This is a genomic window from Streptomyces sp. NPDC024698, from assembly GCF_055559015.1.
Map to the genome: position 1 here is coordinate 1 of NZ_JBVHLK010000024.1, position 81440 is coordinate 81440.

Genomic DNA, 81440 nt, shown 5'->3' on the forward strand with positions numbered 1-81440 from the left:
GGAGACGGCGGCGGAGTAGTTGCGCACGTTCACCAGGGCTTTGACGGGGTCGATGACCTTGAAGTAGACGACCGCGTCGACGGTGAGTGTCACGTTGTCGGCGGTGATGGACCTTTGCGCCGGGATGCCGAGGACCTCGGTCTGTACGGACACCTTCCGCATCCGGTCCCCGATCGGCCTGATGACCCGCAGACCCGGCCCGCGGATGTCCGGCAGCAGCCGCCCGAAGCGGAACACCACACCCTTCTCGTACTGCTGGACATTGCGCACGCTCAAGGCGAGCAGGACGAACCCGGCCACGGCGAACACCACCAGCACAGTGATCAGAACACCCATCGTTCTCACATTCCTCACGTCGATGACGGCCCCGGACCCGAACGGTCGGGGAAGCACACGGCACGGGAGCACCCCGGCCTGTCGTGTGTGACGCGGCCGGGGTCAGGGGCTGCGGTGGAGGCACTGCGGTTTCCTGGGATCACGCGGCCACCTCCGGCTTCTGAGGCCACGTGCCACCAGGTTTCCAAGCCGCCCTCTTGATCTCGCGCCCTCCCGGCGTGCCGCTGCGGCCGTGGTGGTCACGGTGCGGAAGGTGTCCGGCAGGACGAAGAGAAGGGCGAGCTTCCGGGGATCGGCGTGGGGGAGGCATTCGCAGTCATGAGACGAACCCAGCTCCGGACCGACGCAACCGGCCCGAAATGATCAAATCACCGAAAGCGACACGGACAGGGAAGCCGGTGCGCGAAATACCCTCGGTGACGTCGAGCGTACTCCGCCGAGTGGCCGGACGGACTCCGCGTCCGGTCAACACGGCTGCCGCAGGACGGGGAACGAGCACCCGGCCCCGTCCGCGTCGTCCCGGCACCACCCGCCTCCACTGCTCCCACCGCCCGGGCCGACCGAGGCGCTGACCGCCCTCGACCGGTCCGGTGGCGAAACGGCCGGGCCGACAGCGCCCCCGGGTGTCACGCGCCCAGAGCCGGTCCGCCGGACAGCGTCAACGGACCGCGGTTTCTGGCCCCGGGCCATCCGTCGTAGCGGTGTGGATGCGGTCCATGAGCGACCGGGCCTCCGCCTCCGTGGCCGAGGGCGGTACGACCAGCAGGTCCCACCGGCCGCGGCCGGGCGCCAGCAGACAGACCATGGACGGGGTGTGCCGGCTGGCCGTCCGGCGCAGGCGTACCACGTGGTCGGCGACCAGGAGCCGCCCGGGGAACGGGGCCCATGCGGCGGCGTCCACCAGGACGCTGCTGACCTGACCGCAGCCGGACGGCAGTCCGGACAGCAACTGGGGCAGCTCGGACGTCAGATCGTCTGAGCGGGGCCACCAGGCACCGTCGACGCGCAGGGGCATGTGGCCCTGCGCCGATCGGGCCGGCAGGCGAAGGCGGACGCCGGACGACGAGGAGAGCGGGGGCGGGGGGGCGAGTGTCATGAGAACTCCTGAAGGGGATACGACCGATCGGGTTCAGGCGCGGCGCGCGGCGATACGGTCCGGGGTCGGCCGGCGCACGTCCGTGACCCAGCCAAGTCGTTCGAAAAGGCGGATGACGGCGGCCGAGGGGTCGAGTTGGCCGCGGTCGACGCCGTGCCGGGCACTCGTGGGGTCGGCATGGTGCAGGTTGTGCCAGCTCTCTCCGAAAGAGAGCAGGGCCAAAGGCCACAGGTTGGTGGCACGGTCATGGCGACGGGTGCGGAAGGGACGCTCGCCGATCACGTGACACAGGGAGTTCACGCTCCAGGTGACGTGGTGGAGCAGGGCGATGCGGACAAGTCCCGCCCACAGCAGGGCAGTCAGAGCGGACGTCCAGGTGCCGCCGATCAACCCGCCCGCGGCGAACGGTACGACGAGGGTGAGCACGCACAGCGCCGGGAAGGCCCGGGACACGGTCCGGATGTCGCGGTCGGCGACGAGGTCGGGAGCGTAACGCGCCGCGGACGTGGGGTCGTTGCGGAACAGCCAGCCCACGTGGGCGTCCACCAGACCCCGCAACTGGCCACGTACAGAGGTGCCGTAGCGGTAGGGAGAGTGCGGATCGCCCGGCCGGTCGGTGAAGGCGTGGTGGCGACGGTGGATGGCGACCCAGCCGATCACGTCGCCCTGGAAGCTCATCGACCCGGCTGTGGCGAGCGCGATACGCAGAGGCCGTACGGCCCGGTAGCTGCCGTGAGTCAGGCCCCGGTGGAAGCCGACCGTGATGCCGAGGCCGGTGACCGTGTAAAGCACGGCGGCGAGCAGCACATCGGCAGCATGGATCAGGCGACCCCACAACAACCAGCACGCCAGGCCGAGTGCCAGGAACGGCAGAAAGACGATCAACGCGGTGATCGTGAGGGACAGGAGCTCGTCACCGGTGCGCTCGGGAGCCGCTCCGCCGCGCGGGAACGGTGCCCTCCCGTCGTATTCCAGGCGCGGCGCGGCACGTTCCGGCGCAGCGGCTGACGGGGGACGGAAAGACTGAAGGGGCATGGCTGGTCCTTGACCTCGGGCGACGACAGTGCGGCCGGGGTCTTGGGCGGCGTCTCGTCTAGGACGGTTGGGTGCGATCGGCGGACGGTATGCCGGAGCCGAGCCAGGAGCGGGGCGGCCCGCGGCGTGCGTGGCGCCCCTGTGATGTGCGGGGTCGTCCCCGTTCCGGAGGTGGCTGCGGCGGCGGGCCGATCGCGGCCTCGGACGTCACGGGGCGGAACCCGCCCAGACCTTGGCGGCCCGTATCTCTCGTGCGACGAGGACGAGGCCCGTGCGATCACCGGCGTACGACGTGCCCTCGACGTCTGAAGCCTACTCCTGCCGGCACAACGGCCGCGGCGGCGCAGGGAGACGGAGCACGGAGTACGGTGAAGGTACCGAGGGCATTTCGCACACCGGCTTCCATGCCGGGTCGTTCCCGGCGAAAGGCGAAACCCGGGCCGCGACTTCACCGGCGGCCCGGAGACGGGTCCTCATCATGACCGCGACCTTCGAAGCAACCCTGCCGCGGCTCGCACCCGTCGCAGTTCCCCCCGCCCGTCTCGCACTGAAGGCCGACGCCCCCTCCCACGGACTCCTGGACGGCGCCTGGTGGCCGCGGTCCCGCGACCTGCTGCGCGAACTGCCCCCGCTCACTGACGTCCTGGACCCCCTGTGGGGACGCATCACCCATATCGCCGTCAACCCCGAGCACTGGCCGGTCATCCCTCACAAGGTGCCCGTCAGCGGCCATGTCGTGAAGGTCGGCTGGTTCACTCCGGAGATCGACCCGCACAAGCTTCTGCTCTTGTCCTACGGCACCGGCCGCTGGGACCTGCTGGTGATCCCGCCCGAGACCGACCCGGAATCAGCCGCACGTCTGATGACGACGGCATCCGAATGCGGCGGCCCTCCACTGACCGCGAGCGCACTCATCACCGCCGATCGAGCCCTGCACGACGTCTCCGCGCCCGGCCGGGTGCGGGACGCGGAGACGGCATGGGAGTCCGAGGGCGGTGCCTCGCAGATCACGACGACTGTCCCGAGGCAGGCCAGCCGACTGATCATCGGCGTGTGAGGTGCACGGCGGCGAAGACGCGAGGAGCCGGAGGAACCGAGCTTCACGCCCTGTTTCTCTTACCAAGGCCGGTGATTGGCGACCGGGCCTGCGGACACTAGGACGTGGTGCTGAAGATATGTCTGGTCGTCCTGCTCGACCTGCTGACGGTGAGCGCTCTCCTCGCCGCCGTCCTGGTCTCCCCCTGGTACTGGTGCGTCGCCGTCCCCCTGCTCGCGGCCGCGCTGGTGGCCGTCCATGATCTCGTTCAACGGCGGCACTCGCTTCTGCGGAACTACCCCCTGCTCGGGCATTTCCGATTCGCGCTGGAGGCGATGCGGCCGGAACTCCAGCAGTACTTCATCGAGCGGAACTTCGACGGCCGCCCCTTCGACCGTGACACGCGCAGCATCGTCTACGAGAGGGCCAAGGGAACCGCCGCCGAGGAGCCGTTCGGAACGGAACTCGATCTCTACCGGGCCGGCAGTGAGTACCTCACTCCGTCCATGGCTCCGCGGGAGGTGCCCGACACCGCGCACCGCGTGCGGATCGGTGGACCCGACTGCACCCAGCCGTACGACATGGCCCTGCTCAACGTCTCCGCGATGAGCTTCGGCTCGCTGTCGGCCCATGCCGTCCTGGCTCTCAACACCGGGGCTCAGCTCGGCGCCTTCGCCCACGACACGGGCGAGGGAGGTCTTTCCGAGTACCACCTGCGCCCCGGTGGCGACCTCGTGTGGGAGATCGGCACCGGCTACTTCGGCTGCCGGACGGACGACGGAGGCTTCGACGAGCGGCAGTTCGCCGACAAGGCGGCGCACGACCAGGTCAAGTGTGTGTCGCTGAAGATCAGTCAGGGGGCCAAGCCGGGGATCGGCGGAGTGCTGCCGGGAGCCAAGGTGAACGCGGAGATCGCCCGGGTGCGTGGCGTGCCGGAGGGAGAGACGGTCGTGTCGCCGCCGTTCCACCGGGTGTACACCACACCCCGCGAACTGGTTCGCTTCCTGGGCCGGATGCGTGAGCTGGCCGGCGGCAAACCCGTCGGGTTCAAACTGTGCGTCGGCTCGCGCCGCGAGTTCCTCGCCGTGTGCAAGGCCATGCTTGCGGAAGACACCACACCGGACTTCATCATCGTCGACGGCGCCGAGGGCGGTACGGGTGCGGCGCCGCTCGAATTCGCCGACAACGTCGGCCTGCCGCTCGGCGAGGGCTTGATGACCGTGCACAACGCCCTCGTGGGTATCGGGCTGCGCGAGCGGATCAAGATCGGCGCGAGCGGCAAGGTCGCCACGGGCAGTGATCTGGTGAAGCGCCTGGTCCAAGGCGCGGATTACACCAACGCGGCCCGGGCCATGATGTTCGCGGTCGGATGCATCCAGGCGCAGCGCTGCCACACCAACACCTGCCCCGTGGGGGTCGCCACCCAGGACGAGCGCCGCGGCCGGGCCGTCGACGTCGACGACAAGTCCCAGCGCGTCCACCGCTATCAGGCGGCGACGGTGAAGAGCGCCCTCCAGATCATGGCGGCGATGGGCGTCGACGATCCGAGCGGCCTGCACCCCTCCATGCTGCTCCAGCGGGTGGACCCGCACACCGTCCGCTCCTACGCCGAGCTCCATGAATGGCTCACACCCGGTCAGCTGCTGACATCAGCACCCGCCAGCTGGGCACCCGACTGGCAGGCAGCCCACCCGGACCGCTTCACCCACTGAACCGTGCCCTCGCACCACGGGGTCGCACCGGACCGAAAGGCATTCCTGTGGCACGCACTGTCGCCCATGTGATCGTCGACGCGCTCAAGGAACTGGGCGTCAGGCACGTCTTCGGGGTCGTCGGGGACGCGCTCAACCCGTTGACCGACGCCATCCGCACCAAGGACGGCCTGAGCTGGATCGGCTGCCGGCACGAAGAGGCCGCGGCATTCGCCGCGGGGGCCCAGTCGCAGCTCTCGGGAACCATCGGCGTATGCATGGGGACGGTGGGACCAGGATCCGTCCACCTCCTCAACGGGCTCTACGACGCCGCCAAGAGCCGGACACCGGTGCTGGCGATCTGCGGTCAGGTCCCCCTCGCCGAGATCGGCAGCGACTACTTCCAGGAAGTCGACAACGACCTGCTCTTCCGCGACGTAGCGGTCTACCGGGCCACGGTCACCTCCCCCGACCAGCTGCCACGCATGCTCGAATCGGCCGTGCGCGCCGCCGTCAGCAACGGCGGAGTGGCCGTGCTGACCGTTCCGGGTGACCTCGGTGACCAGGAGCTGAGCGAGGACCGGCCCACGCGCTTCGCCCTCGATCGGCCCGTCACCCGGCCCGACGACCCCGCGCTCGCCGAGGCCGCCGCGCTGCTCAACAGCGCCTCCCGCGTCACCCTCCTCGTCGGCCGCGGGGCGCGGGACGCCCGGACCGAGGTGCTCAGGACCGCCGAGCTGCTCGCCGCGCCCATGGTCCTCACCCTCAAGGCGAAGGAGGGTTTCGAGGAGGACAACCCCTTCCAGGTCGGCCAGACCGGTCTCATCGGCAACCCGGCCGCCGCCCACGCTCTCGACAAGGGCGACGCCCTCCTCATGCTGGGCACCGACTTCCCGTACCGCGACTGGTATCCCAAGGACTGCAAAGTCGTGCAGATCGACGCCCGTGAGGAGCACCTGGGACGCAGGGTCCCGGTGACCGTGGGACTGGCCGGCGACGTCGGCGCGACACTACGCGGCCTGCTTCCCCTGCTGAAGGCGGCGTCCGGCCGTGCCCACCTGGACGATGCCCGGGACCGGTTCGCCCACTGGCAGAAGGGGCAGCGACAGCTGGCCGATCCGGACCACGAGCGCCGTCCGACCGGCAGACTGCGCGCTGCCCTGGACAACCGGGACCACGAGATCCGCCCCGAGTCACTGGCGGCGGCGGTGGACACGTTCGCGGACCAGGACGCCGTCTTCACCTCCGACACGGGAATGGCCACCGTCTGGCTCTCCCGCTTCGTCACCATGAGCGGAACCCGGCGGCTGATCGGCTCCTACAATCTCGGCTCCATGGCCAACGCCATGCCGCAGGCCCTCGGGGCGCAACTCTGGGCGCCGGACCGGCAGATCGTCGCGTTCTGCGGCGACGGAGGGCTCAGCATGCTGCTGGGAGACCTCATGACGATCAAGACGTACAGGCTGCCGGTGAAGCTGGTCGTCTTCGACAACCGACGCCTCGGCATGGTCAAGCTGGAACAGGAGCAGGCGGGTCTGCCCGAGTTCGGCACGGAGCTCGACAACCCGGACTTCGCCGCCCTCGCCACAGCCCTCGGGATCACCGGCATCCGGGTCACCGACCCGGCCGAGCTCCACGACAGCGTGCGCCAGGCGTTCGAGACACCAGGGCCGGTCGTGCTGGACGTACTGACCAACCCGGAGGAGATCGCGGTGCCGGGCAAGCCGACCGTGGCACAGGGCTGGGGCTTCGCCATCGCCAAGGTCAAGGAGATGCTTTCGAGCAACGGAAGTTGACCCCTCCGTCAGTGGCGTGGAGATGTCCGTGCGTCGAATGCGCGAATGGCGTCCGTGTCCTGGCTGCCATCGGTGATCGCCCGGGCGAGCTCGGAGAGCTTGCGGCTGTGGGCGCGGGCGTAGGAGCGGAAGATCGCGAAGGCTTCGTCCACGGTCATCTGCCAGCGCTCGGCGAGGACGCCTTTGACCTGTTCGATGACGATGCGGCTGTTGAGGGCGTAATGGAGCTGATCGCGCTCGGCCTCGCTGTGGGCGAGCGTGCGCTGCTGGAGGATCGCGATGGTGGCCACGTCTGCGAGTGCTTGGGCGGGTTCGAGGTCCTGGGCGGCGAGGCGCGAAGGATTGTTCTGGAAGAGATTGAGCGCGCCGATGATCCGTCCGCGCAACCGGAGCGGCAGGGCGTTCGTGGCGACGAACCCGGTGTCCCGGGCGCTGCGGGTGAACTCGGGCCACCGCGCGGCCGCCTCGGGGTCGCAGAAGACCGCCTGCACGGCCAGACCGGACGCTTCCGCCACGAGTCCGGGCCAGCGGTCCTCGCGCACCCGGGCCAGGTCGTGCACGCGCACCGCCGTGCCGGCGGCCAGACTGTCCGGTCCCGGCCCCTGGCCGAGAGTGATCTGGAGGTCTTCGAAGTTGTCCGAGACCGTGCCCGAGGACCAGAGGATCTCCGTCACGCCGGGTCCGCCGCCCGCACTGACCGAGATCCCGTCCACGCCGAGCAGCTCGGCCGCGTCCGCCACCGCGTCCGACCAGACGTCGGTCTGGAGAAGCCGAAGGATCTTCGCCAGGCGGTCACTGATCATGCGGCCCGGCTGGATGGCAGATGGAGCCCGTTCGCATGTGGCCCGGCAGGAAGATCTTCGGCGAGCAGGAATTCCGTGCCGGCCATCCTCAGGAGCCGGCGCACGATCTCGGGCGGCTGGTGCAGCCGCACACCTGCCGTCGGTCCCCCACGACGCTCGGCGGCGAGGAAGACGTTCAGACTGCTGGCATCGCAGAAGGGGACCGCGCTGAGATCGACGTCGATGCCAGCCATTCTGTAGGTATGGCACTGCGCCAGGGCCGTGCGCACGCCCGAGACGGTGGCCAAGTCGATCTCACCTTCCACGAAGACGGTCGCCCGGTCATCAAATCGGTTCAGAATCATCGTACGCACAGCAGTGCCCCGGCTCCCCGACCCGCACCAGAACCAGAACAAGGTGCATGCGCGCGAGCAGGCTCGAAGGGAATGATCAGCGAGCTCGCCGAGGGACAGGCGCCGCCACATGCCGAAGTGCACCTGGCAGGCGTCAGAAAGGGGGTCGCAATCCGGAGGCTGCGCCGTCGATCGACAGGACGCGCCGGGGTCACGGACGCACGTCCATCATACTCACCGGCCACAAGCCCACCGAGGCTCCGTACCGGCCGCTGCCGAGGTCCGAAGCCGCCGCCAGGACTCCCCGGAGTCCCCCTCGCGGCGGATCCAGGTGCGAAATACGGTTTACGGGGTAGATGAATCACACAACCAGCTATCCCGCACGCCGCAGATCCTCAAGGGCGAGGAACGCCCGGACTTCCTGCGCCGTCAGGTCCTGACCTCCCGCAACGTGCACGGTGGCCGGCTCACCGACATCGCCCTGGGCAGCCTGAACTACCAGATCGAGCACCATCTTTTCCCGAGCATGCCGAGCCCGAACCTGCACAAGGCACAGGTCATTGTCCGTCGCTACTGCGAGGAGCTGGACATCGCCTACCTGGAGACCAGCCTGATCGCTTCCTACCGGCAGGCCCTGCGCAGTCTCCACGAGGCCGGCGCTCCGCTTCGCCGTACCGCGGCTGCCGAGTAGAGCCGACCGGACGGGCGGGGCGGTGGGTTCCGGCTCCGTTGCGCATGGACTGCCCGAATGCGGGTACCCGCGCTCTTGTCGGCCTCCAGCAGCCGGCGGTACGGGGGCTGGAACCGTGGGAGGGGCCTGACATGACGGTGACCGAGACGACATCGCTACGGACCGAGGCACTACCGGAGATAGCCGACCCCTCGCGGGTTGCGCCCAAGGATGCCCGGCAGTTGTCCAGGCAGTTCTTCGACCGGCTCGCCGTGCTCGAAGAGGGCACACCCGAGTACCAGTACGCGCGCAACACGCTCATCGAGATGAACATGACCCTCGTCCGCTTCGCCGCCGCTCGGTTCCGCAGCCGCGGCCAGGACGAGATGCAGGATGTCGTCCAGGTCGGCATGGTCGGGCTGATCAAGGCCATCGACCGCTTCGAGCTCACCCGCGAAGTCGAGTTCACCTCCTTCGCGATTCCTTACATCGTCGGTGAGATGAAGCGCTTCTTCCGCGACACTTCCTGGGCCGTCCACGTCCCCCGGCGGCTACAGGAGGCGCGGATCCATCTCGCTCAGGCGACCGAGGAACTCCGCAGCCGGCTCGGCCGCGCCCCCACGGTCAAGGAACTCTCGCAGCTGATGTGCCTGAGCGAGGAGGAGGTCAACGAAGCACGTGTCGCCTCCAACGGCTACACCTCCTCCTCCCTCGACGCGGCCATAGGCTCCAGCGACGAAGGTGAAGGCGCCCTGGCCGACTTCATCGGCACCGACGACAACGCCCTCCACCTCGTCGAGGACTTCAACGCCCTCGCGCCCATGATCGCCCAGCTCGACGACCGCGAACGGCGCATCATTCACATGCGCTTCGTCGACGAGTGCACCCAGGCCCAGATCGGCGACCACCTCGGCATCTCCCAGATGCACGTCTCCCGCCTGCTCAAGCGCACCCTCACCAGACTCCGCGAAGGAATGCTCACCACCAACTGAACAGGGGCCCTCGGCCGCTCAGGCCCGGTCGCTGGTCGCCGTGCCTCCCGCCATGGCCGGGCTCGTGGTGCCCGAAGCCTCCGAGGCGACGCCCTCCACGGTCCGGGCGAGACGGGGCAGCATGCTGCGGTGCCGCAACTGGATCAGGAAGTCGAGGGGCGCCGTGTGCAGGGCTCCTCCCGGTCCGCGTAGCGGGTGCTCATCGACCAGGACCAACGTCTGTCCGCCCCAGGGGCGTATCTCAATGGCGATGCGGGCCGTGCCCAAGCGGCCGCTGTCGGCCTCCAGCTCCAGCCAGCGGGGCGGTTCCACCCGCCGGACCACCGTCCGCCCTTCGAGGGCCCACGGCCCCAGGTCCAAACGAAACGCCAGCTCCGCGTCGACCTGCGGCCACCGAGTGTCCAGTGGCCAGGAGGCAGAGGTCCCCACGACCCAGTCGGCGTAGAGCCGGGGATCCTCCAGAACCGCCCAGACGGCGTCAGGGGGCTGCTCGATCACCTGATGTCGCATAGCCATGACTAACCCCTGAAATAGTGATGGTCATCCGCGGCGCGTGGGACCTCGTCCGGCTCACGCGTCTCCCTGGATTCATGCACGGGACCGGACTCCGGCAGCGTGGGCCGCTCATGGGTCCGGGGCGGCCCCGGCTCATGCCGGCGCGATGTGACGCCCAGCCGGACCGCCCACACCAGAGCGCCGACGATGAGCAGTCCGCCCGCCAGGGCGCCGAGCATCGCGAAGGCCGCATGCGACAGGGCTATTTCCCAGTATGTCGCTTTCATGACGTGCGAGTACCCCCGGATGCGACGTCGAGACTCCGAGACGGATACCAGTCGACCGACAACGACCTCGGCTCACCGCCCAGGCGGCCGCGGCAGCGTGGACCCGCTCGCAGCCTCCTCCTGAACGAACACGGGCGGCAGGCCGCGCAGCGAAGCGTCTACGGGGTAGCAGCATCTTCCGTGCCGTCCGGGGTACATGTCGGAACAAACGGAGAGAAGATGAACAAATATGGAGTCATCCGGCAGGGAATCGCGGCCGCCGAGCACTCGCCCCATGACCACCACTGTCCCTTTGAGCGGCGACAACGACTGTATCGCCGCGGCGCGCCATATCGCGGCGGAGTTCCTCACCCATGCCCAGGCGGATCAGAGCGTCGCCGTCTCCGCCCGCGCGATGGACGTGACCCGGCTGGTGGTCAGCGAACTGGTCACCAATGCCCGTAAGTACGCCCCGGGGCCCATATTCATGGAGCTGCGCATCGAGAAGACCGCTGTGGAGGTGACCGTGCGCGACAGCCGCCGCGCCCGTCCGGTCGCGTGCTCCGCCGATCCCCTCCGGGCGGGTCAGCACGGCCTGGAGATCGTCAGGGCTGTCACCCGCACGTTCCAGGTCCAGGTGGAACCGTCCGGCAAGCGCGTCACGGCACACATCGCCCTGGGTGACGACGCGGGACCCGGGCGACGCTGAAGCCCGGCCCGTGAATAAGAATTGACTGTTTTCGCCATGCCTGTGTGAAATCCAGAATGCCGGGAACTCGACGTTCTGAAGAAAGTCACCGAATTTGGATGACACTTCTACGACTCCGCAGTTTTTCTGCGGACCCGGCGAATGATTTCGATGAGGGAGCCGTTTTATGAGTGACAGCATCTGGGGCTACCAGGCGACCACCGGCCACATCGCGGGCACCGATCTGACCGGGTACAAGGTCGAAGCGACCGACGGCAGTATCGGGAAGGTCGACAAGCACTCGGACGACGTCAGCTCCTCGTACCTCGTCGTCGACACCGGCGTATGGATCTTCGGGAAGCATGTTCTGCTGCCGGCCGGAACCGTGAAAACGGTCGACCAGGCCGAGCGGAAGGTCTATGTCGCGCTCACCAAGGACCAGATCAAGGACTCTCCCGAGTTCGACAAGGACAAGCACGTCGGCGACGCCGGCTATCACGAGCAGGTCGGCGGCTACTACGAGAACCACCGCGCCTGACCTCAGGGATCAGTGCGAAGTGGGGCCGCCCGGAGTCGCTCCGGGCGGCCCCACTTTCCATGCGTCCTGAGCGTCTCGGCCGTCGCTACTGACTCCGCGGCGCGTCGAACAGGGCGCTGACGGACTCACCGTTGTGAATGCGCCGTACCGCCTCGGCGAGCGCCGGGGCGATGGACAGGACGCTCAGCTTCTCGGTGTACTCCTCGACCGGGACCGGCACGGTGTTGGTGCAGACGATCTCCAGTACGTCGGGCTGTTCGCTCAGCCGCTTGAGCGCGCCCGCCGCGAACAGACCGTGGGTACAGGCGACCCGGATCGACCTCGGACCCAACTCGCGGAGCCGGTCCAGGAGTTCGAGGACCGTGCTGCCCTTGGCTATCTCGTCGTCGAGCACGATGACATCGCGCCCGGTGATCTCGCCGATGACCGAGTTGATGCTCACCCGGTCGTCGGCGAACCGCTGCTTGGCACCGGCGGCCACCTGCGCGCCGATGAGCCGCGCGAACGCGGCGGCCTCCTTGGCGTTGCCGAGATCGGGCGAGACCACCGTCGTACGCGAGAGGTCGTTGCTCCGGAAGTGCGCGGCCAGCTCCCGCAGCGCGTGCAGATGGTCGACCGGCACCGAGAAGAACCCGTGCACCTGCGGGGAGTGCAGCGTCATCGCGAGGACCCGGCTCGCCCCGGCCGCCACCAGCAGATCCGCCACGAGCCGGCCGCCCAGGGAGATCCGGGGCATGTCCTTCTTGTCCGAACGCGCATACGAATAATGCGGCATGACCACGGTGATCCGCCCGGCGGAGGCACCGCGCGCCGCGTCGCACATCATCAGCAGTTCGACCAGGTGTTCCTGGACCGGGGTGACGAGGGGCTGCACCAGGAAGACATCGCGTTCGCGGCAGTTGGCCTGGAGCTGGACCTCCAGGCAGTCGTTGGCGAACCGGCTGACCCGGGTCGGGCTGAGGGGCACACCGAGGTGCGCGCAGAGCTCGGCCGCGAGCTCTGGATGGGCACTACCGCTGAACACGGCGATGTCACGCACGTCCGCTCCTCGCATGGTCGAACCGGATCGCGTAGCCGGGCCCAAGATCGGCCCGGAGCCCGCACCTCATGCTACTGGCCGCCTTTCGGGCCTTCGACCGGGGACTTTCCGGTTGCGGAACCACTCGGGAGGTGCCGGACGCGCCGGGCGGCCTGTCAACGGACTTGGAGGGTAGACGGACGGTCGAAAGGAGGAACGTCGACATGACGACGTCCATCAAGCGCATGCCGGGCTGGGCGAAGGTTCTCTCCGCCTTCGTGCTGGTGCTCGTGGTGCTGTTCGCCGGGCTGCGGCTGGCCGTTCTGCCGGGTCTGCGCGATGTGTTCGGCACGGAGACGCGCGACAATTCGGGCCCCACCCTGCTCAAGTCCATCCAGGACATGAGCCGTTACGACGCCGCGTCGGGCAACTTCCAGGTGGTCGTGGACCTGGAGAAGGACGCGAAGTACCTGCCCGACGCGATCCGCGGCACCCGCACGCTGTACGTGGGAGCGGGCACCGTCGACGCCTATGTCGATCTCGGGCGCATCGGCCAGAAGGACGTGACGGTCAACGGCGACCGTACGTCGGCCACGCTGCGGCTGCCGCACGCGGCGCTGGGCAAGCCCGCCCTCGACCCCGACCACTCCTACGCCGTCTCGAAACAGCGGGGTCTGCTCGACCGGATCGGGGACCTGTTCTCGGACAACCCGAACAACGAGCGGGCGGTGCAACGGCTCGCGGCCAAGCACATCGGCAAGGCCGCACAGGACAGCCGCCTCACCGCGCGGGCCGAGGAGAACACCACCAGCATGCTCGAAGGCCTGCTGCGTTCCCTCGGCTTCACCGACGTGAAGGTCACCTACGGCACCTGATTCCCCACGGGGGTGCCCGTCGGCGCCGGGGCGGACCCCATGTCCGCGGCCGGCGCCGACGGCCGTCCCGGGGACGGTGTTCCGTTCTCCCTCCCGAGCCGCGGGCATTCTCGGCCCGGTCGGGGGTAAGCGGGCTGCACCAGACGGCGGTTGAAAAGGGGAGGGTCTCATGGTCCGCACCGCGTTGCGCGCTCGTGCCGCGAAGGCCGGACGGGGGAAGCCGGCATCGAAGCCGGGACCGGACCGGGACAAGGGCGCGGCGAAGGCCGGGCAGGAGAAGCCGGAGACGTCACGGTCGTTCTTCGGCCGCGGGAAGCCGGCACCCAAGGCCGGGCGGGCCACGAAGGCAGGGCAGGGAAAGCCTGACACGTCACGGTCGTTCTTCGGCCGCGGGACGCCGAAGCGGACACCCGCCCCGACGCCGGCACGGGAAAGAAAGGCGCTTCCCCTGCCGCTCCGGCTCCTGGCCATGCTGGTCGCGTTCGCCGCCATGGTGGCGTTCGCCGTCGTACTGGCACGGCTGACCCTGGAGCCCTCACCCGCGTCCGCGGCCCTGATCCACAACAATCTCCACCCCGGGGCCTCGCTGCGCGCCTACCTCGACCAGCCGGAACTGCGCGACGCCGTCAAGCAGATCGGCGGGAACCTCGTGCTCGGCGTGCCCTTCGGCGTGCTGCTGCCCGTGGTGTTCCCCAGGACCCGCGGGATCCTGCGCGTCCTCCTGCTCACCGCGGCCGTCATGTTCCTGGTCGAGCTGGTGCAGGGAGCCCTCATCACCGGACGCTCCTTCGACATCGACGACGTCATCCTCAACACGTCCGGCGCGCTGGTGGGTTACCTGCTCCTGGGCCGGCGGCTCGGCCGGGCCGTGCACCCCAGGAAGCGTCTGCGCGCCTGAAGGCCGATCACCTTGATCCGCTCTCCGCGGGCCCCTGCCACGACGGCGGGGGCCCGCGGAGTGCCTCGGTGCGGTGCGCGTCAGTGCGGATGCCAGGTGAGCTTGTCGCCGCCCACCCAGCGGACCAGGTCGGGGTCGTCCAGATCGTGGACCGTGATGCCGTACGCCGCCGCGTACTCCAGGACGTCCGTGATCGCCCTCGCCTCGCCCACCATCTCGCCGTCGATCTCCATGATCCGGAACGGGGGCGTGCCCGGTTGTACCCCGAGCACCATGATCCGTGGGTGGGAGATGTGAGGGCTCGCGCTTTCGGTCATGACAAAAGCGTAAGGCGATTCCGGCCGTTCCCGCTGGTCAGCGGCGGCACACGGGACGCCCGTCGCCCGTGCCGCCCGGACGGGGCGCGGCGGCCGACCTCCGGGCGTTGACCCGGCCGGGTGAAAAGCCGCCCCGTGCCCCGCGCACCGCTGACCCGCGGACCCGGCGTCGCCCCGAGGCGCACCCGAGGCGCACCCGAGGCGCACCCGCCGTGCGCTCGGGCGGCGGCTGGGCAACGCTGGGAGAGCGCGCGCCGGCCGACGCGACCGCGGGAAGGAGTGCCGATGGACCCCGTCGAGGCCCTGGACCGGATCGCGTTCCTGCTGGAGCGGAGTCTGGCGCCCACCTATCGGGTACGGGCCTTTCGTACCGCGCGGACGCTGCTCGCCGGGCTGTCCGCCGACGAGGTCCGCGAGCGCGCGGGGAACGGCACGCTGGAGTCGCTCAAGGGAATCGGCCCGAAGACCGCGCAGGTGGTGCGGGAGGCGCTGGCCGGCGAGGTGCCCGGCTACCTGGAGAAGGTGGAGCGTGAGTCCGCGGGACCGCTCACTGAGGGCGGTGAGGAACTGCGGGAGCTGGTGCGGGGGGACTGCCATCTGCACTCCGACTGGTCGGACGGCGGCAGCCCGATCGAGGAGATGGGGCGCACGGCGGCACGGCTCGGCCACGAGTGGGCGGCGCTCACCGACCACTCGCCCCGGCTGACCGTGGCGAACGGTCTGTCACCGGAGCGGCTGCGCGAGCAACTGGCGGTCGTCGCCGCTCTGAACGAACGCTGGGCCCCCTTCCGGCTGCTGACCGGCATCGAGTGCGACATCCTCGACGACGGATCGCTCGACCAGGAGCCGGAGCTGCTGGAGCAGCTGGACGTGGTGGTGGTGTCCGTGCACTCCAAACTCCGGATGGAGTCGCGCCCGATGACCCGCCGTATGATCGCCGCCGTCCGCGATCCGCACGCGGACATCCTCGGCCACTGCACCGGCCGGCTGATCGAGGGCCGCGCTCGGCCCGAGTCCGCGTTCGACGCGGACGCCGTCTTCGCGGCCTGCGCGGAGTCCGGCACGGCCGTCGAGATCAACAGCCGTCCGGAACGCCTCGACCCGCCGCGCCGGCTGCTGCGCCAGGCCGTCGACGCCGGAGTTCTCTTCTCCCTGGACACGGACGCGCACGCACCTGGACAGCTCGACTGGCAGATCTACGGCTGTGCGCGGGCCGAGGAGTGCGGAGTACCGCCGGAGCGCGTCGTCACGACGTGGACCCTGGAACAGCTGCTCACCTGGACCCGGACCCGGGAGACCCCGTGACGCACGTCACCGCCGGGGACGCCGTTCCGGGGAACACCCATAGGTAGTTACCCGTTGAACAAAACGTGGGCGCACCTGGCACCGCCACCGGCGCCCGCCACCGAACGACCCCGACCGCGATTCCCCCGTCCGGTCGGGGTCTTTTCTCTGCCCTCCAGGTCGGCCCGGATCAGGTCGGCGGATCGGCCGCAGGCCCCGGAGACCTCGTCGCCGGTAAGACCGAGGGCGGGGAACGCGCGGGTCCGGGCTCAGTGCGGCGCCCGTTCCTCCAGGGCCGCGCGCCAGGCCGGGGACGGTCCCGCCGGCGCGGGTTCCGCCCGCCGGCCGCCCCGGGCGAAGAAGTCGGCCAGCGGCAGGATCGCGGCGCCGACCGTGACCGCGTCGGGGCCGAGGCGGCCGAGGTCCACGGTGACGTGCTGGGCCGGGTAGCGCAGGGCGTACGAGGAGGCGTACCGGCGGACGGCGGGCAGGAAGCGGGAGCCGAGCTGGAGTCCGGCCCAGCCGCCGATGAGGATGCGTTCGGGCTGGAAGAGGTTGATCAGGTCGGAGAGGCCCGCGCCCAGGTACTCCGCGGTCTCCTCCAGGACGGCGAGCGCGATGAGGTCGGGCTCGGTGCCCTCGGGCGGGTAGGCGGCGGCGAGCATCGCGGTGAGCGCCGTCTCCTCGTCGGTTCCCTCCGGGGGATGCCCGCCCTCCTCGCGCCAGCGGTCGAGGAGCGCCTCGGCTCCCGCGTACGCCTCGAGGCAGCCGAGGGCGCCGCAGCGGCAGCGGCGGCCCCGGACCCGGACGGTCAGGTGCCCCCATTCGACGGACCGGCCGTGTTCGACGTCCTCGGTGACGAGCGAGGCGCCGACGCCGGAGCCGAAGAGCACGACCACCGCGTTGCGGGCGCCGCGTCCGGCGCCGAACCACATCTCGGCCTGGCCGAGGGTGCGGGCGCCGTTGTCCGCGAAGTACGGGACGGTGTCGGGGAGTTCACAGGCGGAACGGAGCAGGGACTCCAGCGGGACGGCGTCCCAGCCGATGGTCTGGCCGTGCACGACCGCGCCGCGCTCGGGGGTGCGGGCGACGATGCCGGGCACTCCTATGCCGACGCCCAGGAGCTGTCCGGGGGCGATGTCCGCCTCGGCGAGGACCTCGGCGATGCCGTCGCGGATATGGCCGACGATGACGTCGACGTCGTACTCCCGGCGCCGGAGCGGCCGGTCGGTCTCGTACCCCTGGCGCTCCAACGGCCTTTCCGCACGCGCGAGTTCGGTGAGGGTCAGGTCGAACAGCTCGATGCGCACGCGGGTTTCGCCGACGTCGACGCCGATCATGTGGCCGCTGCCGGGCACGACACGCAGCAGGGTGCGGGGGCGGCCGCCGTCGGAGTCGACGCTTCCGGCCTCCTCGACGAGGCCGTCGGCGACGAGTTCGGCGACCACGTTGCTGATGGATCCGGAACTCAGCCCGGTCGCGGGACCGAGTTCGTAGCGGCTCATCGGCCCGTCGAAATACAACCGTTGTAGTACGGCGGTTCGGTTGCCCCGCCGCAGGTCACGCACTGTCCGACCGTTCCGCCCCGCCATGTGATGTCCCTTCCGACCTGCCCGACCTGCAAGATACCCCTGCGCGATCCCTTGACGCGACTTTCTTCCGGGTCTTAACTCACGTCCTAAATTAAGCCATGAGGGCCGTTCGGGAAGTGAACGCGGACGCCGTCATCGCTCCCTCCGGGAAAGGGACATAAGCAGCCATGCGCAGAATCCGAGCCGCGGCCGCCGGTGCGGTCACCATCACCCTGCTGACCGCCGCGACCGCCTGTGGCGGCGGCTCGTCGAGCGGCGGGTCCAACGCCTCGCCGAAGACGCTCACGTACTGGGCGTCCAACCAGGGCGCCAGCATCGAGATCGACAAGCAGGTCCTCACCCCCGAGCTCGCCAAGTTCGAGAAGCAGACCGGCATCAAGGTGAAGCTGGAGGTCGTTCCCTGGACCGACCTGCTGAACCGGATCCTCACCGCCACGACCTCGGGTCAGGGCCCCGACGTCCTCAACATAGGCAACAGCTGGAGCGCGTCGCTCCAGGCCACCGGCGCGCTGCTGCCCTGGGACGCGAAGAACTTCGCCAAGATCGGCGGCAAGGACCGCTTCGTCGCGTCGGTGCTCGGCTCCACCGGCGCCGAGGGCAAGGACCCCGCCGCGGTACCGCTGTACTCGATGTCGTACGCGCTCTACTACAACAAGAAGATGTTCGCCGACGCCGGGATCGCCAACCCGCCGGCCACCTGGGACGAGCTGGTCGCCGACGGCAAGAAGCTCTCGAAGGGCGGCAAGTGGGGGCTCGGCGCGGAGGGCTCCAACCCCTCGGAGAACATCCACCACGCCTTCGTCTTCGCCAAGCAGCACGGCGCGGACTTCTTCACCGCGGACGGCCGGGCCGACTTCACCAACGACGGGGTCGTCGCCGCGGTCAAGCAGTACGTCGACCTGATGGCGAAGGACAAAATCATCGCTCCGGGCAACGCGGAGTACGCCCAGAACCAGTCGGTGAGCGACTTCGCCAAGGGCAAGAACGCGATGCTCCTGTGGCAGTCCGCGGCCGCCAACCTCAAGTCGCAGGGCATGGCCGACGACGCGTACGGCATCGCACCGGTGCCCGTGCAGTCCGGCACCCCGGGCTCGGGCGCGAACGTCAACTCGATGGTCGCGGGCATCAACGTCGCGGTGTTCAAGAACTCCAAGAACCTCGACGGCGCCACGAAGTTCGTGAAGTTCCTGACCAGTGACGCCGAACAGAAGATCCTCAACCAGGCCTACACCACGATCCCGCCGATCAGCTCCGCCCAGACGGACACCGCGTTCGACTCCCCCTCGAACACGGTCATCAAGGACACCCTGGCCAAGAGCGCCGCCTCGCTTCCGCAGGTCGCCGACGAGTCGCAGTTCGAGACCGCGGTCGGTACCGCGATCAAGGGCCTGTTCGCCGACGCGGCCGGCGGCCGCGCGGTGACCACCGCGTCCGTGAAGGCCGCGCTGGAGAAGGCCCAGCAGCAGATGCCGAAGAAGTGAGTGCGGACACCGTCATGACCACCACGACCGCCGCTTCCGCCGAACCCGGCGAGCGGACGGTGCGCAAGAGCTCCCCCGGTGCGGCGCGCGGCCCGCGCCGCACCGGGCGGATCAAGCGCATCGGACTCCCCTACCTGCTGCTCCTGCCCGCCCTGGTGCTCGAACTCCTGGTGCACCTGGTGCCGATGGCGATCGGCATCGTGATGAGCTTCAAGGAGCTCACGCAGTTCTACATCCGCGACTGGGGCACCGCGCCCTGGGCCGGCTTCGACAACTACTCGGTCTCGGTGCACTTCGACGAGCCCGTCGGCAAGGCGCTGCTGCACTCCTTCCTCGTCACCATCGCCTTCACCCTGCTCTCCGTCGGCCTGTGCTGGCTGATCGGCACCGCAGCCGCCGTCTTCATGCAGGACAACTTCGTCGGGCGCGGTGTGCTGAGGGCCCTGTTCCTGGTGCCGTACGCGCTGCCCGTCTACGCGGCCGTGATCACCTGGGTGTTCATGTTCCAGCACGACAACGGCCTGGTGAACCACGTCCTGCACGACCAGCTGCACCTCACCGACAAGCCGTCGTTCTGGCTGATCGGCGACAACAGCTTCTACGCGCTGCTCACCGTGTCCGTGTGGAAGGGCTGGCCGTTCGCCTTCCTGATCGTCATGGCCGGCCTCCAGAACATCCCGGGAGAGCTGTACGAGGCCGCCGCCCTGGACGGCGCCGGCCTGTGGCAGCAACTGCGCCGCATCACCCTGCCGTCGCTGCGCCCGGTCAACCAGGTGCTGGTGCTGGTCCTGTTCCTGTGGACGTTCAACGACTTCAACACGCCGTTCGTCCTGTTCGGCAGGACGGCCCCGGACTCGGCGGACCTGATCTCGGTCCACATCTACCAGGCGTCCTTCGTCACCTGGAACTTCGGCACCGGCTCGGCGATGTCCGTCCTGCTGCTGCTCTTCCTGCTCGTGGTGACCGGCGTCTACCTCCTGCTGACCTCCCGGGGAAGGAAGACGGCCGATGTCTAGCACCTCCACCACGCCCCGCTCCCCCATGGCCCCGCCGCGGTCCTTCCTGTGGTCCCGGCGGATCTTCCTCGCCCTGCTCACCGGCTTCGTCCTGGTGCCCGTCTACGTCATGGTCTCCAGCTCGCTGAAGCCGCTCGCGGACGTCTCGGGGAAGTTCCGCTGGATCCCGAGCGGTCTGACCCTGCGGCCCTACGTCGACATCTGGTCGACCGTGCCGCTGGCCAAGTACTTCGTGAACTCGCTGATCGTGGCGGGGGCGGCCACGGCCTGCTCGGTCGCGATCGCGATCTTCTCCGCCTACGCCGTCAGCCGCTACGACTTCCGCGGCAAGCGCGTCTTCACGGTCACCGTGCTGTCCACGCAGATGTTCCCCGGCATCCTCTTCCTGCTGCCGCTGTTCCTCATGTACGTCAACATCGGCAACGCCACCGGGATCGCGCTGTTCGGGTCGCGCGGCGGTCTGATCCTCACCTATCTGACCTTCTCGCTGCCGTTCTCGATCTGGATGCTGATCGGGTACTTCGACTCGGTGCCCCGCGATCTCGACGAGGCGGCGCTGGTGGACGGCTGCGGGCCGCTCGGAGCCCTGTTCCGTGTCGTCGTCCCGGCGGCCGTCCCCGGCATCGTCGCGGTCGCCGTCTACGCCTTCATGACCGCCTGGGGAGAGGTGCTGTTCGCGTCCGTGATGACCAACGACGCGACGCGCACTCTCGCCGTCGGTCTCCAGGGCTACTCCACGCTCAACGACGTGTACTGGAACCAGATCATGGCCGCCTCGCTGGTCGTCAGCGTCCCCGTGGTGGCCGGCTTCCTGCTGCTCCAGCGCTATCTCGTCGCCGGCCTCACGGCGGGAGCCGTCAAGTGACCGGCCCCGCCGAGAACCCCGACCCCATTGATGACGAAGGGACTTCAGTGACCATCGACCTTGCCGCCCTCCCCGAGGACTTCCTGTGGGGCACGGCCACGTCGGCCTACCAGATCGAGGGCGCCGTCGCCGAGGACGGCCGCTCCCCCTCCATCTGGGACACCTACTCGCACACTCCCGGCAAGATCGACAACGGTGACGACGGGGACGTCGCCTGCGATCACTACCACCGCTGGCGCGAGGACATCGAGCTCATGCGCCGGCTCGGCACCAACGCCTACCGGCTGTCCGTCGCCTGGCCCCGGGTGATGCCGGACGGCGACGGCCCGGTCAACGCCAAGGGGCTCGACCACTACGACGCGCTGATCGACGGTCTGCTGGAGGCGGGCATCACGCCCTCGGTCACCCTCTACCACTGGGACCTGCCGCAGGCGCTCCAGGACCGCGGCGGCTGGCCCGCCCGCGACACCGCGCACCACCTCGCCGCCTACGCGTCGGCCGTGGCGGAGCGGCTCGGCGACCGCGTCCAGCACTGGACCACCCTCAACGAGCCGCTGTGCTCGGCCTGGATCGGCCACCTGGAGGGCCGGATGGCCCCCGGCCTGACCGACCTCACGGCCGCCGTCCGGGCCTCGTACCACCTTCTGCTCGGCCACGGACTCGCCACGCAGGCGATCCGGGCGGCCGTGCCCGGCGCGCGGATCGGCATCGTCAACAACCTGGGCAGCATCGAGGCCGCGACCGACCGCCCGGAGGACATCGCGGCGGCGAAGCGGCTGGACGGGCACACCAATCGCTGGTGGCTCGACCCGGTGCACGGCCGCGGCTTCCCGGCCGACATGGTCGAGGTCTACGGGGTCGAACTCCCCGCGGTCGCGGGCGACCTGGAGACGATGGCCCAGCCGCTGGACTGGCTGGGGCTGAACTACTACTTCCCGTCCAGCGTCGTCGACGACCCGAGCGGCCCGGCCCCCCACGCCCGGTCGGTCCGCCGGCCGGACGTCCCGGTCACCGGCATGGACTGGGAGGTCGAGGCCGCGGGGATCGAGCGGCTGCTGCTGCGCCTCACGGACGAGTACGGCGCCCGGAAGCTGTACGTCACGGAGAACGGCTCCGCCTACCCGGACGTCGTACGCCCCGACGGCAGCGTCCACGACCCCGAGCGGGTCGCCTATCTCGAACAGCACCTGGCGGCCTGCGCCTCGGCGGCCCGCAAGGGCGCTCCGCTGGCCGGTTACTTCGCCTGGTCGCTGCTCGACAACTTCGAGTGGGCGTACGGCTACGACAAGCGGTTCGGTCTCGTGCACGTCGACTACAAGACGCAGGTACGGACGATCAAGAGCAGCGGTCACCGGTACGCGGAGATCCTCCGGGGGCACCGCGAGGGCGCGAGCAAGGCGGCCTGAGACCGCGCCGGGGCACCCGGGACCCGGTACCGCGACGGGCACCGTCCACTCTGTCGCAACGTCAGAAACCTTTGTCGGCCGGGGTGTTCGCACCCCGGCCGATCTCGTCGAGGGCGGCCGTCAGCTGCGGGGCGACCACCTCGCGCACCCAGGCGATCCGTTCGCCGCCGGACGCGCGGGGGACGGTCTCGACGAGCATGATCAGGTAGAGGTAACTGCGGTACAGGGCCAGGCGCAGCCGGGTCACGCCGTCGAACTCGGCCACCCCGCCGCCCTCTCGGTAGCCCGTCAGGAAGTCGGCGTCCCGGCGGATGTCCCCGAGCAGGGCCAGCGAGACGAAGTCGGCGAGCGGGTCTCCCCAGAACATGCGCTCGCCGTCGATCAGACCGCCGATGCGCGGTCCTGACTCCGCGCGCTCGACCAGGATGTTCCCCCTCCACAGGTCGAAGTGGACGAGCCGGGGGACGGTGACCTCCTCCAGGGCGCCGAAGGCGCCCCGCGCGATCCGGGCCACCTCGTCCACGGGGCGTGGCAGCCAGGCGCGGTAGCGGCGGGCGTCGTCCAGGAGCGCCTCGTACATCCCGGTGAAGGCGGTGCGCCAGTCGGGGGCGAGCGGGCCGAGCGCGCCGGAGGGGTAGCCGAAACCCGGTCCCGTCACCCGGTGCAGCCGGGCCACGAACTGCCCCAACTCCCGCCGGAGGGGCCCACGTTCACTCTCGGGGAGGTCCGCCCAGGGTTCGCCCGGGCAGTGTGTCATCAGCAGGTGGCCGTCGCGGCGGTCTCCCACCGGCGAGGGCGCCGGTATGCCGACGGTGGCGGCCCGGCGGTAGAACTCCGCCTCGGAGAGCAGGAGTTGCCGCTCGTACGCCAGGGCGGGGACGGTGGGGGGAGGCGGGACCTTCAGTACGTAGCGGCGGCCGTCGGCGAGCGTCAGTTCCTCGACGGCGTTGTACGTGCCCCCGGTCAGGATCCGGCGGCCGACCAGACTCGCGGGCGGCAGCCCGGCCTCGCGAAGGGCCCGCCCGGCCCGCTCCCACCCGTCCGCTCCGGCTTTCGCGTCCCCCTCGTCCATGAGGCCACTGTGCCAGGTGACCCCACGCGTCCGCAGCCCTCGCGCGACGGCATCCGCGGGCCCCAGGAAATCCGCTGACTCCCCACCCTGGAGCTCGGCACCTTCTACTAAAACCCAGGACCCCTAGATTTGGTCGTCGGCTTCCTGGCGAAGCTGCGCGACCGAACCACGGGCGGCCGCTCCGGCACCCGGAACTCGCCATCCGCCGCTCCCACGCCGGGGCCCGTCCGCCGCTCCGGCACCGGGGCCCGTCCGTCGCTCCCCCGGCCGCGCCCTCCGTCGCTCCGGCACCGGCGCTCGCCGGCCTCGCTTCCCGTGCCGGGGGTGTCAGGCCCCGGCGGGCGTCCAGTGCGGGTCGCGGCCCAGGAAGGCGAGCAGCGCCTCAGCCCGGCCGGCGCCCTGCGGGACCTCGCGGGCGGCGGCGAACACGCCGAAGGAGTCGCGCAGGTGGTCGGCTAGCCGGTCCGCGGCGAGCCGGATGCCGTCGGCCAGGTCGTCGTCGAGGGGGGACGCCTGGCCGGTCGCCACGGCGATGTCCCAGGCGTGCACGGCCGCGTCCATCGCGGCCGCGGCGGCCGCGACGCGCAGCGGCAGGGGTCCGAGCGGCGTGGCCACCTCCTCCGCGTCCGCGGGCAGCCCCGCGTAGATGTCGGCGACCTGGGCGAGGACCTTGTCCAGCTCCGCCGTCGCGTCGGCCCCCGGGGCGCCGTCCGGGTGGAAGGCGTCCGACTCGGGCCACCCGGTGCCGGTCACCGCCGCGCCGTACGCCTGCTGGTCGAGCCGGGCATGGTTGAGCACCTGGGCCACCGTCCACTCGCCGCACGGCGTCCGCGCCGTCCAGGCGTCCTGCGGCACACCCGCGACCACCGCGCGGAGCCGGTCGTGGGACAGCGTGAGAAGTCCGATGCCCTCGGTGTTGCTCGTCGCGCTCATTCCGGTGCCTCCTGATGCGGTAAGACCCTGTCGATGCCTTCAATCTAGGACCCCTTGCGGACAGGAAGAGTCCGCAATCGGCACGTTCGGTACCCGTGTTAAACGGGAAGGCCACAAGGATGCACGAGGCACGTGGTGAGTGGACGGCATCCGTCGCGAGGATCGTGGAGCGGCGCCGGGAGCCGGTGGTCGTCCAGACACTTCGCTCGACGGCCGCCGCGACGATCGCGTACGTGGTGGCCATCCATCTCAGTCCCGAGCCGGCGCCGCTGACCGCGCCCCTGACCGCGCTGCTGGTCGTGCAGGTCACCCTGTACTCGACGATCACCACCGCGATCCGGCGGGTGAACTCGGTGGTGGTGGGCGTCGTCATCGCCATCGGCTTCAGCAGTCTGGTGGGCCTGACCTGGTGGAGTCTGGGTCTGATCATCCTCGCCTCGCTGGCGGTGGGGCATCTGGTCCGGGTCAGCGAGTTCGTGCCCGAGGTGGCGATCAGCGCCATGCTGGTCCTCGGTGTCACCCGGGTGGGCAGCACCGCGTGGGCCCGGGTGCTGGAGACACTGATCGGCGCGGTCGTGGGCCTCGTCTGCAACCTCGTGCTCGCGCCGCCTGTGTGGGTCGACATGGCCGGCGAGCAGATCGAGGACCTGGCCCGCCGGATGCGGCAGCTGATGCTGCGGGTCGGCGAGGGCGCCGTCACGCACACGCCGGTCCATGTGGCGGCCGAGCGGCTGCACGAGGCCCGCCGGCTCGACAACGACATCGCCGGGGTGGACGCGGCCCTGCGGCAGGCCGAGGACAGCCTGAAGCTCAACCCGCGGGTGCGCGAGGGGCTGATGCACCGGGTCGTGCTGCGGACCGGCCTGGACACGCTGGAGATCTGCACGGTGGTCCTGCGGGTTCTCGCGCGCAGCCTCACCGACCTGGCCAAGGAACGGGAACCCAGCCCTCTGTTCGAACCCCGGTCCGGGGCGGTCCTCCAGGAGCTGCTGTCCGAGGTCGCCGACGCGATCGTCAGCTTCGCGGTGCTGGTGACCACGGACGTCACCCGCGACGCGGTGTCCGCCGAGGAGCGGCTCAGCGCGGAGCTCACCACCGCGGCCGCCACCCGCGACAAACTGGCCCAGCTGTTCCTGGAGGACGTCCAGCGCGACCCGAGCCAGTGGGAGCTGCACGGATCCGTCCTGGCGGAGACCACCCGCATCATCGACGAGCTCGACACCGAGCACCGTACGCGCAGGCTGTTCGAGGAGCTGGACCGCTGTGCCCGTGAGCAGCGGGAGCGCCGGCCGCGCCTCACCCGGCTGCGCAACCGGCTGCGCCGGCCCCGCCGGAACCGGAACCGCTGAGCCGCCTCCCGTCGCTCCCCGTGACGGGCCGGCGGTTCCCGGCGTTGCGTGAGGCGCAACGCGCAGTGCCGTTCTTGCCCTTCCGGGGTGCCGCACGCCAAGGTGGCCGTCACACCCGAGGCAACCGACACTCCGAGGTGCAGGCATGAGCAGTGGTGCACGGCCGACGCGCGGCACGGGCGGCGGCCTGAGCAGACGCCGCTTCGTCGGCGCGCTGGCGGGGGCCGCCGCGATCGCGACGGTCCCGGCACCGGCCGCGCCCCGGCCGGGCGGACCCGCCGTCGCGGCCCCGCTCCCGAAGGCGCCCCCGGCCGGCCCCTCGGCGTCCGCGTCGGCGCCTTCGTCCCCGGCTCCGCGCTCCGCTCCGCGTCCGCTGTTCCTGGGCACGTACACCTCGGGCGACGGCTCCGGCGGAGGGATCGGTGTCGCCACGTACGACACGGCGACCGGCGCGATCACCGGCGGTGGCGTGGTGACGGGCGTGGACAATCCGTCGTTCCTCGCGGTGCACCCGGACGGCCGGACGCTGTACGCGGTCGACGAGCAGGCCCCGGGCGCCGTGACCGCCGTCCGGCTCCCGGGGAACGAGGTGCTCGGCAGCCGGTCCACCGGGGGGTCGGGTCCCTGCCATCTGTCCGTGCATCCGGGCGGCCGCTGGCTGCTGAGCGCGAACTACGGCTCGGGGAGCGTCGCGGTGCACCCCCTCGACGCGTCCGGCGCGCCCGGCGAGCGCACCGATCTGGTGACGCACACCTCCCCCGCTCCGGGTCCGGGCCAACAGGGCCCGCACGCCCACCAGTTCGTCACGGCTCCGGACGGCGGGCATCTGCTCGCCGTCGACCTGGGGACCGACACGGTGTACACCTACCGTCTGGACGAGACCCGGGGGACGCTCACCGAGGTCTCCCGTGCGCGGACGAGGCCGGGCGCGGGCCCGCGTCACCTCACGTTCCACCCCGGCGGCCGGTACGCGTACCTGGCCAACGAGGTGGACGACTCGGTGACGGTCTGCGGCTACGACCCGGCGACCGGGCGCCTCACCGTGGGCGAGCCGCAGTCCACGGGCACGGGAGGCGGTACGAACTATCCGGCCGAGATCCTGGTGACGTCGGACGGCTCGTTCGCGTTTCTCGCCAACCGGGGCCACAACAGCCTGACGCGGTACGCGATCGAGGCGGACGGCGCCCGGCTGCGGCTCCTGGACACGGTCCCGGCCGGCGGCGACTTCCCCCGCCACATCGCGTTCTCGCCCGACGAACAGCTGCTGTTCGCGGCGAACCAGCGGTCGAGCACGGTCACGGTCTTCGAGGTCGACCGGGACAGCGGTGAACTCCGTCGCACGGGCGACCCGTTCGCCTCACCCCTCGCGGTCTGTGCGCTGCCGCTTTGACATCCTCCCGGCCCTAAAGGGCCAGGATTCCTCCTACGGTCGACTGACCGTCTCGGTGGGTTGCTGCTTCATCGCGCGGTGCCGGGACGGATCTCGGGCTTACCTGCGCTCCACGGCCGTTTACGGTCTCCGCCTGCCCGGCGGCGACCTTGCGCCCTTCGGTCTTGATATTGATCGCGGCGTTCACGTCGCGGTCGGTCCCGCAGCCCTGGCACGTCCACTCGCGGACGTTCAGGGGCTTGGGGCCGTCCTTGAAGCCGCAGGCCGAGCAGAGCCGGGAGGACGGGAAGAACCGGTCCACGCGGGCTAAGACCCGCCCGTACCGTGCCGTCTTGTACTCCAGCATGCTCACGAACGCCGACCATCCGGCGTCGTGCACCGACTTGGCCAGCCGCGTGCGGGCGAGACCCTTCACCGCGAGGTCCTCGACGTACACCGCTTGGTTCTCGCGGACGATCGTCGTGGACAGCTTGTGGTGGAAGTCCCTGCGCGCGTTCGCCGCGTGCGCGTGAGCGCGGGCGACCTTGACGACGGCTTTCTTGCGGTTGTTCGAGCCCTTCGTTTTGCGGGCGAGGTTCTGCTGCGCCTTCCTCAACTTGCGCTCGGCACGACGGAAGAACTTGGGCGCGCTCACTTTCCGGCCGTCGGAGAGGACCGCGAAGTGGGTGAGACCGAGGTCGATGCCCACCTCGTCGGCGGTCGTCGGCATGCGCTCCAGGTCGGCGGCCGGGTCGGTCTCCACTACAAAGCTCGCGAAGTACCGGCCCGCCGCGTCCTTGGCCACGGTCACCGTGGACGGCGTGGAGGGCAGAGCCCGGGACCATGTGACCGGAATATCGCCGATCTTGGTCCCGCGCAGACGGCCACCAGGTGTGATCTTCCAGCTGGCGTTCGCGGTGAAGCGGATCGTCTGCCGGTTGTCGCGCCTGGACTTGAAGCGGGGTGCGCCCACCCGAGGGCGCTTGCCGTTGAGGCCGTCGAAGAAATTCTTGTACGCGGTATCCAGGTCCCGAAGGGACTGCTGGAGGACCACCGACGACACCTCGCCGAGCCAGGCCCGGGGCTCGGTCCTCTTCGACGCGGTGAGCCGCTTGGACAGTTCGGCCGAGGTCACGAACGGCAGTCCGCCCTTGCGGGCATCCTCGCGGATGCGCAGAGCGTCGTTGTACACCACCCGCACACAGCCGAACGCCCGGGCCAGCGCGCTGCGCTGACCCGGCGTCGGACTGATGCGAAAGTTGTACCGGAGCTGCATGACCGCACCCTACCGAGGGTCTGAGTCACCGCGGTGGGAACCGGACCGCAACATCTGCCGCGGTCGAACAGTCCTCTACAACCCCGGTGAACTCCCTCAAGGGAATCAGCCCCCGACGTCTGCGCGCCGAGTACACGGGCGGGTGAACCGCGCCATCATGCACGGCTGTTGCTGGTCGCCCCCATGCTTCGCCGGCTCAGGCGGTGGAGTGCCGTCACACGTGTTCAAAACTGCATCGCGCAGCAGAAGCGACCAGACAGACCGACCCTCCGCCATGGGGCGAATCACCCCCGGCCTGAAGGCCGGGGCACTCTCCTCTACGAGAGGTAGGGGCGGTGGCAGGAAGCAAGGCCCGCCTGGGTGAGCAGGACGTGCATGCGCTCCGTGAGCTGGGAGATGTCGTCGGCGGGCAAGCGGAACGGCAGGCGTACGTCGCCGTTGCCGCGGGCCCGCTCGATGCGCAGGGTGAGTCCGTGGCGGTCGACGGCGAGGGGCTGGACGCGCACCGCGCCGTGCAGGCTGTCCGGTTCGACGAGGCGCGTGAGCCGTTCGACGGCGTCCGGGTGGGCGTCGGCGAGATGGGTCAGGAGGTGGGCCTCGGCGAGGGCGAGCGGATCGGGCCGGGCGTCGGCCAGTTCGTCCAGGTCGACCACCACGGTCCCGCCGGGCCGGCGCAGCACCGCGCGGGTGGTGCGGAACGCCAGCTGCCCGTCCTCGGGCACGAACCAGCCGGCGAGCCAGAGCCGGGCCCGGATCCGGTTCCGCACGGGAACGGGCGCGACATCGGCGAACTCCAGGACGGCGGACGGTTCTCCGCGCGGTGAGCAGATGGCCGCGGCGAGCAGCGCGCTGTCCTCCGGCACCCGCAGGAGCACCCGGCCGTCCTCGGTGACGGAGTGCGAGCCGACGAACTCCTCCCGGCCGCCCTCCGCGCTCACGGCGCAGGACCAGGCCGCGGCGAGCACCGAGCGGGCGTGCTGCGCCGCGGCGGGCGCGGCCGTCCAGGTGTGACGGTCACCCATCGACTTCCTCCTTAGGTAAGGCTTGCCTAACCTATCGGAGATCGGGCCGTACGCCAACCACTCCCCGCCCAAAGGAGGTGTCAGGAAGTGATCGCGCCGAGCAGCGCCCGCGCGCACAGGTCCCGCACCTGGTCACGGGTCAGCTCCGCGCCCCGGAGCCACTCCAGGCACACGGCCGTGGTGAAGGCCAGCCAGCCGCGGACGGCCACACGGAGTTCGGGCCGGTCCTCGGCGGACCGGCCGAGCTCGGGATCCGCCGCCAGGGCCTCCAGGATCTGCCGCTCCTGCGCGGCCAGCGCCTGCTGATAGACCCTGCGCACGGCCTGGTCCCCGGCCGCGTCGGCACGGTGGAAGGCGCGGAACCCGTGCGCGTGCTCCTGCACGTACCCGAGGAAGACGTCCAGGCCCGCGCCCAGTTGCTCGCGCACCGGGACACCGGGCACCGCCGCGGTCATCCGCAGCATCCGCCCGCTCTCCCGCTCGACCACGGCGGCGAAGAAGTCCCGCTTGGTCGGGAAGTAGTGGTACAGCAGACCGCGTGAGACTCCGGCGATCTCGGCGACCTGCTCGATCCAGACGTCGTCGTACGGACTCTCCGAGAACAGGCGGGCGCCGACCGACAGCAGCTGCTCCCGGCGCTCGGCGGTACTGAGCCGGCGGCGTGCGCGCTCCCCCTGCCTCCCCGTCATGCCCGCACTTTACTTGACGCGAGTTCAGCGACGGGATCAGACTGAAAGCCGCTATTGAACTCGCGTACAACAGGCTCAACCTGCCCGGCTCACAAGGGAGATGGCGTCATGGCGGACTCGAAGGAGGGGCCCCGGCCCAAGGGGTTCCGCAGTGCGGAACTGGGCTGGCCCGAGCTGCACCGCATCCCGCACCCCCCGCGCCGTGTCCCTCTGGTCGGTGATGTCCTCGGCGCAAGCATCCGCTCGCCGCTCCAGGACTCCATGAAGTTCGGGCGCCGGCTCGGACCGATCTTCCGGCGCCGGGCCTTCCGCAACGAGATCGTCTTCGTCTGGGGCGCGGAACTCGCCGCCGAACTGGCCGACGAATCACGCTTCGCCAAGCACGTGGGCCTGGGGGTCGCCAACCTCCGCCCGGTCGCCGGGGACGGACTGTTCACCGCCTACAACCACGAGCCCAACTGGCAGTTGGCGCACGACGTCCTCGCCCCCGGGTTCAGCCGCGAGGCCATGGAGGGCTACCACCCGATGATGCTGGCCGTGACCGAACGGCTGACGGACCACTGGGACCGGGAACAGGCCGCGGGCCGCGCGGTGGACGTGCCGGGCGACATGACGAAGCTGACCCTGGAGACCATCGCCAGGACCGGTTTCGGCCATGACTTCGCCTCCTTCGAACGCTCCCGGCCGCACCCCTTCGTGAACGCGATGGTGGGCACGCTGACCCACGCGCAGCGCCTGAACGTCGTCCCGGTGCCGCTGGCGCCGCTCCTGCTGCGGGGCGCCTCCCGGCGCAACGCGGCGGACATGGCGTACCTCAACCGCACGGTCGACGCCGTGGTGGCCTCCCGCCGCAGCGGCGGCGGGAGCGGGGGCGGCGGGGGCGGGGGCGACCTGCTCGACCGGATGCTGGAGACGGCCCGCCCCGGCACCGGGGAGCGGCTGACCCCGGAGAACATCCGCCGCCAGGTCATCACCTTCCTGATCGCCGGCCACGAGACCACCTCGGGCGCCCTGTCCTTCGCCCTGCACTACCTCGCCCGCCACCCGGAGGCCGCCACCCGCGCGCGGGCCGAGGTCGAGCGGGTCTGGGGCGGCACGGACCGGCCCGGCTACGAGCAGGTCGCCAGACTCCGCTACGTACGCCGGGTCCTGGACGAGTCGCTGCGGCTGTGGCCGACGGCACCGGCGTTCGCGCGCGAGGCCCGCCACGACACCCTGCTCGGCGGTGTCCATCCGATGCGCCGGGGAGCGTGGGCGCTGGTCCTGACCGCGATGCTTCACCGCGACCCGCGGGTGTGGGGCGCCGACGCGGAGGAGTTCGACCCGGACCGCTTCGACGCGAAGGCCGTACGGGCCCGCCCCGCGCACACCTTCAAGCCGTTCGGCACCGGGGCGCGCGCCTGCATCGGCCGCCAGTTCGCGCTGCACGAGGCGACCCTGGTCCTCGGTCTGCTGCTGCGCCGCTACGACCTGCGGCCCGATCCCGGTTACCGGCTGCGGGTGGCCGAGCGGCTGACGCTGATGCCGGAGGGGCTGCGCCTGCACCTCGAACGGCGCCCGCCCGTGCCGACGGGGCCTCAGGCGGCCCTGGCCCGCGCGATCGAGTGAGACTCCGCCCCCGGGTCGCCGGAACACGGGGTCCCTTGAGGCCCGCTCAGGCCTGGGCGGTCCAGTGGCCGGGGCGGCCGACCGAGTCCGGGAGCAGGGTGCCGGCGCCGCCTCGGGCCGCGTCGAGCTGCGGCTGGGTGAGGAAGAGGGCCCCGGTCAGATCGGCGTCGGTGAGGTCGGTGTCCCGGAGGTCGGCGCCGAGCAGATCGGCCCCGCGCAGATCGGCCCCGGAGAGATCGGCCGCGATGAGCAGCGCCCCGCGCAGACTCGCGCCGCGCAGATCGGCGCCCTTGAGACGCGCACCCATCAGATCGGCGCCGCGCCGGTCCTTCCCCCGGCCGGCGACGGTCCCCGCCCGGACGAGTTCGCTGACCCGCAGCAGCAGTTCGCCGGTCTCTTGCCGGTGCGCGCCGACATCCAGCACGGCCAGCTCCCGCGCCGTCCCCCGGGTGAGGCGCTCGGTCGTGGAGAGCAGACGCCGGACGTCCGCGTGCGCGGGCCGCGCGGCCCGGAGCGCGAGTGCCTCGGTCAGGTACCGGAGCATCTCGTGGAGATGGCGTACGACGGGGAACACGTCGAACATCAGCCGGGCGTCCTCCTCGGACCCCGAGCGCCAGTCCACTCCGTGGAAGGTCACCTGGGAGACGTGCTGCCCGGCGCCGAAGCAGTCGTAGACCGTGCAGCCGGTGAACCCCTTCTGCCGCAGCCGGGTGTGGATGCCGCACCGGGAGTCGCTCCGCAGGTTCGGGCAGGGTGCGCCCGCGCCCTTGTCGATCGCGAAGTCGGCCGAGCGGGCGAAGGGCAGGGCGACGCAGCACAGCCCGAAGCACCGGCCGCAGTCGGCGCGCAGTTCGTCACGAGGCTCCGGGGATGCGCTGACTTCTTCTGGCATGTCCTCCAGCCTACCGATCCCGCGGGTGCCCTGAGCTGCGCCGACTTCCCCGCCAGTCCCCTCGCGCGGTGACCGGGCGCTCGCGCTCCGGATGTTCGGCGTCACACCGGGTATCGACTCCGCCATGGACGACACCGCGTTCCCCGGTCTCCCCGCCCCTCCCCCGCTGGGCGCGAGCGCCCTGCCGGCCGGCACGTACGACGGCTCGCTCGTGCTCGTCACCGGTGGCGGCACGGGACTGGGGAAGGCGATCGCGGCGGAGTTCGCCCGTCTCGGCGCCGACCTTCTGATCGTCAGTCGCCGCGAGCGGCATCTCTCGCGCGCTCGGGCGGAGTTGGCGAAGCTGGGCACCCGGGTCGGCTCCGCCGTCTGTGACATCCGGGACCCGAAGCGCGTCTCCGAGGTGTTCGACGGATGCGCGCTGCCCGACGTCCTGGTCAACAACGCGGCGGCCAACTTCCCCGTCGCCACGGAGGACATGTCCCCCAACGCCTGGCAGGCGGTCGTCGACATCACGCTCACAGGAACGTTTCTGATGACCCGTGAGTTCGGCCGCCGTCATCTGGCGGCTGGCACACCGGGGTCGGTCATCGACGTCGGCGCGTCCTACGCCTGGACGGGTGGCCCCGGTTTCGCGCACAGCGCCGCGGCCAAGGCGGGCGTGGAGAGCCTGGTGCGGACCCTGGCCGTCGAGTGGGGGCCGTACGGCATCCAGGTCAACGGCCTGGTGCCGGGGCTGATGCCGCACGAGGACATGACGGACGACATCCGCGGCAATCTGGCCCGGGCCTCGGCGGCGCCCGTTGCCACGGACGGCGGGAGCACGGGGAACCGCGGGAACGCGCGGGCGGCGGACGACGCGGGAGGGGAGGGCGACGGTGGCAGGGGCGAGGGCGGTGGCGAGGGTGACCCGGGGCGCGCCGCGCTCGACCGGCGGCAGCCCGCCCTGCGCGTCGGCGCACCCCGTGAACTCGGCTGGGCCGCCACCTTCCTGGCCTCCCCCTACGCCCGTTTCATCACCGGACACACCCTGGTGGTGGACGGCGCCAACTGGCAGCGCAGGGACCTGGTGACCCCGCCGGTCGTGCCGGTGCGGGACCAGCTGGGGCGTGGTCCCTTCACCGGCTGACCGTCATTCCCCCGGCCGCTCCCCCGCGAGATCGAGCCCGGCGAGCCGCTCGGGGTCGGCCAGGATGTACAGCGCGACGATCCTGCCGTCCACGACGGAGACACCCATGACGGACTGCGGCCGGCCGTCCACGATCGCGACGACCCCCGCCTCCCCGTTGACCCGGACGAGCCGCGAACTCGCCGCGAACCGGCGGAAGGCGAGCGCCTGCCGGGCCACCGCCTCGGCTCCGCGCACCAGCTTGGACACGGTCACGCCGCCGACCAGCGCGCCCGCGTCCGCGCGCAGGACGACCTCGGGATCGAGGACGGTGACGAGTGCCTCGAAGTCCCCGTCGCGCGAGGCCGCGAGGAAGGCGCCGAGCACCTCCCGCTGGCGCACGGCGTCCCGTTCGGGCTCGGGCGCGGCTTCCTTGACCCGGCGGCGCGCCCGGCTGGCGAGCTGACGGGTGGCAGCCGCGTTGCGGCCCACGACGGGCGCGATGTCGTCGAAGGGCACCGCGAACATGTCGTGCAGCACGAACGCGAGCCGCTCGGCGGGTTCCAGGGTCTCCAGGACGACGAGGAGGGCGAGCCCGACCGAGTCGGCCAGCAGCACCTCCTGTTCGGGGTCGATCCGGTCCAGGGGGCTGACCACGGGGTCGGGGACGAAGGTGCCGGAGGGTTCCAGCGGGTCCTCGCGGCGCGCGGCGCGCGAGCGCAGCAGGTCCAGGCACACCCGGCCGGTCACGGTGGTCAGCCAGCCGCCCAGGTTCCTGATCTCGTCGGAGTCGGTGCGGCCGAGCTTGAGCCAGGTCTCCTGGACGGCGTCGTCCGCCTCGCTCAGCGATCCGAGCATCCGGTAGGCCACCGCTCGCAGCCGGCCCCGGTGCTCCTCGAACTCCTTCGCGAGCAGTTCACTGTCGGACATCGCTCCCCCTGTCTCGTCGTACGCGGCAGGGACCGATCAGAACACGGGGGTCACTTTCCCTCGAAGCGGGGCGCGCGGCGAACTCCCTTGGCCGCGTATCCCTCCGCCGCGTCGTCGGAGGTGAGGGTGAGCGCGGCGGACAGGGCGGTCCGGTCGAGTGCCGCGGTCACGGGGGCCTCGGCGTAGGCGTCGATGCCGTGCTTGACGCCCTGGACGGCGAGCGGCGCGTTGGCGGCGATCTCGGCGGCGACGGTCCGGGCCGTCGCGTCCAGCTCGGCCTCCTCCGTGAGGAGTTGGACGAGGTGCAGGCGTTCGGCCGTCGGCGCGTCCAGTCGTCTCCCGGTCAGCGCCAGGTACTTCGCCCACCCGGCGCCGGCCTCGCGGGCGATCCGCAGGTCCCCGCCGGCGTCGACGGCGAGTCCCAACTGGGCTTCGGGCAGGGCGAACACGGCGTCGCGGGCGGCGATCCTGATGTCCGCCATCAGTGCCAGTTCGAAGCCGAAGCCGAGGCAGTAGCCCTGGACGGCCGCGACGACGGGCTGGGGCAGTCGCGCGAAGGCCGCGAACCGCTCGTGGGCCCAGCGGATGCCCTCGTAGTAGGCGCGGGCCCGCTCGGCGCCCGAGCGGCCGGTGATCGCGCCGCCCGGGGCGCTCACGTCGATCCCCGCGCAGAAGGCGCGCCCCTCGGCCCGCAGCAGCACCGCCCGGACCGACGGGTCGAAGCGTATCCGGTCGGCGAACAGACCGAGTTGGCGCGTGGACTCCCAGCTCCACGCGTTGAGTTTGGCCGGCCGGCACAGGGTGAGGACGGCGATGCCGTCCTGCCTGTCGAGGCGGAGCCGCTCCTCGCCCTCGGGGACGTCCGTGCGGGTGGTGTCGATCATCCGTGCCCCCTCAGGAATTTGACAGGCCGTCAGAATCCTAGAGGAGGACGGGTGATGACCGGGAGGGCCGGGCAGGTGACGACTCGGGGGGCGGCCGGTGGCTCAGACGTCGTCGCGGGTCAGCGCCAGCAGCCGGTCCAGTACGCGCGGGCCGCCGGCCCGTACCCCGTCGTGCTCGAACTCGTCGGTCACCCAGGTGCGCAGGCCCCGGATGGCGCGGGCGGTGGCCAGCGAGTGGTCGGCGTCGACGTACATGTCGTCGTGGTAGACCGCCGCCGCGACGGGCACCTCGTTCGCGGCGAGGCGGGCCGGGTCGTACAGCGGTGCCCAGTCGGTGCGGGCGGCCAGTTCCTCGGCGGTGTCGCGCAGCGGACGCAGCGCCGGGTCGGTCTCGAACGTCCAGGGGTGCACGGACTCGCCGGTGAAGAGCAGGGGCCCGTCGTCGGCGAGGGTCTTGGCCGCGTCGAACTGGGGGAACTCGGCGCGCACCCGCTCGGCGGACCACGCGGTGGGGCGGCCGCCCTGGGCGTAGATGGCCTCGTGGACCAGCGCGTACAGCGGGTGGCCCGCGTACGACAGCAGCGCCTGGACCTCCTCCTGGAAGGCGTCAGAGAGGGCGGGGCCCTGCGGGGTGCGGACGAAGGCGTCCTCCAGCAGGAAGTGCAGGCGGTGGCTGCCGTCGCTGCCGCCGAGCAGGATGCCGAGCGACTGGAAGGCCTCGGCGGTCAGGCGGTAGCCGCCGCTGAGGACCGGCTCGTGCTGGAGCAGGTACTCCGCGATCCGGCGGGCGCGCTCGACGTCCTGCGGGTAGCGGGCGTAGTGCGCGGCGACCTTGCGCTCGATGCGCGGGTAGGCGGCGCGGTAGACGTCGTCCGCGTGCCCGTCGAGGGAGGGCAGTCCGCCGGTGACGACGGCGGCGCTCAGCCCCTCGGGGGCGCTGGAGAGGTAGCGCACGGTGCAGAAGCCGCCGAAGCTCTGGCCGAGCACCGTCCAGGGCGCTCCGCCGGTCAGCCCGGGCCGGATGGCCTCGCAGTCCCGGACGATGGAGTCGGCGCGGAAGTGGGCGAGGTAGTCGGCCTGCTCGCGGGGGCCGCCGCGCAGCGGGAGCGTCTGCCGGTTGGCGGGGGTGGAACGGCCGGTGCCGCGCTGGTCGAGCAGCAGGACGCGGAAGTCGTTCAGGGCCCGGTCGAGCCAGGCCTGACGGCCGACGAAACGATTCGCCCCGAAGCCGGGGCCACCCTGGAGGTAGACCATCCAGGGCAGGTTCTGGTGCACCTTGTCGCTCGCGACGACCTCGCGGGCGAACAGGTCGATGCTCTCGCCCGCGGGCCGGTCGTGGTCGAGAGGCACGGTGAAGCGGTGGTCGGTGAGGACGACACCGGGCTGGCGGTAGCTGACGGTCAACAGGTCTCCCGAGACGTACGGATTCCAGACTGCGTCCCAGTTGAGCACATCTCGCCCGGGCTCCGCGGCCCGGGGATCGGGAAAATGAACTGAACAGTGACTCAGCAGCCCGGTGACCGGGAACTGAACCGCTGGTCAGCGCGCCGCCAGGCTGGAGTGGCGCACCACCAGCTCCGGCTGGAGCACGACCCGCCGGTGTTCGTGCGGCGCGGACGTGGTCTCCGCGTCGATCTCCTCCAGGAGCAGCTCGGCCGCGAGGGCCCCCATGGTCACCGCCGGCTGGCGTACGGAGGTGAGCGGGACGACCGCCGCCGCGGCGAACTCGATGTCGTCGTAGCCGACGATCGCGAGGTCGTCGGGCACGCCGACCCCGGCCGCGTACATGGCCTGGAGGACGCCGAGCGCGAGCAGGTCGTTGGCGCAGAAGACGGCGGTGGGCCGTTCGGCCAGGCCCAGGAGCCGGGCTCCGGCGTCGCGTCCCGCGGCCACGTCCAGGCGCTCGGTGGGCAGCTCGCGCAGCTGCTCCGGGCCGAGGCCGGCCTCGCGCAGGGCGTTCAGCGCGCCCGTACGGCGGTCCCTCACCTGGCTGAGCCCGGGCGGTCCGCTGACGTACGCGATGGAACGGTGTCCGGCGTCCACGAGGTGCCGCACGGCCAGCGCGCCGCCCGCCACGTCGTCGACCGAGACCGAGCACTCGGTGGTGCCCTCGGCGACCCGGTCGACCAGCACGAAGGGGATGCCGTTGCGGCGGAACGCCTCGATGTTGCGCCCGCTCGCGTCCGACGGTGTCAGCAGCACCCCGCGCACCCGCTGCTCGGCGAAGAGCGACAGATAGTCGGCCTCCTCGCTCGGGGACTGCGCGCTGTTGCAGACCATCACCCCGAGTCCGGTCTCCCGCGCGGCACGCTCGGCGCCGCGCGCGACGTCCACGAAGAACGGGTTGCCCATGTCGAGCACGAGCAGGCCCATGATCCGGCTGCGCCCGGCCCGCAGCTGGCGGGCCGACTCGCTGCGCACATAGCCGAGCCGGTCGATGGCGGACTGGACGCGTGCCCGGGTCTCGGAGGCCACCGACTCCGGGCGGTTGATCACGTTCGAGACCGTGCCGACCGAGACTCCGGCGGCACGGGCGACGTCCTTGATACCCACCGACTGGGCCATCGGGCGGGAACCTCCAGAAGAACGAGAAGCGGCTGGCCGGCCCTCAGATTACCCGCGAGGGGGCCGGATCCGGCGGCCATGCGGGCAGCCGGGGATCGGTGACCGGCCGTACGGGTACGCCGTAGGGCCGCCTGTGGCAGGTCGGGGCGTGCGGGGCACGCGCGGGCGGTGGATGGAGCGGGTCAGGCGAGATGGAACACCTCGGTGAGGGGTTTCATCGCCTCGTCGGGTCCGGCGCCGTCCAGCGCGGTGAAGAACGGCGCCATCTCCTTCTGCCAGCGGGCGTTGACGTCGGTTGCCTCCATGGCGGCACGGGCGGCCGTGAAGTCCTCGGTCTCCAGATAGCCGACCAGCAGGCCGTCCTCGCGCAGGAAGAGCGAGTAGTTGTGCCAGCCGCCGGCCGAGAGCGCGTCGAGCATCTCGGGCCACACGGCGGCGTGCCGCTCGCGGTACGCGTCGAGGCGGTCCGCACGGACCTTCAGCACAAAGCACACGCGTTGCATCGATGACCCTCCGGGGCCTGGGAGCCGGGCCGGCGCGACGGTGGCCGCACCGGCCCGGCACACCGTCAGAAGTCGAACCGGTCGATGTTCTTCGCGTCGAAGACGGTCGGCTTGCCGAGGCTGATCACGCTGTCCTTGCCGATCGTGAACGAGCCCATGTCGCCGGCCTTGAAGGTCTCGCCCTCCTTGCCGATGATCTGCCCCGAGGCGAGCGCGACGGCCGTGCGCGCGGCCAGCTCGCCGAGCTTGGCCGGGTCCCACAGCTCGAAGGCCTCGACCGTGCCGTTCTTGACGTACTTGCGCATGTCGTTGGGGGTGCCGAGGCCGGTCAGCTTGACCTTGCCCTTGTACTTGGAGCCCGACAGGTACTGGGCGGCGGCCTTGATGCCGACCGTGGTCGGGGAGATGATCCCCTTCAGGTTCGGGTGCTCCTGGAGCAGACCCTGTGTCTGCTGGAAGGACTGCTGGGCCTCGTCGTTGCCGTAGGCGACCTTGACCAGCTTCACGTCCTTGTACTTGGGGTCCTTCAGCTCGTCCTTCATGTAGTCGATCCAGGTGTTCTGGTTCGTCGCGGTCTGCGCGGCGGACAGGATCGCGATCTCGCCCTTGAAGTCGATCTGCTGCGCGAGGAGTTGCACCTCGGTGCGGCCGAGGTCCTCGGCGCTCGCCTGCGAGACGAAGGCGTTGCGGCAGTCGGTCTTGGTGTCGGAGTCGTAGGTGACGACCTTGATCTTGTTCGTCATGGCCTGCTTGAGCGCGGTGCACAGGGCGCCGGGGTCCTGGGCGGAGACGGCCATCGCGTCGACCTGCTGCTGGGTGAGCGTGTTGACGTAACTCACCTGGCCGCTGGTGTCGGTGGCGCTGTTGGTGCCGACCTCCTTGTACTTCGAGCCCAGTTCGGTCAGCGCCTTCTCGCCGCCCTTGTCCGAGGAGGTGAAGTACGGGTTGTTGACCGCCTTGGGCAGGAAGCCGACCGTGAGGCCCTTCTTCGTGGCCGCGTTCGGGTCCGCCGTGGCGCCCGAGGCGGCGGAGGCGCCGCCCGAGTCCTTGACGTCGTTCTTGGTGGTGCCGCCGCAGGCGGTGACGGCCAGGGCGAGGGAGGTGGCGGCTGCGAGCGCCGCGCAGGTGCGGCGGATCGATGATGTGCGCATGGCTGAGGGTTCCTTTACGACGGTGAGCGGACCGGGTGACGCGTAGGAGGCCGGGCGGAGCGGGGTCAGGGGACCGGAGTCGGGGCGGCGGCCGTGCGGGCCGCCCTCGCCACGGAGATCTGGCGCCCGACCCGGGGGCCGAGCACGGAGACGACGAGCAGGACGCCGGTGACGACGATCTGCGACTGCGCGGAGACGTTGAGGAGGCTCATCACGTTCTGGAGCGAGCCGAGCAGGAAGACTCCCGCGATCGCGCCGCCGAGCGTGCCCTTGCCGCCGTCGAAGTCGATGCCGCCGAGCAGGACGGCGGCCACGACGGACAGTTCGAGCCCGGTGGCGTTGTCGTAGCGGGCGCTTGCGTAGTGCAGGGCCCAGAACACGCCGGTCAGGGAGGCCATGAATCCGGTCGCGACGAACAGGATCAGCTTCTGCCGCTTGACCCGGACGCCGGCGAACCGGGCGGCCTCCTCGTTGGCGCCGATGGCGAACGCCGACCTCCCGAAGGGGGTGGCGTGCAGCACGAGCACGGCGACGGCGAGCAGCACCAGGAAGAGCGGGAGCGCCTGGGGCACGAAGGTGTCCCCGATGCGTCCGGCCGCGAAGTCCTGGTACTGGGTGGGGAAGTCGGTGACCGCGTCGGAGCCGAGCACGATCTGCGCGATGCCCCGGTAGGCGGCGAGGGTGCCGATGGTGACGGCGAGGGAGGGCAGCCCGAGCCGGGTCACGAGCAGGCCGTTGACGAGCCCGCACACCACGCCGAGCACCAGGCAGAGCGGGATGATCGTCTCGATCGCCATGCCCTGGTTCCACAGGGCGCCCATCACCGATCCCGAGAGCCCGGCCGTGGAGGCGACGGACAGGTCGATCTCGCCGGCCACCACGAGCAGGGTCATCGGCAGGGCGATCAGCGCGATCGGCAGGGTGTTGCCGATCAGGAACGACAGGTTGAGCGCGTTGCCGAAGCCGTCCACGAAGGAGAAGGAGAAGAGCAGCAGGACGATGAGGAGGGCGCCGACGACCGTGTCCCAGCGGACGGCGCGCGCGGCTACGGAGTCAGCCATGGCGGGCGTTCCTCTTCTTCAGTGCGGAGGCCACGCGCAGCGCGACGACCCGGTCGACCGCGATGGCGAGGATGAGCAGGACGCCGTTGATGGCGAGCACCCACACGGAGCTGACGCCGAGGGCGGGCAGGACGCTGTTGACCGAGGTGAGCAGCAGGGCGCCGAGGGCGGCTCCGTAGACGCTGCCCGAGCCGCCGGTGAAGACGACGCCGCCGACCACGACCGCGCTGACGACGGTGAGTTCGTAGCCGTTGCCCGTACCGGAGTCGACGTTGCCGAACCGGGCGAGATAGAGGGCGCCCGCGAGGCCGGCGAGGCCGCCGCAGACGACGTACGCGCTCAGGATGCGGTTGCGGACCGGGATGCCGGCCAGTCGCGCGGCCTCCGGGTTGGAGCCGAGCGCGTAGAGCTCGCGGCCGCTGCCGAAGTGCTTGAGGTAGTACGCGACGACGACCAGGACGGCCAGGGCGATCAGCGCGAGATAGGGGACCGCCGAGATGCCGCCGGAGCCGAAGTCGACGAAGCCGCCGGGGAGATCGGCCGCGGTGATCTGACGGGCGCCGACCCAGATGGAGTCGATTCCTCGGATGATGTAGAGGGTGCCGAGGGTGACGACGAGGGCGGGCACCTGGCCGAGGCTGACGAGCATGCCGTTGACCAGTCCGCAGCCGATGCCGAGCAGGACGGCGAGGAGGACCGCGACGACGGGGTTGCCGCCGCCCTGGAGGTACGTACCGGCCGCGAAGGCGCTGATGCCGAGGGTCGAGCCGACCGACAGGTCGACGTTGCGGGTGATGACGACGAGGGACTGGCCGGTGGCGACCAGGACGAGGATGGTCGCGTTCAGCAGCAGGTCCTTGATGCCCTGCTCGGACAGGAACTCGCTGTTGCCGAGCTGGGTGACGGCGATCATCACCAGGAAGACGGCCAGGATGGCGAGTTCACGCATCTTGAAGACGCGGTCCACCAGCCGGGTGCCGCTGGACCTGGGCACCTCGGTGGCGGGGGCGGGGGTGGGCGCGGTGACCGTCATGCGGCGGCCCTCCGGAGGATGATCGGGGTCATGCGGGCGGCCCTGTCGACGGCTGTCGTACGGACGGCGCTCTCGACGGCGGTCATGCGGCGGCCCTCCCGGTGGCGGCGGCCATCACGGATTCCTCGGTGGCTTCGGAACGGGGGATCTCGGCGGTGAGCCGGCCCTCGTGCATCACGAGCACGCGGTCGGCCATGCCGAGGATCTCGGGCAGATCGGAGGAGATCATCAGGACGGCCACGCCGTCGGCGGCCAACTCGCTGAGCAGCCGGTGCACTTCGGCCTTGGTGCCGACGTCGATGCCCCGGGTGGGCTCGTCGACGATCAGTACCTTGGGGCCGGTGGCCAGCCATTTGGCGAGGACCACCTTCTGCTGGTTGCCGCCGGAGAGCGTGGAGACGGTGTCGGCGATCCGGGCGTACTTCACCTGGAGTCTGACCGCCCAGTCGAGGGAGCGGCTGCGTTCGGCCCCGCGGTCCATCAGGCCCGCCCTGACCGTCGTACGCAGTCCAGTCAGGCCGATGTTGCGCTCGATGGACATGTCCATCACCAGGCCCTGGGCACGCCGGTCCTCGGGCACGAGGGCGAGCCCGGCGGCCATGGCGACGGAGGGGGCGCCGTTGGTCAGCGCGCGGCCCTCGACCTCCACCTCTCCGGCGTCCCAGCGGTCCACACCGAACACCGACCGCGCGACCTCCGTGCGGCCGGCTCCGACGAGTCCGGCCAGTCCGACGATCTCCCCGCGCCGGACGTCGAAGGAGACGTCGGTGAACACTCCTTCCCTGGTCAACCGGCGCACGCTCAGGGCGACTTCGCCCGCCTCGACGTCCTGTTTGGGGTAGAGCTCGTCGAGGTCGCGGCCGACCATCCGGCGTACCAGGTCGTCCTCCGTCATGCCCTCCAGCGGCTCGCTGGAGATGAGGGCCCCGTCGCGCAGGGTGGTGACGCGCCCGCAGATCCGGAAGATCTCCTCCAGCCGGTGCGAGATGAACAGCACCGCGGAGCCCTGCTCGCGCAGGGCGCGGACCACGCCGAACAGCCGGGCCACCTCGCTGCCGGTGAGGGCGGCGGTCGGCTCGTCCATGATCAGGACGCGGGCGTCGAAGGAGAGCGCCTTGGCGATCTCCACGATCTGCTGGTCGGCGATGGACAGTCCGCGCGCCGGGCGTTCGGGGTCGAGCTCGACGCCGAGGCGCTGCATGAGGGCCGCGGTCGCGGCGTGCGTGGCCTTGTGGTCGATGCGGCGAAAGGCCCGCCGTGGCTGACGGCCCATGAAGATGTTCTCGGCGATGGACAGGTCGGGGAAGAGGGTCGGTTCCTGGTAGATCACCGCGATGCCCGCGTCGCGGGCGTCGGCGGGACCGTGGAAGACGGTGGGTTCGCCGTCCAGCAGCACCTGGCCGGCGTCCGGTCGGTGCACGCCGGCGAGCGTCTTGATGAGGGTCGACTTGCCCGCGCCGTTCTCTCCGGCGAGCGCGTGCACCTCGCCGGGGAACAGTTCCAGGGACACGTCCCGCAGGGCGCGCACGGCGCCGAAGGACTTGGAGATGTCCTTCAGCGCCAGCACCGGGGCCGGTCCCGTGTCGGACGGGTGGGTCATGAGGGGCTCCTCGACAACGCCGGCGGGACGGCCCCACAGCGTCGTGAAAGGTTTCAATTGGATTGCCGGGACGTTAGGCATGCCACCCAGGTCGCGTCAATGGGTTCGTGTCGAAATTCTTCGGCGCCCGTGCGTCACAAGAGGGTCACGACGATCGACTCCTGCCGGAGGGGTTGACAGCCCTTCGGGGGGCTCATAGCTTCGCTGCTGAATCGTTTCAGAGCACTCGTTCCATGAACCTGTCGCACCCGAAGTCGTAGGAGTCCCGAAGTGACCGAGTTCGCCGCGGTGAAGGCCGCGCTCAAGACCCAGGCCGTCGAGACGCCGTCGTGGGCGTACGGGAACTCGGGCACCCGGTTCAAGGTGTTTGCGCAACCGGGCGTGCCGAGGACCCCGCAGGAGAAGCTGGACGACGCGGCCACGGTCCACGAGTTCACCGGCGCTGCCCCGACCGTCGCGCTGCACATCCCCTGGGACAGGACCGACGACTACACGGCACTCGCCAAGCACGCCGAGGAGCGCGGACTGAAGCTCGGCGCGATCAACTCCAACACCTTCCAGGACGACGACTACCGGCTCGGCTCCGTCTGCCACCCGGACGCCGCCGTGCGCCGCAAGGCCGTCGGCCATCTCCTCGAATGCGTCGACATCATGGACGCGACGGGTTCCAAAGACCTGAAGCTGTGGTTCGCCGACGGCACCAACTATCCCGGCCAGGACGACCTGCGGGGGCGGCAGGACCGGCTCGCGGAGGCGCTGGCACAGGTCTACGCGCGGCTCGGTGACGACCAGCGGATGCTCCTGGAGTACAAGTTCTTCGAGCCCGCCTTCTACGCCACGGACGTCCCCGACTGGGGCACCGCGTACGCGCACTGCCTCAAGCTCGGCCCCAAGGCGCAGGTCGTGGTCGACACCGGCCACCACGCCCCCGGCACCAACATCGAGTTCATCGTCGCCACGCTGCTGCGCGAGAACAAGCTCGGCGCGTTCGACTTCAACTCCCGCTTCTACGCCGACGACGACCTGATGGTGGGCGCCGCCGACCCCTTCCAGCTGTTCCGGATCATGTACGAGGTGATCCGCGGCGGCGGCTTCACCCCGGACGTCGCCTTCATGCTCGACCAGTGCCACAACATCGAGGCGAAGATCCCGGCGATCATCCGGTCCGTGATGAACGTGCAGGAGGCCACCGCCAAGGCGCTCCTCGTCGACGGGACCGCGCTCGGCGAGGCGCAGCGGAGCGGGGACGTTCTGGCGGCGAACGCGGTGCTCATGGACGCGTACAACACGGACGTGCGGCCGCTGCTCGCGGAGGTGCGCGCCGAGTTGGGGCTCGACGCCGATCCGGTGGCCGCCTATCGCCGGTCCGGGTACGCGGAGCGGATCGTCGCGGAGCGGGTCGGGGGGGCGCAGGCGGGGTGGGGGGCCTAGTTCTTCGCGCCGGGCCGCTCTCCCGGGGGAGGTTCCTCCGGGGGGCAGCTCGGCCCGGTCGGCCCGGCGAGTCGCGTCTGCCGCGCCCGGTGGTCCGCGGGGTGCGCGTCTCGCCGTAGCCGATCGCGCCGTTCCCCGCACCCCTGACGGGCGCTCCTGCTCACCTCTCTTCCAGGCGGGCCCGCGTCTCGCCGTGGCCGATCGCGCCGTTCCCCGCGCCCCTGACGGGGCACTTTTCCTCCCCCCTCTTCTCTTCTCTTTCAAAGGACCCGGAACATGGCACCCCATCCCGAAGCCGATGCTCTGCTGGCGCGGTCGCGTCGGCTCGGCGGCGATCCTCGCAACACCAACTACGCGGGCGGCAACACCTCCGCGAAGGGCACCGACACCGACCCCGTGACCGGCGGTGACGTGGAGCTGATGTGGGTGAAGGGGTCCGGTGGGGACCTCGGCACCCTCACCGAGGCCGGGCTCGCGGTGCTGCGGCTGGACCGGCTGCGGGCGATGACCGAGGTGTACCCGGGCGTCGAGCGCGAGGACGAGATGGTCGCCGCCTTCGACTACTGCCTGCACGGCAAGGGCGGTGCCGCGCCGTCGATCGACACGGCGATGCACGGGCTGGTCGACGCCCCGCACGTCGACCATCTGCACCCCGACTCGGGGATCGCGCTGGCCTGCGCGGCCGACGGGGAGAAACTGACCGCCGAGTGTTTCGGCGACCGGGTGGTGTGGGTCCCGTGGCGCCGGCCCGGGTTCCAGCTGGGGCTGGACATCGCGGCGGTCAAGGAGGCCAACCCGCGGGCTGTCGGCTGTGTCCTGGGGGGTCACGGCATCACCGCGTGGGGCGCCACCGCCGAGGAGTGCGAGCGCAACTCGCTGTACATCATCCGCACGGCCGAGGCCTTCCTCGCCGAGCGCGGGAAGGCGGAACCGTTCGGACCGGTCATCGAGGGGTACGAGGCCCTCGCCCCGCGGGAGCGCCGTGAGCGGGCTGCCGCGCTGGCCCCTCACCTCCGGGCCATCGCCTCCCAGGACCGCCCGCAGGTGGGCCACTTCACCGACTCCGACGAGGTGCTCGACTTCCTCGCCCGCGCCGAACACCCTCGGCTCGCGGCCCTCGGCACGTCCTGCCCGGACCACTTCCTGCGCACCAAGGTCAGGCCGCTCGTGCTCGACCTCCCGCCGGCCGCCTCCCTCGACGAGGCGGTCGCCCGGCTCGCGGAGCTGCACGCCGGGTACCGCGCCGAGTACGCGGCCTACTACGAGCGGCACGCGCTGCCCGGCTCCCCCGCGATGCGCGGCGCCGACCCGGCGATCGTGCTGGTCCCCGGTGTCGGCATGTTCTCCTTCGGCAAGGACAAGCAGACGGCGCGGGTGGCGGGCGAGTTCTACGTCAACGCCATCAACGTGATGCGAGGCGCCGAGGCCGTCTCGGTGTACGCGCCGATCGAGGAGTCGGAGAAGTTCCGGATCGAGTACTGGGCCCTGGAGGAGGCCAAGCTCCGGCGGATGCCCGAACCCAAGCCGCTCGCCACCCGCATCGCCCTGGTCACGGGCGCGGGCAGCGGCATCGGCCGGGCCGTCGCGGAACGGCTGGTGGCCGAGGGCGCCTGTGTCGTGGTCGCCGACCTGAACGCCGAGGCGGCCGAACGGGTCGCCGCGGAACTCGGCGGCCCCGACCGGGCCGTCGCCGTCGCCGTGGACGTCACGTCCGAGGAACAGATCACCGAGGCCTTCGGGGCCGCCGCGCTGGCCTTCGGCGGTGTCGACCTGGTGGTCAACAACGCGGGCATCTCCATCTCCAAGCCGCTCCTGGAGACCACCGCGAAGGACTGGGACCTCCAGCACGACATCATGGCGCGCGGCTCCTTCCTCGTCTCGCGCGAGGCGGCCCGGATCATGATCGCGCAGAAGCTGGGCGGCGACGTCGTCTACATCGCGTCCAAGAACGCCGTCTTCGCCGGCCCGAACAACATCGCCTACTCCGCGACCAAGGCCGACCAGGCCCACCAGGTACGGCTTCTGGCAGCCGAGTTGGGGGAGCACGGCATCCGGGTCAACGGTGTCAACCCGGACGGTGTCGTGCGCGGTTCGGGCATCTTCGCGGGCGGCTGGGGCGCGCAGCGGGCGGCGACGTACGGCATCGAGGAGGAGAAGCTCGGCGAGTTCTACGCCCAGCGGACCATCCTCAAGCGCGAGGTGCTGCCCGAGCACGTCGCGGCGGCCGTGTTCGCCCTGACCGGCGGGGACTTGACCCACACGACGGGTCTGCACATCCCGGTGGACGCCGGCGTGGCCGCCGCGTTCCTGCGATGACGCCGATGAGTTCCCCGGACACCTCCGCCCTGCGCGCCTCGCCCGCGCGCACCTCCCCGGCGCGCGTCTACGCCGCCGTCGACCTCGGCGCGTCCAGCGGGCGCGTCATGGTCGGCCGCGTCGGGCCGGACACGCTCGGCCTGACCGAGGCGCACCGTTTCCCGAACCGGCCGGTCCGCGTCCCCGAGGGACTGCGCTGGGACGTCCTCGGGCTGTACGCGGGGGTCCTCGACGGACTGCGCGCGGCGGGGCGGGTCGACTCCGTCGGCATCGACAGCTGGGCCGTGGACTACGGCCTGCTGGACGCCGACGGAGCGCTGCTCGGCAACCCGGTGCACTACCGCGACGCCCGCACCGAGGGGGTCGCGGAGAAGGTGTGGGCGCGGGTGCCCGCCGCCGGGCTGTACGCGGCCACGGGGCTCCAGTACGCGCCCTTCAACACCCTGTACCAGCTGACGGCCGCCCGCGACTCGGCGCAACTCGCCGCCGCCGAGCACCTGTTGCTGATGCCGGACCTGCTGACGTACTGGCTCACGGGCGAACTGGGAACCGAGCTCACCAACGCCTCCACCACGCAGCTGATCGATCCGAGGACCCGCGACTGGTCGTACGGCCTCGCGGAGCGGCTCGGCATCGACCTGGGACTGTTCCCGCCGCTGCGCCGTCCCGGCGACCGGGCCGGAACCCTGCTGCCCCGGGTGCTGGAGGAGACCGGGCTGAGCGGCCCGGTGCCGGTGACGACCGTCGGCTCGCACGACACGGCCTCCGCGGTGGCCGCCGTTCCCGCCACCGGGGAACGGTTCGCCTACATCTGCACCGGCACCTGGTCCCTGGCAGGCCTGGAGCTGGACGCTCCCGTCCTCACCGAGGCGAGCCGGGCCGCCAACTTCACCAACGAACTGGGCCTGGACGGCACGGTCCGCTATCTGCGCAACATCATGGGCCTGTGGCTGCTCCAGGAGTGCCTACGGGAGTGGGGCGACCCCGATCTGGGTGAACTCCTCGCTGCCGCGGCCGAGGTGGCGCCGCTGCGGTCCGTCGTGGACGCGGGCGACGCGGTGTTCCTCGCGCCGGGCCGGATGCCGGCGCGGATCGCGGACGCCTGCCGCGCCACGGGGCAGCCGGTGCCGGGGTCCCGTGCGGAGTTCACCCGCTGCATCCTGGACTCCCTCGCGCTCGCGCACCACCGGGCGATCGAACAGGCGCAGTCCCTGGCCGGCCATCCGGTCGACGTCGTGCACATCGTCGGCGGCGGCACCCGCAACGAGCTGCTGTGCCGGCTCACCGCCGACGCCTGCGGCCTGCCGGTCGTGGCCGGCCCGGCCGAGGCGGCCGCGCTCGGCAACGTCCTCGTCCAGGCACGGGCCGACGGACTGGTCGGCGACCGTGCCGAGATGCGCGCGCTGGTCGCTCGCACCCAGCCGCTCCGCCGCTACGAGCCGCGCGGCGACACGGCCGCCTGGCGCGCGGCCGAGGCACGGCTCGGCACACCGTGAAGCGCCGCACACCGTGGGGCGCTCGGTGGAACGCGCCGCCCGGACGGCGGATGCGCGCCGCCTTCCCCGCGCGCACCCGCGACGTACCCTGCAACCGTCCATGACCGACCCCGAGGAGCCGCGATGCGTGTCGCCCTGTTCCTGACCTGTGTCAACGACACGCTGTATCCGGACACCGGCCGCGCCGTGGTGGACCTGCTGACCAGGCTGGGCGTCGAGGTCGACTTCCCCATGGGGCAGACCTGTTGCGGCCAGGCGCACTACAACACCGGGTACCGCCACGAGGCCGAACCGCTCGCCCGGCGTTTCGCCGAGGTGTTCGGGGAGTACGAGGCGATCGTGACGCCGTCCGGATCGTGCGGGGCGATGGTGCGGGAGCTGTATCCGCGGATGGGTGAACGGGCCCGCGCCGAGGGACGCGGCGACACCCTGGCCCGGACCCTGGCGCCGGTCGTGCCGAGGACGTACGAGCTCACCGAGTTCCTCGTCGACGTGCTCGGGGTGACGGACGTCGGCGCCTACTACCCGCACACGGTGACCTATCACCCCACCTGTCACGGGCTGCGGAGTCTGGGACTCGGCGACCGGCCGCGCCGACTGCTGAAGGCCGTCAGGGGACTTGAGCTGCGAGAGCTGCCCGGAGCCGAGGAGTGCTGCGGCTTCGGCGGCACCTTCGCCCTCAAGAATCCCGACGTCTCCGCGGCGATGGGCGCCGACAAGGTGATGAACGCCGAGTCGACGGGCGCCGAGGTGCTGTGCGCCGCGGACAACTCGTGCCTGATGCACATCGGCGGCACGATGGGCCGCCTCAGGACGGGGATGCGGCCCGTGCACCTCGCGGAGATCCTGGCGAGCACGGCAGAGGAGCCGACAGCATGAGCGGAACGTTCGTCGGGATGCCGGCCTTCCCGGAGGCGGCGCGCGAGGCGGTCGGCGACGCGACCCTGCGCGGGAATCTGCGCCACGCCACCCACACCATCCGCGCCAAGCGCGCCAAGGCCGTCGCCGAGGTGTCCGACTGGGCGGAACTGCGCGAGGCGGGCAAGCGGATCAAGGATCACACGCTCCGCCATCTCGACCGGTACCTGGTGCGGTTGGAGGAGTCGGTGACCGCGGCCGGCGGTGTCGTGCACTGGGCCGCGGACGCCGAGGAGGCCAACCGCATCGTCACCGAGCTGGTCAGGGCGACCGGCGAGTGCGAGGTGGTCAAGGTCAAGTCGATGGCCACGCAGGAGATCGGGCTCAACGAGGCGCTGGAGGCCGCCGGAATCCACGCGTACGAGACCGATCTCGCCGAACTCATCGTGCAGTTGGGCAAGGACAGGCCGTCACACATCCTCGTCCCGGCGATCCACCGCAACCGCGGCGAGATCCGGGACGTCTTCGTCCGCGAGATGGGCGCCTGGGGCCGGGCCGCGCCCGAGGGACTCACCGACACACCCGCCGAACTGGCGGAAGCGGCGCGCCTGCATCTGCGCGAGAAGTTCCTGCGGGCCAAGGTCGGCATCTCCGGCGCCAACTTCATGGTCGCCGAGACCGGCACCCTCGTGGTCGTCGAGTCCGAGGGCAACGGCCGGATGTGCCTGACGCTCCCCGAGACCCTCATCTCGGTCGTCGGCATCGAGAAGATCGTCCCGACCTGGCGTGACCTGGAGGTGTTCCTCCAGACCCTGCCCCGCTCCTCGACGGCCGAGCGCATGAACCCGTACACCTCGATGTGGACGGGCACCACGGACGGGGACGGGCCCCGGACCTTCCATCTGGTGCTGCTCGACAACGGCCGCACCGACACGCTCGCCGACGAGGTCGGACGCCAGGCGCTGCGCTGCATCCGCTGCTCGGCGTGTCTCAACGTCTGCCCCGTGTACGAGCGGGCGGGCGGCCACGCCTACGGCTCGGTCTACCCCGGACCGATCGGCGCCATCCTCAGTCCCCAACTCCGGGGAACCGGGAGCGAGATCGACGCCTCCCTCCCGTACGCCTCCTCGCTGTGCGGCGCCTGCTACGAGGTCTGTCCGGTCGCGATCGACATCCCCGAAGTCCTCGTCCACCTGCGGGAGAGGATCGCTCAGGGCGGGCCGGCCACCCGGGACGGCAACAAGGTCGTGCTGAGGCCGGCCAAGGGACACGCGAGCGAGCGGGCGGCGATGCGCGCGGCGCGCTGGGCGTTCGGGCGTCCCGGCGCCCTGCGCGCCGGACAGCGGCTGGCGTCGGGGACCCGGCGCTTCCATCCGCGGACCCTGCCGGGCCCCGGCCGGGCGTGGGGCGCGACACGTGAACTGCCCGCGGTCCCGGCGGAGTCGTTCCGTGAGTGGTGGCAACGCACGCGGGGCGGAAAGGACATGACGAAGTGAGCAGCAGGGATCTGGTCCTCGGCCGGGTGCGGCGGGCCCTCGCGGACGTGCCCCGGGACGAGGACACCTCGTACGAGCGGGCGGTCGGCCGGAGTTATCTGCGCGAGCACGGGAAGCGCGGTGTCGCGGAGACGGTGGATCTCCTCGCGGAGAACCTGGCGGACTACCGGGCGATCGTGCACCGCGCCACGGAGGAGGAACTGCCGTACGTCGTCATGCGGTTGCTCGCCGAGCGCGGAGCCCGGTACGTGCTCGTGCCTCCGGGACTCCCGCCCGCGTGGATGTCGGCGGCGGACCCCACCCGGATCCACGACCGTGCCGTCAGCACGCCCCATGAGCTCGACGAGGTGGAGAGCGTGGTGACGGGCTGCGCGGTCGCCGTCGCGGAGACCGGCACGATCGTCCTCGACGCGGGCCCCGACCAGGGCCGCCGCCGGATCACCCTGATCCCGGACCACCACATCTGTGTCGTCCGGGTCCCCGACCAGGTGGTGGCCTCCGTGCCCCAGGCCCTGGAACGCCTGGACCCGACCCGCCCACTGACCTGGATCTCCGGCCCGTCCGCCACCAGCGACATCGAACTGGACCGGGTGGAGGGGGTGCACGGCCCGCGCACGCTGGAGGTGGTGCTGGTGAGCGGGGGGTGACGGGTGCGGCGCTCACCGGCCGGTGGCTCGGGCCGGGCGCTCGACCCCCCTTCGTATCATCGCGATCATGGCGCCGACCAGGCATTCAGTCGCAGCATTCAGGTTGCGTTCAGGCTCGTCGCGGCCCTGGACAAGTCCTGCTCCAGAAGCGTCAAAGCCATGGCAAAGCCCCCTGTGACGCGGGGGTCCGGGCGTGTCATGGTGCCGCGCATGAGCACCGAGCACGTCACCCGTCACTCCCCACCCGTCCCCTCCGCCGCCGTCCTGGCGAGCAAGGTCCCGGAAGTCACGCTGTACTTCTGGGTGATCAAGGTGTTGACGACCGGCATGGGCGAGACGGCCTCCGACTTCCTGGCCCATCTGCTCGGGCCGATTCCCGCCGTGGGGCTCGGCGGCCTGGCCTTCGCGGCCTCCCTGGTGCTCCAGTTCGCCGTACGCCGCTATGTGGCCTGGATCTACTGGACCGCGGTCGTGATGGTGAGCGTCTTCGGCACGATGGCCGCCGACATCCTCCACGTCGGCCTCGGTGTTCCGTACCTGATCTCCACGCCGCTCTTCCTGGTCGTGCTGGGCGCCGTGTTCGCCGTCTGGTACGCCAGTGAGCGCACGCTCTCGATCCACAGCATCCGCACCCGCCGCCGCGAGGTTTTCTACTGGGCCACCGTGCTCGCCACGTTCGCGCTCGGCACCGCGGCCGGCGACCTCTCCGCCACGATCGGCCTCGGCTACCTGGGCTCGGCCGTCCTGTACGCCGTCGCGATCGCGGTCCCGGCCGTCGCCCACAAGGCGGGTGCCCTGAACGCGGTCGCCGCGTTCTGGACCGCGTACGTCATCACACGCCCGCTCGGCGCTTCGGTCGCCGACTGGATGGCGCTCAGCCACGCCCGCGGCGGTCTCGCGCTCGGCCTCGGCCCGGTCACCGCCTCGTGGACCGTCGCCATCGTCGGCTTCGTCGCCTACCTGGCCCTGTCCCACCGCGATGTCCAGAACGGCTCGCTGGACACGAACCCCCGCCTCTGACCGTACCCACGAAACCCCGCCGCCTCCCTCGGCCCGCAACGGACCGGGGAGGCGGCGTCTCTTCTTTCGGCGGGTCGGTCAGCGCACCCTTCCGCGGGGCTTCAGCGGCAGCGGGGGCAGGTCCGGGGCGGACAGCGGCGCGCCGTCGTAGCCCTTCACCTCACCGAAGCGCGCGCCCTTGGCCCAGTCCTCGCGGGCCTGTGCGATCTCCTCCTGGGTGCGGCCGATGAAGTTCCACCACATATCACGCGTTTCACGGCTTCGTGCAGGTCAGAGACGTCTCGGACCATCGGCGGTCAGCAAACCGTCAGCATGGGTTCCAGAGGAGTCGACACAGCATGGCGAGCAAGAGCTTGGCCCGCGGCATGGGCACCTTCTTCAAGGACTGCGAGCATCCCCAGTCCCGGTGGTCCAAGTGCCCCCACGAGTACAAGATCCGGTACCGGAGCGCGGCCGGGAAGCAGACCGAGGAGTCCGGGTTCGCCACCCAGGACAAGGCCATCACGCGACTGACTGATGTCTACAATGCGAAGAAGGCCGCTCCGAGGAATCAGAGCAGGGCCGATCGCATCCACAAGTACGGGGGGATGCAGTTCAGGGAGTACGCCGCCGAGTGGAAGGCCGGCCAGCGGGATCTCGGCGCGGCGTCCGTCAGGCACCTCGACTCGCTCCTCGAACACCACCTCTTCCCGGCTTTCCAAAGCCGCCGGATGAACACGTTCGACCACAAGGTCGTGGACGGCTTCATTCAGACGATGGAGCGCAACGGCGTAGGCCTGGCCACGCAGTCCAACGCCTACGACAAGCTCAAAGCGATCCTCCTCGATGCTCACCGGCTGGGCATCTTCGATCAGAACCCCCTGGGAGGTATCAAGCCTCCCCAGTACGACCCGACACGTGCGGTCATTCCCTCGGTCCCACAGCTTCGAGAGATACGCGCGGCCGATGACGACGCGTTCCGTCTGATCGCCGATCTCATGAGCGGCTGCGGGATGCGCAATGGCGAGGCAGCGGCAGTCAACATCAACAACATCGTGGCAGACGACGTCTACCGGATCAGCGAGCAGGTGAACCAGACCACCAGGGACTACGCGCGGCTCAAGCACCGCAAAGCCGGCGAGTACCGTGACGTGCCCCTTCCGGCACGGATCAAGGACACCATCGAGTGGTACGCGGGGAAACACGGCACCGTAGACGGGTACCTTCTCCGCCACCCGAAGGATCCCAGCAAGGCCTTCCCGTACTACGGCCTCGCCAACCGGTGGCGGAGGATCAAGACGGCCGGCCATGTCGACGTCCCCGAGGGGATGGTCATCTACAGCTTCCGCCACTTCTTCGCCTCGAACTGCCTCACCAGCGGTATCCCGATCACCGATGTCGCTGAGTGGATGGGACACAGGAGCCTCGACATCACGTTCAAGATCTACCGGCACCTCATGCCAGGCTCGATCGGCAAGGCCGCCAAAATCCTGGACATGGGGATGGCTGCCTGATGCTCCAAAGGCCCCCGGTCCAAGAAGGACCGGGGGCCTGGGTACGGTCTTGCAATCTCAACGCGAAGATCCCCCAGATCCCTCGTTCGAGCTTCCACTAGCCCAACTTCTGTTGCTTCAGCCACGCTTGAAGGTCGGAGATCTTGAACTGAATCTTCGCGTTGCGGCCGCGCCCAAACTTGTAGGGGACCAGCCCCAGGCTGGGAGCCTCCCTGTACACCCAGGCCACCGACATGTTCAGGTACTCCGCGGTTTCCTTGACGTCCATGAATTGCGTGGGCATACGCCATCCTCCAGCAGTCGCACAATTACGCGACCGAGCGCGGACACTCGGGCAGCGATCAGTGTGATGACGGCATCCGTTTTGGACGGGCCGACTTCAACTGATAACAGGGCAGCCGGCGCTGCAGTCGAACTCGGCGAACTCGATACCTGCGCGTTTACGCGTACGGGGTCCAACGAAGCGGTCCAATGCCCGCACGGATGCCAAAACTCTGTTCACCCAGGAACCCGGTTGACGTGAGGCATTCAGGTGACCACAGAGGGAAGGGGGTCCTTCACGAGCGACGAGGTGACGGCAGCGACCGCGGAGCGTAGAGCACCGTCGTCGCCGATTCCGCCTGGAAAGGTGTCTCAGACCGTGTTTGAGATCTGGCCAGCCCAGGTTGTGTCGACGCGGTTGCCGCGCTCACTGTTGGCAGATGCCTCGGAAGGTCACAAGTCAGCTGAAGCCCAGTTCGGTGAAGGCACAACCCCCGCGTTCGGCATAGGGCAACGCCTGCCGGGATACGAGCCTCGGAGTCTGCCGGAAGTACTGACGGAAGCCGGAGGCCCGGAACTTCAACTCGAACGCGTGGCCTTCGATGTGCCAGAGCGGACAGTGTGCAAAGTTCGGGCGGGCATCGTCCGGCACCAGCCGGTGCACCCTGTCGACCTCCAAGTCCATGGCCAAACCCTTGAAGTCGAGGTCGCCCTCAAGGTCGAAGACATCGTCGAAGACGAGTGTCGCCGGAGAGACCCAGAACGAAAAGTGTTTCGCGGGCGGGACCGGGTGGACCCAGCGGACGATGTAATCAAGGTCAAGGAGAAGACGCGGCAGGATGTCGTTGGTCGGCTGAACGGACAAGCCGTGGATGGTGACGTCATGCCACCCCATATCCTCGAAATCTGCGTCGCTCCAGGTGCTCTTGGAGAGACCTGATTCCTCGTGGCTACCGTTGCCCATGTCCGCATCCAACCAGACACTCCGACGGCAGCAGTCACAGGCCAGGCACGGACGAGAGGGGACGGGGGCCTGGTCGTGAGGCCGGCCCGCGTCGAGCGAGTCGACGGATCATGATGTCGATCATTGCCCAGCGGATCATGGTCTCGGACCGGGCCGGGCTGGCCTCGTAGTCGCGGGCCAGGCGCCGGTGGGAGGTGATCCACGAGAGTGTGCGCTCAACGGCCCACCGCTTCGGCTGGACCTGGAAACCGCGCTGGCCCGGGGCCTTGCGCACGATCTCTAGCTCGCGGCCGAGGACGGTACTGGTCCACTCCACGAGGCGTCCGGCGAAGCCTTGGTCGGCCCAGATCTTCCGCACGCCCGGGTGGTCTAGGCGGGTCCACAGCAACGAACGCTTCGCACCGTCGCGGTCCTGGATGTTCGCTGCGACCACGTGGACCGCCAGAAGCAAGCCGAGGGTGTCCGTGACGACGAACCGCTTGCGGCCCTTCACCTTCTTCCCCGCATCGAACCCTCTGGTCGCCGCGGGCACCGTGTCGGCAGACCGAACCGACTGTGAATCGATCAAGCCGGCGCTCGGCCCGATGTCGCGCCCGACGGCACCGCGCACTTGGTCTCGCAGGGCATCGTGGACCCGCTCGACAGTGCCGTCGTCGTGCCACCAGGTGAAGTACCAGTACACCGTCGGCCAGGGCGGAAAGTCCTTCGGCAGCTGCCGAAGGCACACCCGGTCCGCACCACGTAGAAGATCGCGTCCACGATCCGCCGCCGCGGGTGTTTCTCTCGCCGTCCGCCCTTCGGCCCCGCCCTCGCCGCTGGCAGCAACGGCTCGATCAACACCCACTGCCCATCCGTCAGATCCGACGGATACCCGCCCTCGGAACCACACGCACAAGGCTCAACGACCCCTCCAGCCACGGGATACGGCAGATCTCAAACACGGTCTCAGGCCACCCCGCCTGGCATGCATGACGATATCCGGCATCGCGCCCACTGACCGTTCGGAACTCGGAGAGACGGGCTATGTTGCCGACTTCCGACTCGGAGCTATAACACCCAGTCAGCTTCCTCGCCATCACGTGCCGTCGGATGCCGTGTAGCTCCTGTCGCCATAGAGTCCCTGAAGAGGTCCCAAGTCGAGCCTGCCACGCCAAATTCGCAGCTCACGACCATGACCAAATAAGGCCGACATGAGCGTCAAGTACAAGGAGACGGCCCGGGACGAGCTGGCCGTGAACATCATCGAGCGCTGAGGGGATGGGCCCTGGCCAGCGCGTTCGTGTCCTTCTGCGCTGTCAGGGCCTTCCCTGTTTACGCGGCGGAAACTCCCCGGGACAGACGTGAAAGTCCCCGAAACTCCCCAGGGAACGTCGCTGTTTGCGGGTAGGCAACGGACCTATTCCAGGACCGACGCGGCACTCTTGAGGCCGTCTCAGGGTGTTGAGCGCAGTCGGTGAACGTCAGTGGGACCTACGCATTACGAGGCCCCACAAGATCATCCCGGCCATGCCGCTGAATCCTGTTTCCCCAGTTCAAGAAGGTACGACCCGGTCCCCGCATGCCGCCCAATCCACCCTGTGCCACCCCGTCCGCTCACGCACCGCTCACACACCGCCGACATCCCAAGCAAGAAGGAGGACGGAAATGCTTCTCGATCTCCTCGATGCGGCTCCTCGTCGCCGCGGTGTGCTGCTGTTGGCGCAGGAGCTTCGTCGTTCGAGCTCTGTTGCCAGACGCGCCTGCTCAGGCTGTCGCGTTCTACCAACTCACCCTCGTCGAACCCCCGGGCCTGTCCAGAATCACCGGCATCGACACACTGTGCGGCTTTGCCCTGAGCGGGGTCCCGATGGCGTATCGAGGAGACAGCGGGTCGTCTGCCGAGCCCGACAAGCCACGGGCTTGTAACATCTAATCGCTGAGACGCGAGGGGGAAAAGTGATCGAACTGTCCGATATGATCCGCGAATTGAGGCAGCAGCTCAACACGGCGCTGGCGGACGGAGCTGGCGAGGTAGTTCGGTTCGAACTCGGCCCCGTGGAGATCGAAGCGAATGTAGCCATCAGCCGTGAGGCGGGCGGGGACGCCAAGGTCCGACTGTGGGTCGTCGATGCTGGGGCGAATGGAAAATACGCGCATGCGCAAACACAGCGGATCACGGTCACCCTGGCACCCAAGGCCGTACCGACAGACGGAAGTGCGGCACGACCGGTCCTGATCGCGGGCGGCGAGGTTGACGGCGAGCGCTGATCACGTCCGCGTGCGCGCCGATCGGGGGCTGGTGCCGGAGCGGGTAGCCGAGATCATCGTCGTCCTGCCGGGCAACGGTTCGGGCCGACGAGGCTCGGGCTATCACCTCTCGTCAGGCAAGGTGCTGACCGCAGCCCACGTCATCGAGGGTGCGACGGACGTACGGATACGGTTCCAAGCGGACCGGCCAGACGAGCGCATTGTCGAGGCAACCGTGGAGTGGCAACACGTTGGCATCGACATCGCCGTCCTCAAGCTCTTGGACGACACAGACACGGGCATGACCCCAGTCTCATTCGGTCGGGTCGGCGAACAGGACGCCGTGCTGCGGTGCACCACGCTGGGCTTTCCACGCTTCAAACTCCGTGTGGACGAAGATGGTTCACGCTTCCGCGATGCGGAGCACATACACGCAACCTGTGCGGTCCTCTCCAATCGGCGCGAGGGCACCCTTGACCTCGGAGTCGTCCCGCCTCCCGCTGTTGATCCGGATCCCGAGGTGGACGCCTGGGAAGGGATGTCGGGTGCGGCCGTCTTCAGCAACGGCCACCTCGTCGGCGTCGTCACCCGCCATTACCGAGCCGACGGCCCCGGCCGCATAGCCGCGAGCCGTGTGGACCGCTGGGTCGAGATTCTGCCCGCGATAGAACTAGCTGCGCTTGAGCAGACTCTGGGCTGTGGACTCCACCCTGCTGCCCTGCCCCATGCCGTGCCGGCTACCGGACTCGGCCTGATCCAGGACGCCTATCGCGCCCAACTTGCCGATGTCGCCCCTGAGGAGTTGGAGGACAGGGAATCCGAGCTCCGTGACCTCGTCGCATTCTGCGGCGGCCCAAACCAGTACCTATGGCTCCAGGGTCCACCCTGGGCCGGCAAAACGGCGCTCGCAGCATGGTTCGCACTCCAGGCGCCCCGCGGCGTCATTCCAATCTGGTTCTTCGTCACCGCGCGCTACGCCAGCCAGTCAGACAGCGAGGCGTATACCGGAGCAGTTATCGACCAGCTCGCTGCCGTCGCCGGACGGCAACCGGCAGGCCACAGTTCACCGATCGCCCGTGACGGGGAGCGCAGACTGCTCCTGCGAGAAGCCGCCGAGCGCGTGGCGCAGGACGGAGGCACACTCCTCCTGATCATCGACGGACTCGACGAGGATCAGTCTCTACTACCGGGCGGCAACGGCACGAGCATTGCCTCGCTGTTGCCGGACCGGCTCCCGCCAAACGTCCGTGTCCTAGTGACCAGCCGTACAAGCCCCGGTCTCCCAGCAGATATCAAGGGTGGACATCCGCTGCGTCACTGCTCTGTCGTGAAGCTGTCCGCCACGGAAGCAGCCCAGCACACCGAGTTCGAAGCCAAGTTCGACCTGAATCGGGCACTCTCCGGGGATCAGTTGCAGCGTGATCTCGTCGGTCTGCTCACCGCCGCGCGTGGCACACTCACCGCTGACGACCTGCGTGAACTCACCGGCAAGCAAAGCTATGAGCTGCGTCAACGGCTCGGTAGTGCCTTTGGCCGCATACTGCGCATGCGTGGCGGATTCGAAGATAATGGCGGCGATGCGACTCTCTACATAGCCAGCCGCGGATACCTGTTCGCGCACGAAACCCTCCTCGCCACAGCCCAGAACGAACTCGGGCCGGACATAGGGGCTTACTCGGAACGGCTGAACGCGTGGGCGGAGACGTACGAGCGCCGAGGCTGGCCAGCCAGCACCCCGGCCTACCTTCTCCAGCCGTACGGCCGCTTGCTCGCCTTCCTAGGGGACACGCGCCGTTCTACTAACCTCGCCACGGACGCCCGGCGACGGGACCGGCTGCGAGAGGTGACCGGCAGTGATGCCGCGTGCCTCGCCGAGATCGCGTCGACGAGGCAGATCGTTCAGCGTGCGACCCCGGACGACCTGGGCGCGCTGGCGGCACTTGCGGCCGCTGCGGATCTCGTCGCCCGGCGCAACGAATTGCTCCACCCGGACATCCCGGCGGTCTACGCCCGCCTTGGCCGTACCCGTCACGCCATCGGTCTTGCCCGCAGCGTCTTCCGGTCGATGGACCGCGCCCAAGCGCTGGCGGGCGTGGCTCAAGTCCTGGCCCAAGCGGGCGACCGGCGGGCAGTCAGGCTTGCCGAGGAATCACTGCAACTGACCGAGGCGATCCTGGCGGAGGATCAGGGGATCTACGACGACTCATACGCCCTACTGGCACTGGGTAGGTTGGCCACTGTCCTGGCAACGACAGGCAGTGAAAGCGATGCTGTGCGCCGACTCGGTGAAATGTCCTTGCCGTCCTACGACCTGGGCATCGAAGTGATCGTTGAGGCGGCCGTTGCAACTGCCACAGTGGTCCAGGACCCCGTGCGGGCGGCCGACTTGCTGCGTCAGGCGGAGGAGGCCTCAGAGAGGATCTCGTTCCTACCGAATCGTGTCCGCATTCTGGGCTCCATCGCCAAGGTACGAGTGGCTAGCCCCAGCCATGCGAAACGACTGTACGACGCCGTCCTCACGCTCGCTCTAGAGCACGCAGACGACCCCACGAACGTCCCCGCGTCCGCCGCGGCGGTCCTGCATCAGGTCCGTCCACGCGATGCGGAACGCATGGCCCGACTGGCCATCACACACGCAGGCAAGGTCCTGCGCCATCCCCATACTCTGACCAACTGGTACGAGGCGGTTGGCGCCGTGCGTGCGCTCGCTGCGACGGGTCAGTTGGACGACGCCCAGCTACTTATGGAAGCCCTGCGAGAGTCGGTTCCCTCAGAAGCGCAGGGCCCATGGACCGAAGCATGGCTTTCGATCGCCGAAGGGCGGGCCCGTGAGGGGCAAGTCGTCGCAGCTTGGGATGCCCTTGAGGCTTCCTGGGACGCCGAGGACCACCATGACGAGCGCGACCGCTCCGCTGGCCACGTCGCCGGGCTACTTGCGGCAGCCGGGGCTGCCGAGCAGTTGGAGACCCTGCTGGTCACCGCGGCGGACTCCCGGCAATGGGCTGTTGCCGAAGCGCTTGCCGCACTTGCCGTTCACTTCTCCGCTGACGATCCGGCCCGATCCCTGCGGCTGCTTCACCAGGCCGAGAACCGATGGCATTCGACAGATGGATCAATATTCCAGCATGAGCGCCTCGCCACCTTCGCAGGAGCGCTCGCCGCTGCCGGCTGTCCTGATCAGGCCGAGCGTCTCATCGAGGCCATTGCTCACCCTGACGTGCGTGCCTGGGGGTGCGCTGTCGTAGCCGTAGCCGTCGCGCATGAGGACACTCGCCGGGCGGTGCGGCTCGCCGAACAGGCAGTCGAGGCGGCGCCTGCGATCGATAACTGGCTAGTGCTCGTCAATACGCTGACTGTCGCTGTGCAGGCACTCGCATCTACTGGTGCGGTCGACCGTGCTCTGGAGGTTATTGAACAACTCGCAGAGAAGGTTCAGGGCCACGAGACGAGCGGGCTCTACCTCGCCCGCGCCCGCGCAGAGGCTGCAGCTGGCCTATGGCTGCATGCTCCGGAGACAGCGGGCCAGTTGGTGGATTCCCTGCTCTTGGAGACGCACGACGGTTCCGCGCTGGGATTTGCACGACTTCTCGTCGCTGTGGGCTCCCGTGATCAGAGGCGCAGCGCCCGCGTCAGGAAGGTTCTACATGGCAAGGACGCGGCTGCCTCCGCGAACCGAGGGTACGACGAATGGGCACTGCTGGGCCTGTTGACTGGGACCACAGACCCGGCCGGAGCTCGGAGGCGCATTGACCAAGTGGTGTCGGACTACAACAAGAGCGGGTGGCCATACTCCCGGCCGGGGGCCATGGTGGCTGTCGCATATGCCGCACTCGGTGATCTCGAAACAGCTTGGGCCATTACTCGTCGTATAACAGACGAGGCGGCACGCTCAGAAACATTCGCCGATCTCGCCGCGTATATCGCTTGTGTGCCCGGCGATCCCACCGCTACCCCGTTGTTCAGAGACCACGGACCCTCCCGCTCGACTCTCCGACGCCTCGTTACGCTCCTCTTCCCACGCGCATCCGGCCCGGGCTTCCCGCACGCGAGGGCCCTCCTCGCGGAGGCCCTCACCCCGGACGGCTGGCATCATGCCACCCCCGTTCTCGCTTCGGTCGACCACGCAGCCTTCCTCCGCGTACGGAATGTCATCTTCGCGCACCTGGGCCTGCCCTAGCCACGGAAGCTGTGGGGCAACGATTCCAGTACGGGGGCACGCGAGGGGGTCGGCCCTGGATGGCAACTGCTTGGCAGGAGGGGTCGCCTAGGCACACGTGGCCCTGCAAGATCGTGACGGGTGGTGCCGTAGTTGCACGCGGTCTGCTTGGCCTGCTTGCCGGCGCGGATCAGCGCGATGGCACGCGCCCGGAACTCTGGCGGATAGGGACGAGGCATGACTGCCAGCCTTTCGTGAAGGGCTGGCAGCTAGCCACCAGAGCTGGAACCCAGGATGTGGGGCAGGTCAAGATGTCACCCGATCGTGCAGCAGACCCCTCCCGTCTGGAGCAGCGGCTGGCCAACCTCTCCCCCACGTTCACGACGGCGCAGGCACGTCAGCCGCTACTCTCTTTTCCCCCGCGACCTGGCGTCCTTGGCGGCGGAGGGGGAGATAGACGAACTGCCCCGTGGGGTGCCCTCGGCGAGCAGACGCACCGGAGGCCGCGCACGCAGATCTGCTCGCCGTATGCGCGGACTCCTCGCGTTGTCGGATGCGGCGAGTCCGCCCTGGCCCTGCACGAGCTGATCGACAACATCCCCACAACAGTAGATTGTCCGTTCGATCACATCGGCCACCCACAGGGTGTGGCGGCGGTCGTCGTGCACATCGCCTTATGAGACTGGTTGCCAGGGCAGTCGAACCAAGGGGCCGTCCGCTGAGTGCATCAGGTTGATGAAGTGATCGACGAGACTGGCGACGGCGCTGGGGTCGCGGATGACAGCGCCTATCTCCAGGTTGTCGCTGTATGCGTTGTCGGTGAGGTTGGCGCTGCCCAGCAGAGCGGTGTTCCGGTCGGCGGCAATGACCTTGGCGTGCATGCTGCCGCGTCGGCCGCCGGGACCGTGCCGCTCATCGTTCGCCCACTGCCACAGGTGCACCTCAGGGTGGAAGCGCAGTTCGTGGAAGGCGGTGCGCCCGTCGCCGTCTCCGTGCAGCCTTCCGCCGGAAGCGCGGGCGGTCTCCAGGACCAGATCCACGGTAACGCCGCGGTCTGCCGCTGCTCTGATCTCACTGACGATCTCCTGGATGCCGAACGCGGCGTAGCTGGTGATCAGGAGCGTGGCGCTGGCAGCCCGGATCACCTGGATTGCGACGGATGCGGTGAGCCTGACCGACACCGCGTCGCTCACCGGTCCTGAGACGGCGATTTGGACGTGATGGGTGACGAGGTCCTGCTCGTATCGATTGCCCGCGGCTTCGAGGGCCAGGGCCAGAGCGGATCCTGGCGGTTGGGGATCGGTGGATCGCCATGCGGACAGCAGCAGGCCGGCGCGCGGTCCGAGCCCGACGCCTGGGTGCGCGGCGATGAGGAGGGATTCCGTGCGTCTGTCGGGGGCAGGCACCGTGCGCAGGATGCTGATCCAGGCAGCGAGGTGCGTCGCGGGGAGAGTGGCGACGAGTCCGGAAAGTACTTCGGGCAGGCTGGGCGCGGTCTCGGGGGCGTTGTGGCCGGTCATGCCGTGAAGAACCCACCTGGTCGGCCGCTGAATGTTTCTACGAGCAACTCGCGATCCAGGAAGTGGTTGCCCCGTTCGCAGGACGTTTCCGCGGCGAACAGGCAGGCGTGGCAGGCGGCACCGTGCAGGCGGCCGTGGGCAACCGGGTCGTGGTCGGCGCACAGGGGATCCGAGCCGCACAGCCGCGCGGCTTCGAGCGCTTGGTCGATCAACGTACCGAGTCGGTGCTGTCCGCCGAGGCTGACCAACCCGCCGAGGGTGCCCTCGCTGTCAGGGGCTGCGGTGTACAGCAGGATCCCGGCCATCGGATCCGCGCCGGAGCGCGCGTAGATCCGTTCACCGATTCCGGAGGCGCCGTACCCGCACTCAAGGGCGAACTCTCGGATCAGGACGTGGGAGAAGGTGTGTAGCAGCACATAGCGAATGCCTGGCCACTCCGCGTCGGTGCGGCGCTGGGCACACCATTTCTCGTGTGCCTTCATCAGGGTTCTGGTGCGTCGGATGACGTTCGGGTCCTGTTCCCAGGCGGCGACTCGCTTCTCGTCGAAGCGCAGGAAGATCCCCTCGCCGCGGGTTTCTGCGCATGGCAGCCAGATCGGCGGGGAGCTGGACAGGGGCGCACGGTTCTCCTCCAGGGCCTCGCCTCCGCTGGTCGCGGAGCCCCATTCGGGAGCGTCGATCCGGCTGAATCCGTACAGTGCGGATACTTCGCGCAGGCGCTTGACCAGACGCACCTGGCCGAGCCAGCTGCGGTGTGCGGCCGGGACGGGCTCGTTGCTGACGCTGAAGTCGGGGTGGTTCTGCGGGCTGCCGATGAAGGCGAGCCATTCCGGTCCGGCGATGTCCAGGGCGTCGGTGTCTTCGGCGGCGCTGGACTGGTTCTCGCCCTGACGCCGGGTGATAGCGTCCAACACCTCGTCTGCGCCGAAGCGTTCAAGTTCTGGCCACATCACCTGAGTGGGCAGGACCAGGCGCGCGGTTTCGCGGGGCAGCTGCGCCACCACCCGCAGTCCGGCCCAGTGTTCGGCCACGGCGCTGTCCACCGGATTGTCGGCGTGCGGGATGGAGAAAACCCGCAGCTGCATGGCGAACCAGCCGTTAGTCGCGCCCAGCGCCATGGTCCGGGTCTGTTCGGTGCAGGGTTCGAAGGTTCCCAGGTGCGGGTGCCGGCCCCGGCAGGCCGGGAGTACCTGCTCGCTGCGGGTACCGATTGCCTCGGCCATGGACCGGGCTTTCACCTCGCAGGAGCATTCGACGAAGATGTTCGCCGCCTCGCCGGTGGTGCCGCGCTCGACGAGCTTCAGGGTGTGGTCCGTCCCATACGGTGCCCCGCGGTGAACGAAGTACATCCACGGGAAGTCGTCCACATGTCCGGCCGGGCAGGCGGAGACGAACCTGGCCGGCACCGCGGTCGGCCGTTTGCGGCCTGTCTCACGGCAGGAGTGGACGAAGCGGGTCTGGTCGGGTGCGACGCTGTTGGGCAGCAGGTGAAAGAGTCCGGAGTCGGCCGGGGCGAGCCGGTTGCACCGGTTGTCAGTGCAACGTAGCCAGCCCGGGAACACCGCGACCGGCACGCCGATCCGGGACCATGCACCGGTAAAATCGTTCGGGTCCTCCGGCGTGTACGGCGGCATCCGCAGGTTCTGCACCTGGGCGCCGAGCTTGCTGCGCACCGCGGCCAGGAGCCGTTCCTCCGGCACGATCGCGGCCTTCTCCAGCTCCCACTCGTCGAGCCCGAGGATCATCACCGAGAGGTTCGGGAGGTCTGCGACCGCGCCGACGCCGTAGGTGTGCAGCAGTTGGCTGGGCCTCAGCTCCCCAACCCGCAGGTCGGTCGCCGAGCGTGCACCGTCTGCGGTGATGGTCATGAGAGGTCCCCTTCGTGTCCGGCGCCGTCGGCGTCCGGGTTCGGGCGCGGGAGGAATGGGTGCTGCTCGTGGTCGTCGGCGTTACCCGGAGCGGTCCGCAGCACCAGCCGGATGCCCGGCTCGACTTCGCGCAGCGAAGTCGGACAGGTCGTGCGCTTCCACGGGCCCGAATCCGGGCTGTGGAGCAGGCCGACGATATCGTCGGCCTTGCCCTTGGCGTCGAAGGCGAGTCGGGCGGCGGGGCGGCGCTGTTCGCGCGCCCACAGATCCAGGATGCTGTCCAGCTCCTCGCGTACCCGGGACGCGACGGCCCGGTCGGTGGCGACCTCGCCCGCGCGGCGTTCCAGGTAGCGGACGATATGGTCGGCCTTGCTGCTGTGTGTATCGAAGGTCTGCGCGCCAAGGTTGCCGTTGTCGCCGGCCTCCAGGTTACGGGCCAGCGCCACCAGTACCCCGGTCAGGCCGCGGTCTATGGCCCGTTCCGCGAACGGGGTCACCGAGAGCGCTTCGACATGTCGGTACACGGTGGCGTGGAAGTGTTCGAAGGTCTCGTAGTGGGACAGGTCGCGCGGACGGGCCCAGTTGAACACAGTGAAAACGAGGCCGGGTGCGGCGCGGCCAACACGACTGGTGGCCTGGATGTACTCGGCGGTGGATTTGGGCTGGTTGGCAACGACCATGACGCCGAGTCGGGAGACGTCGACCCCGACGGCAATCATGTTGGTGGCCAGAAGCACGTCGATCGGCGTCAGTTTGTTCGCCCGGGGGAAGGTGTACTCCAGTTGCTGGAGGATGTCCGGGATCTTCTCCGAAGTTAGGCGCGAGGTGAGTTCCTCAAGCCGCAGGTCGTAGCGCCGTGACAGGCCGCGTTCGTTGATCCGCTCCAGTCGGGTGGAGACATCGTCCTCGACGGATAGACGCATGCCGCCCAGATCACGCAGGCTGTTGAAGTAGCCAACGAGAGTCATATAAGGATCGGTCACCGGGTTGTGCCCGTACTTCTTGTGCACGGTCTGTGCTGCCGCGAGCACCGCGACGTACACCCGGATCATCGTGGACTTCGTGCGCACCCCCTGGGCGCAGATCCCGATATAGCGGCGGCCGGGATGCGAGTTAGTAGACCGCTGCCTGGCGAAGAAGCTGTCAGCGATCTCCAGGCCTTGCGGTGGGAAGACCTCAGTGCGCCGGTCGAACAGGGCATGAATCTGCCGCTCGGCGCGCCGCACGGTGGCCGTCGAGGCGATCACCTTCGGCCGCGCCGTCTTGCCCGGCGCGTACTCCCAGGTGGCAAGACGGTCCACGGCGGCCTCGTACAGACCGGTCAGCGAGCCGAGCGGACCGGAGATCAGGTGGAGTTCGTCCTGCACGATCAGGTCTGGGGGACGCACCGGCCTGGCCGCGGTGAGCGTCGCGGCGCGATAGCGTCCTTCCGCGAGATGGCTGGTGGCTTCCCAGTCTTCCTCGGCGATCTGTGCGGTGACATAACCGTGTCGGGAGCAGTGCCGCGACGCACGTCCGAACAGAGCCTGTGTGCGCCCGTTCCAGGTGAGCTGCGCGAACTTGTCGACGGTCGCGATCACCAGGCTCGGCAGCAGCCGATAGATCTCTTCGTCGACGACGACGACCGGCAGGCCCTCCCCGTTCGGGTCGCCGCCGCCGAAGGGGCAACCGAACAGCTCAGGGCAACGCAGGAAGGTGCGGCGAAGGGTCTTGTCGACATCGACGTCCCGGCCCTTCTCGATCTTCGTTCCGCACCATGGGCAGCTGGTGAGCTGATAGGGGGTGCCGGAGTTCTGATGGGGCTTCCCGCTCGCCCGCCGGACGTCCTTGACCCAGTCCATGGCCTTGTCGGTCGTGTTCGGGGACACCTTCCCCCCGACCCACAGGCCGATCCGAAACGGTTCCTCACCCCACCGTTCCTCGTCCCTGCGGCGCAGGACCTCGCACGCGCAGATCAGCGCGGTGGCACGTTGGAACTGCTGGATCGTCAGCAGCCGCAGGGTGTAGCGCATCAGGACCGCGACCCCGTGGCCCGCGTCGAGACCGCCGAGGTCCGGCCGCAGCCTGCGGATGGCGAGGGTGTAGGCGGTCAGGCCGAGGTACGCCTCGGTCTTGCCGCCACCGGTGGGGAACCACAGCAGGTCCGCCATCGCATCGGCTCCCGTGGCGCGCTCCGGGTGCGCCGGATCGGTCAGCGCGGGAAGGTTCAGCAACAGGAACGCGAGCTGAAACGGACGCCAGGAGCGGTTGACCGGCTTGTCCTCGTCGCGGAACACCGCGTCGGGGTCACGGGATCCGTCACGACGTCGGGCGGCGGCAACCCGTGTATGGACACGCTGCAAGTGCATCGCGCTGTTCGCGAAGCGGAACGCGGCAAGGGCGTCCGGGTCACCGAGCACCAGCTCGATCCCCGCCTCGATCCGGTCAGCCGCCCGCTTCGCCTCGGTCAGCGCCTCCCTGGCCTGATCCGAGTACTCGTCGAGATACTGGCCGTCCTGCCCGATCCGCGCCTCGGCCCGCTCGATCCACGTCCGATAGCCAGCCACCAGTGGCACCAGCCCCGCCCGCAGTCGTTGCGGCTCGCACTCGCCGAGTTCCTTCATGTCGACCAACAGGTCCACCAGCTCCGGCAGGTCCGGATCGCTGTCGAACGACGGCGCGTCGGTCTGCGCGATGTCGTACTCCGGCGCGGCCTTCGTCCGAACCGCGACAGCTCTCATCGGGTCGCCGCCACTGGCCGTCGCGCCCACCCCGGTCCCGTGCCCCACCGCGAACTCTGGGCTGAACCGATAGGCCATCGCCAATCGCCGCTGCTCGCCCTGATCAACGGCATCGCCGCCGGATCCGGGCTCATGCCGGGGCAGGAATACCGCCGCGCCGTCCGCGCCGGCCGCCGACAGCTCAGCCTGGAACACCCAGTGCAGCGCGGAGTTGGAGTCAGTCTCGGTCGCGTTGACCAGGAACAGCGTGACCAGCCAGTCGTCATGGAAACGCCTCACCCGCCCGCGCAGCACCACCTTCTCGTCCTCGGTATCGAGCACCAGCGCCTCCACCAAGCCCTCGACCAGCTTGACCGGAACGCAGTCGCCGTGGGGCACGCGCCGCCAGATCAGCTTCTCGATGCTCGGATCCGTCGAATGCGAGCGGACATAGCGCGCCCATCGCCCGGTCACCTCCAGACGGTCGGCGTCTCCGCGCACTCGCGCGGTGAAACCGATCGACGACGGAGCCAGGCTCGGCACGTTCGGCGCGTCCGCGTCCGGCGAGCCTTCGTCCGCCCCCGGCAGCTCGCTGTCGCCGAGCGAGGCATCCAGCTCCTCCGGCACGATCGTGGTGCCGTTCGGTGCAAGCCGCCCTAGCACGTACCAGTCCGTCGGGGAGTCAGCGACCTCCTCCAGGTCGCCGCCCACCGGTCCGAGCAGGTCCAGCACTACGAGCTCGGCCAGCTCGTCACGTACCTCACCTGGGGACGGGGCGGTCAGGACCGGGCTGTTCGACGTCGCGGACGGCAACTTATCGCTCATGGGGCACAACGATAGGACGAGGCACTGACAGCGCAGGCAGATCGCGGCCAATACGGATTGCAGGTGGCCTCCGGGGGCTGACAACCCCTACCAGAGCACATCGCCGGGGTCGTCGGTCGCTTTCGGAGCGACGGCCTTCCTGGGCTTGGCGGAGCTCCTCTTGTTGTGGAGGCCACGGCGGACCTCGTCTTCATAGAGGGCATGGTTGAGTTCGAGGAGACGGTCGTTCATCTCGATCTGGACATCCGGGTCCACGGTCCAACGCAGGCCGTGGACGGTCTTATGGAAGCCATGGTTCAGGACGAGCGGCATCCAGCCGAACCGTGCCGCGAGCGGATGGGCAAGGTAGGACTCAGCGACCGCCTCATCGATCTCTACATGAATCTCACGCAGACGCTGAATATCGGAGTCGAGGTTCGCCGGGCTGTGAACCTCGTTGTAGAGGTCGGTCATGCCCAGCTGCGGTGTCCGCGATAGCTGGACATGACGACGGTAGACGTCCAGGTCATCACCGGCGGTACGAATACGCGGGGTGAGATCTGGCTGCGGAAACGTGTCGAAGCCGTCGGAGGGAGTGTAGCGAGGGTCTGATTTCATCGTCGACTCGCCCTTGACGGTCCACCAGTTAAAGTGCCAAGTGCTGGTCAGGAGTGCAAGCATGGCAGCCACGTCAGGCGTATAGAAAGCAAACAGGGTGTTATTGAACACGTGACCATTCGGAATGATTGCAGGCAACCCGAATTTGCTAGGCGTTCCAATGACCAGGACCCGTTCATGGTCAGCGATAGCGTCGCGCATCGCCTTTCGCTTGTCACCGTATTGCCACCAGCGTTGCGGAAGCGGCTTGCGGCGAACATACTCACCGTTACTCTTGAGTTCCTGCCGCCAAGGCTTGACGTCACGGGCAACAATAGTGAGCGGGCCAGGATATCGCTCTGCCTCTTCGAGCGACATATCGAAGAAATCAATAGCCCAGCGACCAGCCAGTGATTGTGGATCATTATTCACGTCGTCATTGATCAAGAATGGGCGAATCACATCACGATTTCGCCGGTCAGCGGCAATCAGGGCTTCCCCCTCGGCCGCTTCGAGCACGAACCCTGCACCAACCAGAATGCACCCCTGCGAATACTGCCCAGAAAACATCTTGAGTTCATGGGGCTCGCCAACCACTCGGGATGGTCGAGTCAGAGTCGAGTCGACCTTTGATACGCCGACACCTTCGAGGATTACCTGATCTCCGAGATCATCATTTCTCAACCAAATCAACGAGACGAAAACACTTGCTCCGCCAACCCACGGTCGAGATTTAGTCGCGCGGAAAATCTCCCAACCATTCGCCATTGCTCGTGCGATTCCAACCTCTCGAGAATCCCCTTGGGCAATAGTATTACTCGCAATGATCGCCACGCGTCGCTTAGTTGCAAGTTGAGAGTTCCTTAGAAGAAAATAGGCGCATAGGTCCGCCCTCCCGCCCGCCGTCAAACCATTTGCGATCACCTGCCCAATATAACTCAAGCAATCGATACCGATCCGGCCACGAATATCCATTGCAGCCGAAAACGGCGGGTTTCCCACTACGGCGTCGAAACGGTGATCACCTCGCGTGAGGTCGGCAACGATCTCGGGGAATTCGAGTGGCCAGTGCAGCGGACGTAGTGGGGACGTGCGCGGTCCACCGCTGGGGCCGAGGAGCCAGCCATCGACGATGGCGCGGGCCTCGGCCGCTGCGGCCTGGTCTCCCAGCAGCGCCTTCTCGACGAGATCGGCGATGGAAGCGAGCCGGTTGCCGTACGCGTCCTCGGACTTAGTGATCGCGGTGGATAGTTTCGCCGCGACCACAGCGTCCGCAGCGAGGCGGAGCTGTTCCGTCAGTGCTTCGGCCTTAGCGAGCTTCGCAGCCTTCGCCTGAGCGTCTCGGATGTCCATGACCTCGTGCTGCTCGATGTCACGACGCAGTTCCGCAGCCTGGGCGAGCAGCGGGCCAGTGATCTTGTCGATTTCGCCGCTAAGACGGGCGTTGAGGCGATGGCCTTCACTCGGGGTGAGGTGGAAGGCTTCGATCTGGTCCGCAGTCAGGCAGCCGATGAGGGAGTCGCCGCAGCGCAACGCATGGTCGACGAAGTTGAACGGACGACCCTTCGCCAGGGTGACCAACCACAGCGAGAGTTTGGCGAGTTCCACCGCCATCTCATCGATGTCGACACCGTATAGACAACGGTCGGCGACCATGCGACGGGCTTCGAGGAGTGTCGCGTCGCGGTCCTCGCGATGCTCGCCGAGACGAGCGCTGACTGCGTCCGGCAGCCCATCGCGGTCCCATGCCTCAACGACCCGCTCCGCCAGGTACCGGCAAGCCGAGACCAGGAACGCGCCGGAGCCCATCGCGGGGTCCAGGATCTTGAGGGCCAGGAGTTCCGAGGCCGGACGCACTCGCCATTCGGGCGGCTGGATTCCATCGGCGGGTCGCGGAATACCGTCCGGGGAGCCAGGTGAGAAGCACAGCGGGTCGAGGGTGTGCAGGACAATCTCTTCGGCGAGGGCGCGCGGTGTGTAGTGAGTGCCGGAGTCGCGCCGATCGCCGACCTGGGTGACGATGACCGTCCCAGCGGGGTGGACAATCGGCTCACCGCGCAGGTCGGGCCGCAGCAGTCCAAAGAACGGCAGGACGCGGGCGGCGAGTTCGGAGTCGTTGTCGCATGCGGCGTCGAGCTTCCCGATCTCCTCTCCGGTTGGGACAGTTGCCAGTGCGGAGGCGAATTGCTTTGCAGTCAAGCCGACGAGCTTGGCTGCTTCAGCTTGCAAGCGATCGGCAGCGTGCCATGCTTCAAGGTCAGCGAGCTTGGCGTCAGCACCGGCCTTACCTTTGAGCCCGAGGCGTGTCTCGTCGAGCCGAATGGCGGAGTGTTCGAGCAAACCCTCGTAGACATGGCCGATCTGTTCGACGTCGAGGCCCTTGTAGGACAGGCGCTCCGTCGAGGTGACCTTGCCTGCCGGTGTGGTGCGCTTGAGCTTGATCAGCGCGTCGAGCATGGCGAAGACGACGCGGTCGGTGACCTTCAAGCGCTCCAGCCAGGCAAACCGCTTCGGGTCGAACAGCGATCCACCGTATGCAGGGATCCACATGTCCGGGTGCCGAGCCCCGCCGTGGACGGCTCGGAAGGTGGCGAGGAGCGTTGGCCAGGCAGCCTTCCAGCGGTCAGCAATGTCGGCATCGTCCTGGTCGAGGCGGTCGTAGAGCCTCGTGACTGAGTACGAGTCGGCGTACAGCTCGTCATCGGCCGGGAGCAGGTTCTGTTCCTCTGCGTAGAGGAGGAAGACGATGCGCATCATGACGGTCAGAGCGGCGCGGTAGACGGTACGCGGGGCGACGCCTTCCAGCACGGTGCCGTCGGCCTCGCGGTCGAGGCGGGAGAGTTCCGCGACGAGGAGTTCGACGGCTGCGCGGACCTGCTTGCCGAGGGTCTTAGTGACGGCGGTGGTGTCGTCGGCTGTGCGTGTGAACAGGGCGGCGAGGGAGTCGGTGTCCTTGCCCTCGCGGTCCTTGGGCGCGATCGCGGCGCAGCGGACACCGAGCAGGGAGGTGAAGGCGCGCAGGAGCAGCGGTTCTTCGAACCAGATGTCGGCGTCGAAGACCGCCACCGAGGTCGGCGCTTTGGGACGGGCGTGGACGAGGACCCACAGGGTGCCGTTGGTGAGCAGCGCAAGGGGGACCGCACGGCGCCGGCACAGTTCGGCAGCCTGCTCGGCCAGCGACGGGAGGCCTTTCATTGCGCGGGTGAGGGGTTCGCCCCAGGGACGGCGGTAGATCAGGGCGCGTTCGGCCGCGCCGGGCAGGCCGGTGGTCGGGTCGGGCGGACCCATCAGCAGTGCGTCGGGGGCCGCGCCAGGGTAGTCGGTCAGTTCGCGGGGAAGCATCGAGCCTTGGCGCAGCGCCTGACTCCGGTAGCCGAGCAGTTCTTCCAGGACCAGGTGCTGCCATGCGCTGCACAGCGTCGTCGGTTCGGCTTGGAGTTCGACCCACGCCTGCCGCAGGCGCGCGCGCAGTGGAGTGTCGACAACGTCAAGGCCCCCGGAAAACGCTTCCGTGAGGATCTTCGCGGTGAGGAACGGCCCGTCTGGGCGCAGGAGGTTGAGCCACTCGGCGTGCTGCTCGATCGGGGTCTGCTGCTCCGTTTTCGGGAGGCGGGTGCGCGTCGGCATCAGTGACCTGCCTGGTGTGAGGGAGCGGTTACGGTGAGGGAGGCGGGGACGAGGAAGGTGACCGCCACAGGGAAGCGCCGGGCGACCGGGTCTGCGTACCGGTGGCGCAGGGCCGCTGCCTCGGACACGAGCTGTTCAGGAACGGCGGCGAGGCGTGCTTCCAGTTCCGTGTGGTCCTTCTTGAGCTGTTCGCGTTCAGGATCGGGTGCCAGCAGGGAGTCCTGATGCCAGATCGGGTTGGAGTTCAGGGAATCCCGGATGTTGCGTTCCAGTTCGGTCAGTACCGACTCCATCGCCTTGACGTCGTCTTCGCAGCGCTTGTCCAGAACTTTGCGCTGCTTGCGCGCGATCTTGTTGGACTCGGTCTGCAGCGCCTTGCCGAGCGGGATCTCCAGTGCGCCCCACAGCGCGGTGAGTCGGTCAAGGAATTCGGGCGGTGGCGCGTCCTGCGACGCGGCGGCGAGCCACTGTTCCAGGGCTTCCGGACTCTTCTCCACGGCCAGTTTGCCGTGTTCGATCGATCCTCCGGCCAGGGCGATCTGCTCGTGCAGTCGCACTCCGCGGTTCCCCGTGAGTACGACGCGGCCATGTGCGATCACTGCCGGGGTGCGCAGCAGATCGCCGGGGACGATCCGGGCGGTGACGCGGGTCAGATGCGCGCCGTGCTCGCCCTGGGACCACAGTTCGGCGCGCAGCAGACGCAGGCACAAGTCGACCAGGCGGTGGTTCAGGTGCAGCAGCACGACGTCGGTGCGTCCGGCGTAGTCCTGGTCGAAGGTGACGGGACGTTCCTTGCCGCTGACCGGGTGCCGCAGACCGTCGTTGCGTGCCTGCGCCCAGCCCTCCTTCAGTTCCGGAAGCTTGAAGCAGCGTGCGTTGACGCCCTTGGGTGACGGAGTCTCGATCAGATCCTTCTTGTGGGCCAGGCGGAGCGCGGTGCGTACGACGCGCTCGATCGTGTCCGGGTTCAGGTTCAGCTCCGTGCGAGTCCGGGTGAGCTGTTCCTGGGCCTGCTGGAGATCATGCGCAAGATTCCGTTCGATCTTCAGCACGGCCTTGCCGGCAAGGCTTTGGATCTCCCTGTCCGTGCTCTGCCAACTGGAACGCTTACCGAGCATTTTTTGCTCAACCTGGCTGGCGATCACTTCTCCGGCGCTGCCGAGGTCGGTGCGGATCTGCTCGACTTTGCGCACCGCGACGCCGAGGAAGGCCATCGCGTCCTCCAAGGTGCCCTCGGTGAACCCGCTGTCCTCCTCGCGCTGCCGGTCCCAGCCCTGGGGCACGAAGTGGACGATCTCGACCTTCGCCGCGGTCTGTCCGTGCCTGTCCACTCGACCATTGCGCTGCTCAAGGCGGTTGGGGTTCCACGGGATTTCCCAGTGCAGGACCCGGTTGCAGTGGTTCTGCAGGTTGATGCCCTCGCTCGCAGAGTCGGTGGCGAGCAGGATACGCATCGGGTCGACATCGGGGTCGTCCTGGAAGACGTTCTTGACGCGCTCGCGTTCATCGCGGTCCTGACCGCCGTAGAGCTGGGCAATCGCCTCGTTCGGCACACCGGCGCCGATGAGCCGTTCGTGCAGCCAGCGCTGGGTGTCGCGGTATTCGGTGAACACGATGACCCGCTTGCCGTCCCAGCTGCCGGTCGCCCCATCGGTTCCGTTTCGCTGCACGATGCCGCGCAACCAGCCAAGGAAGGAGGTGAACTTGCCGTCGGCCTTCTCCGAGTTGCGGTCCCCCCAGTCCCGCAGGTCCTCCAGCAGCTTCTGCTCGGCCGGGGTAAGCGGCGGGGCGAACCGACGAGCTGTGGCAAGGGCCTCCTGTGCTGTCTCCGCGAAGGCGGCGTCGTCCTCAGCCGTCTCGTCCAACTGCCCGATCATCTTGGCGAGGACCTTCTCCGCCACCGTGTACGCACCGCGGTCGTAATCCCGCTCGGCCTCGTTGTGCCGCTCCCGGGCGAGCATCGTCTTCAGATGGGTATCCACCGTATTAGCGAAAGCCTTCGGGCTGGACAGGAAGCGGCGCTTGAGCAGTGTGACGACAAAGTCGGCAGCCCGGCTCGGCGCGGCACCCTTCAGCGTCAGCTGGCCAGAGATCGTCTCGCGGCGGGACTGCGCGTACTGGTCGAGTTTCGCGTAGGCGTCCTGGGTGGCGGCGTCGTAGACGACCTCTAGGGGATGATCCAGATCGCGTTCTGGGAAGCGCGGGCTACCGTCCCACCTCGGCGGCAGATCCCGCTTCAGTCGCCGCACCATCACCTGCGCCTTGGCCTCTTCCGAAGGCTCCAGGGTGCGGGCGAAGCGGTGTCCGTCCAACAAGGCCAGCAGGGCGGTGAACGATTCCAGGTAGCCGTTGTGCGGCGTCGCCGACAGGAAGAGCCGGTGCTCGGTGTGCGGGGCCAACGTCTTGATCGCGTCAGTGCGCTGTGAGTCGACCGCGTACTTCCCGGACCCCGAAGGTGCACAGGTGTGCACCTCGTCGACGACGAGGAGATCGAAAGCGCGCGGATACTGGGGCGCCGGCGGCAGGATCGAACGCAACAGCGCCATGGGCCGCTCCCGCTTGAGCCAGTCAATCGAGACGATCAAACGCGGATAGTGCTTCCACGGGTTCTCGTACGGCCCGCGAGACCTGCGCAGCTCCTTCAGGAGCTCCGCATCCACGATCTTGAAACCCAGGCCGAATTTGTCGCGCATCTCATCGCGCCACTGCAGGGTGAGCGAAGCCGGGCACACGATCAGCATCGTCCGCGCCCGGTGCCGCAACATCAATTCCTGCATCACCAAGCCCGCCTCGATGGTCTTACCGAGACCGACGTCGTCCGCGATCAGCAGGTTCGTACGCGGCATCTGCAGCGCCCGCACCACTGGGTCGAGCTGGTAGTCCTCCGGCTTCACACCCGAGCGGAACGGGGCCTGCAGCAGTGTCTTGTCCGCCGTGGCCACCGAGCCCCAGCGCACCGCATCGAGGAAGGCGTCCAACTTCGCCGGGTCATCGAACCCACTCACAGGAGAGGGCAGGGCGTGCTGCTCACGGGTGGTAGCGCCGGGCTCAAGCTCCCACAGGACGCGCAACTCCTCGTCACCGGAGTCGCCATCCACCGAAACGAGGGAGACCAGGTGCTGCACCTCAGCAAGCATTGGCCTTCCAGGCTCCTCGACCGCGATCGAGGAACGCTCCACCGCAGTGGCTACCCAATTACGGTTACGTACCGTAACCAACTGGCCGACGGTCGGTACCGTCTTGTCCTGGACGAATTGGTCCGCCTCGTCGACCTCTTCGATGCCCACCCGCGTCAACTTCCACTCCCGGATCGCCTGTCGTTCCGTGCATCCTGGCACGAGCCCGAGTCCTGCCCGAGATCCATGTCACCAGTTGCATCCCACCCTGGCAGAAGGCGCCCTGCTCGCCGATGGCGATCCGCAGCCGGTCGACGAGGGCGGCGGCGCCGAGCCCGTCGCTGAATAACTCCATGTCCCGGTATCCGGCCCGGGAACCCAGAGCCGGCACCTGCAGCCATGGCTCGGGTCGCGCGCCTCGGCTGGAGCCCGGGCTCCAGCTCGTCAGTGAACGTCGGCCAGCACTCCCCGGTGGACAGGTCGAGCTGTCCCCGGCCTCAGCCAGGTCACCCTCATTATCCACCGATATGGGGCGTCGAGGAGGGATCGCCGCGTCTCCCGTGACCTTGCGCAGCCGATCCGCCAGCGCCGCATCGCCCCGGAAGCCGCGCTCCTGGAGTTCACGGAGAAACAAGGCCCCCATCTCCGCGGCTCCTGGCAGTCCTCGCGCTGTAGCCTCAGCCACCCCGTCGCCGACCAGCTGCAACACCTCACGCACGGGGCCACGGTACAACGCGGCAAACAGCGCCGCCCCGTCCTGGGCGTGGAGCGCGCCGCGCACGGCCCGCAGCCCGTCCTCGTCCCATCCCTCAGCCACGACCCCGGCTGTAGCGCGCACCACCGAGGACGTACGACGGCGAGACCTACAGATTTCCCACCGCCCGACTCCGTACCACTGCCGGTCTCATCCGGCGCCTACGAAGAGCCGTCTGCATTACGCAGTCTCGGGCTTCCTGAACCGTCTTGTCCCTCGTTCCGGTGAGCAGAATCCTTCAGTCGTGCGACAGGTCGCCGCCTTGAGGTTCATGCTGACCTTGCTGTATCCCAAACCGGCCTGATCCGACGCTGTACGCATCTTTGGAGACAGAGCACGTGGCACATCAAGTGTCCCTGGAGACCCACGATGTGGTCGAGGGCGTTGTCGATCACCTGCTGCACATCAGCTACGACGAGCGCACGGTGCTCCGGCTCACCACCACGACTGGCGACGAGGAGACCATCACCGCACTCGGCAAGGCACTCTTCGGCGTGCAGCCGGGTGAGAGCCTGCGCCTGCACGGCACGTGGACCCAGCACCCTCGTCACGGCAGACAGTTCACGGTCGGGCAGTGCGAACGGACCATGCCCGCGGACGAACGGGCGATTCGCCTCTATCTCGCCTCCGGCATGATCCGCGGCATCGGCCCGGTCCTCGCCTCCGCGATCGTGGACACGTTCGGCGCACAGACGCTGAAGGTCATCGACACCGAGCCGCAGCTGCTGCTGAACGTGCACAACATCGGCACGATCCGGCTCGGCCGGATCACAGCAGCTTGGCAGGAACAGAAGGCCATCGCCGAGATCATGCTGTTCCTGCAAACCCTGAGAATCACCCCGGGTCTCGCGGTGAAGATCTACACCGCCTACGCCGACACCGACGACGATCCCATCGACGTCGTGCGCCACACCCCTTACCGGCTGTGCCGCGACGTACATGGCGTCGGGTTCCACAACGCCGACAAGATCGCGCTCGCCGTGGGCGTACCCAAGCACAGCGACGAACGTCTCCAAGCCGCACTGCTCCACGAACTCGACCAGGCCGGCGGCCAGGGCCACTGCCACCTGCCCGTACACGTACTGATCACCCGCACCCGCCACCTGCTGTCCGACGACGACCCGGCCACCGCCGAAATCATCGATGACGCGGTCCTGCGCCACGCTATGGAGATGCTGCGCGGGCAGGGCGAGCTGGTCACCGAGACGCTGCCACTGCCCGTGATGGACGGCACCGACACGACGGCGGACACCGAAATCGCCCAGCTCACGCGCTGGCACCGCGACGAGACCCAGCTCGCCTGGCACACACGACGCCTACTCGGCTCCTCGCCCGCACTCGCCGAACTCGCCCCGTGGAAAGAGCGGTTGACCACACTCACCACGGCAGAGACGGCAGGGCTGACCGACGAACAGCACCAGGCGATCCACACCACGCTGACCCGGCCCGTGTCCGTCCTGACGGGTGGTCCGGGCTGCGGCAAGACCCACACCCTGCGGACCCTGGTCGAGGTCGCCGACGAAGCCGGCGCCAGCGTCGCGCTCGCCGCACCGACCGGAAAGGCCGCCAAACGGCTGGAGGAGACCTGCGGACAGCCTGCAATGACAGTGCACCGCCTGATCCGCCCGCCCGACGGCGACTCCCTCTTCGACCACGCCAGCGTGCTGGAGACCGCGGACGTAGTGATCGTCGACGAGGCGTCCATGCTCGACCTCGCCCTGGCCCGCAAGCTGTTCGCCGCCGTCCGCGACGGCTGCCACCTGCTGCTGGTCGGCGACGTCGACCAGCTGCCGAGCGTCGGCCCCGGCCGCGTCCTGCGGGACCTGCTCGATGTCGAGGACATCCCGCGCACCCGGCTCACCAAGGTCTTCCGCCAGCGCGACGACAGCGCCGCGATCGTGACGAATGCTCACCGCATCCTGCACGGCGAACTCCCGCACGACGACCCTAAGGCGTTCTGGAACCGGCCCGTGCCGGTCGCCGAGGACATCGCCCAGCGCGTAGTGAACCTGGTGTGCGAGCTCCTGCCCAAGCACTTCAAGGCTTGCCCGGAGGACGTACAGGTCCTGTGCCCAGGCAAGAAGAACGTCGCCGGCATGACCGACCTCAACCTGCGTCTCCAGCAGCGGCTCAACCCACCCGCGCCGGACAAGCCCCAGCACTACCACGGCGGGACGGCCTTCCGGCTCGGCGACCGCGTCCAGCAGATCCGCAACAACCCTCACCGAGGCGAGGCGGGCGTCTTCAACGGCAGCGCTGGCACCATCACCGCCGTCGACTCCGAAGCCCACCAACTCACCGTCACCTTCACCGACGGTGAGACCGCCACCTATCCCTTCACCGACCTCGATGAGCTGGTCCACGCCTACGCCCTGACCGTCCACCGCTCCCAGGGCAGCGAGTACCCGTACGTCATCGTCCCCATGATCAACGCGGCCGGGATGATGCTGCTCCAGCGCAATCTGCTCTACACCGCCGTCACCCGCGCCCGCCAAGGCGTCATGCTCATCGGCCAGAGCGAGGCCGTCGAACGAGCCGTCGCCAACAACCGCACCCAGCGCCGCAACACGGCCCTGACCCACCGCATCACCCACGCGACGTCCGCCGCGCCCACGCCACGCGGTCAGGCGCCTACCGGGCAACTCAGCTGGGGCTGAAGACGCCCGGCCCTGGACGCGATCCTCCGCGACTTCGTCCCCCACCGGAGATAGGTGAGGGACGAAGGCCGGGGCTCGCTGAATGCCGGAGTCCCACAATGCCGGGTCCGGAGCACGTGCGCTGCTGCCGCAGTGCGGCCACTGCACGGTTGCCGACATGACCCGAAGGCGCCGGGTCACGCGTTGCTCGGCATACAAGGCCGATCGCTCACGGAACGTCTGCCTCCACTGTGAATCGACACAAGCCATCCGGTCAACAGGATGCTGCAGCTGCGCGCACCTGAGCCACCTGGTGCGCGGCGCACAGGATCTCCTGCTGCTCCTCGTCCGGGCTGCGCGGCTCGTGCGCACGCGCTGCAACGGCGAAAAGGAGATTGAGCCGAAGAACGGCCCGTCGTAGCACCCCAGCATCCGGAGCATCTCGCTGGCTACCGGGTTGGCGTTCTCCCGTGCTGCCAGCACCATTTCTCCGAGGTAGGCGTGCACAGTGCGAGGCTCGTTGAGGACGATGCGGTCCACCAGACCCATACCCGCCTCTCCCACCTTCTCTCGCATCTTCTCCGGGCTCTCTGTGCGGAATTCCAGGGAGCCGTCCGGGGTCACGAGGGCATACGTAATTGGGGGCGCTTCCTCCGGACGGGCGTTTCGCTGCGCAGGTCCGCGAGGTACTCGGAGAACGAGTTGCCCGTCATCATCGTCCCGAGTGAGTGAACTGGCCGAAGAACTCCGCCACCAAACCGAGGACCGTTACTGAGCTGGCTAGTGGCGGCTACAACCGCTCGGCATGGCTGCCTCAAGCGCCTCTCGTCTCGATCTTCGTCACCGCAGCCCCGATCGCACGTAACTCGAAGGTCTTCAGGGTGAGGGGCGGGCAAGCCACCGAGATACCCGGAACCTCGATGGGCGTGGAGCGCGAGTTGCAGACGCTGATCGAGGCCAACATAGAGGCGATGCTCGGGATCCGCTTCCTGGCGACTGAGTACCGCACCGGTCGGCATCGCGGCCGGATCGACTCCCTCGGTCTGGATGAGAGCGGGACCCCGGTCATCGTCAAGTACAAGAGCCCACGTGACCAGAACGTCATCAGCCAAGCGCTCTCGTACCTGTCGTGGTTCCATGGCGATCACCACGAGTTCGAGAGTCTGGTCAGGCGCAGCTCGGCGCCAGGGCGGCCGGCGAGGTCGACTGGAGTAGTCCCCGAATCATCTGCATCGCTGGGGCGTTCACGCACTACGACACCGTGGCCATCGAGATGATCGCCCGTCGGATCGACCTGGTGGCCTACCGAGTGTTCGACGACGTGCTCACGCTACAGCTCGTCGCCTCGGTTGCCGGCGCCACCTCTTCAGGGCGGGGGGAAGACGTCAGGTGCGCCTCGGGCCTCCGGTTCGCCCGTTCCGAAGTCGGTTCAGGTAGCTCGACGAGGCGCCGCAGAACCTGAAGGACCTGTACGGGGTGCTTCTGTCACACGGTGGCGTACAGAGGGAGACCCAGATCCACCACATTGCGTACTAACGGGTCAAGAACGTCGCTACCGTGCGCTTCCAGACGCGCAACCGGGTACTCGTGGTCAACCTCAAGCTTGACCCGGACACAGTGGAGCTGCACGACGGCTTCTCGCGCGATATCCGCGGGCTGGGGTGCCTCGGCATTCGTGACGGCGTCGAGGTGCGGATTGGTTCGCATGAGGATCTCGCGCGGGCCGGTGATCTCATCCGGCAATGCATCGACGCGGCCTGACCCTACGCACAGAAAAGGGCGGTTGGGGGCCCCCTGGAATGTGGGGCGCACCGCCGGTTCGGGGGTTGTTCCCCCCGGGGCACGGGGGGGGCGGTGTGGTCAGATGTCTGGTCGGGGCAGGTG

Annotated in this window: 63 protein-coding genes and 2 pseudogenes; 31 read left to right on the forward strand and 34 right to left on the reverse strand. The window is 69.2% G+C overall.

Going from position 1 to position 81440, the window contains the following annotated elements; genetic code table 11:
- The 3 genes from ACZ4AA_RS33010 to ACZ4AA_RS33020 form a co-directional block, all read right to left on the reverse strand.
- The coding region (locus ACZ4AA_RS33010; RefSeq protein ID WP_467610921.1) for an SPFH domain-containing protein at positions 1-336 on the reverse strand (336 nt) is incomplete at its 3' end.
- A 658-nt stretch (positions 337-994) separates the two neighbouring features.
- On the reverse strand, positions 995-1432 hold the full coding sequence (locus tag ACZ4AA_RS33015; protein WP_467610923.1) for a DUF5994 family protein: 438 nt from the start codon (positions 1430-1432) through the stop codon (positions 995-997).
- Between the two features lie 33 nt (positions 1433-1465).
- Positions 1466-2467 (reverse strand): acyl-CoA desaturase, encoded by a 1002-nt coding sequence (locus tag ACZ4AA_RS33020; protein WP_467610925.1) that lies wholly within the window; start codon positions 2465-2467, stop codon positions 1466-1468.
- A gap of 478 nt (positions 2468-2945) precedes the next feature.
- Here ACZ4AA_RS33020 and ACZ4AA_RS33025 point away from each other — a divergent pair, with 478 nt between their 5' ends.
- The 3 genes from ACZ4AA_RS33025 to ACZ4AA_RS33035 all read left to right on the forward strand — a co-directional run bounded on the left by ACZ4AA_RS33025 (position 2946) and on the right by ACZ4AA_RS33035 (position 6990).
- Positions 2946-3524 carry a DUF5994 family protein gene (locus ACZ4AA_RS33025; protein WP_467610927.1) on the forward strand — a complete coding sequence of 193 codons (579 nt, stop codon included), beginning with the start codon at positions 2946-2948 and terminating at the stop codon, positions 3522-3524.
- Between the two features lie 107 nt (positions 3525-3631).
- Entirely contained in the window at positions 3632-5215 is a 1584-nt protein-coding gene (locus tag ACZ4AA_RS33030; protein WP_467610929.1) for an FMN-binding glutamate synthase family protein, read from the forward strand.
- 47 nt (positions 5216-5262) lie between these two features.
- Positions 5263-6990 carry a thiamine pyrophosphate-dependent enzyme gene (locus tag ACZ4AA_RS33035; RefSeq protein WP_467610931.1) on the forward strand — a complete coding sequence of 576 codons (1728 nt, stop codon included), beginning with the start codon at positions 5263-5265 and terminating at the stop codon, positions 6988-6990.
- Positions 6991-6998: 8 nt separating this feature from the next.
- Here the strand turns inward: ACZ4AA_RS33035 and ACZ4AA_RS33040 are convergent, their stop codons facing one another.
- Both ACZ4AA_RS33040 and ACZ4AA_RS33045 read right to left on the reverse strand, forming a co-directional pair.
- Positions 6999-7793: an ANTAR domain-containing protein gene (locus ACZ4AA_RS33040; protein WP_467610933.1), complete on the reverse strand. Its 795-nt coding sequence runs from the start codon at positions 7791-7793 to the stop codon at positions 6999-7001.
- Positions 7790-8137, reverse strand: a complete 348-nt coding sequence (locus ACZ4AA_RS33045; RefSeq protein WP_467610935.1) for an STAS domain-containing protein — start codon at positions 8135-8137, stop codon at positions 7790-7792. Before ACZ4AA_RS33045 ends, ACZ4AA_RS33040 begins: the two co-directional genes overlap by 4 nt.
- A 379-nt stretch (positions 8138-8516) precedes the next feature.
- Between ACZ4AA_RS33045 and ACZ4AA_RS33050 the strand changes: the two are divergent.
- Together ACZ4AA_RS33050 and ACZ4AA_RS33055 are read left to right on the forward strand one after the other, a co-directional pair.
- Positions 8517-8816, forward strand: a pseudogene (locus ACZ4AA_RS33050) (fatty acid desaturase family protein); the annotation flags it as partial.
- A gap of 131 nt (positions 8817-8947) precedes the next feature.
- Entirely contained in the window at positions 8948-9787 is an 840-nt protein-coding gene (locus ACZ4AA_RS33055) for an RNA polymerase sigma factor SigF (RefSeq protein WP_467610937.1), read from the forward strand.
- 18 nt (positions 9788-9805) lie between these two features.
- On the opposite strand, the gene ACZ4AA_RS33060 is transcribed toward ACZ4AA_RS33055, so the two are convergent.
- Positions 9806-10303, reverse strand: a complete 498-nt coding sequence (locus ACZ4AA_RS33060; protein WP_467610939.1) for an SRPBCC family protein — start codon at positions 10301-10303, stop codon at positions 9806-9808.
- A 2-nt stretch (positions 10304-10305) separates the two neighbouring features.
- Entirely contained in the window at positions 10306-10569 is a 264-nt protein-coding gene (locus ACZ4AA_RS33065; protein ID WP_467610941.1) for a DUF6479 family protein, read from the reverse strand.
- Between the two features lie 274 nt (positions 10570-10843).
- Here ACZ4AA_RS33065 and ACZ4AA_RS33070 point away from each other — a divergent pair, with 274 nt between their 5' ends.
- Together ACZ4AA_RS33070 and ACZ4AA_RS33075 are read left to right on the forward strand one after the other, a co-directional pair.
- Complete coding sequence (locus ACZ4AA_RS33070) at positions 10844-11257, forward strand: ATP-binding protein (RefSeq protein WP_467610943.1); 414 nt, start codon at positions 10844-10846, stop codon at positions 11255-11257.
- 166 nt (positions 11258-11423) lie between these two features.
- Positions 11424-11774: a PRC-barrel domain-containing protein gene (locus tag ACZ4AA_RS33075; RefSeq protein WP_467610945.1), complete on the forward strand. Its 351-nt coding sequence runs from the start codon at positions 11424-11426 to the stop codon at positions 11772-11774.
- An 85-nt stretch (positions 11775-11859) separates the two neighbouring features.
- On the opposite strand, the gene ACZ4AA_RS33080 is transcribed toward ACZ4AA_RS33075, so the two are convergent.
- The gene (locus tag ACZ4AA_RS33080; protein WP_467610947.1) at positions 11860-12813 is read right to left on the reverse strand and encodes a ribose-phosphate diphosphokinase; all 954 of its coding nucleotides are present in this window, start codon (positions 12811-12813) and stop codon (positions 11860-11862) included.
- A 203-nt stretch (positions 12814-13016) separates the two neighbouring features.
- Between ACZ4AA_RS33080 and ACZ4AA_RS33085 the strand changes: the two genes are divergently transcribed.
- Positions 13017-13667, forward strand: a complete 651-nt coding sequence (locus tag ACZ4AA_RS33085; protein ID WP_467610949.1) for a DUF4230 domain-containing protein — start codon at positions 13017-13019, stop codon at positions 13665-13667.
- Between the two features lie 169 nt (positions 13668-13836).
- Positions 13837-14565, forward strand: coding sequence for a VanZ family protein (locus tag ACZ4AA_RS33090; protein ID WP_467610951.1), 729 nt, complete (start codon positions 13837-13839; stop codon positions 14563-14565).
- Between the two features lie 80 nt (positions 14566-14645).
- Here the strand turns inward: ACZ4AA_RS33090 and ACZ4AA_RS33095 are convergent, their stop codons facing one another.
- On the reverse strand, positions 14646-14882 hold the full coding sequence (locus ACZ4AA_RS33095; RefSeq protein ID WP_467610953.1) for a hypothetical protein: 237 nt from the start codon (positions 14880-14882) through the stop codon (positions 14646-14648).
- Positions 14883-15167: 285 nt separating this feature from the next.
- On the opposite strand from ACZ4AA_RS33095, the gene ACZ4AA_RS33100 reads away from it, so the two are divergent.
- A complete protein-coding gene (locus ACZ4AA_RS33100) occupies positions 15168-16187 on the forward strand; it encodes a PHP domain-containing protein (protein ID WP_467610955.1) in 1020 nt (339 codons plus the stop codon).
- 248 nt (positions 16188-16435) lie between these two features.
- On the opposite strand, the gene ACZ4AA_RS33105 is transcribed toward ACZ4AA_RS33100, so the two are convergent.
- A complete protein-coding gene (locus tag ACZ4AA_RS33105) occupies positions 16436-17758 on the reverse strand; it encodes an ROK family transcriptional regulator (protein ID WP_467610957.1) in 1323 nt (440 codons plus the stop codon).
- Positions 17759-17925: 167 nt separating this feature from the next.
- Here ACZ4AA_RS33105 and ACZ4AA_RS33110 point away from each other — a divergent pair, with 167 nt between their 5' ends.
- The 4 genes from ACZ4AA_RS33110 to ACZ4AA_RS33125 are packed head-to-tail and all read left to right on the forward strand — an operon-like array spanning position 17926 to position 22526.
- Positions 17926-19239: an ABC transporter substrate-binding protein gene (locus tag ACZ4AA_RS33110; RefSeq protein WP_467610959.1), complete on the forward strand. Its 1314-nt coding sequence runs from the start codon at positions 17926-17928 to the stop codon at positions 19237-19239.
- Between the two features lie 14 nt (positions 19240-19253).
- On the forward strand, positions 19254-20255 hold the full coding sequence (locus ACZ4AA_RS33115) for a carbohydrate ABC transporter permease (RefSeq protein WP_467610961.1): 1002 nt from the start codon (positions 19254-19256) through the stop codon (positions 20253-20255).
- On the forward strand, positions 20248-21120 hold the full coding sequence (locus tag ACZ4AA_RS33120) for a carbohydrate ABC transporter permease (protein WP_467610963.1): 873 nt from the start codon (positions 20248-20250) through the stop codon (positions 21118-21120). Before ACZ4AA_RS33115 ends, ACZ4AA_RS33120 begins: the two co-directional genes overlap by 8 nt.
- 47 nt (positions 21121-21167) lie before the next feature.
- Complete coding sequence (locus ACZ4AA_RS33125; protein WP_467610965.1) at positions 21168-22526, forward strand: GH1 family beta-glucosidase; 1359 nt, start codon at positions 21168-21170, stop codon at positions 22524-22526.
- 61 nt (positions 22527-22587) lie between these two features.
- Here the strand turns inward: ACZ4AA_RS33125 and ACZ4AA_RS33130 are convergent, their stop codons facing one another.
- Together ACZ4AA_RS33130 and ACZ4AA_RS33135 are read right to left on the reverse strand one after the other, a co-directional pair.
- Positions 22588-23598: a phosphotransferase family protein gene (locus ACZ4AA_RS33130; protein WP_467610967.1), complete on the reverse strand. Its 1011-nt coding sequence runs from the start codon at positions 23596-23598 to the stop codon at positions 22588-22590.
- 327 nt (positions 23599-23925) lie between these two features.
- Positions 23926-24531: a TIGR03086 family metal-binding protein gene (locus tag ACZ4AA_RS33135; protein WP_467610969.1), complete on the reverse strand. Its 606-nt coding sequence runs from the start codon at positions 24529-24531 to the stop codon at positions 23926-23928.
- A gap of 119 nt (positions 24532-24650) precedes the next feature.
- Here ACZ4AA_RS33135 and ACZ4AA_RS33140 point away from each other — a divergent pair, with 119 nt between their 5' ends.
- On the forward strand, positions 24651-25880 hold the full coding sequence (locus ACZ4AA_RS33140; protein ID WP_467610971.1) for an FUSC family protein: 1230 nt from the start codon (positions 24651-24653) through the stop codon (positions 25878-25880).
- A gap of 145 nt (positions 25881-26025) precedes the next feature.
- Positions 26026-27270 (forward strand): lactonase family protein, encoded by a 1245-nt coding sequence (locus ACZ4AA_RS33145; protein WP_467610973.1) that lies wholly within the window; start codon positions 26026-26028, stop codon positions 27268-27270.
- A gap of 13 nt (positions 27271-27283) precedes the next feature.
- On the opposite strand, the gene ACZ4AA_RS33150 is transcribed toward ACZ4AA_RS33145, so the two are convergent.
- The 3 genes from ACZ4AA_RS33150 to ACZ4AA_RS33160 form a co-directional block, all read right to left on the reverse strand.
- The gene (locus ACZ4AA_RS33150; protein WP_467610975.1) at positions 27284-28525 is read right to left on the reverse strand and encodes an RNA-guided endonuclease InsQ/TnpB family protein; all 1242 of its coding nucleotides are present in this window, start codon (positions 28523-28525) and stop codon (positions 27284-27286) included.
- A 317-nt stretch (positions 28526-28842) separates the two neighbouring features.
- The gene (locus ACZ4AA_RS33155) at positions 28843-29547 is read right to left on the reverse strand and encodes a DUF2470 domain-containing protein (protein ID WP_467610977.1); all 705 of its coding nucleotides are present in this window, start codon (positions 29545-29547) and stop codon (positions 28843-28845) included.
- A gap of 80 nt (positions 29548-29627) precedes the next feature.
- Positions 29628-30236 (reverse strand): TetR/AcrR family transcriptional regulator, encoded by a 609-nt coding sequence (locus tag ACZ4AA_RS33160; RefSeq protein WP_467610979.1) that lies wholly within the window; start codon positions 30234-30236, stop codon positions 29628-29630.
- 108 nt (positions 30237-30344) lie between these two features.
- On the opposite strand from ACZ4AA_RS33160, the gene ACZ4AA_RS33165 reads away from it, so the two are divergent.
- Positions 30345-31844, forward strand: coding sequence for a cytochrome P450 (locus tag ACZ4AA_RS33165; protein ID WP_467610981.1), 1500 nt, complete (start codon positions 30345-30347; stop codon positions 31842-31844).
- Positions 31845-31890: 46 nt separating this feature from the next.
- On the opposite strand, the gene ACZ4AA_RS33170 is transcribed toward ACZ4AA_RS33165, so the two are convergent.
- The gene (locus ACZ4AA_RS33170) at positions 31891-32736 is read right to left on the reverse strand and encodes a pentapeptide repeat-containing protein (RefSeq protein ID WP_467610983.1); all 846 of its coding nucleotides are present in this window, start codon (positions 32734-32736) and stop codon (positions 31891-31893) included.
- A 124-nt stretch (positions 32737-32860) separates the two neighbouring features.
- On the opposite strand from ACZ4AA_RS33170, the gene ACZ4AA_RS33175 reads away from it, so the two are divergent.
- On the forward strand, positions 32861-33865 hold the full coding sequence (locus tag ACZ4AA_RS33175) for an SDR family oxidoreductase (RefSeq protein WP_467610985.1): 1005 nt from the start codon (positions 32861-32863) through the stop codon (positions 33863-33865).
- Between the two features lie 3 nt (positions 33866-33868).
- Here the strand turns inward: ACZ4AA_RS33175 and sigJ are convergent, their stop codons facing one another.
- From sigJ to ACZ4AA_RS33220, 9 genes are all read right to left on the reverse strand, one after another.
- A complete protein-coding gene (sigJ, locus tag ACZ4AA_RS33180) occupies positions 33869-34774 on the reverse strand; it encodes an RNA polymerase sigma factor SigJ (protein WP_467610987.1) in 906 nt (301 codons plus the stop codon).
- 50 nt (positions 34775-34824) lie between these two features.
- The gene (locus ACZ4AA_RS33185; RefSeq protein ID WP_467610989.1) at positions 34825-35658 is read right to left on the reverse strand and encodes an enoyl-CoA hydratase/isomerase family protein; all 834 of its coding nucleotides are present in this window, start codon (positions 35656-35658) and stop codon (positions 34825-34827) included.
- Positions 35659-35760: 102 nt separating this feature from the next.
- On the reverse strand, positions 35761-37062 hold the full coding sequence (locus ACZ4AA_RS33190; protein WP_467610991.1) for an alpha/beta fold hydrolase: 1302 nt from the start codon (positions 37060-37062) through the stop codon (positions 35761-35763).
- A 135-nt stretch (positions 37063-37197) separates the two neighbouring features.
- Complete coding sequence (locus tag ACZ4AA_RS33195) at positions 37198-38223, reverse strand: LacI family DNA-binding transcriptional regulator (protein WP_467610993.1); 1026 nt, start codon at positions 38221-38223, stop codon at positions 37198-37200.
- Positions 38224-38405: 182 nt separating this feature from the next.
- On the reverse strand, positions 38406-38726 hold the full coding sequence (locus ACZ4AA_RS33200; protein ID WP_467610995.1) for an L-rhamnose mutarotase: 321 nt from the start codon (positions 38724-38726) through the stop codon (positions 38406-38408).
- Between the two features lie 65 nt (positions 38727-38791).
- Positions 38792-39877 (reverse strand): rhamnose ABC transporter substrate-binding protein, encoded by a 1086-nt coding sequence (rhaS, locus tag ACZ4AA_RS33205; RefSeq protein ID WP_467610997.1) that lies wholly within the window; start codon positions 39875-39877, stop codon positions 38792-38794.
- A 65-nt stretch (positions 39878-39942) separates the two neighbouring features.
- Positions 39943-40938: an ABC transporter permease gene (locus ACZ4AA_RS33210; protein ID WP_467610999.1), complete on the reverse strand. Its 996-nt coding sequence runs from the start codon at positions 40936-40938 to the stop codon at positions 39943-39945.
- Positions 40931-41971, reverse strand: a complete 1041-nt coding sequence (locus tag ACZ4AA_RS33215; protein ID WP_467611001.1) for an ABC transporter permease — start codon at positions 41969-41971, stop codon at positions 40931-40933. The genes ACZ4AA_RS33210 and ACZ4AA_RS33215 overlap by 8 nt, the downstream gene beginning before the upstream one ends.
- Positions 41972-42053: 82 nt before the next feature.
- Positions 42054-43571, reverse strand: a complete 1518-nt coding sequence (locus ACZ4AA_RS33220) for a sugar ABC transporter ATP-binding protein (RefSeq protein WP_467611003.1) — start codon at positions 43569-43571, stop codon at positions 42054-42056.
- A 270-nt stretch (positions 43572-43841) separates the two neighbouring features.
- On the opposite strand from ACZ4AA_RS33220, the gene rhaI reads away from it, so the two are divergent.
- The 7 genes from rhaI to ACZ4AA_RS33255 all read left to right on the forward strand — a co-directional run bounded on the left by rhaI (position 43842) and on the right by ACZ4AA_RS33255 (position 52835).
- Positions 43842-45002, forward strand: coding sequence for an L-rhamnose isomerase (gene rhaI, locus ACZ4AA_RS33225; protein ID WP_467611005.1), 1161 nt, complete (start codon positions 43842-43844; stop codon positions 45000-45002).
- 276 nt (positions 45003-45278) lie between these two features.
- Positions 45279-47318, forward strand: coding sequence for a bifunctional aldolase/short-chain dehydrogenase (locus ACZ4AA_RS33230; protein ID WP_467611007.1), 2040 nt, complete (start codon positions 45279-45281; stop codon positions 47316-47318).
- 107 nt (positions 47319-47425) lie between these two features.
- Entirely contained in the window at positions 47426-48814 is a 1389-nt protein-coding gene (locus ACZ4AA_RS33235; RefSeq protein WP_467611103.1) for a rhamnulokinase, read from the forward strand.
- 123 nt (positions 48815-48937) lie between these two features.
- Entirely contained in the window at positions 48938-49693 is a 756-nt protein-coding gene (locus ACZ4AA_RS33240; RefSeq protein WP_467611009.1) for a (Fe-S)-binding protein, read from the forward strand.
- Positions 49690-51168 (forward strand): LutB/LldF family L-lactate oxidation iron-sulfur protein, encoded by a 1479-nt coding sequence (locus tag ACZ4AA_RS33245; protein ID WP_467611011.1) that lies wholly within the window; start codon positions 49690-49692, stop codon positions 51166-51168. Before ACZ4AA_RS33240 ends, ACZ4AA_RS33245 begins: the two co-directional genes overlap by 4 nt.
- On the forward strand, positions 51165-51815 hold the full coding sequence (locus ACZ4AA_RS33250; protein ID WP_467611013.1) for a LutC/YkgG family protein: 651 nt from the start codon (positions 51165-51167) through the stop codon (positions 51813-51815). The genes ACZ4AA_RS33245 and ACZ4AA_RS33250 overlap by 4 nt, the downstream gene beginning before the upstream one ends.
- Before the next feature lie 210 nt (positions 51816-52025).
- On the forward strand, positions 52026-52835 hold the full coding sequence (locus ACZ4AA_RS33255; protein WP_467611015.1) for a COG4705 family protein: 810 nt from the start codon (positions 52026-52028) through the stop codon (positions 52833-52835).
- A gap of 78 nt (positions 52836-52913) precedes the next feature.
- Here ACZ4AA_RS33255 and ACZ4AA_RS33260 read toward each other — a convergent pair.
- Positions 52914-53078, reverse strand: a pseudogene (locus ACZ4AA_RS33260) (pirin family protein); the annotation flags it as partial.
- 95 nt (positions 53079-53173) lie between these two features.
- Here ACZ4AA_RS33260 and ACZ4AA_RS33265 point away from each other — a divergent pair.
- Entirely contained in the window at positions 53174-54328 is a 1155-nt protein-coding gene (locus tag ACZ4AA_RS33265; protein WP_467611017.1) for a tyrosine-type recombinase/integrase, read from the forward strand.
- Between the two features lie 97 nt (positions 54329-54425).
- Here the strand turns inward: ACZ4AA_RS33265 and ACZ4AA_RS33270 are convergent, their stop codons facing one another.
- From ACZ4AA_RS33270 to ACZ4AA_RS33280, 3 genes are all read right to left on the reverse strand, one after another.
- Positions 54426-54611 carry a helix-turn-helix domain-containing protein gene (locus ACZ4AA_RS33270; protein ID WP_355507339.1) on the reverse strand — a complete coding sequence of 62 codons (186 nt, stop codon included), beginning with the start codon at positions 54609-54611 and terminating at the stop codon, positions 54426-54428.
- Between the two features lie 438 nt (positions 54612-55049).
- Positions 55050-55553 carry a hypothetical protein gene (locus tag ACZ4AA_RS33275; protein ID WP_467611019.1) on the reverse strand — a complete coding sequence of 168 codons (504 nt, stop codon included), beginning with the start codon at positions 55551-55553 and terminating at the stop codon, positions 55050-55052.
- A 34-nt stretch (positions 55554-55587) separates the two neighbouring features.
- Positions 55588-56471 (reverse strand): IS5 family transposase gene (locus ACZ4AA_RS33280; RefSeq protein ID WP_467611021.1). Its coding sequence is split into 2 segments (ribosomal slippage): positions 55588-56273 and positions 56273-56471, totalling 885 coding nucleotides; the frame shifts between segments, so codons are not numbered across the junction.
- A 1017-nt stretch (positions 56472-57488) separates the two neighbouring features.
- Here ACZ4AA_RS33280 and ACZ4AA_RS33285 point away from each other — a divergent pair.
- A complete protein-coding gene (locus ACZ4AA_RS33285) occupies positions 57489-57800 on the forward strand; it encodes a trypco2 family protein (RefSeq protein WP_467611023.1) in 312 nt (103 codons plus the stop codon).
- A 10-nt stretch (positions 57801-57810) separates the two neighbouring features.
- Entirely contained in the window at positions 57811-61956 is a 4146-nt protein-coding gene (locus ACZ4AA_RS33290) for a trypsin-like peptidase domain-containing protein (RefSeq protein WP_467611025.1), read from the forward strand.
- A 653-nt stretch (positions 61957-62609) separates the two neighbouring features.
- Here the strand turns inward: ACZ4AA_RS33290 and drmC are convergent.
- The 5 genes from drmC to drmD form a co-directional block, all read right to left on the reverse strand.
- A complete protein-coding gene (gene drmC / locus ACZ4AA_RS33295) occupies positions 62610-63455 on the reverse strand; it encodes a DISARM system phospholipase D-like protein DrmC (protein ID WP_467611027.1) in 846 nt (281 codons plus the stop codon).
- Entirely contained in the window at positions 63452-65323 is a 1872-nt protein-coding gene (gene drmB, locus ACZ4AA_RS33300) for a DrmB family protein (RefSeq protein ID WP_467611029.1), read from the reverse strand. The genes drmC and drmB overlap by 4 nt, the downstream gene beginning before the upstream one ends.
- A complete protein-coding gene (gene drmA / locus ACZ4AA_RS33305; RefSeq protein ID WP_467611031.1) occupies positions 65320-68847 on the reverse strand; it encodes a DISARM system helicase DrmA in 3528 nt (1175 codons plus the stop codon). The genes drmB and drmA overlap by 4 nt, the downstream gene beginning before the upstream one ends.
- Before the next feature lie 87 nt (positions 68848-68934).
- The gene (locus ACZ4AA_RS33310; RefSeq protein WP_467611033.1) at positions 68935-73050 is read right to left on the reverse strand and encodes an Eco57I restriction-modification methylase domain-containing protein; all 4116 of its coding nucleotides are present in this window, start codon (positions 73048-73050) and stop codon (positions 68935-68937) included.
- Entirely contained in the window at positions 73050-76337 is a 3288-nt protein-coding gene (gene drmD / locus ACZ4AA_RS33315) for a DISARM system SNF2-like helicase DrmD (RefSeq protein ID WP_467611035.1), read from the reverse strand. The genes ACZ4AA_RS33310 and drmD overlap by 1 nt, the downstream gene beginning before the upstream one ends.
- A gap of 921 nt (positions 76338-77258) precedes the next feature.
- On the opposite strand from drmD, the gene recD2 reads away from it, so the two are divergent.
- The 3 genes from recD2 to ACZ4AA_RS33330 all read left to right on the forward strand — a co-directional run bounded on the left by recD2 (position 77259) and on the right by ACZ4AA_RS33330 (position 81317).
- Complete coding sequence (gene recD2, locus ACZ4AA_RS33320; RefSeq protein WP_467611037.1) at positions 77259-79577, forward strand: SF1B family DNA helicase RecD2; 2319 nt, start codon at positions 77259-77261, stop codon at positions 79575-79577.
- Between the two features lie 707 nt (positions 79578-80284).
- The gene (locus ACZ4AA_RS33325; RefSeq protein ID WP_467611039.1) at positions 80285-80833 is read left to right on the forward strand and encodes a hypothetical protein; all 549 of its coding nucleotides are present in this window, start codon (positions 80285-80287) and stop codon (positions 80831-80833) included.
- 280 nt (positions 80834-81113) lie between these two features.
- Positions 81114-81317, forward strand: a complete 204-nt coding sequence (locus ACZ4AA_RS33330) for a hypothetical protein (protein ID WP_467611041.1) — start codon at positions 81114-81116, stop codon at positions 81315-81317.
- Positions 81318-81440 lie beyond the last annotated feature (123 nt).

What these genes read in the sequence shown, in the direction of transcription:
- ACZ4AA_RS33015 (WP_467610923.1), bottom strand. Translation starts at nt 1,432, where the DNA reads ATGACACTCGCCCCCCCGCCCCCGCTCTCCTCGTCGTCCGGCGTCCGC.
- ACZ4AA_RS33020 (WP_467610925.1), bottom strand. Translation starts at nt 2,467, where the DNA reads ATGCCCCTTCAGTCTTTCCGTCCCCCGTCAGCCGCTGCGCCGGAACGT.
- ACZ4AA_RS33025 (WP_467610927.1), top strand. Translation starts at nt 2,946, where the DNA reads ATGACCGCGACCTTCGAAGCAACCCTGCCGCGGCTCGCACCCGTCGCA.
- ACZ4AA_RS33040 (WP_467610933.1), bottom strand. Translation starts at nt 7,793, where the DNA reads ATGATCAGTGACCGCCTGGCGAAGATCCTTCGGCTTCTCCAGACCGAC.
- ACZ4AA_RS33045 (WP_467610935.1), bottom strand. Translation starts at nt 8,137, where the DNA reads ATGATTCTGAACCGATTTGATGACCGGGCGACCGTCTTCGTGGAAGGT.
- ACZ4AA_RS33055 (WP_467610937.1), top strand. Translation starts at nt 8,948, where the DNA reads ATGACGGTGACCGAGACGACATCGCTACGGACCGAGGCACTACCGGAG.
- ACZ4AA_RS33060 (WP_467610939.1), bottom strand. Translation starts at nt 10,303, where the DNA reads ATGGCTATGCGACATCAGGTGATCGAGCAGCCCCCTGACGCCGTCTGG.
- ACZ4AA_RS33065 (WP_467610941.1), bottom strand. Translation starts at nt 10,569, where the DNA reads ATGAAAGCGACATACTGGGAAATAGCCCTGTCGCATGCGGCCTTCGCG.
- ACZ4AA_RS33070 (WP_467610943.1), top strand. Translation starts at nt 10,844, where the DNA reads ATGACCACCACTGTCCCTTTGAGCGGCGACAACGACTGTATCGCCGCG.
- ACZ4AA_RS33075 (WP_467610945.1), top strand. Translation starts at nt 11,424, where the DNA reads ATGAGTGACAGCATCTGGGGCTACCAGGCGACCACCGGCCACATCGCG.
- ACZ4AA_RS33085 (WP_467610949.1), top strand. Translation starts at nt 13,017, where the DNA reads ATGACGACGTCCATCAAGCGCATGCCGGGCTGGGCGAAGGTTCTCTCC.
- ACZ4AA_RS33090 (WP_467610951.1), top strand. Translation starts at nt 13,837, where the DNA reads ATGGTCCGCACCGCGTTGCGCGCTCGTGCCGCGAAGGCCGGACGGGGG.
- ACZ4AA_RS33095 (WP_467610953.1), bottom strand. Translation starts at nt 14,882, where the DNA reads ATGACCGAAAGCGCGAGCCCTCACATCTCCCACCCACGGATCATGGTG.
- ACZ4AA_RS33100 (WP_467610955.1), top strand. Translation starts at nt 15,168, where the DNA reads ATGGACCCCGTCGAGGCCCTGGACCGGATCGCGTTCCTGCTGGAGCGG.
- ACZ4AA_RS33105 (WP_467610957.1), bottom strand. Translation starts at nt 17,758, where the DNA reads ATGGCGGGGCGGAACGGTCGGACAGTGCGTGACCTGCGGCGGGGCAAC.
- ACZ4AA_RS33110 (WP_467610959.1), top strand. Translation starts at nt 17,926, where the DNA reads ATGCGCAGAATCCGAGCCGCGGCCGCCGGTGCGGTCACCATCACCCTG.
- ACZ4AA_RS33115 (WP_467610961.1), top strand. Translation starts at nt 19,254, where the DNA reads ATGACCACCACGACCGCCGCTTCCGCCGAACCCGGCGAGCGGACGGTG.
- ACZ4AA_RS33120 (WP_467610963.1), top strand. Translation starts at nt 20,248, where the DNA reads ATGTCTAGCACCTCCACCACGCCCCGCTCCCCCATGGCCCCGCCGCGG.
- ACZ4AA_RS33130 (WP_467610967.1), bottom strand. Translation starts at nt 23,598, where the DNA reads ATGGACGAGGGGGACGCGAAAGCCGGAGCGGACGGGTGGGAGCGGGCC.
- ACZ4AA_RS33135 (WP_467610969.1), bottom strand. Translation starts at nt 24,531, where the DNA reads ATGAGCGCGACGAGCAACACCGAGGGCATCGGACTTCTCACGCTGTCC.
- ACZ4AA_RS33140 (WP_467610971.1), top strand. Translation starts at nt 24,651, where the DNA reads ATGCACGAGGCACGTGGTGAGTGGACGGCATCCGTCGCGAGGATCGTG.
- ACZ4AA_RS33145 (WP_467610973.1), top strand. Translation starts at nt 26,026, where the DNA reads ATGAGCAGTGGTGCACGGCCGACGCGCGGCACGGGCGGCGGCCTGAGC.
- ACZ4AA_RS33150 (WP_467610975.1), bottom strand. Translation starts at nt 28,525, where the DNA reads ATGCAGCTCCGGTACAACTTTCGCATCAGTCCGACGCCGGGTCAGCGC.
- ACZ4AA_RS33155 (WP_467610977.1), bottom strand. Translation starts at nt 29,547, where the DNA reads ATGGGTGACCGTCACACCTGGACGGCCGCGCCCGCCGCGGCGCAGCAC.
- ACZ4AA_RS33160 (WP_467610979.1), bottom strand. Translation starts at nt 30,236, where the DNA reads ATGACGGGGAGGCAGGGGGAGCGCGCACGCCGCCGGCTCAGTACCGCC.
- ACZ4AA_RS33165 (WP_467610981.1), top strand. Translation starts at nt 30,345, where the DNA reads ATGGCGGACTCGAAGGAGGGGCCCCGGCCCAAGGGGTTCCGCAGTGCG.
- ACZ4AA_RS33170 (WP_467610983.1), bottom strand. Translation starts at nt 32,736, where the DNA reads ATGCCAGAAGAAGTCAGCGCATCCCCGGAGCCTCGTGACGAACTGCGC.
- ACZ4AA_RS33175 (WP_467610985.1), top strand. Translation starts at nt 32,861, where the DNA reads ATGGACGACACCGCGTTCCCCGGTCTCCCCGCCCCTCCCCCGCTGGGC.
- sigJ (WP_467610987.1), bottom strand. Translation starts at nt 34,774, where the DNA reads ATGTCCGACAGTGAACTGCTCGCGAAGGAGTTCGAGGAGCACCGGGGC.
- ACZ4AA_RS33185 (WP_467610989.1), bottom strand. Translation starts at nt 35,658, where the DNA reads ATGATCGACACCACCCGCACGGACGTCCCCGAGGGCGAGGAGCGGCTC.
- ACZ4AA_RS33195 (WP_467610993.1), bottom strand. Translation starts at nt 38,223, where the DNA reads ATGGCCCAGTCGGTGGGTATCAAGGACGTCGCCCGTGCCGCCGGAGTC.
- ACZ4AA_RS33200 (WP_467610995.1), bottom strand. Translation starts at nt 38,726, where the DNA reads ATGCAACGCGTGTGCTTTGTGCTGAAGGTCCGTGCGGACCGCCTCGAC.
- rhaS (WP_467610997.1), bottom strand. Translation starts at nt 39,877, where the DNA reads ATGCGCACATCATCGATCCGCCGCACCTGCGCGGCGCTCGCAGCCGCC.
- ACZ4AA_RS33210 (WP_467610999.1), bottom strand. Translation starts at nt 40,938, where the DNA reads ATGGCTGACTCCGTAGCCGCGCGCGCCGTCCGCTGGGACACGGTCGTC.
- ACZ4AA_RS33215 (WP_467611001.1), bottom strand. Translation starts at nt 41,971, where the DNA reads ATGACGGTCACCGCGCCCACCCCCGCCCCCGCCACCGAGGTGCCCAGG.
- ACZ4AA_RS33220 (WP_467611003.1), bottom strand. Translation starts at nt 43,571, where the DNA reads ATGACCCACCCGTCCGACACGGGACCGGCCCCGGTGCTGGCGCTGAAG.
- ACZ4AA_RS33230 (WP_467611007.1), top strand. Translation starts at nt 45,279, where the DNA reads ATGGCACCCCATCCCGAAGCCGATGCTCTGCTGGCGCGGTCGCGTCGG.
- ACZ4AA_RS33235 (WP_467611103.1), top strand. Translation starts at nt 47,426, where the DNA reads ATGGTCGGCCGCGTCGGGCCGGACACGCTCGGCCTGACCGAGGCGCAC.
- ACZ4AA_RS33240 (WP_467611009.1), top strand. Translation starts at nt 48,938, where the DNA reads ATGCGTGTCGCCCTGTTCCTGACCTGTGTCAACGACACGCTGTATCCG.
- ACZ4AA_RS33245 (WP_467611011.1), top strand. Translation starts at nt 49,690, where the DNA reads ATGAGCGGAACGTTCGTCGGGATGCCGGCCTTCCCGGAGGCGGCGCGC.
- ACZ4AA_RS33255 (WP_467611015.1), top strand. Translation starts at nt 52,026, where the DNA reads ATGAGCACCGAGCACGTCACCCGTCACTCCCCACCCGTCCCCTCCGCC.
- ACZ4AA_RS33265 (WP_467611017.1), top strand. Translation starts at nt 53,174, where the DNA reads ATGGCGAGCAAGAGCTTGGCCCGCGGCATGGGCACCTTCTTCAAGGAC.
- ACZ4AA_RS33270 (WP_355507339.1), bottom strand. Translation starts at nt 54,611, where the DNA reads ATGCCCACGCAATTCATGGACGTCAAGGAAACCGCGGAGTACCTGAAC.
- ACZ4AA_RS33275 (WP_467611019.1), bottom strand. Translation starts at nt 55,553, where the DNA reads ATGGGCAACGGTAGCCACGAGGAATCAGGTCTCTCCAAGAGCACCTGG.
- drmC (WP_467611027.1), bottom strand. Translation starts at nt 63,455, where the DNA reads ATGACCGGCCACAACGCCCCCGAGACCGCGCCCAGCCTGCCCGAAGTA.
- drmB (WP_467611029.1), bottom strand. Translation starts at nt 65,323, where the DNA reads ATGACCATCACCGCAGACGGTGCACGCTCGGCGACCGACCTGCGGGTT.
- drmA (WP_467611031.1), bottom strand. Translation starts at nt 68,847, where the DNA reads ATGAGCGATAAGTTGCCGTCCGCGACGTCGAACAGCCCGGTCCTGACC.
- ACZ4AA_RS33310 (WP_467611033.1), bottom strand. Translation starts at nt 73,050, where the DNA reads ATGCCGACGCGCACCCGCCTCCCGAAAACGGAGCAGCAGACCCCGATC.